The organism is Albidovulum sediminis (assembly GCF_025380365.1).
GTDB classification, from domain to species: domain Bacteria; phylum Pseudomonadota; class Alphaproteobacteria; order Rhodobacterales; family Rhodobacteraceae; genus Albidovulum; species Albidovulum sediminis.
On sequence record NZ_JAOCQF010000001.1, the window covers coordinates 2,057,442 to 2,169,948 of the forward strand.

109 protein-coding genes (2 of these 109 only partly in view) are annotated in these 112,507 nt (G+C 67.3%); 45 read left to right on the forward strand and 64 right to left on the reverse strand.

The annotated features are described in order from the left end of the window. From N5I32_RS10140 to N5I32_RS10195, 12 genes are all read left to right on the forward strand, one after another. A protein-coding gene (locus N5I32_RS10140) for a Flp family type IVb pilin (protein WP_261495426.1) crosses the window boundary here: on the forward strand, window positions 1-65 show its 3' portion. The gene continues 121 nt to the left of window position 1, outside the view; only the last 65 of its 186 coding nucleotides appear in the window; its start codon lies off the left edge, out of view; the stop codon is at window positions 63-65. Window positions 66-327: 262 nt separating this feature from the next. Then, window positions 328-513, forward strand: coding sequence for a hypothetical protein (locus N5I32_RS10145; protein ID WP_261495427.1), 186 nt, complete (start codon window positions 328-330; stop codon window positions 511-513). A gap of 212 nt (window positions 514-725) precedes the next feature. Next, on the forward strand, window positions 726-1,604 hold the full coding sequence (cpaB, locus tag N5I32_RS10150) for a Flp pilus assembly protein CpaB (protein ID WP_261495428.1): 879 nt from the start codon (window positions 726-728) through the stop codon (window positions 1,602-1,604). Window positions 1,605-1,813: 209 nt separating this feature from the next. Then, the gene (locus tag N5I32_RS10155) at window positions 1,814-3,214 is read left to right on the forward strand and encodes a type II and III secretion system protein family protein (RefSeq protein ID WP_261495433.1); all 1,401 of its coding nucleotides are present in this window, start codon (window positions 1,814-1,816) and stop codon (window positions 3,212-3,214) included. Between the two features lie 4 nt (window positions 3,215-3,218). Continuing rightward, the gene (locus N5I32_RS10160; RefSeq protein WP_261495435.1) at window positions 3,219-3,899 is read left to right on the forward strand and encodes an OmpA family protein; all 681 of its coding nucleotides are present in this window, start codon (window positions 3,219-3,221) and stop codon (window positions 3,897-3,899) included. Window positions 3,900-4,146: 247 nt separating this feature from the next. Next, complete coding sequence (locus tag N5I32_RS10165) at window positions 4,147-5,391, forward strand: CpaE/TadZ family protein (RefSeq protein ID WP_261495436.1); 1,245 nt, start codon at window positions 4,147-4,149, stop codon at window positions 5,389-5,391. Window positions 5,392-5,406: 15 nt separating this feature from the next. Beyond that, complete coding sequence (locus N5I32_RS10170) at window positions 5,407-6,855, forward strand: TadA family conjugal transfer-associated ATPase (protein WP_261495437.1); 1,449 nt, start codon at window positions 5,407-5,409, stop codon at window positions 6,853-6,855. 5 nt (window positions 6,856-6,860) lie between these two features. Next, a complete protein-coding gene (locus tag N5I32_RS10175; protein WP_261495438.1) occupies window positions 6,861-7,829 on the forward strand; it encodes a type II secretion system F family protein in 969 nt (322 codons plus the stop codon). Between the two features lie 9 nt (window positions 7,830-7,838). Then, entirely contained in the window at window positions 7,839-8,825 is a 987-nt protein-coding gene (locus N5I32_RS10180) for a type II secretion system F family protein (protein WP_261495439.1), read from the forward strand. A gap of 4 nt (window positions 8,826-8,829) precedes the next feature. After that, window positions 8,830-9,399, forward strand: a complete 570-nt coding sequence (locus tag N5I32_RS10185) for a tetratricopeptide repeat protein (RefSeq protein ID WP_261495440.1) — start codon at window positions 8,830-8,832, stop codon at window positions 9,397-9,399. Window positions 9,400-9,425: 26 nt separating this feature from the next. Next, entirely contained in the window at window positions 9,426-10,277 is an 852-nt protein-coding gene (locus N5I32_RS10190) for a tetratricopeptide repeat protein (protein WP_261495441.1), read from the forward strand. A 23-nt stretch (window positions 10,278-10,300) separates the two neighbouring features. Further along, the gene (locus N5I32_RS10195; RefSeq protein ID WP_261495443.1) at window positions 10,301-10,828 is read left to right on the forward strand and encodes a prepilin peptidase; all 528 of its coding nucleotides are present in this window, start codon (window positions 10,301-10,303) and stop codon (window positions 10,826-10,828) included. Here N5I32_RS10195 and N5I32_RS10200 read toward each other — a convergent pair. Continuing rightward, window positions 10,768-12,504, reverse strand: a complete 1,737-nt coding sequence (locus tag N5I32_RS10200; protein WP_261495444.1) for a hypothetical protein — start codon at window positions 12,502-12,504, stop codon at window positions 10,768-10,770. The genes N5I32_RS10195 and N5I32_RS10200 overlap by 61 nt on opposite strands. 120 nt (window positions 12,505-12,624) lie before the next feature. Between N5I32_RS10200 and N5I32_RS10205 the strand changes: the two genes are divergently transcribed. The 12 genes from N5I32_RS10205 (at window position 12,625) to N5I32_RS10260 (ending at window position 26,137) form a co-directional block, all read left to right on the forward strand. Continuing rightward, window positions 12,625-13,935 (forward strand): DUF8689 domain-containing protein, encoded by a 1,311-nt coding sequence (locus tag N5I32_RS10205; RefSeq protein ID WP_261495445.1) that lies wholly within the window; start codon window positions 12,625-12,627, stop codon window positions 13,933-13,935. Beyond that, on the forward strand, window positions 13,932-14,741 hold the full coding sequence (locus N5I32_RS10210) for an NAD(P)-binding domain-containing protein (protein WP_261495446.1): 810 nt from the start codon (window positions 13,932-13,934) through the stop codon (window positions 14,739-14,741). The genes N5I32_RS10205 and N5I32_RS10210 overlap by 4 nt, the downstream gene beginning before the upstream one ends. A 230-nt stretch (window positions 14,742-14,971) precedes the next feature. Then, window positions 14,972-17,374, forward strand: a complete 2,403-nt coding sequence (locus N5I32_RS10215) for a ligase-associated DNA damage response DEXH box helicase (RefSeq protein ID WP_261495448.1) — start codon at window positions 14,972-14,974, stop codon at window positions 17,372-17,374. A 141-nt stretch (window positions 17,375-17,515) separates the two neighbouring features. Then, a complete protein-coding gene (gene pdeM, locus N5I32_RS10220) occupies window positions 17,516-18,166 on the forward strand; it encodes a ligase-associated DNA damage response endonuclease PdeM (protein WP_261495449.1) in 651 nt (216 codons plus the stop codon). After that, complete coding sequence (locus N5I32_RS10225; protein ID WP_261495451.1) at window positions 18,163-18,606, forward strand: PaaI family thioesterase; 444 nt, start codon at window positions 18,163-18,165, stop codon at window positions 18,604-18,606. The genes pdeM and N5I32_RS10225 overlap by 4 nt, the downstream gene beginning before the upstream one ends. 63 nt (window positions 18,607-18,669) lie before the next feature. Next, window positions 18,670-19,518, forward strand: coding sequence for an FAD binding domain-containing protein (locus N5I32_RS10230; protein ID WP_261495453.1), 849 nt, complete (start codon window positions 18,670-18,672; stop codon window positions 19,516-19,518). Continuing rightward, window positions 19,511-22,240 (forward strand): molybdopterin-dependent oxidoreductase, encoded by a 2,730-nt coding sequence (locus tag N5I32_RS10235; RefSeq protein WP_261495455.1) that lies wholly within the window; start codon window positions 19,511-19,513, stop codon window positions 22,238-22,240. Before N5I32_RS10230 ends, N5I32_RS10235 begins: the two co-directional genes overlap by 8 nt. Beyond that, window positions 22,237-23,709: a 6-hydroxynicotinate reductase gene (locus tag N5I32_RS10240; RefSeq protein ID WP_261495458.1), complete on the forward strand. Its 1,473-nt coding sequence runs from the start codon at window positions 22,237-22,239 to the stop codon at window positions 23,707-23,709. The genes N5I32_RS10235 and N5I32_RS10240 overlap by 4 nt, the downstream gene beginning before the upstream one ends. 2 nt (window positions 23,710-23,711) lie before the next feature. Next, the gene (locus N5I32_RS10245) at window positions 23,712-24,557 is read left to right on the forward strand and encodes a UPF0280 family protein (protein WP_261495460.1); all 846 of its coding nucleotides are present in this window, start codon (window positions 23,712-23,714) and stop codon (window positions 24,555-24,557) included. Next, entirely contained in the window at window positions 24,550-25,134 is a 585-nt protein-coding gene (locus N5I32_RS10250) for an amino acid synthesis family protein (protein WP_261495461.1), read from the forward strand. The genes N5I32_RS10245 and N5I32_RS10250 overlap by 8 nt, the downstream gene beginning before the upstream one ends. Beyond that, window positions 25,131-25,715, forward strand: a complete 585-nt coding sequence (locus N5I32_RS10255) for an amino acid synthesis family protein (RefSeq protein ID WP_261495463.1) — start codon at window positions 25,131-25,133, stop codon at window positions 25,713-25,715. Before N5I32_RS10250 ends, N5I32_RS10255 begins: the two co-directional genes overlap by 4 nt. Further along, window positions 25,712-26,137 (forward strand): MarR family winged helix-turn-helix transcriptional regulator, encoded by a 426-nt coding sequence (locus N5I32_RS10260; RefSeq protein ID WP_261495465.1) that lies wholly within the window; start codon window positions 25,712-25,714, stop codon window positions 26,135-26,137. The genes N5I32_RS10255 and N5I32_RS10260 overlap by 4 nt, the downstream gene beginning before the upstream one ends. An 18-nt stretch (window positions 26,138-26,155) precedes the next feature. Here the strand turns inward: N5I32_RS10260 and N5I32_RS10265 are convergent, their stop codons facing one another. The 5 genes from N5I32_RS10265 to N5I32_RS10285 form a co-directional block, all read right to left on the reverse strand. After that, window positions 26,156-27,334, reverse strand: a complete 1,179-nt coding sequence (locus N5I32_RS10265; protein ID WP_261495467.1) for an amidohydrolase family protein — start codon at window positions 27,332-27,334, stop codon at window positions 26,156-26,158. 79 nt (window positions 27,335-27,413) lie between these two features. Further along, a complete protein-coding gene (locus N5I32_RS10270) occupies window positions 27,414-28,232 on the reverse strand; it encodes an ABC transporter permease (RefSeq protein ID WP_261495469.1) in 819 nt (272 codons plus the stop codon). After that, window positions 28,229-29,119: an ABC transporter permease subunit gene (locus N5I32_RS10275; protein WP_261495979.1), complete on the reverse strand. Its 891-nt coding sequence runs from the start codon at window positions 29,117-29,119 to the stop codon at window positions 28,229-28,231. The genes N5I32_RS10270 and N5I32_RS10275 overlap by 4 nt, the downstream gene beginning before the upstream one ends. A 16-nt stretch (window positions 29,120-29,135) precedes the next feature. Further along, window positions 29,136-30,275, reverse strand: a complete 1,140-nt coding sequence (locus tag N5I32_RS10280) for an ABC transporter ATP-binding protein (RefSeq protein ID WP_261495471.1) — start codon at window positions 30,273-30,275, stop codon at window positions 29,136-29,138. Between the two features lie 72 nt (window positions 30,276-30,347). After that, complete coding sequence (locus tag N5I32_RS10285; protein WP_261495472.1) at window positions 30,348-31,433, reverse strand: polyamine ABC transporter substrate-binding protein; 1,086 nt, start codon at window positions 31,431-31,433, stop codon at window positions 30,348-30,350. 161 nt (window positions 31,434-31,594) lie between these two features. Between N5I32_RS10285 and N5I32_RS10290 the strand changes: the two genes are divergently transcribed. Next, complete coding sequence (locus N5I32_RS10290; protein WP_261495981.1) at window positions 31,595-32,254, forward strand: GntR family transcriptional regulator; 660 nt, start codon at window positions 31,595-31,597, stop codon at window positions 32,252-32,254. A gap of 142 nt (window positions 32,255-32,396) precedes the next feature. Next, window positions 32,397-33,797, forward strand: a complete 1,401-nt coding sequence (locus N5I32_RS10295) for an aspartate aminotransferase family protein (protein ID WP_261495473.1) — start codon at window positions 32,397-32,399, stop codon at window positions 33,795-33,797. A 60-nt stretch (window positions 33,798-33,857) separates the two neighbouring features. Here N5I32_RS10295 and N5I32_RS10300 read toward each other — a convergent pair whose 3' ends face one another. The 17 genes from N5I32_RS10300 to N5I32_RS10380 form a co-directional block, all read right to left on the reverse strand. Beyond that, the gene (locus N5I32_RS10300) at window positions 33,858-34,349 is read right to left on the reverse strand and encodes an A24 family peptidase (RefSeq protein WP_261495477.1); all 492 of its coding nucleotides are present in this window, start codon (window positions 34,347-34,349) and stop codon (window positions 33,858-33,860) included. Window positions 34,350-34,352: 3 nt separating this feature from the next. Then, window positions 34,353-35,213 (reverse strand): helix-turn-helix transcriptional regulator, encoded by an 861-nt coding sequence (locus tag N5I32_RS10305; protein ID WP_261495987.1) that lies wholly within the window; start codon window positions 35,211-35,213, stop codon window positions 34,353-34,355. A 274-nt stretch (window positions 35,214-35,487) separates the two neighbouring features. Beyond that, window positions 35,488-36,495, reverse strand: a complete 1,008-nt coding sequence (locus N5I32_RS10310) for a type II secretion system F family protein (protein WP_261495479.1) — start codon at window positions 36,493-36,495, stop codon at window positions 35,488-35,490. A gap of 12 nt (window positions 36,496-36,507) precedes the next feature. Next, window positions 36,508-37,476, reverse strand: a complete 969-nt coding sequence (locus tag N5I32_RS10315; RefSeq protein WP_261495480.1) for a type II secretion system F family protein — start codon at window positions 37,474-37,476, stop codon at window positions 36,508-36,510. Next, a complete protein-coding gene (locus N5I32_RS10320; protein WP_261495481.1) occupies window positions 37,463-38,866 on the reverse strand; it encodes a TadA family conjugal transfer-associated ATPase in 1,404 nt (467 codons plus the stop codon). The genes N5I32_RS10315 and N5I32_RS10320 overlap by 14 nt, the downstream gene beginning before the upstream one ends. An 11-nt stretch (window positions 38,867-38,877) precedes the next feature. Then, window positions 38,878-40,086, reverse strand: coding sequence for a CpaE/TadZ family protein (locus N5I32_RS10325; protein ID WP_261495483.1), 1,209 nt, complete (start codon window positions 40,084-40,086; stop codon window positions 38,878-38,880). Window positions 40,087-40,126: 40 nt separating this feature from the next. Next, a complete protein-coding gene (locus N5I32_RS10330) occupies window positions 40,127-40,810 on the reverse strand; it encodes a TadE/TadG family type IV pilus assembly protein (RefSeq protein WP_261495485.1) in 684 nt (227 codons plus the stop codon). Then, complete coding sequence (locus N5I32_RS10335; RefSeq protein WP_261495486.1) at window positions 40,807-41,307, reverse strand: TadE/TadG family type IV pilus assembly protein; 501 nt, start codon at window positions 41,305-41,307, stop codon at window positions 40,807-40,809. Before N5I32_RS10335 ends, N5I32_RS10330 begins: the two co-directional genes overlap by 4 nt. A gap of 13 nt (window positions 41,308-41,320) precedes the next feature. Beyond that, window positions 41,321-42,865 carry a pilus assembly protein TadG-related protein gene (locus tag N5I32_RS10340; RefSeq protein WP_261495488.1) on the reverse strand — a complete coding sequence of 515 codons (1,545 nt, stop codon included), beginning with the start codon at window positions 42,863-42,865 and terminating at the stop codon, window positions 41,321-41,323. An 80-nt stretch (window positions 42,866-42,945) separates the two neighbouring features. Further along, window positions 42,946-43,752, reverse strand: a complete 807-nt coding sequence (gene cpaB / locus N5I32_RS10345) for a Flp pilus assembly protein CpaB (protein WP_261495490.1) — start codon at window positions 43,750-43,752, stop codon at window positions 42,946-42,948. 114 nt (window positions 43,753-43,866) lie between these two features. Beyond that, a complete protein-coding gene (locus tag N5I32_RS10350; RefSeq protein WP_261495491.1) occupies window positions 43,867-44,085 on the reverse strand; it encodes a Flp family type IVb pilin in 219 nt (72 codons plus the stop codon). Between the two features lie 407 nt (window positions 44,086-44,492). Continuing rightward, window positions 44,493-45,497 (reverse strand): inositol 2-dehydrogenase, encoded by a 1,005-nt coding sequence (gene iolG, locus N5I32_RS10355; protein WP_261495493.1) that lies wholly within the window; start codon window positions 45,495-45,497, stop codon window positions 44,493-44,495. Window positions 45,498-45,506: 9 nt separating this feature from the next. Next, window positions 45,507-46,289 carry an SDR family oxidoreductase gene (locus N5I32_RS10360; RefSeq protein WP_261495494.1) on the reverse strand — a complete coding sequence of 261 codons (783 nt, stop codon included), beginning with the start codon at window positions 46,287-46,289 and terminating at the stop codon, window positions 45,507-45,509. Next, on the reverse strand, window positions 46,282-47,046 hold the full coding sequence (locus N5I32_RS10365; protein ID WP_261495495.1) for an ATP-binding cassette domain-containing protein: 765 nt from the start codon (window positions 47,044-47,046) through the stop codon (window positions 46,282-46,284). The genes N5I32_RS10360 and N5I32_RS10365 overlap by 8 nt, the downstream gene beginning before the upstream one ends. 5 nt (window positions 47,047-47,051) lie before the next feature. Further along, a complete protein-coding gene (locus N5I32_RS10370) occupies window positions 47,052-48,164 on the reverse strand; it encodes an ABC transporter permease (protein ID WP_261495496.1) in 1,113 nt (370 codons plus the stop codon). Between the two features lie 114 nt (window positions 48,165-48,278). After that, window positions 48,279-49,220 carry a sugar ABC transporter substrate-binding protein gene (locus N5I32_RS10375; RefSeq protein WP_261495497.1) on the reverse strand — a complete coding sequence of 314 codons (942 nt, stop codon included), beginning with the start codon at window positions 49,218-49,220 and terminating at the stop codon, window positions 48,279-48,281. A 91-nt stretch (window positions 49,221-49,311) separates the two neighbouring features. After that, window positions 49,312-50,130: a TIM barrel protein gene (locus N5I32_RS10380; RefSeq protein WP_261495499.1), complete on the reverse strand. Its 819-nt coding sequence runs from the start codon at window positions 50,128-50,130 to the stop codon at window positions 49,312-49,314. A gap of 448 nt (window positions 50,131-50,578) precedes the next feature. Here N5I32_RS10380 and N5I32_RS10385 point away from each other — a divergent pair, with 448 nt between their 5' ends. From N5I32_RS10385 to N5I32_RS10395, 3 genes are read left to right on the forward strand one after another with little or no spacing between them, the layout of a single operon-like run. Beyond that, a complete protein-coding gene (locus N5I32_RS10385; RefSeq protein WP_261495500.1) occupies window positions 50,579-51,652 on the forward strand; it encodes a fatty acid desaturase family protein in 1,074 nt (357 codons plus the stop codon). Window positions 51,653-51,679: 27 nt separating this feature from the next. Then, on the forward strand, window positions 51,680-51,997 hold the full coding sequence (locus N5I32_RS10390; RefSeq protein WP_261495501.1) for a MocE family 2Fe-2S type ferredoxin: 318 nt from the start codon (window positions 51,680-51,682) through the stop codon (window positions 51,995-51,997). Continuing rightward, window positions 51,997-52,794 (forward strand): 3-methyl-2-oxobutanoate hydroxymethyltransferase, encoded by a 798-nt coding sequence (locus tag N5I32_RS10395; RefSeq protein WP_261495505.1) that lies wholly within the window; start codon window positions 51,997-51,999, stop codon window positions 52,792-52,794. Before N5I32_RS10390 ends, N5I32_RS10395 begins: the two co-directional genes overlap by 1 nt. A gap of 3 nt (window positions 52,795-52,797) precedes the next feature. Here the strand turns inward: N5I32_RS10395 and N5I32_RS10400 are convergent, their stop codons facing one another. Beyond that, window positions 52,798-53,556, reverse strand: coding sequence for a sulfite exporter TauE/SafE family protein (locus N5I32_RS10400; protein WP_261495506.1), 759 nt, complete (start codon window positions 53,554-53,556; stop codon window positions 52,798-52,800). 163 nt (window positions 53,557-53,719) lie between these two features. Between N5I32_RS10400 and N5I32_RS10405 the strand changes: the two genes are divergently transcribed. After that, window positions 53,720-55,384: an acyl-CoA dehydrogenase family protein gene (locus tag N5I32_RS10405; protein WP_261495507.1), complete on the forward strand. Its 1,665-nt coding sequence runs from the start codon at window positions 53,720-53,722 to the stop codon at window positions 55,382-55,384. Between the two features lie 13 nt (window positions 55,385-55,397). On the opposite strand, the gene N5I32_RS10410 is transcribed toward N5I32_RS10405, so the two are convergent. After that, the gene (locus N5I32_RS10410) at window positions 55,398-56,600 is read right to left on the reverse strand and encodes an MFS transporter (protein WP_261495515.1); all 1,203 of its coding nucleotides are present in this window, start codon (window positions 56,598-56,600) and stop codon (window positions 55,398-55,400) included. Window positions 56,601-56,730: 130 nt separating this feature from the next. On the opposite strand from N5I32_RS10410, the gene N5I32_RS10415 reads away from it, so the two are divergent. Further along, a complete protein-coding gene (locus N5I32_RS10415) occupies window positions 56,731-57,132 on the forward strand; it encodes an META domain-containing protein (RefSeq protein ID WP_261495517.1) in 402 nt (133 codons plus the stop codon). Here N5I32_RS10415 and recO read toward each other — a convergent pair. The 3 genes from recO to N5I32_RS10430 form a co-directional block, all read right to left on the reverse strand. Next, window positions 57,123-57,845 carry a DNA repair protein RecO gene (gene recO / locus N5I32_RS10420; protein WP_261495519.1) on the reverse strand — a complete coding sequence of 241 codons (723 nt, stop codon included), beginning with the start codon at window positions 57,843-57,845 and terminating at the stop codon, window positions 57,123-57,125. The two genes, N5I32_RS10415 and recO, sit on opposite strands and share 10 nt — an antisense overlap. Window positions 57,846-57,929: 84 nt before the next feature. Further along, window positions 57,930-58,814 carry a cation diffusion facilitator family transporter gene (locus N5I32_RS10425; protein WP_261495525.1) on the reverse strand — a complete coding sequence of 295 codons (885 nt, stop codon included), beginning with the start codon at window positions 58,812-58,814 and terminating at the stop codon, window positions 57,930-57,932. 66 nt (window positions 58,815-58,880) lie between these two features. Then, complete coding sequence (locus N5I32_RS10430; RefSeq protein ID WP_439648184.1) at window positions 58,881-59,396, reverse strand: SH3 domain-containing protein; 516 nt, start codon at window positions 59,394-59,396, stop codon at window positions 58,881-58,883. A 115-nt stretch (window positions 59,397-59,511) separates the two neighbouring features. On the opposite strand from N5I32_RS10430, the gene N5I32_RS10435 reads away from it, so the two are divergent. The 5 genes from N5I32_RS10435 to rfbB all read left to right on the forward strand — a co-directional run bounded on the left by N5I32_RS10435 (window position 59,512) and on the right by rfbB (window position 63,583). Further along, window positions 59,512-60,498 carry a 2-hydroxyacid dehydrogenase gene (locus N5I32_RS10435; RefSeq protein ID WP_261495527.1) on the forward strand — a complete coding sequence of 329 codons (987 nt, stop codon included), beginning with the start codon at window positions 59,512-59,514 and terminating at the stop codon, window positions 60,496-60,498. A 4-nt stretch (window positions 60,499-60,502) separates the two neighbouring features. Next, window positions 60,503-60,946, forward strand: coding sequence for a DMT family transporter (locus N5I32_RS10440; RefSeq protein WP_261495535.1), 444 nt, complete (start codon window positions 60,503-60,505; stop codon window positions 60,944-60,946). 88 nt (window positions 60,947-61,034) lie between these two features. After that, the gene (locus N5I32_RS10445; protein WP_261495536.1) at window positions 61,035-61,907 is read left to right on the forward strand and encodes a class I SAM-dependent methyltransferase; all 873 of its coding nucleotides are present in this window, start codon (window positions 61,035-61,037) and stop codon (window positions 61,905-61,907) included. Between the two features lie 69 nt (window positions 61,908-61,976). After that, entirely contained in the window at window positions 61,977-62,546 is a 570-nt protein-coding gene (gene rfbC, locus N5I32_RS10450; RefSeq protein ID WP_261495537.1) for a dTDP-4-dehydrorhamnose 3,5-epimerase, read from the forward strand. Continuing rightward, the gene (gene rfbB, locus N5I32_RS10455; RefSeq protein ID WP_261495539.1) at window positions 62,543-63,583 is read left to right on the forward strand and encodes a dTDP-glucose 4,6-dehydratase; all 1,041 of its coding nucleotides are present in this window, start codon (window positions 62,543-62,545) and stop codon (window positions 63,581-63,583) included. Before rfbC ends, rfbB begins: the two co-directional genes overlap by 4 nt. Window positions 63,584-63,636: 53 nt before the next feature. Here rfbB and N5I32_RS10460 read toward each other — a convergent pair whose 3' ends face one another. Beyond that, window positions 63,637-65,160, reverse strand: a complete 1,524-nt coding sequence (locus N5I32_RS10460) for a DegQ family serine endoprotease (protein WP_261495540.1) — start codon at window positions 65,158-65,160, stop codon at window positions 63,637-63,639. A 263-nt stretch (window positions 65,161-65,423) separates the two neighbouring features. On the opposite strand from N5I32_RS10460, the gene rfbD reads away from it, so the two are divergent. Both rfbD and rfbA read left to right on the forward strand, forming a co-directional pair. Beyond that, entirely contained in the window at window positions 65,424-66,293 is an 870-nt protein-coding gene (gene rfbD, locus N5I32_RS10465) for a dTDP-4-dehydrorhamnose reductase (protein ID WP_261495541.1), read from the forward strand. Next, window positions 66,290-67,180: a glucose-1-phosphate thymidylyltransferase RfbA gene (gene rfbA, locus N5I32_RS10470; protein WP_261495545.1), complete on the forward strand. Its 891-nt coding sequence runs from the start codon at window positions 66,290-66,292 to the stop codon at window positions 67,178-67,180. The genes rfbD and rfbA overlap by 4 nt, the downstream gene beginning before the upstream one ends. Window positions 67,181-67,197: 17 nt before the next feature. On the opposite strand, the gene folD is transcribed toward rfbA, so the two are convergent. From folD to ruvC, 18 genes are all read right to left on the reverse strand, one after another. Further along, on the reverse strand, window positions 67,198-68,088 hold the full coding sequence (gene folD, locus N5I32_RS10475) for a bifunctional methylenetetrahydrofolate dehydrogenase/methenyltetrahydrofolate cyclohydrolase FolD (RefSeq protein WP_261495546.1): 891 nt from the start codon (window positions 68,086-68,088) through the stop codon (window positions 67,198-67,200). Beyond that, window positions 68,085-68,405, reverse strand: coding sequence for a chorismate mutase (locus tag N5I32_RS10480; protein WP_261495547.1), 321 nt, complete (start codon window positions 68,403-68,405; stop codon window positions 68,085-68,087). Before N5I32_RS10480 ends, folD begins: the two co-directional genes overlap by 4 nt. A 127-nt stretch (window positions 68,406-68,532) precedes the next feature. Further along, the gene (locus tag N5I32_RS10485) at window positions 68,533-70,209 is read right to left on the reverse strand and encodes a formate--tetrahydrofolate ligase (protein WP_261495550.1); all 1,677 of its coding nucleotides are present in this window, start codon (window positions 70,207-70,209) and stop codon (window positions 68,533-68,535) included. Window positions 70,210-70,394: 185 nt separating this feature from the next. Then, window positions 70,395-71,174, reverse strand: coding sequence for a methyltransferase domain-containing protein (locus N5I32_RS10490; RefSeq protein ID WP_261495551.1), 780 nt, complete (start codon window positions 71,172-71,174; stop codon window positions 70,395-70,397). Between the two features lie 176 nt (window positions 71,175-71,350). Continuing rightward, entirely contained in the window at window positions 71,351-73,261 is a 1,911-nt protein-coding gene (gene ftsH, locus N5I32_RS10495; RefSeq protein WP_261495552.1) for an ATP-dependent zinc metalloprotease FtsH, read from the reverse strand. Window positions 73,262-73,340: 79 nt separating this feature from the next. After that, the gene (gene tilS, locus N5I32_RS10500; RefSeq protein WP_439648185.1) at window positions 73,341-74,600 is read right to left on the reverse strand and encodes a tRNA lysidine(34) synthetase TilS; all 1,260 of its coding nucleotides are present in this window, start codon (window positions 74,598-74,600) and stop codon (window positions 73,341-73,343) included. Beyond that, a complete protein-coding gene (gene ybgF, locus N5I32_RS10505; RefSeq protein WP_261495554.1) occupies window positions 74,591-75,439 on the reverse strand; it encodes a tol-pal system protein YbgF in 849 nt (282 codons plus the stop codon). The genes tilS and ybgF overlap by 10 nt, the downstream gene beginning before the upstream one ends. Before the next feature lie 16 nt (window positions 75,440-75,455). Further along, on the reverse strand, window positions 75,456-75,974 hold the full coding sequence (gene pal / locus N5I32_RS10510; protein ID WP_261495555.1) for a peptidoglycan-associated lipoprotein Pal: 519 nt from the start codon (window positions 75,972-75,974) through the stop codon (window positions 75,456-75,458). An 85-nt stretch (window positions 75,975-76,059) separates the two neighbouring features. Further along, window positions 76,060-77,382: a Tol-Pal system beta propeller repeat protein TolB gene (gene tolB, locus N5I32_RS10515; RefSeq protein ID WP_261495996.1), complete on the reverse strand. Its 1,323-nt coding sequence runs from the start codon at window positions 77,380-77,382 to the stop codon at window positions 76,060-76,062. A 137-nt stretch (window positions 77,383-77,519) separates the two neighbouring features. After that, on the reverse strand, window positions 77,520-78,719 hold the full coding sequence (gene tolA / locus N5I32_RS10520) for a cell envelope integrity protein TolA (RefSeq protein WP_261495556.1): 1,200 nt from the start codon (window positions 78,717-78,719) through the stop codon (window positions 77,520-77,522). 5 nt (window positions 78,720-78,724) lie between these two features. Beyond that, window positions 78,725-79,204 (reverse strand): ExbD/TolR family protein, encoded by a 480-nt coding sequence (locus N5I32_RS10525; protein WP_261495557.1) that lies wholly within the window; start codon window positions 79,202-79,204, stop codon window positions 78,725-78,727. 3 nt (window positions 79,205-79,207) lie between these two features. Then, window positions 79,208-79,903, reverse strand: coding sequence for a protein TolQ (tolQ, locus tag N5I32_RS10530; protein ID WP_261495559.1), 696 nt, complete (start codon window positions 79,901-79,903; stop codon window positions 79,208-79,210). A 128-nt stretch (window positions 79,904-80,031) separates the two neighbouring features. Then, window positions 80,032-80,433 (reverse strand): tol-pal system-associated acyl-CoA thioesterase, encoded by a 402-nt coding sequence (ybgC, locus tag N5I32_RS10535; RefSeq protein ID WP_261495560.1) that lies wholly within the window; start codon window positions 80,431-80,433, stop codon window positions 80,032-80,034. 13 nt (window positions 80,434-80,446) lie between these two features. After that, window positions 80,447-81,361, reverse strand: a complete 915-nt coding sequence (gene argC, locus N5I32_RS10540) for an N-acetyl-gamma-glutamyl-phosphate reductase (RefSeq protein WP_261495561.1) — start codon at window positions 81,359-81,361, stop codon at window positions 80,447-80,449. A 3-nt stretch (window positions 81,362-81,364) separates the two neighbouring features. Next, window positions 81,365-81,982, reverse strand: a complete 618-nt coding sequence (locus tag N5I32_RS10545; RefSeq protein ID WP_261495562.1) for a DUF2927 domain-containing protein — start codon at window positions 81,980-81,982, stop codon at window positions 81,365-81,367. Between the two features lie 147 nt (window positions 81,983-82,129). Beyond that, window positions 82,130-83,155, reverse strand: coding sequence for a Holliday junction branch migration DNA helicase RuvB (ruvB, locus tag N5I32_RS10550; protein ID WP_261495563.1), 1,026 nt, complete (start codon window positions 83,153-83,155; stop codon window positions 82,130-82,132). Window positions 83,156-83,158: 3 nt separating this feature from the next. After that, the gene (ruvA, locus tag N5I32_RS10555) at window positions 83,159-83,821 is read right to left on the reverse strand and encodes a Holliday junction branch migration protein RuvA (RefSeq protein ID WP_261495564.1); all 663 of its coding nucleotides are present in this window, start codon (window positions 83,819-83,821) and stop codon (window positions 83,159-83,161) included. Continuing rightward, a complete protein-coding gene (ruvC, locus tag N5I32_RS10560; protein WP_261495566.1) occupies window positions 83,818-84,321 on the reverse strand; it encodes a crossover junction endodeoxyribonuclease RuvC in 504 nt (167 codons plus the stop codon). The genes ruvA and ruvC overlap by 4 nt, the downstream gene beginning before the upstream one ends. A 314-nt stretch (window positions 84,322-84,635) precedes the next feature. Between ruvC and N5I32_RS10565 the strand changes: the two genes are divergently transcribed. After that, window positions 84,636-84,824, forward strand: coding sequence for a DUF1127 domain-containing protein (locus tag N5I32_RS10565; protein ID WP_261495568.1), 189 nt, complete (start codon window positions 84,636-84,638; stop codon window positions 84,822-84,824). Between the two features lie 78 nt (window positions 84,825-84,902). On the opposite strand, the gene N5I32_RS10570 is transcribed toward N5I32_RS10565, so the two are convergent. The 5 genes from N5I32_RS10570 to N5I32_RS10590 all read right to left on the reverse strand — a co-directional run bounded on the left by N5I32_RS10570 (window position 84,903) and on the right by N5I32_RS10590 (window position 90,590). Further along, window positions 84,903-85,250, reverse strand: coding sequence for a hypothetical protein (locus N5I32_RS10570; protein WP_261495569.1), 348 nt, complete (start codon window positions 85,248-85,250; stop codon window positions 84,903-84,905). 95 nt (window positions 85,251-85,345) lie between these two features. Further along, window positions 85,346-86,218, reverse strand: coding sequence for a 50S ribosomal protein L11 methyltransferase (locus N5I32_RS10575; protein WP_261495571.1), 873 nt, complete (start codon window positions 86,216-86,218; stop codon window positions 85,346-85,348). A gap of 114 nt (window positions 86,219-86,332) precedes the next feature. Continuing rightward, on the reverse strand, window positions 86,333-86,962 hold the full coding sequence (msrA, locus tag N5I32_RS10580) for a peptide-methionine (S)-S-oxide reductase MsrA (RefSeq protein WP_261495997.1): 630 nt from the start codon (window positions 86,960-86,962) through the stop codon (window positions 86,333-86,335). A gap of 126 nt (window positions 86,963-87,088) precedes the next feature. Continuing rightward, window positions 87,089-88,336 carry an MFS transporter gene (locus N5I32_RS10585; RefSeq protein ID WP_261495572.1) on the reverse strand — a complete coding sequence of 416 codons (1,248 nt, stop codon included), beginning with the start codon at window positions 88,334-88,336 and terminating at the stop codon, window positions 87,089-87,091. Between the two features lie 58 nt (window positions 88,337-88,394). Continuing rightward, the gene (locus N5I32_RS10590) at window positions 88,395-90,590 is read right to left on the reverse strand and encodes a primosomal protein N' (RefSeq protein WP_261495574.1); all 2,196 of its coding nucleotides are present in this window, start codon (window positions 90,588-90,590) and stop codon (window positions 88,395-88,397) included. A gap of 86 nt (window positions 90,591-90,676) precedes the next feature. On the opposite strand from N5I32_RS10590, the gene fsa reads away from it, so the two are divergent. From fsa to N5I32_RS10610, 4 genes are read left to right on the forward strand one after another with little or no spacing between them, the layout of a single operon-like run. After that, window positions 90,677-91,330 carry a fructose-6-phosphate aldolase gene (gene fsa, locus N5I32_RS10595; protein WP_261495575.1) on the forward strand — a complete coding sequence of 218 codons (654 nt, stop codon included), beginning with the start codon at window positions 90,677-90,679 and terminating at the stop codon, window positions 91,328-91,330. 54 nt (window positions 91,331-91,384) lie between these two features. Further along, a complete protein-coding gene (locus tag N5I32_RS10600) occupies window positions 91,385-92,092 on the forward strand; it encodes a DUF484 family protein (RefSeq protein ID WP_261495577.1) in 708 nt (235 codons plus the stop codon). Between the two features lie 19 nt (window positions 92,093-92,111). After that, window positions 92,112-93,032: a tyrosine recombinase XerC gene (locus N5I32_RS10605; protein WP_439648193.1), complete on the forward strand. Its 921-nt coding sequence runs from the start codon at window positions 92,112-92,114 to the stop codon at window positions 93,030-93,032. A 39-nt stretch (window positions 93,033-93,071) separates the two neighbouring features. Then, window positions 93,072-93,764 carry a CDP-alcohol phosphatidyltransferase family protein gene (locus tag N5I32_RS10610; RefSeq protein ID WP_261495579.1) on the forward strand — a complete coding sequence of 231 codons (693 nt, stop codon included), beginning with the start codon at window positions 93,072-93,074 and terminating at the stop codon, window positions 93,762-93,764. A gap of 13 nt (window positions 93,765-93,777) precedes the next feature. On the opposite strand, the gene N5I32_RS10615 is transcribed toward N5I32_RS10610, so the two are convergent. From N5I32_RS10615 to ileS, 3 genes are all read right to left on the reverse strand, one after another. Continuing rightward, on the reverse strand, window positions 93,778-94,614 hold the full coding sequence (locus N5I32_RS10615; RefSeq protein ID WP_261495581.1) for an EamA family transporter: 837 nt from the start codon (window positions 94,612-94,614) through the stop codon (window positions 93,778-93,780). Between the two features lie 64 nt (window positions 94,615-94,678). Then, complete coding sequence (locus N5I32_RS10620) at window positions 94,679-95,128, reverse strand: methylated-DNA--[protein]-cysteine S-methyltransferase (RefSeq protein ID WP_261495998.1); 450 nt, start codon at window positions 95,126-95,128, stop codon at window positions 94,679-94,681. Between the two features lie 120 nt (window positions 95,129-95,248). After that, window positions 95,249-98,263, reverse strand: coding sequence for an isoleucine--tRNA ligase (gene ileS / locus N5I32_RS10625; protein ID WP_261496000.1), 3,015 nt, complete (start codon window positions 98,261-98,263; stop codon window positions 95,249-95,251). Window positions 98,264-98,496: 233 nt separating this feature from the next. Between ileS and N5I32_RS10630 the strand changes: the two genes are divergently transcribed. Beyond that, entirely contained in the window at window positions 98,497-98,901 is a 405-nt protein-coding gene (locus tag N5I32_RS10630) for a group III truncated hemoglobin (protein ID WP_261495582.1), read from the forward strand. A 477-nt stretch (window positions 98,902-99,378) separates the two neighbouring features. Here N5I32_RS10630 and N5I32_RS10635 read toward each other — a convergent pair whose 3' ends face one another. The 3 genes from N5I32_RS10635 to N5I32_RS10645 form a co-directional block, all read right to left on the reverse strand. Continuing rightward, window positions 99,379-102,174: a DUF2339 domain-containing protein gene (locus N5I32_RS10635; protein ID WP_261495583.1), complete on the reverse strand. Its 2,796-nt coding sequence runs from the start codon at window positions 102,172-102,174 to the stop codon at window positions 99,379-99,381. A 71-nt stretch (window positions 102,175-102,245) separates the two neighbouring features. Next, window positions 102,246-103,241, reverse strand: a complete 996-nt coding sequence (locus N5I32_RS10640; RefSeq protein WP_261495584.1) for a YcjF family protein — start codon at window positions 103,239-103,241, stop codon at window positions 102,246-102,248. 58 nt (window positions 103,242-103,299) lie between these two features. After that, a complete protein-coding gene (locus N5I32_RS10645) occupies window positions 103,300-104,715 on the reverse strand; it encodes a YcjX family GTP-binding protein (protein ID WP_439648186.1) in 1,416 nt (471 codons plus the stop codon). Window positions 104,716-104,809: 94 nt separating this feature from the next. On the opposite strand from N5I32_RS10645, the gene truA reads away from it, so the two are divergent. After that, the gene (truA, locus tag N5I32_RS10650) at window positions 104,810-105,577 is read left to right on the forward strand and encodes a tRNA pseudouridine(38-40) synthase TruA (RefSeq protein ID WP_261495585.1); all 768 of its coding nucleotides are present in this window, start codon (window positions 104,810-104,812) and stop codon (window positions 105,575-105,577) included. Window positions 105,578-105,604: 27 nt separating this feature from the next. On the opposite strand, the gene N5I32_RS10655 is transcribed toward truA, so the two are convergent. The 6 genes in view from N5I32_RS10655 to N5I32_RS10680 are tightly spaced (at most 60 nt apart) and all read right to left on the reverse strand, a layout consistent with a single transcriptional unit that may run on beyond the window. Beyond that, window positions 105,605-107,659: an exonuclease domain-containing protein gene (locus N5I32_RS10655; protein WP_261495586.1), complete on the reverse strand. Its 2,055-nt coding sequence runs from the start codon at window positions 107,657-107,659 to the stop codon at window positions 105,605-105,607. Then, window positions 107,652-108,056: a response regulator transcription factor gene (locus N5I32_RS10660; RefSeq protein ID WP_261495587.1), complete on the reverse strand. Its 405-nt coding sequence runs from the start codon at window positions 108,054-108,056 to the stop codon at window positions 107,652-107,654. The genes N5I32_RS10655 and N5I32_RS10660 overlap by 8 nt, the downstream gene beginning before the upstream one ends. A 1-nt stretch (window position 108,057) precedes the next feature. Further along, the gene (locus tag N5I32_RS10665) at window positions 108,058-108,579 is read right to left on the reverse strand and encodes a hypothetical protein (protein WP_261495588.1); all 522 of its coding nucleotides are present in this window, start codon (window positions 108,577-108,579) and stop codon (window positions 108,058-108,060) included. A gap of 8 nt (window positions 108,580-108,587) precedes the next feature. Next, entirely contained in the window at window positions 108,588-110,414 is a 1,827-nt protein-coding gene (locus tag N5I32_RS10670; protein WP_261495589.1) for a DUF294 nucleotidyltransferase-like domain-containing protein, read from the reverse strand. Window positions 110,415-110,474: 60 nt separating this feature from the next. Then, window positions 110,475-112,430, reverse strand: coding sequence for a sodium:solute symporter family protein (locus tag N5I32_RS10675; RefSeq protein ID WP_261495593.1), 1,956 nt, complete (start codon window positions 112,428-112,430; stop codon window positions 110,475-110,477). 15 nt (window positions 112,431-112,445) lie between these two features. Then, on the reverse strand, window positions 112,446-112,507 hold the 3' portion of the coding sequence (locus tag N5I32_RS10680; protein ID WP_261495594.1) for a DUF4212 domain-containing protein. 196 nt of this gene lie beyond the right edge of the window; 62 of the gene's 258 nt are visible here — the last part of the coding sequence; its start codon lies beyond the right edge, outside the window; it ends in the stop codon at window positions 112,446-112,448.

Below are 112,507 nucleotides of genomic sequence, written 5' to 3' on the forward strand. Positions count from 1 at the left end.
GTTCGGGCGTCGGCGCGGCGTCGCAGGAAATCGACACCTACCTGTCGGCGATCACGATCCAGTAACCCGGATCGTCGCAAGACGGATTTTGGAACCGCGCCCGAAAAGGCGCGGTTTCTTCTTTGCCGCGATACTGATTTTCTAGCTGCATTCCGGACGGCCTGGCCTGCGCAATCATATGGCGAATTTTGGCAGAATTTTCACGCAAGGGTCGCAGTTCTTCCAAAGACCCGCCTCAGAATTGCCATCCTTGTAAAGGCTAATCGGGAAAGCTGCGCTGGCGCGGTATGATCGGCCGGTACTTTTAGGTGCGTGGGAGTCATAGGGATGATGATGCTCAAGAAGTTCAGGAAGTTCGCGGCAGCCGACGCTGGCGCGGTGACGGTTGACTGGGTCGTGCTGACCGCGCTGGTCGTGGTGCTGGGCATATGGGCGCTCTCGCTCTATACGCGCGGCACATTGAAGGCGGCGGACGAGGTCGATCTCTACCTTTCGGCCATCACCATCCAGTAATCGTGCCCCTCGCAACGCAGGCCCGGACGGAACCGACCCGTCCGGGCCTTGCCATTTAAGGCGTCCCGGCGTTTCCAAACTGGAAAAATTCCACGGCTCCGACAGCGCCGCACCACGATTTTGCCCGAATTCCTTTCAATATTCCCCCGGAAGCTGCCGACGGCGTCCGGCCCCGGATCTGCGGCGCAGCACATACGAGGAAAGGAATAGTCATGCGGTTGGTATTCGGCCTGGTTTTGATCGTCGGGCTCGGCCTGGCGGGGTTCGCCGTCTACATGGCGCAGGGTCTGATCGAGAAGAACCAGCGCGAAAGGGATCTGCTTCTGGCTGCGCAGGCCAAGGCGACGAAGCTTGTGGACGTCGTCGTTGTGACGCGCAACCTGGCCTATGGCGAGCGCTTCACATCCGCCGATCTGGGCACCGTCAAATGGGAAGAGGGCAAGGTACCCGCGGGCGCCTTCTCCGTCATCACCGCGCCGGTTGCCGAGGTCGCCGAGAAGAAGCCGGTCTTCGCCGACAACGAAACCCGTCCGCGCGCCGTGCTGCGCAGCTATGAACCCTTCGAGCCGCTGCTGGCCTCGAAGATCACCGAGCCGGGCATCGACGCGGGCATCATGTCCAGCCTGACGGCGGGGATGAGCGCCTTTTCGATCAACGTCGATGTCTCGACCGCCGTCGCGGGCTTCCTGCGCCCGGGCAACGTCGTGGACATCTACTGGACCGGCCGCGTGGGCGACAGCGAGACGACCAAGCTGATCGACAGCGGGGTGCGGCTGATCGCGATCAACCAGAGCTCCGACGCCGACCGCACCGAGGAAACGATCATCGCCCGCACGGTGACGATCGAGGGCAGCCGCCAGCGCGTCGCCTCGCTCGCCCTGGCCCAGCAGACGGGCAAGCTTTCGCTGTCGCTCGTCGGCGGGGACGGCACGGCAGCCGCGGTCGCCGAGGCGCCGGTCGAGATCAACCGCGATACGCTCCTCGGGATCGAGAGACAGGAAGTGGTGCAGGTCGAGGAAGAGAAAGTCTGCAAGATCCGCACCAACAAGGGCGGCGAGATCGTCGAGACGGTCATCCCCTGCACCAATTGACGACGGCAGGGGGCGCCGGACCGTTGGCCACAAGATCGGGTGGCCAACGGTCCGCAAAGCGCTAGGGTTATAGCACTGTTGCGGTATCCCCACATAAGGAAAGCAACCCAAATCTTTGATTATTGCAAAAAATTGAGACTTCCCGCATTGTTGCGGCAATGGGCAGAAGACCCGAACCAATATGGACGCCAAAAAAGAGGCACGAGAACATGAGCGTCAAGACAGTGATCCACGCGGGGGTGGTGGGCTTCGCGCTCGCCGTGACGGTTTCCCCTGCAGCCTATTCGGAAACCCTGAAGGTTCTGGAAGGTTCCACCGCAGCTCCCCTGACGGTCCCGATGAACCGGGCCGTCGTCGTCGAGGCTGACCAGCCCTTTGCCGAGCTTTCCATCGCAAACCCCGGAATCGCCGACATCTCGACGCTTTCGGACCGCACGATCTACGTTCTCGGCAAGGCGCCGGGGCGCACGACGATGACGCTTCTGGGGCCCGAGGGGCAACTGATCGCCAACGTCGACGTGCAGGTCTCGCTCGACGTGGCAGAGTTCAAGGAACGCCTTCAGCAGATCCTTCCGGGCGAAAAGATCGAGGTGCGCACCGCGAACGACGGCATCGTCCTGTCGGGCGTCGTGTCGTCGATCGCAAGGCTTGACCGCGCCCTTGACCTGGCCGACCGCTACGCGCCGGGCCGGGTGTCGAACCTGATGAGCGTGGGCGGAACCCAGCAGGTCATGCTGCACGTCCGCTTCGCCGAAATGCAGCGGTCGGTCTCCAAGAGCCTGAACGGGTCGTTCGGCTTCATCGGGACCGATGTGCTCGGTGGCGCCGGCAACCTCGACTCGATCAACAGCGTGATCGGCGGAGGCGCCCCGATTACCGACCAGTTCGGCACCGTCGGCGTGCGCTTCTCGGCCGGCAGCGTCGAGATGGCGGCAACGCTCGAGGCGCTTGAGGGCAAGGGCCTGATCCGCACGCTCGCCGAACCGAACCTGACCGCCCTGTCTGGGCAAGAGGCGAAGTTCCTTGCCGGCGGCGAATACCCGATCCCGATCCGCGAGGGCGACGGCCAGGACAGCAGCGTCACCGTCGAATTCAAGCCCTTCGGCATCGAACTGGCGTTCACCCCGCGCGTGGTCGACGGCGACGTGATCAACCTGGCGCTCAACACCGCGGTTTCGGGCCTCGACTCCGACGTCAGCGTCACCGCCGGCGGCATCAGCGTGAACGCCTTCCGCCGCCGTGAGGCGGAAACCACCGTCGAGATGCATGACGGCGACAGCTTCGCGATCGCCGGCCTCCTGCAGGACGACTTCCGCGACAGCAACAACCAGGTGCCGTGGCTGGGCGACATTCCGATCCTTGGCGCGCTCTTCCGCAGCGCCGAATACCAGCGCAACCAGACCGAGCTTGTGGTGATCGTCACTGCCCACCTCGTGTCGCCGATCCGGGGCGAAGCCCTGGCGCTTCCCACCGACCGCGTGAAACCGCCTTCAGAAGCGCAGTTGTTCCTGCTGGGGCAAACTGCCGCGAACGGATCGTCCGCGACCGGTGGTGCGGCCGAGGTCGCGCGCCAGGACTTTTCCGGCGCCTACGGCTATGTGATGGAGTAAGACGATGCGCAGCCATGTGAAACTCTTGCTTCTCTCCGCCGGCATCCTCGCCCTTGGCGCCTGTTCGAAGGAAACCAACGCGATGCGCGCCTTCTACGGAGAGGCGGGCAGCGAGGTCGAGACCAGCGATTTCGGCAATGCGACGCGGAACAACACCGCGCTGCAGACCGGCTCGATCAACCAGCTGGTGAACATGACGCGCAAGTTCGCGGCCGATGTTCCGAACACGGTGAACTTCGCCTTCGACAGCGCGGTTCTGGACGAGGGCGCCCGCGCGGCACTTGTCCAGCAGGCCAACTGGATCAAGCAGTTCCCCGAAATCCGCTTCCGTGTCTACGGTCACACCGACCTTGTCGGATCGGACGCCTACAACAAGTCGCTGGGCTTGCGTCGTGCGCAGGCGGCGGTCAACTTCCTGATCGGCCAGGGCATTTCCCGCTCGCGGCTCGAGGCGGTGGCATCCTTCGGCGAGACACAGCCACTGGTCTTCGTGCAGACCGAGGAACGCCGCAACCGCCGCACCGTGACCGAGGTTTCGGGCTTTGTCGCGACCAACCCGCTGCTTCTGAACGGCAAGTATGCCCAGGTCATCTTCCGCGAATACGTGGAAAGCGCGACCCCTCCGCATGCACAGGCCGATGCCGCACCCGGTGCGGGCGGCGACGGCGGCGGCAGCGGCGGCTGAACGAGTCAAATCCTCTCAATCGAGCTGGCGGTCTTTGGCAACAAAGGCCGCCAGTTTTTTTTATCGTCTCCAAACACCCCATTAATTCGACATTTCGGCCCCATTCTTGCCAACATTCTCAACGATTTTCGGAACTCGGGAACACGCGCGAGGAGTCGCGCCGGGCTGGTCACCAGACCTGAGATTGAAACGAAACAGTTTCGGACGGGTCCGTTCGGGCTCTCCGGGTAAAGAGGAATGTAGGACCATGAGAAGTGCCGCGGCTGTGCAGTCGGAACCTGCGCCGATCATCGCCTGCACGGTGTCGCGCGATGTGAGCGATTTCGATCTGCTGATCGAGGACATGGAAGCCGAACTTGGCGAAAGCTGGGGCGACCTGACATTCGAGGATGCGCAGGTCTTTCTCGGCCAGCCGGAAGCGGACGCGCTGCAGTTCATCGCCATCGCCGTGGACGGCCAGGACGATGAAAGCATGTCCCGGATCGCCGGCATCATCGCGGCGGCGAAGGCCAAGCATCTCAAGGTCATCCTGATCGCCGAAGACGTTAGCCCGATGGCGCTGCACCAGCTGCTGAAGCTCGGCGCCGACGATTTCGTGCCCTATCCGCTGCCCGAAAACGCGCTGCACGAGGCGATCGACCGCATTCGCCGCACCCCGGTCGCCACCGAGCTTCAGGAATACACCCCCGCGGCCCGTTCGAAAGGGGACCGCGACGGCATGATCCTTCCGGTTCATGGGCTGGCCGGCGGCACGGGGTCGACGACCTTTGCCGTCAACCTTGCCTGGGAACTCGCGATCTCGAACAAGAAGAACCCGCCGAAGGTCTGCCTGATCGACCTCGACTTCCAGTACGGCTCGGTCTCGACCTATCTCGACCTGCCCCGCCGCGAAGCCGTGTACGAGATGCTGTCGGAGACCTCGAAGCTCGACCGCGACACCTTCATGCAAAGCACGCTGACCTTCAACGACCGCATGCATGTCCTGACCGCGCCGGCCGACATGCTGCCGCTCGACATCGTGCAGTCCGAGGACATCAACCGCATCCTGGACCTCGCGCGGTCGCACTTCGACTTCGTCGTTGTCGACATGCCGAAGACCGTGGTTCAGTGGACCGAGGCGGTGCTGCACAAGGCGAAGGTCTATTTCGGCATCATCGAGCTTGACATGCGCTCTGCGCAGAACACGCTGCGCGTCATCCGCGCGCTCAAGGCCGAGGATCTGCCGTTCGAGAAGCTGCGCTACGTCCTGAACCGCGCGCCAAGCTTTACCGACCTGACCGGCAAGGGCCGCGTAAAGCGGCTGGCCGAAAGCCTCGACATCTCGATCGAGATCCAGTTGCCGGACGGCGGAAAACCGGTCACGCAATCCAACGACCATGGCCTTCCGCTGGCCGAGACCGCGAGCAAGAACCCGCTTCGCAAGGAGATCGGGAAGCTTGCCACCTCACTTGTCCAACTGCAGCAGCAGAAAGCCGAAGCGGCCGCTTCCTGAACCCCGGGGGTTTGAATGTTCTCTCGATACAAGAAATCCGCACCCGCTGCCAAACCCCAGCAGGAGGCGCCGAAGGCCGCGCCGGACAAGTCCGCGCAGACCGCCGGATCGGGCATGCAGAGCGTCCGCCGCCAGACCGGCAACCACCTGGTTCCGGCGCATCCCGGCGTGTCCGACAAGGACCGCAAGCGCAAGGAACGGATGCAGGAGCTGAAGGTCGAACTGCACAAGCGGCTGCTGGACAACCTGAACCTGTCGGCGCTGGAACATGCCAGCGAAAGCGACCTGAAGCAGGAAATCGCCTCAATCTCTGCCGAAGCACTGGAAGAGCTGAGCGTCGTGCTGAACAAGGACGAGCGCGCGGCGCTGCACCAGGAGCTTTACGACGAGGTGATGGGCCTCGGCCCGCTGGAGCCGCTCCTCAAGGACGATGGCGTCAACGACATCCTCGTGAACGGCCCGCAGCAGATCTTCATCGAACGCGCGGGCAAGCTCGAACTGACCGACATCACCTTCAAGGACGAACGCCACCTGCTGCGCATCATCGACAAGATCGTGTCGGCGGTCGGCCGGCGGGTCGATGAATCGAACCCCTATTGCGACGCCCGCCTTGCCGACGGGTCGCGCTTCAACTGCATGGTGCCGCCGATCGCGGTCGACGGCTCGCTTGTCTCGATCCGGAAATTCAAGAAGGACAAGCTCGGCATCGACGACCTTGTCCGCTTCGGCGCCTTCACCGAGGAGATGGCCGCCTACCTGCAGGCCGCTGTCGCCACCCGCCTGAACGTGATCGTCTCGGGCGGTACGGGTTCGGGCAAGACGACGACGCTCAACGCGCTGTCGTCCTTCATCGACAACTCCGAACGCATCCTGACGATCGAGGATACGGCGGAACTCCAGCTTCAGCAGACCCATGTCGGCCGGATGGAAAGCCGCCCGCCGAACGTGGAAGGCAAGGGCGCGGTCACCCAGCGCGACTGTCTCAGGAACGCGCTCCGGATGCGCCCCGACCGCATCATCGTCGGCGAAACCCGCGGCGAGGAAGTGATCGACATGCTTCAGGCCATGAACACCGGCCACGACGGGTCGATGACGACGATCCACGCCAACTCCGCCCGAGACAGCATCTCGCGTCTGGAAAACATGGTGGCGATGGCCGGGATCGAGATGCCGATCAAGGCGATCCGCAGCCAGATCGCCAGCGCCGTCAACCTGATCGTGCAGGCGAGCCGCCTTCAGGACGGCTCGCGCCGGATGACCTCGATCACCGAGATCACCGGGATGGAAGGCGATGTCATCTCGATGCAGGAGATCTTCCGCTACGAACGGCTCGGCCTGACCCCCGAGGGCAAGATCATCGGCCGCTTCACGGCAACAGGCGTGCGGTCGCACTTCTCCGACCGGTTCCGCCAGTGGGGCTATGATCTTCCCGCCTCCATCTACGATCCCATCGCGGCGGAGTAACGACCATGATCCTCAGCCCGACGCCGATCATCTATGCCCTGATCTTCATTGCCGTCCTGCTGCTGGTCGAGGGGATCTATCTTCTCTTCTTCGGCAAGTCGATTTCGCAGAACAACAAGGTGAACCGCCGGCTTGCGCTTCTGGAAAAGGGCGGGCAGCGCGAGCAGGTCCTGGAACAGCTTCGCAAGGAAGCCAGCCAGCACCTGAAATCGAAGGGCATCCCGCTTTATTCGATCCTCGCCTCGAAGGCCCAGAAGGCCAACATCGCCTTTTCGCCGAAGGCGCTGGTGCTGGTCATGGTCCTGCTGTCGGCCGTCGCCTTCCTGGGGCTCAAGATCGGCACGCAGGCCGCGACCCCGGTACAGATCGTGCTCGGCATCGCGATGGGCGTGGGCGCGGTCTACATCTGGGTGAACGGCAAGGCCAAGAAACGGCTGTCGATGATCGAGGAGCAACTGCCCGAGGCCATCGAACTGATGGTCCGGAGCCTGCGCGTCGGTCACCCGTTCTCCTCCGCGATCCAGATCGTGGCGAAAGAGGTGGCGGACCCGCTGGGAAGCGAATTCGGCATGATCGCCGACGAAAGCGCCTATGGGCGCGAAGTTTCCGAGTCGCTCAAGGACCTGGCAGAGCGGATGGACATGCAGGACCTGCGCTTCCTTGCCGTGGCAGTGACGATCCAGCAGCAGTCGGGCGGCAACCTTGCCGAAATTCTCGACGGTCTGGCCAAGGTGGTTCGCGCGCGCTTCCGGCTGTTCCGCAGGGTCAAGGCGATCACGGCCGAAGCCAAATGGTCGGGCAACTTCCTGTCGGCCTTCCCGCTGGTCGCGCTGGTCGCGATCCAGGTGGTCAAGCCGGACTATTTCGACAAGGTCAAGGAAAGCCCGTACTTCATCTACGCCGCCATCGGCGTGGCCATCATGCTGGCGCTGAACCTCGTGTTCATGCGCATCATGACGAACATCAAGGTCTGAGGCCCCGACATGGAACTGATCGACACGCTCAACGCGCTTCTGACCGAGAAACTCGGTCCCCTCGGCCCCCTGATCGCGGTCGGGTTCCTGGGCTTCCTGATGATCCTCGTCACCCTGCCGACCTTCATCCGCCGGCGCATCGACCCGCTGAGCAAGCTGCGCGATGCGCGGCGCGCCGCGGGGGGTGATCTTGCCAAGTCGCAGGCGAAACTGCGCACGAGCGGACGCGGCGAAAAGCTGGACAAATTCGCGGCCTTCCTCGAACCGAAGACCGAAGAGGAAATGACCTCGGCCCGGCTGAAGCTGATGCGGGCGGGCTACCGCGGCAAGCATGCCGTGCGATCGTTCCACGCCATCCAGTTCGTCCTGGGCGTGTCGTTCCTGCTGATCGGCGCGGGTTATGTGCTATACAAGTCCACGACCGGAGAGATCGGCAGCACCGAACTGGCGCTGTTCGGCGTCGGCCCGGGTATCGCGGGCTACTTCCTGCCGCGCTACTGGGTGGAGCGGCGCGTGCAGATGCGCCAGCAGGAGATCCAGAACGGCTTTCCCGATGCGCTCGACATGCTTCTGGTCTGCGTCGAGGCCGGCCAGTCGCTTGACCAGGGGATCGTGCGCGTCTCGCGCGAGATCGCGGTGGGCTACCCTGCCCTGTCGGAGGAACTGACCACGGTTTCCGCCGAGGTGAAGGCCGGCAAGGAAAAGACCTCCGTGCTGCGCGCCTTCGCCGAACGTGCCGGGGTGGCGGACGTGTCGTCCTTCGTCACCGTGATGATCCAGTCGCAGACCTTCGGCACCTCGATCGCCGAGGCGCTGCGCGTCTACGCCTCCGAGATGCGGGACAAGCGCGTCATGCGGGCGGAAGAAGCCGCGAACAAGCTGCCGACCAAGATCACGCTCGGAACCATGATGTTTACGGTGCCGCCCCTGCTGATCGTCATTGTCGGCCCGTCGGTCTACGCTATGGTGGAGACGTTCGCGAACTTCAAAGTGTAGGTTCATGCTGCGTCAGATACCGGCCCTTGCCGCCGTGCTGCTTGCTCTGGCCGCCTGTCAATCGACGGGCGGCCTTTTCGGCACGCCGGATTCCCCCTTCGCCCCGGACATCGACACGTCATCGGACGACGCCGTGGATGGCCTGATCGTGGGTCACCGGCTGATGGCGGCGGGGGAGTACGAGCTGGCGCTCAAGGCCTATCATCGCGCCGCCTCGCAACAGGGCGCGACGGTCGACGTCTATTCTGCCATCGGTTCGGCCAACCTGCAGCTCGGCCGCCTTGGTCAGGCAGAGACCAACCTGCGCGACGCGATCGAGATCGACGAAACTTTCGTGCCCGCCTGGAACAACCTCGGCGTCGTGCTGATGGAGAAGGGCGAGGTCGCCGAGGCGAGCCAGGTGTTCCAGACGGCATTCGCGCTGGACAGTGGCCGAACGGACTCCATCCGCGAAAATCTGCGCCGCGCCCTCGCCATGCGCGATGATCCAGACTATGGTATCACCCACCAAGAAGAACAATTCTCACTCGTGCGGCGCGGTGGCGGTGTCTACCTTCTGCTCACGGTGAAATGAGGCCTGAGCAGCAAGGGACGCAGAAAATGCGCCACACCGTCGGAGTCACCGTTCTCGTTGCCGTTTCTCTTACCCTTTCGGCCTGTTCAAAGCCCGAGGACGAGAATGTCGAGGACGCGCTGGCCAGCATCAACGTGATCGACGAGAGCAACCTGAACGAGGTCATGCTGACTTCGGCCGACCCGGAGGAGGCGGTGGCCTACTTCCGGCGCGCGGTGGGCGAGAAGCCGGGCCGCGTCGATCTGCAGCGGGGGCTGGCGAAGTCGCTGATCCGCGCGAAGAAGCCGGTCGAGGCGGCGCAGGTGCTGACCGGGATCACCCAGGGCCCCGGCGGCACCAGCGAGGATCGCGTGCTTCTGGCCGATGCGCTGATCCGCTCGAACGAATGGAAGCGGGCCGAAGCGGAGCTTTCCGCCGTGCCGCCCACCTACGAGACCTTCGACCGCTACCGGCTCGAGGCGATGATCGCCGATGCCAACAAGCGCTGGGACAAGGCCGACAGCTTCTATGACACCGCCGCGGGCATGACGACACGGCCGGCCGGTGTCCTCAACAACTGGGGATATTCGAAGCTGACCCGCGGCGACTTCCCCGGCGCCGAAAAGCTCTTCAACCAAGCGCTGACCTACGACCGCAACATGTTCGCGGCCAAGAACAACCTTGTCCTGTCGCGCGCGGCGCAGCGCAAGTACGACCTGCCCATCGTGCCGATGACGCAGGTCGAACGGGCGCAGCTGCTCTACACGATTGCGCTGTCCGCGATCAAGCAGGGCGACGTCATCATCGGCCGCGGCCTGCTCGAGGATGCGATCGAAACCCATCCGCAGCATTTCGAGGAAGCCGTTCGCGCGCTCGAAGCGCTGAGCAAGCAGCAGTAGCACTCAAGGGGAGATACCGGCAGATGTTGGATCTGAGCGCGGATCAGGTGCACCTGGTCTTCTTCCTGGCGATGCTGCCCATCGCGCTCTGGGTCATGCTGTCGGACCTGCGGTCGATGCGCATTCCCAACCGCGCGGTGGCGGCCACCGTCCTTGTCTTCGCCGTCGCGGGCTTTGTCGTGCTTCCCGCCGAGGTGTGGCTCTGGCGCTGGGTCAACCTGATCGTCGTGCTTGCCGTAGGGATCGTGCTGAACATCGTCGCCCGCGTGGGCGAGGGCGATGTGAAGTTCGCGGCCGCCGCGGCCCCCTTCTTCGCGCAGGGCCATGCCTCGGTCGTGATGTTCCTCTTGACCGCCTGCCTTCTGGGCGCCTTCGTCGCGCACCGCGTGCTGCGCCGGATCGCCGCGGTGCGGGCCCTGGCGCCCGACTGGGCATCCTGGAGCCGCAAGGAATTTCCGATGGGCGTCGCGCTGGCGGCGACGCTCATGGCCTACCTCGCGTCCCTCGCCTTTCCGTCGCTGACGCTCGCGCTGATCTCCATGAGCAAGTAGAGCGGGGTGCGGCGCACCTCGGTCAGCGCCCAGTCCGACTTGGCGATCTCCTGCAGGAACACCCGCCGGGCCCTGTCCGAAACCGGGCAGGTGGGGATCAGCACATAGTCCGCATCGGCGATGCCGGGCAGCTTGCCATAGTACCAGGGCGCGCCGCGGTGGACCGGGCGCAGGTCGCCGAACAGCCAGAAGGCGCCGAAGATGTCGGCCGATATGACGGCCTTGCCGGCGTAGCCGTTTTCCTCAAGGTCGCGGGCGGCCGACATCAGCCAGGCCGATATGCCACGGTTAAGCTCACAATAGGGCAGCGCCTCGCCGTTGACGGTCGCCAGCGTGCCGGACTCGTTTTCCTTGTCCTCTGGGCCCGCGCTATCCTGGGCCGGGCCTACGCTTTCCTCCGCCGGAAGACGCCAGCCGGGTCCGTCGAGATTGGTGACAGCGCGCGCGCGGAACATCCGCGTCTCGCTGGCCAAGAAGTCGGTGTGGGGGCTGCGGTCCCCGAGGACCGGGACCTTTGACGCGTTGGCCTTGCCGAACTGGTAGAGCGGGCTGGCCAGCATATTGTGCATTGACCCGTATCCGGCCCCGGCCAGGATGCCGACCAGCAGGATCGCAAGATGCGGCGGCCTCAGCCCGAAGATCCGTTCGTCGGCGACCGCGGGCCAGAGCGCGAAAAGCGTGACCGCAACCAGCACGACCCATTGTGGGTCGTTGCCGAAGTTCTGGTAGGTCACATAGGCGAAGGGGAAGTAGAGCAGCAGCAGAAGGATGCCCTCGGTCATCCGGCCGACATGACGCAATAGGACGATCGCGCCCAGAAGGGCAACGTTCACGGCCAGGAACGGCGGTCCGCTCAGGATCTCGGACAGCGCCGCCCCCGGCTGGTCGCGCACAGACGAGGCGGCGACGATCGCCAGATCGGACAGGTAGGCCAGCCAGAAGCCAACACCCGCAAGGGCCGTCAGGGCCGCCGCCACCGCCAGACCGGAAACCACCGCGAAAGCCGCCGTCACCCACCAGCGCCGCATCACCAGCGCCACCAGAACCACCGGCGCGAAGGCGGCGAAATAGGTCATCTTGATGAGCGCGAGCGCGGCACAACCCAGCCCGATCAGAACGCCGTCCAGCCGCGGCGTGTCGCGGCCCGCGGGTTTCACCAGGACGAGAAGAAGCACGATGTAGCTGACCGCCCAGGCCCAGCGGTTGTAGTGCATGGACACCGCGACCGACGCGATTTCCTCGCCATGGACAAGCGCCAGGCAAAGCAGCAGCACATAGCCCACGAACAGGAATCGCACCGGCCCGCCCAGCCGCGTGAGCGCGGCATGGATCGCCGCGGGCGCGAGGGTCGCCGCGACCAGGATCTGCGCCAGAAACACGGCGTGACCGATCCCCCAGCCCTCTGCAACGAACAGCGCGATCGGCGCCCCCGACAGGACGCCAAGCGGCGACATGAAGTCGAGGTGCGGCCACTGTCCGTCCGCCATCCGCAGAACGATGTCGGCAAGGTGCACCGCGTCCCCTTCGTAGAGGCCGAGATACAGCCCCCCGCCCGCGAGCGCCGCCCCGCCGAGGGCCGCGATCGTGAAGACCGCGAACAGGATCAGCCATCCCGGCCGCGACCAATGCCTCAAATGCTCCGTATCCATGCCCTCGAAACCCGCATTGTTTTCCATTTTTTGGCCACATTACCTGCGCAGGATCACCATGGGAATCCTCTGCGGGATTCTGGCGTAAGAACCGGGCAGCAAAACGGACAAATCCGAACCGATTGCGGGCATGAGGGGGTCAGGTCGATGAACATGCAGATTTCCAACGTGATAGCGCCGGTGCCGCCGCGCTCGTTGGCCGACGTCGGAATCAACGCGGTGATGATGCGCGACATCTTCCTCAAGACGATGTTCCGGATGAACGTCGACCGCGCGACGGAGATTTCACGCGCCCTCTGCCTGCCCGTGCCGATCGTGCAGGAGCTGATCGACCTTGCCCGGTCCCAGCGCCTGCTTGAGGCGACGGGCACGCTGCATGCGAACTCCGGCAATGAGATGGGGTTCCAGCTGACCGACGCGGGCAAGGCCCGTGCACTCGATGCGCTGGCGCAGTCGGAATACTACGGCGCCATGCCCGTTCCGCTCGAAAGCTACCGCGAACAGGTCAAGAAGCAGTCGATCCGCAACATCCAGATGACCCGCAGCCAGCTGACCGGCGCCATGGGCCACCTGATCCTTCCCGATGCGCTTCTCGACCATCTCGGTCCCGCTGTCAGCGCCGGCCGCTCAATCTTGATGTATGGCCCGCCGGGCAACGGCAAATCCTCGATCGCGAACGGCATCCGCGATGCGCTCGGCGACAAGATCTACGTGCCGCGCGCGATCGAATACGCGGGTCAGGTCATCACCGTCTACGACCCGATCGTCCATTCCGCCGCCGAGGACTCGCAGGAAGATGCGACCGCGCTCAGACGGTCGTCGAACCGTTTCGACAACCGCTATGTCCTGTGCGACCGCCCGACCGTGATCACCGGCGGCGAACTGGCGCTCGACATGCTCGACCTCACCTTCAACCCCACCGCGCGGACCTACACGGCCTCGCTGCAGATGAAGGCCACCGGCGGCGTCTTCATCATCGACGACCTCGGGCGCCAGCAGGAACCCCCGCAGAAGATCGTCAACCGCTGGATCGTGCCGCTCGAGGAACACCGCGACATCCTCGCCCTGCAATCGGGCGAAAAGTTCGAGGTCCCCTTCGACACGCTCGTCGTCTTCTCGACCAACTTCCACCCGAATGAGATTTTCGACAAGGCGGCGCTGCGCCGGATCTTCTTCAAGATCAAGATCGACGGGCCGGACCAGGAGATGTACCTCAAGATCTTCGCGATGGTGGCCAAGAAGAAGAAGGTGCCCCTCGACGAGGCATCGCTCGTCCACCTGCTCAAGGACAAGTATCCGACGATCGACAACATCTACGCCAACTACCAGCCGGTGTTCCTGATCGACCAGATCATCGCCATCTGCAACTTCGAAGGCATCCCCTACCAGATGACCCCGGCGTTGATCGACCGCGCCTGGGCCAACATGTTCGTTCGTGACGAAAGGATCGTGCATTGACCAGTATCGTGGGAATCGCGGGCACCAGCCGGCTTTCGGTGCCGGTGCTGCGCCGCCTTCGTGACACCGGCCACGACGCGCGGGGCTTCCTGCCGCGCGCTGCCACCAGCGAGGCGGAGAATGCGACCGGGGACGCCGACGATTTCACCTCCGGCCTGAAGACGCTCGTGGTGCTTGCCACCGACATCGCCGAGACCGAGGATCTGCTGTTCGAAACCCACGCGCTCGTGTCGCGCGCGGAAACCCTGGAACGCATCGTCATCTGCGGCACCCTCACCCCGCGCTATGTGCGCGCTCTCCGCCACCGCATCCCCGAGCGGATCGCGGTGATCGACGCGCCCGTCGCCGGCAGCCCGCGCCAGGCCGGCGAAGGGCGGCTGACCTTCCTTGTCGGCGGAACGGCGCAGGCCGTCGCGGGCGCCGAACCGATCCTATCGGCCCTGGCGCGCCGGGTCGAACGCATGGGCGCGCTTGGCGCGGGAACCTCCGCCAAGGTCCTGCGCGACTTCCTTTCGGCCTCCTCCGCAGCGATGACGCGCCTCGCGCTCGACTGGGCCGAGGCGCAGGGTCTCGACGAGCCGAAGCTCTTGACCATGCTCGAGGCGACGCCCGCGCGCAGCCTGATCTCGGCGGAATTCGACGGCGCCGAATATGCGCTCGACAACCCCGCCGCCGACGACACCGTGACAGCGCTTGTGCGCGACGTCGAAGGCGCGCTCGATTGCGCGCTTCAGGACGCGCACCTGACCCCGCCGGGCGCCCTGCGCGACGCCTTCCGCAACCTGCGCGCCCGCGCCCTGCACTAGCCCGCCGGGGCACCGGTACGCGGCTCGGCCCCGGTCTACCCTCTTCGCTATGCAGATGATCCGGGGGTGAATGACCCGGACCAATCCGGGTCAGAGGTGGCAGCGCCCCCTAACCCCGAGCAGCCACGCGACGGCGTGGCGGCGAGAGTAGAGGAACGGCCGCGGAACGGGGCCGCCGCCTGGCCGCCTTGTACCTTTCCCTCCGCGCACCGCGGCCCTAAAGTCGCGCCATGCGCGCCCTGCCCGCCCCCTTTTCCGACTGGTTTTCCCGGCGCGGCTGGCAGGTCCATCCGCACCAGCAGGCCATGCTCGACCGGGCGCAGGCGCCTGCCCTCCTCCTCGTCGCGCCGACGGGTGGCGGCAAGACGCTCGCCGGGTTCCTGCCGACGCTGACGGAACTTGCCGACGGCTCCCACAAGGGGCTTCACACGCTTTACATCTCCCCCCTGAAGGCGCTCGCGGCCGACATCCGCCGCAACCTCTCCACCCCGGTTTGCGAGATGAAACTGCCGATCCGGATCGAGGACCGGACCGGAGATACCAGCCACGCACGGCGCCAGCGCCAGCGTGCCGACCCGCCGCACATCCTGCTGACTACGCCCGAAAGCCTGGCACTCCTGCTCAGCTACGAGGACGCGCCGCGCATCTTCGCCGGTCTCTCGCGCGTGATCGTGGACGAGATTCATGCGCTGGCGGAGTCGAAACGCGGCGACCAGCTCATGCTTTGCCTCGCGCGCCTCGCCCGCCTCGCGCCCGGCCTGCGCCGCGTCGGCCTCTCCGCCACTGTCGAGGATCCGGCGGCCATCGCCCGCTTCCTGGCGCGCAACCCCGAGCCTTGCGAAATCCTACACGCCGATCCCGGCCCCGATCCCGACATCGCCATGCTGACCACCGAGGAACCCCCGCCCTGGGCGGGCGGCGGCGGACGCTACGCCATTCCGGCGATCCTCGACGAGATCCGCCGCCATCGCACCACGCTCGTCTTCCACAACACCCGCGCCCAGGCGGAGATCTTCTTTCACCACCTCTGGCTTGCGAACGAGGACGCGCTGCCCATCGGCATCCATCACGGATCGCTCTCGCGCGAGACGCGGGAACGGGTCGAGGCGGCGATGGCGCGGGGCGAGTTGCGCGCCATCGTCTGCACCGGATCGCTCGACCTCGGCATCGACTGGGGCGATGTCGATCTGGTGATCCAGGTCGGCGCGCCGAAGAACGTCAAGCGCCTGGTCCAGCGCATCGGCCGCGCCAACCACCGCTACAACGCCCCCTCGAAGGCACTTCTCGTCCCCGCTAACCGCTTCGAGGTCATCGAATGCCAGGCCGCGCTCCAAGCCGTGCGCGAGCATGACCTCGACGGCGAGCCGCGCGGCCCAGGCCCGCTCGACGTCCTCTGCCAGCACATCCTGGTTGCCGCCTGCTCCGCCCCCTTCGACGCTGACGACCTGTTTGCCGAGGTGACGACGGCGGGGCCCTACGCCGCCCTTGCGCGCGCGGATTTCGATGCCTGCCTCGACTTCTGCGCCACCGGCGGCTATGCGCTGCGCGCCTACGACCGCTGGCAGCGCCTGATGCAGCGCGACGGCCTCTGGTCGCTGCGCGACCCGCGCTCCGCGCGCGCGATCCGCATGAACATCGGCACCATCACCGACGCCGGCCTCCTCAAGGTGCGGCTCGCGAACCGCATGGGTGGCCAGCCGCTCGGCGAGGTCGAGGAAAGCTTCGCGGCCACGCTCACCCCCGGCGACACATTCCTGATCGGCGGCCAGGTCGTCCGCTACGAGGGGCTGCGCGAACTGACGGTGGAGGTCAGCCGCGCCGCGGGGCGCGAGCCGAAGGTCGCGGTCTTCTCCGGCACGAAGTTCTCGACCTCCACCCGGCTTACCGAACGCATCCTTGCGATCCTGCGCGAACCCTCCTGGCCGGATCTGCCCGACCATACCGCCGACTGGCTTGCGCTTCAGCGCAAGATGTCCCGCCTGCCGCGCCACGACCGTATTCTGGTCGAAAGCTTCCCAGCGGAAGGGCGCGAACACCTTTGCGTCTACGGCTTCGCCGGGCGCAACGCCCAGCAGACGCTCGGCCTGCTCCTCACCCAGAGAATGGAGGCGACGGGCCTTCACCCGCTGGGCTTCGTTGCGACCGACTATGCCACGCTGATCTGGGGCCTCAATCCCGTTACCGACCCCGCAGCCCTTTTCGACCGCACTGCCCTGTCGCAGGGGATTGAGACCTGGCTTCAGGGCAACGCGGTGATGAAGCGCACCTTCCGCGGCGTCGCCCTGATCGCCGGGCTGATCGAACGCAACCACCCCGGCCAGCGCAAGTCCGGCCGCCAGGCCAGCTTTTCCAGCGACATCCTTTACGACACGCTGCGCCGCCACGACCCCGGCCACCTGATGCTCCGCGTCACCCGGCAGGAGGCGATGCGCGGCCTTGTCGACTTCGGCCGGATCGAGGCGATGCTGGACCGGGCCGGGGGGCGCATCGACCACCTGCGCCTTGCGCGCGTCTCCCCCCTCGCCGCGCCGCTCCTGCTGGAACACGGGCGGATTCCGGTCGAGGGCGCGGGACGCGAGCGCCTGATCGCGGAAACCGCCGCCCGCCTGATGGCAGAGGCGGGTCTTGGCTGATCCTCTCCCCGTCCCTGTCGTGGGAATCCTCTGGGGGATGCGCCCAGGCCGATGCGCGCAGGCGCTGAGGCGAAGGCAACGTCCTGGCCCCGGCGCGGGGCCGCACTTTTCCTTTTGCGCGCTCCCGCCTAGGATCGCGCCATGACCGGCCACCGCTTTCTGCTTGCGGGCACGACGCTCGCCGCCATGCCCTCCGGCGCGCTATGGTGGGCGGATCACGCCCTTCTGGCCGTGTCCGACCTGCACCTCGGACGCTCGGACCGCATCGCGCGGCGGGGCGGCACGCTGCTTCCGCCCTACGAGGTGGCCGAAACCCTGACGCGGCTTGATGCCGATATTTCCCGGACGTCGGCGCGCGTCGTACTTTGCCTTGGCGACAGTTTCGACGATCTCGCCGCGGCGGAACTTTCGGAGGACCACCGGCTCTGGCTCACCCGCCTGATGGCCGGGCGGCGCTGGATCTGGATCGAGGGCAACCACGACCCCGGGCCGGTCGACCTGCCGGGCGAACACCTCCGGGACCTGACGCTTGGCCCGCTCGTCTTCCGCCACGTCGCCGAACCTGCCGCCCGGGGCGAGATTTCCGGCCATTACCACCCCAAGGCGCGCATCGCCGGTGCTTTCCGTCCGGCCTTCCTGATCGACGCGGCGCGGGTGATCCTGCCGGCCTACGGCGCCTTCACCGGCGGGATGGAGGCAACACGCCCGCCGCTTTGCCACCTGATGATGCCCGGCGCCATTGCCTGGCTGACCGGCCCCACCCCCTGCGCCCTGCCCCTGAAAGGACGATGATGACGACCCTCTCCCCGGCGATCGACCGCAAGACCCGCGAAAGCTTCGCCCGGCAGGCGCTGATGACGACCTTCGGCGCGACGATCCTCGACCTTGCCCCGGGTGCCTGCACGCTGGCCGCGCCGATCCTGCCACTTGCGCGGCAGCAGCACGGCGTCGGGCACGCGGGTCTGACCTTCGCGCTTGGCGACACGGCGGCGGGCTATGCCGCGCTGACCCTGATGCCCGAGGAGGCGGAGGTGATGACGGTCGAGATGAAGATCAACCTGCTGGCCCCCGCCGCCGGCGACCGGCTGGTGGCCGCGGGCAGGGTGATCCGCGCCGGCCGCCGCATCAGCGCCGTCACCGCCGAGGTCTTCGCCGAAACCGGGGGCAGCCGCGACCTGATCGCGATCCTCCAGGGCACGATGGTGCCGGTCACGGCGCGCGCCCGAACATAGGATTTGACAGGGTCGGGCCGCCGCCGCATTATTCGTATACAAACGAAAAACGGGAGGCTGCCGGTGACCCTTTCCCGGCCCGGAACGCTTGCGGACGCGCTTCGGCTTCTGGCCGAGCAGCCGTTGCCGGTGATCGCCGGCGGCACCGATTTCTACCCCGCGCGCCAGGGCCGCCCGCTGCCCGAGGCGGCACTTGACCTGAGCGGCATCGAGGGGTTGCGCGGCATCGCCCGCGACGCGGCGGGCTGGCGTATCGGCGCCGCCACGACCTGGACCGAGATCGCAGAGGCCGACCTGCCACCGGCCTTCGACGCCCTGCGCGCCGCCGCGCGCGAGGTCGGATCGATCCAGATCCAGAACGCCGGAACAATCGCGGGGAACCTCTGCAACGCCTCGCCCGCGGCCGATGGCGTGCCGCCGCTTCTGACGCTCGACGCGGTCGTGGAATGCGCCTCGCTGGCGGGGGTGCGAAGGCTGGCGCTGTCCGATTTCCTGCTTGGCCCGCGCAAAACCGCACTTCTGCCCGGTGAACTTGTCAGCGCCATCCTCGTTCCCGACCTGCCCGCGGACGCGCGCGCGGCCTTTCGCAAGCTGGGCAGCCGGCGCTACCTTGTGATTTCCATCGCCATGGTGGCGGTCCTGATCGTGCCGGATGCGCGGGGCCGGGTCGCGGCGGCGCGTGTCGCGGTCGGGGCGACGGCTCCGGTCGCGCGCCGCCTGCCCGCGGTCGAGGCGGCGCTGGTCGGGCGCCCCCTTGCCCCCGCGCTGGCCGCAACCCCCTTCGGGGATGCCGCCCTTGCCCCCCTCGCGCCCATCGACGATGTCCGCGCCTCTGCCGCCTATCGACAGGTGGCGGTCCTAGAACTGGTCCGCCGTGCGATCGCGGATCTTGCGGGAGCTTTCGATGGATAGGCTGACCTTCACGCTCAACGGCAACCCGGTGGCTGTCAGCGCGCGGCCGGTCGAACGGCTGTCGCGCGTGCTGCGCGAAGACTGCGGCGCGCGGGACGTCAAGGTCGGCTGCGACGCCGGCGACTGCGGCGCCTGCACCGTGCTGGTGGACGGCGCACCGGCCTGCGCCTGCCTGACACCGGCCGGGCGCGTCGAGGGGCGTCGGGTGGAGACACAGGCGGGACTTGCGGCTTCCGATCCGGTGGCCCGCCGGCTGGCGGAGGCATTCCTCGCGCATGGGGCCGCGCAATGCGGCATCTGCACGCCGGGCATGATGGTGGCGGCGACCGCGCTTTTGCGCGCAATCCCTGCCCCGGACGAGGCGCAGGTGAGCGATGCGCTTGGCGGCGTGCTCTGCCGCTGCACCGGTTATCGCAAGATCATCGACGCCGTGGTGGCGGCGGGCGGCCCGGCCCGGCCCGCGCCCTTTGTCAGCGGCGCGGTAGGCACCCCCCTGCCACGGCTCGACGGCGCGGCAAAGGTCGAGGGGCGCGAGGCGTTCGGCGACGACGTCGCCCCCGCCGGAACGCTGGAACTGCGGGTCATCCGGTCCCCCTTCGCGCGCGCCGGTTTCACCTTCGGGGATCTTGACGGCTTCGTGGCCGCGCATCCCGGCATCGTGGCGGTGCTGACCGCCCGCGACGTGCCCGGCAAGAACGCCTTCGGCGTCATCCCCGGCTTCGAGGACCAGCCCGTCTTTGCCGAGGCGGAGGCGCTTTTCCGCGGCGACGCGGTGGCCGCTGTGGTTGGCACGCCCGAGGCGATGGCGACGTTTCACCCCGAACGCTTTCCTGTCAGGTGGGAGGAGCGCGCCCCCGCCCTGACCCCCGGCGAGGCGAAGGCGGAAGGCTCCGCGCTCCTCCACACGAACCGGGCGGGCAATGTCATGACCGGCGGGCGCGTCTGCCGCGGCGATGCCGATGCCGCCCTGTCCCGCGCCGATGTCGTGGTCGAGGGCCGCTTCCGCTCCGGCTTTGTCGAGCATGCCTATATCGAGCCCGAGGCGGGCTATGCCGTCGCCCGCGACGGGCGGGTGGAGGTCCATGCCTGCACCCAGGCGCCGGTGATGGATCAGGAAGCGCTGGCGAAGATCCTCGGCCTGCCGATGGACCGGGTGAGGATCGTGCCGACGGCGGTGGGCGGCGGCTTCGGATCGAAGCTCGACCTGTCGATGCAGCCCTTCCTCGCCATTGCCGCGCTGAAGACCGGCCAGCCGGTCCGCATCACCTACAGCCGGGGCGAATCCATGGCCTCGACCACCAAGCGGCACCCGTCCGATATTCGCCTGCGGATCGGCGCGTCGAAGGACGGGCGGATTTCGGGCTTCGACTTTTTCGGCACCTTCAACACCGGCGCCTACGCGTCCTGGGGGCCGACGGTGGCGAACCGGGTGCCGGTCCACGCCTCCGGCCCCTATCGGGTCGCCGACTATCGCGCGATTTCCGAGGGGATCTATACCAACAACCCGCCCGCCGGCGCCTTCCGAGGCTTCGGCGTGCCGCAGTCGGCCATCGCACAAGAGGTCCTGTTCGACGAACTGGCCGAGAGGCTCGGCCTCGACCCGCTGGAGTTCCGGTTGCGGAACGTGCTGGAAAACGGAACCCCCACGGTCTGCGGCCAGGTGTTCGCGCAAGGGGTGGGGATCGGCGCCTGCCTGCGCGCGCTTCGTCCGGCCTGGGACCGCGAGCGGGCGGAGACCGCGCGCTTCAACGCCGCGAATGAGGTCTTGAAGCGCGGGGTAGGCCTTGCGGCGGGCTGGTATGGGTGCGGCAACACCTCGCTCCCGAACCCCTCCACCATCAAGGCGGGCATCCGCGCCGATGGGCGCATCCTGCTGCACCAGGGCGCGATGGACATCGGCCAGGGCGCCAACACCGTCATCGCCCAGATCTTCGCCGAGGCGCTGGGCGTGCCGGTCGGCGCGCTGCACCTTGTCGGCCCCGATACCGACGTGACCCCCGACGCCGGCAAGACCTCTGCCTCGCGCCAGACCTTCGTTTCGGGCAATGCGGCGCGGCTGTCGGGCCTTGCCCTGCGCGCCGAGATCCTGCGCCATGCCAACGCGGGCGAGGATGCGGAACTGACCTTCGGGCCGGGCGTGATCGAAGTGCGGGGCCCCGCTGGCACCCACCGGATCGACCTCGCCACGCTGGCACCCGACGCCGAGGGCTACGTCCTGACGGCGCGCGAGACCTACGACCCGCCGACGAAGCCGCTGGACGCGAACGGCCAGGGCGAACCCTATGCCCAGTTCGGCTATGCCGCCCATCTTGTCGTGGTCGAGGTCGACACCGCGCTTGGCCTCGTCCGGCCGCTTGGCTTCACCGCCGCCCATGACGTCGGCCGCGCGATCAACCCGCTTCTGGTCGCGGGCCAGGTCGAGGGTGGCATCGCGCAGGGCCTCGGCATGGCGCTGATGGAGGAATACATCCCCGGCCGGACCGAGAACCTGCACGACTACCTGATCCCGACCATCGGCGACGTGCCGCCGGTCGAGACCATCATCGTCGAGGAGGCGGACGCGCACGGACCCTTCGGTGCCAAGGGGCTGGGCGAACATGTCCTGATCCCCACCGCGCCCGCGATCCTGAACGCCATCCGCCACGCGACCGGGGCGCGCATCCGGCAGGTGCCCGCCACGCCCGACCGCGTCCTTGCCGCCATCAGGGAGGCCCGAGAATGAACGAACGCGCCGAACGCATGGCGGACAAGATCCGCTGCGATGCCTGCCCGGTCCTGTGCTACATCGCCGAGGGCCGTGCCGGGGCTTGCGACCGCTACGCCAACCACGGCGGCGAACTCGTCCGCCTCGACCCGCTCACCGTGATCGAGGCCGGGGCGGAAACCGTGCCCTTCCTCGCCACCGAGGAGGAATGGGACGGCGACATCCTGCGCGCGAACCGCCCCTTCATCACCGCCGTCGGCGCCGGCACGACCTATCCCGACTACAAGCCCGCCCCCTTCATCGTCAGCCAGGAGGTGGAGGGCGTGGACATGGTCACGGTCGTGACCGAAGGCATCTTCAGCTACTGCGGCGTCAAGGTGAAGATCGACACCGACCGCCATATCGGCGACGAACGCGCCGTGGTCCGCGCCGAGGGCGAGGCGATCGGCCATGTGATGACCTCCGAATACGGGTCCAAGATGCTGTCGCTTGGCGGGGTCGAGCACCTGACCGGCGGCAGCAAGGCCGAAGGCCGCGTGACCTGCGACGCGCTCCTGCGGCTTTGCAACCGCGAGGCGGTGGAACTGACCGTGGACGGGGGCGCCACGGTGGTGGTGCAGGCGGGCCATGCGCCCGTCATCAACGGGGTGCAGGAAAAGCTGATGCGCGTGGGCTGCGGATCGGCCGCCATCGGCATGTTCGCGACCCAGTGGGCCCCCCATGTCGATGAGGTGATCGTGGTCGACGACCACATCACCGGCGTCCTGTCCGAACACCAGGCGGGGCGGATGCTCGACATTCCGCCGACCGGCATTCGGGTGACCGGGCGCAAGTCCACCCCCGGCCGCTATTTCCAGGTCGCCCATCCCGGCACCGGTTGGGGCGGCACCGATGTGGAAGACCCGCTGACGATCCTGAAACCCGCCGATCCCAAGGTCGCCTGGCCGGGCCTGCGGCTTCTGATGGTCTCCACCACCGGGGAACAATGGGCCTACTACGTGCTCGACGACGCCCTCGTGCCGCGCCCGGCGGAGATCACCGCGCCGCTTCTGGCCTCGGTCCACCGGGTCGCGGAGAACTGCGAGCCCTCGGTCTGTTCAGTCCTGTTCATGGGCGGCGCGGGCGGCAGCCTGAGGGCGGGCGTGACCGAGAACCCGGTCAAACTGACCCGGTCGGTCAAGCAGGCGCTGACCCATGTCTCCTGCGGCGGGGCGGAGGCCTATGTCTGGCCCGGCGGCGGGATCACCGTCATGGCCGACGTGATGGACATGCCGACGAATTCCTTCGGCTATGTGCCCACGCCCGCCCTTGTCGCGCCGATCGAATTCACCATGCGCCGGTCCGACTACGCGGCCCTTGGCGGGCATGTGGACCGGATCGTGCCCGCGAAGGACGTGGTGAAGCCCGGCATCCGCAAGGTGGGCCCGGCACCCCGCCACCCCGACCCGAGGGACCGCAAGAACTTCGACTGGCCGAAGGGGGGATAGCGATGCCTGCCACCGCCGCCCGCCTGCCCGGCGACCGCCTGCACCTTCAGCACGGGCCGATCGACCTTGTCATCGGCGCAGAGGGACCGGGGCGTGAGGCGGCCTTTGCCGCGGCCGCCCGGCGCTTTGCGCCCCTGCTGGACGAACTGGTGGGGGAACTGCCGCTTCTGCGCCGCCCGCTGGGCAGGCAGCGCCCCCTCGGGCCGGTTGCCCGGCGCATGGCACGCGCGGTCGAGCCGCATGGCCGGCGCCACTTCGTCACCCCGATGGCCGCCGTCGCGGGGGCGGTCGCGGACGAGGTTCTTGCCGCCATGCTGGCCTCGGGCGGGCTTTCGCGCGCCTATGTGAACGACGGCGGCGACATCGCGATCTACCTTGCGCCGGACCAGACCTACCGCGCCGGGATGGCGGGCCTTGACGCCTCGACACTCGGCCGGGTCGAGATCCGCGCCGGCGACGGCATCGGCGGGATCGCCACGTCGGGCCGCGGCGGGCGCAGCCTGTCGTTCGGCATCGCCGACAGCGTCACCGTGCTGGCCGCCACCGCGGCGGCGGCGGACGCGGCCGCGACCCTTGTCGCGAACGAGGTGGACCTGCCCGGCCACCCGGCGATAGCCCGCTGCCCGGCCTCGGACATCCAGGCCGACAGCGATCTGGGCGAGCGTCTCGTGACCCGCGCCGTCGGCGCGCTGACGGCCGGGGAAACCGCTGCCGCGCTCGACCGGGGGCTGAAGGAGGCCCGTGCGATGCGAAGCCTTGGCCTAATAGCTGGGGCTGCGCTATTCCTGAACGGGTGCGCGCGCGTGCTCACCCCCCTGCCCATGACGGAGGCCCTTGCCCATGCCTGAACCCGAACTGCGCAAGTTCCTGACCGTGGTCGAGGAGATCCACCACGAAGGCGGCCCGCGCGCGGAAAAGCCCCTGCTGCGGGCGGCCGCCGTCGCCGTCATCCGCAATCCTTTCGCCGGCCGGTATGAGCCCGAGATCCAGGGTTTCATGGACGATCTGAAACCGCTCGGCCTGATGATGGCCCGGCGGCTGGTCGCAGCCCTCGGGGGCGATCCGTCGGTGGTCGAGGGCTACGGCAAGGGCGCCATCGTCGGCGCCGCCGGGGAACTGGAACACGGCGCGCTCTGGCATGCGCCGGGCGGCTATGCCATGCGCGAGGTACTGGGCGGGGCGAAGGCCATTGTGCCCTCGGCCAAGAAGGTGGGGGGCGTGGGCGCGCGCCTTGACGTGCCGGTGACCCACGTCAACGCAAGCTACGTCCGCAGCCACTTCGACTCGATGGAAGTGGGGCTGAACGACGCGCCGCGCGCCGACGAGATGCTGCTGGCGCTGGTCATGACCACGGGTCCGCGGATCCATTCCCGCGCCGGCGGGCTGGAAGCCGGGGACATCAAGGGGGAGGACGGGTTGAGATGAAGGCCGACATTCGCAAGCTGGCCGTCTGGGTCGAGGAAACCCACAAGGAAATGGGCCGGGATATCACGCCCGCGACCCGCAAGGCCGTGGCCGTCGCGGTCATCGCCAACCCCTTCGCCGGCCGCTATGTCGAGGATCTGACCGACCTGATGGACATAGGCGCGGAGCTTGGCGGGCTGCTGGGCGAACGCTGCGTCAAGGCGCTGGGGATCGAGCCGCGTCAGGCGGAAAGCTACGGCAAGGCGGCGATGGTGGGCGAGAACGGCGAGCTTGAGCACGCTGCCGCAATCCTGCACCCCAAGCTTGGCGCGCCCCTGCGCGCGGCGGTCGAGAAGGGCGCGGCCCTTGTGCCCTCATCGAAGAAGATGGGCGGCCCCGGACAGGACCTCGACGTGCCGCTGGGCCACAAGGACGCGGCCTATGTCCGGTCGCATTTCGACGGGGTCGAGGTGCGGATGAACGACGCCCCGCGCGCGAATGAGATCATGGTGGCCGTCGCGGTGACCGACAGCGGCCGGCCGCTGCCCCGTGTCGGCGGTTTGAAGGCGAGTGAGGCCGAGGGCAAGGACGGTCTTCGGTGAGGGGGGCCGAACGCCCCTACAGGCTTGACGACCAGGTGGGCTACATCCTGCGGCTGGCGAGCCAGCGGCATGCGACGCTGTTCCTGGCGCGACTGGGGTCCGACCTGACGCCCACGCAGTTCGCGGCGATGGTGCGGCTGGCGGAGATGGGACAGTGCTCGCAAAACGAGTTGGGGCGCCAGACGGCCATGGATGTGGCCACCGTCAAGGGCGTGGTGGACAGGCTGCGCGCCAAGGGCCTGGTAACGCAGAACGCCGACCCCGGTGACAAGCGCCGGAGCCTTCTGTCGCTGTCGCAGAAGGGCAAGGCGATGATCGCGGACCTGCACGCGCGCGGCCACGCGGTGACCGCCGACACGCTGGAACCGCTTGACCCGGCCGAGCAGGAGACGCTGCTGGCGCTGCTGCGCAGGCTCGTCTGAGCGCCGGACTTTCGCCGCTCAGCCCTTCACGACTTCGGGGATCTTCCACGCGGGCGGGGTGTTGCGGCTGCGGTTCGACCGCACCTCTCCGTCGATGATGGTCATGCCGACACCGGGCAGGTTACCCAGTTGCACCGATTCCAGAATCGTCTTGCCGCCAGAATGCTGGGCCTGGTCCATCAGCACGAAGTCGGCGGCATAGCCGCGCTCGATCAGGCCCACGTCAAGCTCGCGCTGGCGCGCGGTGTTGCCGGTGGCAAAGCAGAACGCCAGTTCCGCCGGAACGTTGCCCAGCGCGGACAGCATCGCAACCATGCGCAGGATGCCCAGGGGCTGCACCCCCGACCCCGCCGGCCCGTCGGTGCCCAGGATGATCTGGTCCATCTTGCCCAGTTCCCGCGCGGTGTTGAGGGTGAGGAGCGCGGCGCGTTCGTTGCCGTTGTGGACGATCTCCAGCCCCTTGAGGCAGTTTTCGCACAGGCACACGATCTGGTCGTCGGGCAGCGCGGAGTGGCCGCCGTTGATGTGGCCGACCACATCAGTGCCGGTTTCCAGCACCATGTCGGCGTCGATCAGCCCCGAGCCGGGGATCGAGGGGCCGCCGGTGTGGATCGTGGACTGGATGCCGTACTTGCGCGCCCAGTCGACCATCTGCCGTGCGGTCCTGCCGTCCTTGACCGAGCCGAGCCCGATCTCGCCCAGGAGCTTCACGCCGGCATCGGCCAGGTCCTTGAAGTCGTGCTCCTCCATCCCGTGCTCGATGACCGGCGCGCCGGCCAGGACCTTGACGCCCGAGGGGCGGAAATTCTCGTACCAGCGCTGCGACGCGATCGCCATGGCCTTCAGCCCGACGATATCCTTGGGCCGCCCGGGCATGTGCACCTCGCCGGCCGAGATCATCGTGGTGACACCGCCGTGCAGGGTGCTGTCGATCCAGTGCAATTGCTGCTGGCGGGGCGTATAGTCGCCGACCACCGGGTGCACGTGGCTGTCAATCAGGCCGGGGGCCAGCGTCGTGCCCTGCGCGTCGATCAGCGTCGTGGCGCCTTCGGTATCCAGATCCTTTTCGCGGCCCCAATCGGAAATACGGCCGTCGATGGCAACCAGGCAATCGGCATCGTAGATCGGCTGTTCGAGCTTGCCCGACAGCATCAGGCCGATGTTGCGGATGACGAGCTTTTTCGACGCATGCTCCATGATCGCCTCCCCTAGGCCGGTTGGATCATTAGCACGCTAACACATGCCGGCCCCCGATCAAGGGGCCGGCATCGGTCGCCTACAGTTGCAGCGCCTTCTGTTCGTCCGCCCGCTGCCGCGCGATATTGCGCTTGGAGATCAGCGAGGCGGAGATCACGCCTACGGTGACGATGGAAATGAGGATCGTGGACAGGGCGTTGATTTCCGGACTGACGCCCAGGCGCACGGCCGAGAAAATCTTCATCGGCAGCGTGGTGGAGGACGGCCCGGCGACGAACTGCGAGATCACGAGGTCGTCGAGCGACAGCGTGAAGGCCAGAAGCCAGCCCGAGACAACCGCCGGCGCGATGATCGGCAGCGTCACCGACTTGAACGCGTCGAAGGGCGTGCAGCCAAGGTCGAGTGCGGCCTCCTCCAGCGACTTGTCGAAGGTGACCAGGCGGGAGGAGACGACGACCGAGACGAAGCACATCGTGAAGGTGATGTGCGCCAGGATGATCGTGGTCACCCCCCGGTCAAGCCCGAGCGAGATGAACAGAAGCAGCATGGCAAGGCCGGTGATCACCTCGGGCATGACGATGGGCGCGTAGATCATCCCCGAAAACAGCGTCCGGCCCGTGAAGCGGCCCGCGCGCACCAGCACGTAGGCGGCCATCGTCCCCAGCACCGTTGCCACGGTCGAGGAGATGACCGCGACCTTGAGCGTGACCCAGGCCGCGCTCAGGAACGCCTCGTTCGTCAAGAGTTCCCCGTACCACTTCGTCGAGAACCCCGCCCAGACCGTGACCAGCTTCGAGGCGTTGAAGCTGTAGATCACGAGGATGAGCATCGGCAGGTAGAGGAACGCGAAGCCGAGCGTCAGCGAGGTCGCGTTGAACCAGGAGAAGCGGCGGTTCATTGGTTCGCCTCCCTCTGCTTCTGCTCGTTGCGCTGGAACAGCACGATGGGCACGATCAGGATCAGCAGCAGCACAACTGCCACCGCCGAGGCCACCGGCCAGTCGCGGTTGGAGAAGAACTCCTCATAAAGGACCTTGCCGATCATCAGCGTGTCGGACCCGCCCAGAAGCGAGGGGATGACGAATTCGCCGAGCGCCGGGATGAAGACCAGGAAGCAGCCGGCGATGACACCCGGAATGGACAGCGGGAAGGTCACCAGCCAGAACGCCGAAGCCTTGGAACAGCCGAGATCCTCTGCCGCCTCGATCAGCGACCCGTCCAGCTTTTCCAGCGCCGCGTAGATCGGCAGGATCATGAACGGCAGGTAGGAGTAGACGATCCCGACATAGACCGCGCGCTGCGTGTTCATGATCGCGAGGGGTTCGCTGATGATCCCCGTCCACATCAGGAACTGGTTCAGAAAGCCTTCGTTCGCGAGGATGCCGATCCAGGAATAGACGCGGATCAGGAACGAGGTCCAGAATGGCAGGATCACCAGCATCATCAGCGTCGGGCGCCACTCCTCCGGCGCCTGCGCCATGCCGTAGGCGATGGGATAGCCTACCAGCAGCGTCAACACCGTGGATATCAGCGCGATCTTCAGGCTTGAGAGATAGGCGGTGTAGTAAAGCGCGTCCGATGCAAGGAAACTGAAATTCTCGCCATCAAGCTCCGACAGGAAGGATTTCAGTCCCTCCCAGCCCGCCGACAGGTCGAGCGTCGGGGTATAGGGCGGGATCGAGATGGCGTAGTCGGACAGCGCGATCTTCAGCACGATCACGAAGGGGATCAGGAAGAACAGCAGCAGCCACGCGTAGGGCGTAAGGATGAGGAACAGGCGGCGCAGGTTCATGGCTGCCCCCTCAGTTCAGCAGGACGACGCCGGCGGTGTCCGTGAAGGACAGCCAGACCTTGTCGTCCCAGGTGATTTCGCGACGGGCGATGCGGCGGTCGTTGGCCACCTGCGCCTTCATCATGCGTCCACCCGCCAGTTCCACCTTGTAGGTCGAGATATTGCCGAGATAGGCGATGTCGTGGACCGTCCCCTCGATCACGTTGGCGCGGTCGGTCGGGGGCTGGGTGGCGATGGCGATCTTCTCGGGCCGGATCGCGTAGTGAACGTGCGTGCCCTTGGCAAGACCGCCGGCGATGGTGCCATTGATCTTCGGCTGACCTTCGGCCCAGTCGATCCGGACCTTGTCATCGGTCACATCCGAGACGGTGCCCTCGATGATGTTCACGTCCCCGATGAAGTCGGCGACGTAGACCGAACTTGGCGTCTCGTAGATGCGGTCGGGGGTGTCGACCTGGATCATCCGGCCGTGGTCCATCACCGCCACGCGGGAGGCGACCGTCATCGCCTCTTCCTGGTCGTGGGTCACGATCACGAAGGTGGTGCCGGTCTTTTCCTGGATGTCCATCAGTTCGAACTGCGTGTCCTGGCGCAGTTTCTTGTCAAGCGCGCCCAGGGGTTCGTCCAGAAGCAGGAGCTTCGGCGCCTTGGCCAGCGACCGCGCAAGCGCCACACGCTGACGCTGGCCGCCCGAAATCTGGTGCGGCTTGCGCTTGGCGAATTTCTCCAGCCGGGTCAGGCGCAGCATCTCCTCGACGCGGGTCGGGATCTGATCCTTCGGCATGTCGGACCGGCGCAGGCCGAAGGCGATGTTGTCCCAGACTGTCAGGTGCGGAAAGAGCGCGTAGGACTGGAACATCATGTTCACGGGTCGCTTGTTGGGCGGCACCGGCGCGATGTCCACTCCGTCGAGCATGATCGTGCCCGAGGTCGGCGTCTCGAACCCGGCCAGCATGCGCATCAGCGTGGTCTTGCCGCATCCCGACGGCCCGAGCAGCGCGAAGAACTCCCGTCGGTAGATGTCGAGGGTGATGTCGTCGATGGCTACGAAGTCGCCGAATTTCTTGGTGACATTCTTGAACTGAATCAGGGGTTTCTGTTCGGGATCGTTCCAAGGCGCAAAAACGGGGCGCGTGCCGGGCTGGGCCATGATGTCATGTGTCCTCATTTACGAGAAAACCCCGCGCCGGTCGGGCGCGGGGTGAGGGTTCGGACGAACGTGTCAAGTTCCGGACTTGATCTTGGTCCAGAGCCGGGTGACGCCCCGGTTCACCTTCGGGTCATAGGGCGTGGTGGTGTAGAGGTGCGCGGTCGTCTCCGCGTCGGGATAGATCGCGTTGTCGCCGATCACATCCTCGTTCAGGAACTCCTGCGACGCCTTGTTGCCGTTCGCATAGTAGACATAGTTCGACGCGGCCGCCGCGTTCTGCGCATCCATCATGAAGTTGATGAACTTGAGCGCGGCGGAGGGGTTCGGGGCATCGGCCGGGATCGCCAGCTGGTCGAACCACATCAGCGCACCTTCCTTCGGGATATGATATTCGATCTCGACCCCGTTGTTGGCCTCGGCCGCGCGGTCGCGCGCCTGAAGCACGTCGCCCGACCAGCCGAAGGCCACGCAGATGTCGCCGTTGGCCAGCGCATTGATGTATTCCGACGAATGGAACTTCTGCACATAGGGCGCGATGGCGGTCAGGACCGGCTCCACCTTCTCGATGGTCTCGAGGTCCTGCGCGTCGGGGTTCTCGCCCAGATAAGTCAGCGCTGCGGGGATGATCTCGGTCGGCGCGTCAAGCATGTGCACGCCGCAGGAGGCGAGCTTTTCCATGTTCGCAGGATCGAAGATTAGCGCCAGGGAGTTGACCGGCGCGTCCTCGCCCAGCACTTCCTTGACCTTGTTGATGTTCACGCCGATGCCGGTCGTGCCCCACATGTAGTTGACCGAGTATTCGTTGCCCGGGTCGTATTTCGACACGCGATCGGAGATCACGTCCCACATGTTGCCCAGGTTCGAAAGCTGCGACTTGTCGAGCTTCTGGAACGCGCCCGCCTGGATCTGGCGTTGAAGGAAGCCGCCCGTGGGTACGACGACATCGTAGCCCGAACCGCCGGCGAGCATCTTGGTTTCGAGGATCTCGTTCGAGTCGAACACGTCATAGACGACGTCGATCCCGGTTTCGTCCTTGAACTTGGTCAGCAGTTCCTCGTCGATGTAGTCCGACCAGTTGTAGACGTGGACTTCCTCGGCATTTGCGGCGAACGCGCCGACCGCCACCAGCGCGGCGACGGATATCAGTGTTTTTTTCATGTCATTCTCCCTGAGTGATGTCGGCAGAGCATCACCACTGCCAACATTTGATCAAAATGCCCGCCAAAATACAATATGGTAATTTTCGGGGGGAACGGATAGGCTGTTTCCCCGATCCACCACATGCCGGCGGGCGGATCCCTACGAGAGGCGACGGGTCATTGAACGCGGAATTCCACAAACCCCCAACCCATGAGCTCGTCTATCGCAAGATTCGCGAGATGATCCTGTTCGGAGAACTTGCCCCGGGTCAAGCAGTTACGATTCAAGGGCTTGTTACGGACCTCGATGCGGGCATGACCCCCGTGCGCGAGGCCATCCGGAGGTTGACTGCGGAGGGCGCGCTGCAATTTCAGGGCAACCGGCGCGTCTCGGTCCCCGAACTGACGCTTGCGCAACTGGACGAACTGGCCTTCGCGCGTCAGGCGATCGAACCGCAGCTGGCCTATCTGGCGGCGCAGAAGATCACCCCCGCGATGATCGCGCGGCTTGAAGCGATCGATGATTCCCTCAACACGGCCGTCCGCCGCGGCGATGTGAAGGCGTATCTGGAGCACAACCACCGCTTTCACACGACGCTTTACGAACAGGCAGGGGCGGTCATTCTTTTCGCGATTGCGCAGATGCTTCTTCTGCGCGGCGGGCCGTCGCTGCGGGTGGTCTGTGGCCGACTCGGCACCTACGGCCTGCCGGACAAGCACCAGCAGGCGCTGGCGGCGCTGCGATCCGGTTCGCCAGAGGCGGTGGCCGATGCGATCCGGGACGACGTGAACCAGGGAATCGAGCAGATCCGCATGACGCTGTCGACGACCCAGGTTTGATCAAATCAGATTGACAGCGCAAATTTTGATCATATTCTGAGGAGCAATCGACCAGTCCTGCGAATCCGGGCGGGGTGCGGCAGTGCGGCGCACGCTCCCTTTCCCTTTCCAGGCCAGTCAGCCCCCCGGGAAGGAGACCGCGATGACGACGATCACCAATCACATGCCGACGAAGGAACTGCAGGCGCTGGACGCCGCGCACCACATGCACCCGTTCACCGAGGATGCGGCGCTGGCGAAGAAAGGCGCGCGGATCATCACGCGGGCCAAGGGCGTGTTCCTGACCGACAGCGAAGGCAACGAGATCCTGGACGGCATGGCCGGCCTCTGGTGCGTGAACGTCGGCTATGGGCGCAAGGACCTGGCCGAGGTCGCCGCGCGGCAGATGGAGGAGCTGTGCTACTACAACACCTTCTTCCAGACCTCGCACGTTCCCGCCATCGCGCTCGCGGCGGAAATCGCGAAGCTCGCGCCCGGCGACCTGAACCATGTGTTCTACGCGGGCTCCGGCTCGGAAGCGAACGACACCAACATCCGCCTCGTGCGCCGCTACTGGGACGTGAAGGGGCAGCCGGACCGCAACATCATCATCAGCCGAAAGAACGCCTACCACGGCTCGACCATGGGCGGCGCCTCGTTGGGCGGGATGGGCGGGATGCACGCGCAGGGCGGCCTGCCGATCCCGAACATCGTCCACATCGGCCAGCCGAACTGGTACGCCGAGGGTGGCGACATGACGCCCGAGGATTTCGGCCTGATGCGCGCGCGTGAGCTTGAGGCGAAGATCGAGGAACTGGGTGCGGACCGCGTCGCCGCCTTCATCGGCGAGCCGATCCAGGGCGCGGGCGGCGTGATCGTCCCGCCGGCGACCTACTGGCCCGAAATCCAGCGCATCTGCGAAAAGTTCGGCATCCTTCTGATCGCGGACGAGGTCATCACCGGCTTCGGCCGCACCGGCAACTGGTTCGGCAGCCAGACCTTGGGCATCAAGCCCCACATCATGACCATCGCCAAGGGGCTGTCCTCGGGCTATGCGCCCATCGGCGGCTCGATCATCTGCGACGAGGTCTATGAGACGATCGCGCGGTCGGGCGACGACTTCAACCACGGCTATACCTACAGCGGCCACCCGGTTGCTGCCGCCGTGGCGCTCCGAAACCTCGAGATCCTGCAGGAGGAGAACGTCCTCGATCACGTCCGCAAGGTGGCCCATCCCTACCTGATGGAACGCTGGCAGGCCCTGACCGACCACCCGATGGTGGGCGAGGCGAAGCTTGTGGGCCTGATGGGGTCGATCGCGCTGACCCCGAACAAGGAAACGCGGGCCAAGTTCGCCTCGGACGCCGGCACCGTCGGCTACATCACCCGCGAACGCTGCTTCGCCAACAACCTTGTCATGCGCCATGTCGGCGACCGCATGATCATCTCGCCCCCGCTGGTGATCACCCCGGCCCAGATCGATACCCTGATCGCGCGCGCGACGAAATCGCTGGATGAGGCCTATGCGAAGGTCAAGGCCGAGGGTCTTCTGAAGGCCGCGTGAAAATACGCAGGCCCGTCCCCCACCGGACGGGCCTGCTGCCCCACCCTTGGGACGTGACCATCAGCCCGAATGCAGGGCGATGACGGCGATTGGATGGACAAGGCCGGCAAGGCCGATCGACACCCCCATCGGGAAATGCCGTCCGGGCCGCATCGAGGCCCAGCCGGTGCGCGCGAAGATCGGTATGCGCTTCATCGTCAGAATGACCGCGATCCCGGCGAGCATCGACAGGGAAAAGACGTTCGCGAACACACCCAGCGATCCGACCGGAACCAGAAGCATCAGGGCCGACAAGAGCTTGACGTCACCGCCGCCGAAGGCGCGGAAGTGATAGGCCACCAGTCCGAGCGCGAAGACACCCCCGGCCACCGCCAGGCGCCAGAGAAGGTCTTCGGGCGGGAATGCCAGGCTGAAGACCACGAAGGCCGAGACGACGATCAGGCTCAGCACATTCGGGATGCGCAGGAAACGCAGGTCGAACCAGCCCGCGGCCAGCATCACCGGCGCCACCGCGACGAGCGGCACGTAGGGAAGGATCTCGGCCTGGGTCATGGTTCACGCCCAGCGTTGAGCTGGTTCTTCGAAGCCCGCCGGCCGCTCCAAGAGCAGGAAGACGAGCTGGGCAAGACCGCGCGTGCCGGTCTTGGAATAGATGCTGCGCAGATGCGACCTGACGGTTGCTTCGGACAGGCCAAGCTCGGTCGAGACGCCCTTGACCGACAGGCCGCGGCTCAGCAGCACCGACACCCGGAATTCCGCCCGGCTGAGGTCCGCGGGATTGCCGGCGCCAAGGATCGGGCCGCGTCCCGTCAAAGGCGCCCGGCCTTCGCTGCTTCGGGACCGCTCGGCCACCTTCGCGGTCACAAGACCAACCTTGCGACGCGCCCAGATGCGCGCAACCGAAGGCAGGATCACGTTGAGCATCGCCACCGTGGATTCGGGCAGCCGCTCCCGGAAATGAAGCTCGATATGGTCGTGGAACGACGGATCCGACGTCAGCGTCAGCACCGCCATCTCGCGAAACCGGCGCGCAGACTGCCAGACGAGAAGACCCGCATCCGCGACGGTGTCGGATTCGTCGGCGTGCTGCGAGGCAAGCCAGACCGTCGCAGGCATCGCGCTTTCGAGGTAGGCGCCGAACAGGGCCGCGGCGAAGCTTCCGCGCAGCGGTCTGGAAACACCATCGCCCGCTTTCTCATCGTGCAGTGCCACGATCTGGGGAAAGGGCCGGCCCGGATGGGTCCGGACGATGGCGCCCGCCTCGGCCCCCATGCCACGGACGAGGCACGCGAACGCATCGTCCAGGGCGGCATTTCCGTGAAGCGCTTCGCTCCAGCCAGCGACCGATTCGATCAGACCCGCGGTATCCGCGAGGGTGAATACGGAAACGTCTGTTGCTTGAGCCTTCCTGAACACAACCAAGATACCCTCCAAGCCCCGAGGGGCAGCCACTTGAAAGGGCCTGCGTTGCACCCGCAGACTCATCTCGTGACATCATCCACTACCCGATCAAAAGGTAGGACGCAGGCATGGGAGGGTCAATGTTCGGACACAATCGCCGGGGGAATGGCCCCCAAATACAACCCTGAGCAGAAATTTTGAAGCGTTTCCCGGACCAGTTTCGCCCCTTTCCGGAAATTGTTCGCAAGCATCGCTGCAAATCGCCGCTGTGACGGCCCGGCAGCCCGACTCAGCCCGCGCCCGCCACGTTGCGAAGGTAGCGGATGATGACCGGGCCAAGAACCAGCAGAACAAGCGCGGGCAGCATGAGCGATGCCAGGACCGCCGACATCTTGACCGGCAGCTTGTTGGCCTTTTCCTGCGCCCGCATCTCGCGCGTGTGGCGCATCTCGGCGGCGTAGGTGGTCAGCGCGTCGGATATGCTTGTGCCGAACTGGATGGACTGCATCACCACGCTGGCGAACGAAAAGACCTCCGGGACACCACTGCGATCTGCCAGGTCCATCAGCGCCCTGTCGCGTGTCCGCCCTGCCTGGATCTCGCGCTGGGTGATCAGGAACTCCTCCGCCAGGATCGGCGCCGTGGCCACGATCTCGTTGGCCACGCGCGTCATCGCCGCGTCGAAGCTCAACCCGCTTTCGACCGAAATCTGGATCAGGTCGAGCGCGTTGGGGAACGCCTCCTCGATCTGCCTGCGGCGCTTCTCGACCCGGCCCCGCAGCCAGTAGTTGGGTCCGTAGAAGCCACTCCAGACCAGCGCCGCGATGCCTGCTGTGATCTTCGTCTGCGACAACTGGGAAAAGTTGTCGATCACCGCGTCGGGCATCGGCACCAGCAACGAGCGGGAATTGTAGATCATGAAGATGTAGAGCCCGGGCAGGAGTACACCCATCACGATCCGGAACAGGTAATAGTTGCGCAGCGCGTGCGGGCTGTTGAAGCCGGCCTGCGCCAGCTGCCGCTGCATCTGCGTGCGCTCCTTTTCATCGACCGGGACGATGGCGCGCATCAGCCCGGTCGGGTCGTTCTGGACGAACCGCAGGATATCGGCATCCCGGCGGCTGGCGCGTGCCTTGCCCCCGGCGCCGGCCATGCGGCGGGCGACCGGGTCTTTCTGTCCGACGCTGCCGAACAGGCCGTAGACGAACAGCATCACGCCAAGGCCAACCCCCAGCACCACCAGCGTCTGGAACAGCGCGGGGTCCTCCGCAAGCCGGGTCATGAATGCCTCGAACATCACACTCTCCAATCAGATCCGGAAGTCGACCAGGCGCCTCAGGATGAGGTAGTTGGCCACCACGAGCGTCGCGATGGTGATCGCGAAGGGTTTGAACAGCGGGTCATCGGCGACCCCCATGTAGTAGTTCGGCGAAGTCAGCTGGGTCGAGATCAGGATGAAGACCGGAAGCGCCGAAAGAAAGATCGACGTCAGCCGCCCCTCGGCCGAGATCGCCTGGATGCGCCGCCGCATCGCCATGCGCGCCCGGATCACCGTCGAGAGCGTGCTGAGCACGCGCGCCAGGTCGCTGCCCGTTCCGTGCTGGATGGCGATGCTGATTGCCAGGTAGCGAACGTCTTCCTGGTCGATCCGGTCGGCGAATTCGCCGAAGGCGTCGGGAAGGTCGTCGCCGTAGCTGACCTGGTCCAGAACGATGCCGAACTCGGTCGCGATCGGGTCGGACATCTCGTTGGCGACCGAGGCGATGGTGGTGTTGATCGGGTGACCGACCCTGAGGCCCCGCGCCATGAGGTCGAGCGCATCCGGCAACTGCCGCACCATCGCGTCCATCCGCTTGTTCCTGAGGGTGCGGACGACGACCACCGGGGCGACGAAGCAGAACGCGAGCGCGAGCCCCGCCGCGGGCAATGCGCCGATGAAGGACGACGCGGCGACCGCAAGCACGATGGTCCCGGCAAGACACCCGGTCAGCACCACGGCCGGGTTGATCGTCAAGCCCGCCTGCCGGAGCGCGACCGGCAGGTCGCCGATGAAGGGTATCCGTGCCAGCGCCCAACGGTCGACCGAGGGCTTGAGAAGCCTCAGCACATCCTCGGTCGTGGCGCCGGACGCGATCAGGCGCATCCGCCGGCTGCGGGCTGCCCCGGTCGTCTCTGACCGGGACAGAAGCTGGCGAATGCCCTCGTAGGCGATCAGCACGCCGACGAAGATGCCGACGTAGATCAGGGCCTCGATCTCGAAGCTGTCAAGTCCGGGCATCCTGCACCCCTTCCCGCCGGAACAGGTCCTGGCGCAGGTCCACGCCCGCCTGCTGCAGGAGGTCGGAGCAACGCGGGCGAATGCCGGTCGCAACGAAATCCCCCAGAATGTCGCCGTTTTCCGACTTGCCCGACCGCTTGAAGACGAAGATGTCCTGCATGGTGATGGTCGGGCCTTCCATGCCGGTGATCTCGCTCACGCTCACCACCCGGCGCTTGCCGTCGCTCATCCGGCTGAGCTGCACGACCATGTGCAGGCCCGACGCGATCTGCGCGCGGATGGCCGACAGCGGGAAGTCGATGCCGATCATCGTCACCATCTGCTCGATCCGGCCCAGCGCGTCGCGGGCGGAGTTCGCGTGCACGGTGGTCATCGACCCGTCGTGCCCGGTGTTCATCGCCTGAAGCATGTCGAAGGTTTCCGCGCCCCGCACCTCGCCCACGATGATGCGGTCGGGTCGCATCCGGAGCGCGTTGCGCACGAGATCGCGCTGGGTCACGGCGCCGGTGCCGCCCGGCGTCGGCGGCCGGGTTTCCAGCCGGACGACATGTTCCTGCTGAAGCTGAAGTTCCGCGGCATCCTCGATCGTCACCACCCGCTCGCTGTGGCCGATGTAGGACGACATGGCGTTGAGCATCGTCGTCTTGCCGGACCCGGTGCCGCCCGAGATCAGAACGTTGAGCCGCGCCTCGACAAGCCCCTTCAACAGCGCCGCCGCCGGCGCGGTCACGGACCCGATGTCGATCATCCGCTGCATCGTCAGGGGATGGCGGGAAAACTTGCGGATCGACAGCGCTGGCCCGTCGATGGCACAGGGCCGGATGATCGCGTTCACGCGGCTACCATCCTCAAGGCGCGCGTCCACCCAGGGCTGGCTTTCGTCGACCCGGCGACCGATGCGCGACACGATCTTGTCGATGATGCGCAGCAGGTGGCGTTCGTCGCGGAACCGGACCTTGGTGCGTTCCAGCTTGCCGAAGCGTTCGACATAGACGCTGCGGTGGGAGTTCACGAGGATGTCGTTGATCGTCGGATCGGCAAGCAGCGGCTCAAGCGGGCCAAACCCCAGAACTTCGTCCAGAAGCTCGTCGATCAGCTGGTTGAACTCCTCCGACCGCATCGGGCGCTTCTGCGCCGACAGGACGTTCGACACCAGCGCCGCCACCTCGCGGCGCAGTTCCTCGGGCTGGACCTTGTCGATCACGGCCAGATTGAGCCGCTCCAGAAGCACCTCGTGCAGCTGACTCTTCAACTCCAGGCGTTCGATCAGCTCGTTGTCGGCTTCGGACGGTTGCCAGAGAGGGACGGTCGAATCCGCCGCCTTCGCGCCACCGATGTCGATGACATTGGCGGCCGGGGAAGCGTTGCTGCGGGTGAAACTCTTGAACACGGTCGAACCTCCTATCTGGTCGCCCCGACCCGCGCGGTGGCGGGCAGGGCTTTTGTTATGGCTTTGGCAAGCTGGCCGATCGCCTTGGTCAGCGGGGAACGGGAAGCGACCGCGGTCAGGGGTTTGCCCTGGTCGACAGCCGCACGGGCGGCCTTGTCGTCCTGCGGCAACCAGAACTCCAACTTGCTGTTGAGGGCGGTGGCGGCCTCCTTGTGCACGCTCGTGCGCATCAGGGGGCGGCTTTCCCGGTTCAGGACGACGGTCGTCTGAAGGCCGACGTTCACCGTCTTGAAGAAGTCCATCAGGCGCCGCGCATGGCGGACCGAGGGAACCGCAAGGTCGGTGACGATCAGAAGCTCGTCCGCCTGCTCGATCACCGGCTCGACCCAGCCGACCAGGGCGCGCGGCAGGTCCACCACCACATAGTCGTTGGTCTGCCGGAGCAGGTCGAGGATCGCCGCCACCTGTTCGGCGCGCAGGGCATCGACGGGGGCGAACTTGGACGGGGCCGGCAGCACCGAGAGGCCACCGGGGATCTTCGACATCGACTGCTCGAGGAAGCGCAGGTCGGGCACGTTTCCATCCTGCGCAAGCTTGAGCAGCGCATCCTGTTCGTCCAGGTCCAGCGCCGATCCGATGGTGCCGAACTGCAGGTCGAAATCCACCAGCGCGACGCTGTGCTTGTCGGCGCGGTGCAGGAACCCACCCTTGCCCGTCAGCGCGTCGGCGAGATTCAGCGCCACTGTCGTCGAACCCGATCCCCCGCGCGCCTGCGCCATCGCGATCAGCCGGCCGAGACGGGCACCCCCGCCCCTCGCGGGCTCGGGTGTGGATCGCGCTTGCAGCCGCTCCAGCTGCTCGGACAGTTCCGCGCCGGTGATCGGATAGGGCAGAACCTCATCGACACCGGCGCGCGTCAGCTTGCGCGCTGCTGCCAGCGATATGTCGCTCGATGTCAGGGCAAGCAGAATCGTGCCCTCACGACGGTTGCGCGCCAGATCCTCGATCGCGCGCAGGTCTGCTTCGCTGCCGGGATCGGTATCGAAGATGATGAAGTCATGTTCCTGCGCGAACTTGACCGCCTGGCCGTTCAGCTGTGTCAGGGTGGAGGCCTTGGTGTCGACCTTGAGGCCGGGATCGCCGCCCAGGGCCGCGCCGATCGCCTTGGAAACGGCGGCATCCGGCGTGATCACGAGGATGGACTTCACTTGGGCTTTCATATGCTTGCCTTTCTTTCCCGGCCGTTCGATGAGTCAGGGGTCATCCGTTCTCTCCCGGCGCCAGGTCTTCGGCGGGCAGCGAAACGCTGAGCGCAGGAAACTGGACGGATCGCGCGAAGGTCGAGGTGCCGCCCATCATCCGGACGAACCCCGCAATCGGCGTGACGAAGTTGAAGGTGAGGCCCTGCACCTGCGCCGTGACGATGGGAATGTACGGCCCGCCGAGGAAGCCCAGGCGAAGGTTGGTGCTGCCGAGTACGGCGCTGTCGGTATAGGTGATGCGCACGTTCGCGGCGGTGGCGTTCGCCGGCACGATATCGTCGATGCGGCTCCAGATCTCGATCGCGGTCGCGTTGCCCGCGGCAATCCCCTGCGCGAGGGTGCAGCTTGCCTCCGCCACCGGCGCGCAGATGGTGCCGCCCGCGTTGCAGGCCGTGCCGAAGCGCGGCGGGATCGGGTCGCTGTTGGCGGGGTCGCGCCCCGTCGTGTTCGGAACCACGGGAACACCGGTGACGCCGGCGCAGGCGGGTGTGCGGACGATGGCGATGCGCGCCGCCTGCTGCATGGCCTTTTCCGCCGTTACGACATCGTAGCCCAGCCGGCCGAAGTCGATGATGCCCAGGAACACCAGCAGGAACAGCGGCACCACGACCGCCAGTTCGACCAGCGCCGCCCCGCGGTCGCCGCGGGCGATCCCGCGCAGGATATCGCGAACCCGTTTCATGTTCCGAACACCTTGGCTGAATCGCTGATCGTGGTGGTGAGGTTCGAGAAGCTTTCACCGCCCAGAAGCTCGAAGACCGAGGAGAAGGGGAAGTTGATCGTCAGCGTCGCGGTCACACGCACCACCGCAGGCTCGACGTGATAGGTTCCCGCGGGGCAGGAATAGGTCGCCTGGACCGTGCTCAGCGAGATGCCGGACGGGAACAGCGTCACGCCGCTGACGCTTTGGCCGACGATGTTGCGAAGCGTCGTGTTGTAGCCGTCCAGATTGGCCGGGGCGACGGCGCAGAGGTCGATGGGCAGATGCCGCGACATGAAGCGCGTGGCGTCCCGCACCCCGGAGATCGCGCTGTGGTAGTTCTTCATCATCCGCGTCCCTTCGACGATCACGGCGAAGAAGATCAGGAGAAGCGGCAGCACGAAGGCGAACTCCACCAGAACCGCGCCCTCGTCCCGACCGAGGAAACGGCGCAGGCGTCTTGGGAGGGAGGAAAGCACGCCCATCTCTGCCTCACCGATACAGCTGGACGATTTCGTGGAACACGCCGCTGCCCGATTTGCCGTTGCCGCCGGCGCTTTCGATCACTTCGGCCCAGATATCTACCGTGGGCGGGCTCGCGCTGTCATCGCCGATCGTCTCGGTGATGAACATCTTCACGTATTCCTGGACCGGCACGTTGGTTTCGCGGCCGTTGACTTCCACGCCGCCGTTGAGGGGATCGCAGTTGATACCAGCCGCGATGATGACCCGGCGTTCGGGGTCGGGGCTGGCCACCGGGGCACATTGGTTCAGGCCGGTTTCCGCGCGGCCGGTCAGGATGTTGCCGCGGGTCCGCTGCGCATAGGCGATCTCGGCGTTGTAGACTTGGTAGCGGGTCGGGGTCGATCCCAGGCCGATCAGTTCCGACGGCGGCGTCGCTCCATAATTCATCGCCAGATAGGCGTCGTAGCCGGTCACGGTTTCTGCGGTGCCGTCGCCGTCCAGGTCCAGGCTGACATCGCCCCACCAGTCGCCGTCACCGTAGCGGTTGGGCGATCCCAGGTTGCAACTGTCGGTATAGAAGCACGTGTCCCGCGGCAGCTTCATCGTGTTGGGTGAGGGGTCGGAATTGGCGCCGATGCACTGGTTACCGCCGCCGCCACCGCCTCGCCGGACAATACCCTTGATGACGTTCGGCGCCGGGGCATAGAGCGGATCGTTACGGTCCATCGACCCCTGGTAGATGTCGAAACGCGCGTTCATCGCGTTGGTGATGCCGACCTTCTGGCCCGGCTCGGTGTTGACCCCGCGCTGGACGAAGCACTGGGTGACGCTGCCCACCGCGCCCAGCACGCAGCGCAAGAGCGGCCCGGCTCCAGTCAAGCCCGCGCAGGCGCCGGTGGAGTCGATGGCCAGCGTCGAGGGTTCGAGGAAGCCGAAATCGCCCGGCCCCCAGGCCGCGCCGTTGCCGCCCGACCGCATGAGGATCTGCTGCCCGCGCCAGGTATCGCCGTCAAAGCCGGGCGGGACGCAGAACATCATCGGCGTGATGTCGCAGGCGTAGGAGGTGAAGCCCGCCACCGCCTCGGCCCCGACGATGGGCGTGCGCTGGGCAAAGCCCGACAGGGCAAAGAAGGCGCGGCCGAAGGTGAAGGGAACCGTCTTGGGCGTGACGATCACCCGCGCGTAGATCGCATTCTGGTCCGTGGTCGCGGCATGGGTCGAGGTGATGGCATCCGTATCGACGGCGGGAAGCGACCGCAGGAAGGTCAGCGCATAGTCCGCCGAATTGAGCGTCTGGCCGGTCGCATCGTCGCCGAAGGTCTGGCGGTCGGTGAAGAAATTGGCGGCCGCGGCCTGGGCACGCGCGCGTGCGCCCGCCTCGCCGTCCAGTTCGCCCGCCGCGGCGAGCGCCACGTGATCGGCGTAGGACTGAAGTTCGGACTGTGTCGCGGCGATGCGGCCAAGGTCATAGGACAGCGCGATCATCCCAAGGATCACGCCCAGCGAAACGGCGACCATGACAAGGATCGCCCCGTCTTCGTCCTTCGCAAATCTGGCGGCAGTCCTGCGCATCGCTTCGCTCCGTTCCACAACGCCCCCGCCAGCCCGACGACACGGCGGACGGGCACCTCTGGCGGCGCCCGTCCGCGCCGTCAGTTGCTGATTTCGACTTCCTCGACCTCGTTCGCGCGGCGGATCTTGATCCGCGACTTCTGCTCCACTTCCTCGACAGGGGACTTTTCCTGAAGGATGTCGGACAGGCGGATGGAGTCGAGCGGCTTGTCCACGACGCTGTCGAGCGTGCGCAGCGTCAGGCTCAGCGTTCCGGCACTTTGAGCGAGCGCGAGTTTCTGGCTGTCTTCCGGCGACACTTCGACGGTGACGGTGCGGGCAACGACGGGGGCGTTCTCCTCCTCGTTCGCAAGCTGGTCGACACCGATGACGCGGACGTTCTGAAGAATGGTGATGGCGCGCAGGTTTTCGCCGCCGCCCTGGGTCAGCACGATATCGACCGTGTCGCCCGGCGTGACGAAGCCGCCGACGCCGGTCACCGCATCCACGCGGATCGACATGGCACGGCTGTTTTCACCCAGCGTCTGCACGATGGTGACCTTCTCGCCGAAGTTCGACACCTTGGAGGCCAGGATCAACTCACCCGCCGACATGGCATTCTTGGCGCGGCGCGGCTGGCCGCCCGCCTGGGGCAGCAGCATGTCGAGATCGGTGAAGGCGCCGACCGGCAGCGCCTCGCGCGGCCAGGATACGACCTGCAGCATCTGGGGTTCGATGGCCTGCCCGAACTTGATGTCGCGGCCCGCGACGATCGCGGTCACCAGGCCATTGGTCGGGTCGACCGAGGCCGTGGCCGCCGTCTGACGCAGATATTCGCGCGCGCCATAGGCCGACCCACCGGCGACGGCGATACCCAGAAGGGCGACGAGAATGGATTTGATGGCCATGGCTGCGACCTTTCTGCTCTTCGGTGCGGCGCACCGAACCGGATGACGTTTCTTCTGTAATGCGGGTACGGGCGTTGGCGCCCGTACCCCGATCGGTCGTGGAGGCGGGCCAGCTTAGCTGGTCGGGCAGCCGCCGGTGCCGGCGCCGGTCGCGGTGCCGTTCATCTGGTTGCAGGCGGCGTCCATCTGGGCGTCCACATCGCGGGCCAGGCCGCCGAGCACGGTCACGCCGACCGTCACCGCCAGGATCAGCGCGATGCCGTATTCGACAAGGGTCACGCCCTCTTCATCCTTGCGGAAGCGGGCAAAAAGTTTGGTCAGAGCGTCACGCATTTGTTTCTCCCTCAATTGCGTTCCGAAAATGGCCGGGTCACCGGCGGGGTCCGAACCGGAAGGCTTCCTTGCGGCTCCCCATCATCATCGCGGTTTACCTTCGGGAATGCATCGTCTGGATTGATGAATATTTATCGTCATGGTTGTATTTCTGCATGCGCGATAAACCCTGATGCATGGTTTTTCCCCCGAAAGGCGACGCTGCCCCCCACCGATGCGCCGGACTCACCCGGTTTTCACGCGAGAATCACGATTCGGTGCGCAACAGCGCCAACACGTCGATGCCACAAACGAAACAATCCGGGCAAGGCGCCCGGATCGATCCAATTTTCTGGCGAATGCCCGTCCCACCCCACAACTTTTCAGCGAGACAGCGCCACTTTTCGGCCCTTGGACGTCGTGCCGCGTCAGCCCAGCACCTCCGAAACCCGGACGGCGCGTCCTTCTGTCGCGGACAGGACCGCCGCATCGGCCAGCGCCAGCGCGCGCAGCCCGTCCTCGCCCGTCGTCGGCGGCGCGCGCCGGTCACGGACCGCGGCGATGAAGGCCGCGATCTCGGCCGCATAGGCCGCGGTGTAGCGGCTCATGAAGAAATCCAGAAGCGGCGGGCGCGCGAAACCGGTCGCGGTCGCGACCTCGATCCGCGCCTCATGCGTGTTCTGCGCGCTGACGGCGCCCAGCGACCCGTGCACCTCGATCCGCTGGTCGTAGCCATAGCTTGCGCGGCGCGAGTTGGTGATGATCGCCTGCCGGCCGCTGGCCGTGCGCAGAATGACGTTCACGCTGTCATAGTCGCCCAGTTCCCCGATCTTCGGATCGACAAGGACCGAGGCCGCCGCCAGGACCGTCTCCGGCTCCTCCCCCAGCAGCCAGCGCGCCATGTCGAAGTCGTGGATCGTCATGTCGCGGAAGATCCCGCCGGATCGGGTGATGTAGTCGTAGGGCGGCGCGGCGGGATCGCGCGAGGTGATGGTGACCATCTCGACCGCGCCGATGGTGCCCGCGTCGATGGCCGCCTTTACCGCGGCGAAGTCGGGATCGAAGCGGCGGTTGAACCCGACCATCAGCGTGGCCCCCGCACCGTCCGCGACCGCAAGGCAGTCCCGCACCCGGCGCAGGCTCAGGTCCACCGGCTTTTCGCAGAAGATGGCCTTGCCCGCCCGCGCGAAGCGTTCGATCAGGTCGGCGTGGGTGTCGGTGGGCGTGCAGATCACCACCGCGTCGATGTCGCCCGCGGCCTCGATCGCCTCGATCGTGCGGACCTCGCAGCCGTACTGCGCCGCGACCGCCTCGGCGGCCGCAGGCATGGCGTCTGCCACCGCGACCAGCCGCGCGTCGGCGTCGCCGGTGATGGCGCGCGCGTGAACCTTGCCGATGCGCCCCGCGCCCAGAAGCCCGAACCTCAGTGTCATGCTGTCTCCTTACTCCGGGTAGGCCCCGGCCACGTTCTGATCGAAATCCACGACCGACCCCGTCATCACGCCGGAAACGTCCGACAGCATGTAGGACACAAGCCCGGCCACATGGGCCGGCTTGACCAGCATGCCGAAAGGCTGCCGCGCCTCGGCCGCCTCAAGCCAGCCGTCCGTCGCGCCGTGGAATCGGCGCTGCACCGCGTCCTCTCCGGGCGTGTCCATCCAGCCGCAGTTGACCCCGTTCACCCGGATGCGATGGTGCCGCAGCGTGTGGGCCGCGTTGCGGGTGATGTTCGCCAGCGCCGCCTTGGACGCGGAATAGGGCGCGAGGCAGGTCTGGCCGCAATGGGTGACCATGGACAGGATGTTCACCGCGCTGGCCGGATGCCCCGCCGCCACCGCCCGCTGCGCGAAGCGCTGGAGCGCGAAGAAAGGTCCGCGCGCATTGACCCCCATGTGGCGGTCGAAGTCCTCTGCCGTGCAGTCGAGGATGGAGCCGCGTTCGGTTGTCGCGGCCGCATTCACCAGCGCCGTGACACGGCCGAAGCGATCCGCCGCGGCGTCGATGATCGCCACCGCGTCCGCCGTCCGGCCCATGTCGGCCGGGACGAACAGAGCCTCTGCCCCCAGCGCCGCGAGGGTGCCGGCCGCAGCCGCGCCCTCGGCCTGACGGCGCCCGGCCACGACGATGCGGTTGCATCCCTCGCGCACCAGACGCTCCGCAATTGCAAGGCCAAGGCCCTGGGTTCCGCCGGCGACGACCGCCACCGTTTCGCGATGGTCATGCATAGGTGTCCGCGCCGCCCTTCACGCCGGTGATGTAGCTGACGATGTCATTGCCGTCGGTCTCCTCCTTGCGCAGGCTGGCAACGATGCGGCCGCGGCGGAACACCACGATCCGGTCCACCAGGTCGAAGACCTGCCGCAGGTTGTGGCTGATCAGGATCATCGGGATGCCCCGTGCCTTCAGCCCGCGGATGATGTTTTCCACCTGTGCGGTTTCCTGCACGCCAAGGGCCGCGGTGGGTTCGTCCATGATCACGAGCTTCGAGGCGAAGGCCGCCGTACGCGCGATCGACACGCATTGCCGCTGTCCACCGCTCATGTTGCGGATCGGGTTGTCGACGTTGGGGATCTTCACCGCCGTGGTCTTCAGCGCCTCGAGCGTGCGGTCGCGCATCGTCTTCTTGTCGAGCCAGGAAAACGGCCCGAAGCGGAACCTGAACAGTTCGCGCCCGAGGAACAGGTTCGACGGCACGTCGAGGTCGTCGGCCAAAGCGAGCGTCTGGAACACCGTCTCAATCCCGGCCTGCCGCGCCTCGAGCGGGCCTGCGAAGTGCACGGGCTGGCCGTCGAAGATGACCTCGCCCGCGGTCCGCTGCTCCACCGCCGTCACCTGGCGCACGAAGGTGGACTTGCCCGCGCCGTTGTCGCCGACCACGGCCACGTGTTCGCCCTCGTGCAGGACGAAGTTCGCATCCTCCAGCGCGTGGACGCCGCCGTAGTGCTTGGTCAGGCCGCGGGTTTCCAGAATGATCCTCGACATGGTCCCTACCCCCTTGCCCGCGTGCGCTGCCGCCACTGGTCCAGCACCACCGCGCCGACGATGATCGCGCCCTTCACCATCTCCTGATAGTAGGCGTCGAGCCGGATCGAGGTGAAGCCCGAGATGATCACCGAAAAGATCGCAGCTCCCAGCACGGTCCCGATGATGGAGCCGCGCCCCCCCGCCAGCGACACGCCCCCGATCACCGCCATGGCGATGGCGTCCAGTTCGTACATCACCCCCATGCCCGCCTGCGCCGTCAGGTTCTTGGAGGTGAGAAGGATCGCCGCGACCGCCGTCAGCATGCCCGCGATGGTGTAGACCAGCGCCTTGTGCCGGTCGACGTTGATCCCCGACATCCGCGCCGCCGCCTCGTTCGAGCCGATGGCATAGCAGCGCTTGCCGTAAAGCGTCTTCAGCATGATCAGCTGGAACAGAACGGCCAGGATCACGAAGATCACCGCCGGGTTCTGCCCCGGCCAGGAAATCAGCCCGAAGGTCAGCCCGCCCAGGATGTCGCCGTTCGCAAGGCTGCCATAGGACTCGGTCGGGAAACTGACCGGCTGGCCGTTCGACCACCACCGCGCCACGCCACGCGCCGACACCATCATGCCCAGCGTCGCGATGAAGGGCGGGATCCGGGTGTAGGCCACCAGGGCGCCGTTCACGAAACCCGCCGCCATGCCGCAGGCCAAGCCGATCAGGATGGGCACGATCACCGGCAGGTCCATCGCCCAGTCGCCGAAGATCGCCTTCGGGTTCGGGTTGCCGTTCACGAGTGCTGTCTGCGCGAAGCTCATCACGATCATGGCGGTGGCGCCGACGACGCTGCCCGACGAAAGGTCGATGCCGCCGAGGATGATGACCTGCGTCACGCCGATGGCGATGATGCCGGTGATCGCCACCTGCAGGATCATGATGTCCAGACGTTGCTGGTTGAAGATCGCGTCGACATTGTCACGCATGTTGAAAAGGAATGACCCGCCGTTCACCCGGTTCAGCACCTCGAAGATCACGACGATGAGGACCAGCGCGCCGAACACGTTCCATTCGGGCGCGCGCGTCCGTTTCGCGGGATCGTATTTCAGGCCGCCAAGGCCATGGGTTGGCTGTGCCACGGTGCGCTTCTCCCCCCAGGATATCCGCGGAATGGGACTTCGGCCGGCCTCTACTCATCCCGGCCGAAAAGTCTCGGGGCGGCAGGAATGCCGCCGCCCCGGCCCCGAGGGGCGTCAGTTCTTCGCCAGGTAGTCGGCAACGTTGGCCGGCGTGACAAGCTCGAAGGGCACCCAGACCTTCTGCTCGACGGCCTCGCCCTTGGCCAGTTTCACCGCCGCGTCGAGCGAGCCGGAGCCCTGCGCAGCCGCGTTCTGGAACACGGTCACGTCCAGATCGCCCGCCTGCATCGCCGCCAGAGCGTCCTGCGTCGCATCGACGCCGCCGACCTGCACGGTCGCCATGTCGATGCCCGCGGCCTTCATCGCCTGGATCGCGCCGATCGCCATCTCGTCGTTGTTGGAGATGACGCCGTCGAAGGCGGCGCCGGTCGACAGCCAGTTTGTCATCAGGTTCTGGGCCTGGTCCCGGCTCCAGTTGGCGGTCTGCTGGTCGATCACGTTGACCTTCACCTTGCACTTGCCGGCCTCGATCACGTCGTAGATGTCCTGGGTGCGCTGCACGGCCGCCTGGTTCGACAGTTCACCCTGCATGACATAGACGTTGACCTCGGTCTTGCCCTCGGCCGCCCAGTTGTCGCAGAGCGCGATGGTCTCGAGCGTGCCCGAGTCCACCTCGTTCGAGGCGACGAAGGCCTGGTTGTCGGGCAGCGTGTCGAGGTTGATCGGCTGGCGGTTCACGTAGACAAGCGGCACGCCCGCGGCGGCGGCGGCATCCGTCATCGCCTGCGTGGCCGAGGTGTCGACCGGGTTGACGATGATCGCGTCCACGCCCGAGGCGATGAAGTTGTTGATCTGGTCAAGTTGCTTGGCCACGTCGTTCTGGGCGTCCTCGATCTGCACGCTGTGCCCCTGTTCGTCGGCATATTTCTGGATGCCGTTCCTGAGCACGGTCAGGAAGTTGTCATCGAACAGCGCCATCGACACGCCGACCGTTTCGGCCATGGCGGTCGTTCCCATCAGCGTGGCAAAGCCCGCCACGATCAGTGTCTTCCTCATGTCTTCCTCCACATCGGGTGTCCGGCCCACCCGTTCTCCCTGAAATGATGCCGGATGGCCTCTCTGGGCCGCTCCTTCGCTTCTGTCCCGCCTAGGCAGCCATTTCCCCCAGTTCCTGCCGGATGAAATCGAAGGACCGGGCGAGTGCGGCCTTCGGGTCTGCAAGAGCATGCACCTCGGGGGCAAAGCTTTCCATCGAGACGGGCCCCGCGAACCCCGCCGCGCGCAGGGCGCGGATTTGGGCGATGTTGCCAAGCCGGTCGCGCCCGTCCACGAAGACGCGGTGTTCGTCGCCCATCTCGTCGACGGCAAGCTCTGGGTCGACGACGCCGGAGATGTGGATGATGCCGGTGTGGCCCGCGAAGAACGGGCCGCCGCCGGCCAGCGTGTGGTGGAACGTGTCGTGCACCAGGCGGAAGCTGTCCCCCGCCTCCAGCGCCTCGATCGTCTCGACCGCTTCGGACTTGTAGCGCAGGGCGCAGATCTCGAAGCCCAGCGGCTCGACCAGTCCGATCAGCCCGTGATCCTCGAGCATGGGGCGGAGGTCGCGCAAAGCCACGCGCAGGTTGGCCTGACGCTCGCCGTTCCCCATGCCGAGCCCGTCGTTGCGCGGGATCAGGCTGACCGTCTCGGCCCCGCAGGCACGCGCGATCCGCATCAGTTCAAGCGCCTCGGCGGCCTTGTCGCCGGACCAGTCGTTGAAGCGCTTGACCTCGGCCACCGCCAGAAGGCGCAGCCCGCGGTCGCTCGCCATCGCACCCGCGGCTTCCGGGGCAAGCCCGTCGAACAGGGGCTGCGGCAGGTCGTTGCGCACCTCGACGCCCACGCAGCCCAGCGCTGCGGCCGTGTCGAGCAGTTCGGCGAAACTCATCCTCGCCACACTCATGTGGTTCAGCGCAAACGGCACCATGTCGGCTTCCTCCCCGGTCGGCTTTCCCTGCAGCTCGACCGCGCATGACGTTCGCCCCCCGGATGGCGAGTCGTCAACGAGAGACGCCGATTTCCTTTCATTTCTGACGAACACCGGCACCCCATCAATGATGTTTTTACATCATTCATTTCCCGCCATCGCGCTGCCAACTCCCTTGCGGGATCCCAGAGCAGCATGACAGAGTCAGCTTTGTATCTGATTTCACAAGAAACTCCCACATCTTCTCACCCCTTGGCTGGACCAGGCCCGAGCTCTGGCGACAGACCCGCCGGAAGCGCCGTCCCTGCCATTGCGCCACGGATGACGAAATTCGCTCATTCATTTACCCCATTCCTGATGGCTTTTGACGTGACATTCGCCCGCCTCCATAGGCCGACATAGGCCGGCAGGGTATCTTCACCGGCGCAATGACGACCGGGAGGGTCCGATGAAACGCGACTACAGCCTGCTCGGAGAGGATGCGCGGCGCGCGGTGCAATCAGGCCTTGCCGCGGCCGAGTGGTATCACTCCGACGTGCCGCGCAAGGAAATGAAGGCCTTCATGGCGCGCGAGGATCAGCCCGCGATCCGCGACACGATCATCCTCTTCGGGGCGATGGCGACCCTGGCGGCGCTTGGCGTCGCGCTCTGGCCAAGCCTTTGGTCGGCGCCGTTCTGGCTGGCCTATGGCGTCCTTTACGGGTCGGCGATGGATTCACGCTGGCACGAATGCGGCCATGGCACCGCTTTCCGGACCGCCTGGATGAACAACGCGGTCTACCAGATCGCGTCCTTCTGCATGGTCCGCAATCCCGTGACCTGGCGCTGGAGCCACGCGCGCCACCACACCGACACGATCATCGTCGGGCGCGACCCGGAGATTGTCGCGATGCGGCCGCCCGCGCTTTTCCGCATCGTGCTGAACCTCTTCGGCATCCTCGACGCCTGGAACGGCTGGGCGCGGATGCTTCTGAACGCCAGCGGCAGGCTCGACCCGGAGGAGGCGAGCTTCATCCCCGAAAGCGAGCATCCCAAGGTCATCCGCGTGGCCCGCATCTGGGTGGCGATCTATGCCGCGACCCTTGCCGTCGCGGTCTGGACGGGGTCCATCCTGCCGCTGATGCTGATCGGCCTGCCCCGGCTTTACGGCGCCTGGCACCACGTTCTGACCGGCGTGCTTCAGCACGCGGGGCTGGCCGACAACGTGGTGGATCACCGGCTGAACAGCCGCACCGTCCACATGAACCCGATCAGCCGCTTCATCTACTGGAACATGAACTACCACGTCGAACACCACATGTTCCCGATGGTGCCCTATCACCGCCTGCCGGCGCTCCACGACCGCATCAAGGACGACCTTCCCGCGCCCAACCCCTCGATGTGGCACGCCTACCGGGAGGTGCTGCCGGTCCTCAGGCGCCAACTCGCCCACGAAGACTATTTCCTCAGGCGCGAGCTGCCCGCCACCGCGCGGCCCTACCGCGAGGATTTCCATGCCGCCGCGGCCGGAAACGCCGCCTGAGACACCAGAAAACCAAGGGAGAGAGAGATGACCGACTGGATTGATGCTTGCGGCGCGGAGGATGTCGACGCCGAAGACGTGATCCGCTTCGACCACGGCGGGCGGACCTATGCGATCTATCGCAGCCCGGAGGATGACTATTTCTGCACCGACGGGCTTTGCACGCACGAACAGGTCCATCTGGCCGATGGCCTTGTCATGGATCACCTGATCGAATGCCCCAAGCATAACGGCCAGTTCGACTACCGCACCGGCGAGGCGATGCGCGCGCCCGTCTGTGTGAACCTGCGCACCTATCCGGCGAAGGTCGAGGGCGGGCGCGTGCTGATCGGGGTGGCGTCGTGATGCGGCACAACCGGATGACCGTGGCCGGTCTGCGCGCCCTGAAGGGCCGCCGCCAGATGACCATGCTCTATGTCGAAACGCTTGACGAGGCGCGCGCGGCGGCGGCGGCGGGGATCGACATCCTGTCGATCATCGACCCGCTCTGGACCCCGGCGATGCGGGAAGCGGCGGGCGACTGCTTCGTCCAGGTGGGGCTCCTCTACGGCGAGCTTGTGACGACCGAGGATTACCTGCGCGCGGCGCACCGCGCGATGCGGATCGGCGGCGACTGCGTCTATTGCGCGGCCGGGCTCGGCACCATCCGGGCGCTGGCGGAGGAGGGGATCCCGGTCATCAGCCATGTCGGGCTGATCCCGTCCAAGGCCACCTGGACCGGCGGGTTCAAGGCGGTGGGCAAGACCGCCGACAGCGCGCTGGCCGTCTGGCGGCATGTGCAGGCGCTGGAGGAGGCGGGCGCCCTCGGCGCGGAACTTGAGGTCGTGCCGGAACGGGTCGCCACCGAGATTTCGCGGCGCACCTCGCTTCTCCTCTTCTCGATGGGGGCGGGGGCCGGGGCGGATGCGCAGTATCTGTTCGCCGAGGATGTGCTGGGCTGCACGCGCGGCCACCGCCCGCGTCACGCCAAGACCTACCGCAACTTCGCCGCGGAGTACGAGCGGCTTCAGCAGGAACGGATCGCCGCCTTCCGCGAATTCGCCGGCGAGGTGCGGAGCGGCGCCTACCCCGCGCCACAGCACCTTGTCCCGATCGAGCCGGAGGAATTCGACGCCTTCCTGAGCGCGCTTGGCGCGGGCTGACCGTCAGACGGCGAAGGCCCGCCGGATCAGGTTCAGCCCGGTGATGGTCAGCACCACCAGCGTCCAGCGCCGGAAGCGCGCGGGGTCCAGCCGGTCCTGAATCGCGAAGCCCAGCCAGAGACCGGCCAGCGCGGGCAGCACCAGCCCCGCCGACAGCCAGAGCCTGTCGGGCGTGATGACGCCCGACCCCGCGTGTCCGGCCAGCAACGCGGCTGAACCGATCATGTAGACCACCCCCTGCACCCGCACGCTTTCGCGCTTGCCGGCGTCGAGCGACACCAGAAGCGCGATGGTGGGCGGGCCCCAGACACCCGAAAGCCCGCCATAGACGCCCCCGACAAGTCCGCTCAGCACCTCGGCCCGGCCGCGGTGGCGTGCGTCGAACCGGATCTGGCGCCCGGCAAGCTGGCTGAGCGCGAACAGGACGATGGGCAGACCCAGGGCCCCCAGCAGCAGCGCCTGAGGCATCCGTGGCACCGCCTGCGCGGTCAGAAGGACAAAGACCACCAGCGTCGCGATCATCCGCCAGTAGCCCCGGACCGCCGCAAGCGCCGCCGCCGGCCCCTGCCGCAACGCCTGCACGCAATTGGTCAGCAGCGTCGGCAGAATCAGCGCCACCAGCGCCTCTTCCGCGGGAAGAAAGGAGGCGAGGCCCGAGATCATGATCATCGGCATGGCAAATCCGACCGCCCCCTTGACGAGGCCGGCCAGAAGGGTGACGCCCGCCGCCATAAGAAATATCGTCAGATCGAGTCCGAACATCGACAATCGCCCCTTCGCGCCCGCTATAGCCTTGGGGCAAAGGGTCTGCACGGAGAAATTGAACGCGACACTTTCGTGCGATCCGTGCAAACTTCACGAATTAATATTGCGCTGCGATTGCGAAATGGCTAGGAGAGTGCAACCGCAGCAAGGGAGCCGACAGATGGCGCATGACGGGGCGGAAATGCCGACAACCGCAATCCTTTCCGACCTTGCGGAACTGACCGCAGCGGCCTTGCCGCAAGTCGAGGGCATTCTGGCCGACGCCACCGCCGCCGTGCGCGCGCTTGTCGAGCGGGACGGCAAGGTTTCGGGCGCGGCGCTGGAAACCCATCAGTTTGCGGCCCACGCGCTTTCCTGGCTTGCCACCTATGCCGAGGCCCTGCGCCAGCTGAACGCCTGGGCGGTGCGCCTCGCGGAAGCTGACAGCCTCGGAGAGATGGAACGTCTCATTCTCCAGATCGGCTTCGGCGAATACCTTGCCCAGATCGCGGGCGGCATCCCGATGAGCCAGGGCGAGATCGCGCGCCTGTCCGACCTAGGCCTGTCGTGGGCGCCGGACGGGGCCGCCGCCACGCTGATCGCGCGCGGCAACACCCCCGCCGCCCGTGACCGGCTTGTTCAACTCATGCGCGAGAACCATGGCCGCGCCACCTTCGGGGCGACCGGGCTGGACGACGAGCTGGAGATGATCCGCGACCAGTTCCGCCGCTACGCGGAAGAACGCGTGGTGCCAAACGCCCACGACTGGCACCTGAAGGACGAGCTGATCCCGATGGAGATCATCTCCGAACTCGCCGAACTTGGCGTCTTCGGCCTGACCATCCCGGAAGATTTCGGCGGGCTGGGCCTGTCGAAGGCGTCCATGGTCGTGGTCAGCGAAGAACTGAGCCGCGGTTATATCGGCGTGGGCAGCCTTGGCACCCGATCGGAGATCGCGGCGGAGTTGATCCTGTGCGGCGGCACGACCGAACAGAAGGCGCAGTGGCTGCCGAAGCTGGCCAGCGGCGAGATCCTGCCGACCGCGGTCTTCACCGAACCGAACACCGGGTCGGACCTCGGAAGCCTGCGCACCCGCGCGGTGAAGGTGGGCGATGACTGGGAAGTGACCGGCAACAAGACCTGGATCACCCATGCCGCGCGCACCCATGTGATGACGCTTCTGGCGCGCACCGATCCGGCGACGACCGATTATCGCGGCCTGTCGATGTTTCTCGCCGAAAAGACCCCCGGCACCGACGCGGAGCCCTTTCCCACGCCCGGCATGACCGGCGGCGAGATCGAGGTTCTGGGCTACCGCGGGATGAAGGAATACGAGCTTGGCTTTGACGGCTTCAGGGTGAAGGGCGAGAACCTTCTGGGCGGCGTGCCCGGGCAGGGCTTCAAGCAGCTGATGCAGACCTTCGAATCCGCCCGCATCCAGACCGCCGCGCGGGCCATCGGCGTCGCGCAGTCGGCGCTGGAGGTCGGGATGCAATATGCCGAAGACCGCAAGCAGTTCGGCAAGTCGCTGATCGCGTTTCCGCGCGTCTCGGGCAAGCTCGCCATGATGGCGGTCGAGATCATGATCGCACGGCAACTGACCTATCATTCGGCCTGGCAGAAGGACCACGACAAGCGGTGCGACCTTGAGGCGGGGATGGCGAAGCTTCTGGGCGCCCGCGTCGCCTGGGCGGCGGCGGACAATGCGCTGCAGATACACGGCGGCAACGGCTTTGCGCTCGAATACCGGATCAGCCGCATCCTCTGCGACGCGCGTATCCTGAACATCTTCGAGGGGGCGGCGGAGATCCAGGCGCAGGTCATCGCGCGGCGGCTTCTGGACTGAGGCGCGGCCGCGCTCAGGCCCGCCGCGCGCCCAGACGCGGATGAAGCTGCGTCGCGACCCCCGCGGCGATGGCCAGCCCGGCCCCGCAGGCGACGAAGACGCCCGGAACCGGCGCGACCAGCAACACCAGCCAGGCAAAGCCCGGTGTCAGGATGCCAGACACGTCGCGAAAGCTCGCGTAGACCGCCGACATCTCGGCCCGTTCAGCCGGGCGGACGGCCATCAGGAACGGCAGGCCGCCGAACGTGTCCAGCATCACCAGGAAGAACGACCCGGCAAAGAGGGTGACCAGCGACAGCGGCGGCCATACCGGCGCGAGGCCGGCTGCGGCGAAGCACGCCGCCGCCGCCGCGAAGGAGATGACCACGGCCCGCCTGAGGCCGCGGCGCTGCATCCACCGCAGCATCAGCGGCGACAGGAAAAGAAGTGCGTTCGACACCGAATAGACGAAGCTCGCGATCTGGTCGCCGAGGCCCGCCTCGATGCAGTAGATCGGCAGATACACGATGTAGACCCACCAGCCCACCGACCGAAGCACGGCGAAAAGCCAGCCCGCCACCAGCCGCGGCTGGGCGAAGAAGCGGCCGAGAAACGCCAGCGGGTTCGGCGCCGGTGCGCGGGCGCGCGTGATCGTCTTGCCGTTGCCCATCCGCATCGCCCAGAAGGCCGCCGCCAGAACCAGGGCAAAGCTCATCGCGATGAGAAACGGCAAGGGCGCCCAGAGCTTCCAGAGCCACACGCCCAGCATCGGCCCGATGGTCCAGGACGCAGCACTGTAGGACAGCTTCAGCGTCTCCACCCGGCCCAGTTCCTGGCGCGCGATGAAGTCCATCAAATAGGCGTTGATGCAGGTGAACGAGGTCATCGTCGCCCAGCTCATCAACAGAAGGCCGATCGGCGTCAGCACCGGCCCGCCAAGGATCGCCGCGCCCGGACCGGCGATGTAGAAGGCCATGCCGATCGTGTAAAGCCAGCGCCGGGCGACGTAGCGGCCGATCCAGGGCAGCAGCATGCCGTAGCTGAACGACAGGATCCCGGCATAGAAATAAAGCTGGCTGACGCGTTCGGCATCGCCCAGCGCCTTGTAGATGACAAGCGGCCAGACCGACACAAGGATGCCCCGAACCGTCGCCTCGATACCCGCCAGAAGGGCGAAGCCCTGCACGCCGGGGACGGGTGCATGGCGCAGGAAGGTCGGGATGTATCGGCCGATCATCAGGGTCTCCTGCACCCGTCAGACCCGATGCGGCGGGCAAAGTCGCCGCTGTTTTCGACATGCCTGCGTCGCATTGGACGCATGTGCCGCGGCACTGGCAGAACGCCCCTGCGGGCGCTATGGTCGCAGGATGCGCATCCTTCTGTTTCCCGCCCTCACGCTTGTGCTCGCGGCCGGCGCCTGCAACGCGGAGGACGACATGACCGGGCTTCCCGAAGCCGGCTCCGCCTGGACACTGGCGCGCCTCGACGGCGCGGCCATCGGCGCCCGCGCGACCCTGACCTTTCCGGAGCCGGGCCAGGTGGCCGGAGAGGCCCCCTGCAACAGCTATGGTGGCGCGCAGCTTGACGCCCTGCCCGCGTTCCGCCTGGGCCCCCTGCGCGCCACCCGCCGCGCCTGTCCGGCTTTGGCGGAGGAAGCCGCCTACTTCGCCGCGCTGGCCGCGATGACGCGGGCCGAGGTGCAGGGCGAAACCCTCATCCTGTCGTCCCCCGACGGGCGCGAGATGGCCTTCGACCGTCTTCAGCCCTGACGGGCGAGAAGCGCGACGAACCGCCGCCGCGCCTCGGGCAGAGGCCGCGTGCCGAGGTCGGGCGCCAGCCGGTGTTCGAGAAACCAGCCGGTCGTGGTCAGACCCGCGCGCACGTCGGCCAGCGTCGCCGGGCCCTGCCCCATCAGGCAGGCCGGCAAGGGCAGTAGCCGGTCGGCCCATTGGCCAGCCGCCCCCCGCGCCACGGCCCGGCCCGACTTCGGGCTGACATAGGCCAGATCCTCCCGGCTGCCGGTGACGGCGCAGGCGCTCAGGTCCAGGCCGTAACCCAGATCCTCAAGCAGCAGCGCCTCCCAGCGCAGGTAGGCGGGCATCCAGTCGCCGCCCTCGCCCAGCGCGTCCAGCAGCGTCATGCTCGACCGGTAAAGCCCCGGATGCGGTTCCCGTTCCGGCAAGGCGAAGTGCAGCAGGGCACAGGCCGAATTCAGCGCAGACAGGGCCAGCCGGTCAGCCATCACGCCGCTGCGCATCCGCAGGGGTTCGACCGAGAAGGCGCCGATGTGTTCGTCCAGGCGTGCACGCCAGGTCAGATCCAGATGCGCGCCCGGTTGCAGAAATGGCGCGATCCGCCGCGAGGCGCCACCCCGCACAACACCCGCGTGCCGTCCGTGCGCGGCCGTGAAGACCTCGATGATGGCGCTGGTCTCGCCATGCGGCCGCACGGCCAGCACCGTGCCTTCGTCCCGCCATTCCATCCGCGCCCCTCCCGCGGGCGACTATCCCCGCGTTGGGCCGCGAAGTCCACGGGCTGCGACAAGGGGGATGGCCGCCCCGATGCTTCAGGTCTCGCGCACAACGTCCTTGTGCACGATCACGTCGCATTGGGGATGCTGCTCGATGATCCGCCGGCGCAGGCCCGCGCCGATGGCGTGCGCCTCGCGAAGGCTCTGGTCGCCGTCGAGTTCGATGTGGATGTTGACGAAGACCCGGCTTCCCGCGGTTCGGGTCTTGAGGTCGTGAAAGCCGTGCACGCCTGGCCAGTCGCGGGCGATCGCGGCGATCGCCTCGACCAGCGCTGGATCGGCGGTCCGGTCCATCAGCGCATCCCAGGCGCCCTTGCCGATCCGGAGCGCGCCGACCAGCAGGATCAGCGCCGAGGCCAGCGCCACGACGCTGTCGACATGCGCGATGCCGAAACGCCGTGAGGCCCAGAGCGCGCCGATCGCGCCGAGGGTGGGCAACAGGTCCGACAGGTAGTGCAGCGAATCCGCGGCGACGACCCGGCTGCCGGTCCGCCGTGCCACCCGCCGCTGCCAGAGGACAAGCCCGAGCGTGAGCAGGATCGAGACAGCCATCACGGCGATCCCCTGCCCTTCAGCCCCGATCCGCGCGTCGGACGCCCCCAGCAGACGCGAGGCCGCGGCCCAGCCGATCACCACGCCCGAAACCCCGACGAAAAGCGCCTGCGCAAGCGCGGCCAGATCCTCGACCGAGGTATGGCCGAAGGCATGGTCCTCATCCGCCGGGCGCGCGGCGTAGAGGATCGCGACAAGTCCGCCCACCGAGATCATTAGATCAAGCGCGTTGTCGGCCAGCGAGGCCGCGACCGAAAGCGAGGAGGTCAGCCCCAGCGCCCAGAGCTTGAGCGCGACAAGCATCGCCGCCACGGTGACCGAGGCGAGCCCCGCCGAGATGTTCAGCCTGGTGTGATCCTTTCCGGACATCCTACCGCTCCGTTGCCCTTGCGCACCCCTAGCGCATCGCGCCATGCCGGGCCAGAGGCCGCGGGATCAGTCGCGCACCTCGTCGGGATCGACACCCCAGAGAGCTGACTTTGCCACCCAGCCGTCGCCGCCGTCGGCGGATATCTCGCACCAGTCCGCATCGCAGGCCCCCAGCCGCGCGATCACCCCGGCCTGTGCCTGGGCCAGCACCGGGGCGTCCGGCTCGGGCCGGGTGCGCAGCGCGGCCATGTCTTCCTCGACCAGCACGGTGCGCACGCCCGAGAGAAGCGAATAGTGGATCCAGCCGCCCTGGCCCTCGTTATCCTCGACCCGCCGCCAGTGGCCGAATTCGGCGGTGATCCTGAGCGGCATCGACCGATGGGTGAAGACCCAGTCGATCCGGTGCGACAGGCTGGGCCCGCGGCGCACGTTCCCCTCGCTCGTCTTCAGCGACACGAAGCGTGGCAGGGGCAGGTTGGTGACCGGCCCCCGTGCCTCGTCCCCCTGCGCAGCCCCGAGGGGGCCGCACGTCATCAAGACCGCTGCCATCGCGATAGCGCCGATACCCGACCGTTTCATCATCCTGCTCTCATGCCCTCGCGCCTGCCCGTGGCGCCCTTTTCGGGGCTTGTGACTTGCCCCGTTCCCCTGCACTTTGCCAACTCGGAACGCGCCGCGAAAGAGAGGAGAAGCCGCCATGCCTTCACAGCGTCTGAGTGTTGTCGTCACGCGACGCCTGCCCGAGGCGGTTGAAACCCGGATGAAGGAACTCTTCGACGTCGACCTGCGCGATCCCGATACGAAGATGAGCCGCGACGAACTGGCCGCGGCGATGCGGCGCGCCGATGTTCTGGTTCCCTGCGTCACCGACCATGTCGACGCCAACCTTCTGGCGCAGGCGGGCGAGAAGCTGAAGCTGATCGCCAACTACGGCGCCGGGATCGACCATATCGACGTGGCCTCGGCCCGCCAGCGCGGGGTTCTGGTGTCGAACACCCCCGGCGTCGTCACCGAGGATACGGCCGACATGACCATGGCGCTGGTGCTTGCGGTCACCCGGCGCATCCCCGAGGGGCTGGCGGTCATGCAAACGGGTGAATGGCAGGGCTGGGCGCCGACGGCCTTCATGGGCGGGCGTGTCGGCGGACGGCGACTTGGCATCCTGGGCATGGGGCGCATCGGCACCGCCGTCGCGCGCCGGGCCCGCGCCTTCGGCATGCAGGTGCACTACCACAACCGCCGGCGCCTACGCCCCGAGCAGGAGGCGGAGGTGGAGGCGACCTGGTGGGAAAGCCTCGACCAGATGGTCAGCCGGATGGATGTCCTGTCGATCAACTGCCCGCACACGCCGGCGACGTTCCATCTGATGAACGCGCGGCGGCTGAAGCTGATGAAGCCCTCGGCCGTCATCGTTAACACCTCGCGCGGCGAGGTGATCGACGAAAACGCGCTGACCCGGATGTTGCGCGCGGGCGAGATCGCGGGCGCGGGGCTCGATGTCTTCGAGCATGGGCACGAGGTCAATCCGCGCCTGCGCGAACTGCCCAACGTCGTCCTTCTGCCCCACATGGGGTCTGCCACCGTCGAGGGCCGGATCGAGATGGGCGAAAAGGTCATCATCAACATCAAGACCTTCGCCGACGGCCACCGCCCGCCCGACCTCGTCGTGCCGGGGATGCTGTGAGGCGATGACCGGCGGGGGCTGGATCGCGGTCCTGCTGATCGTGCTGGGCGGCGCGGCCGTCGCGGTGCAGGCGCCGGTCAACGGCGCACTCGGGCGGTCGCTGCAAAGCCCGCTTGTCGCCGCCACCGTGTCCTTCGGCGTGGGTTTCGCGGCGCTACTGGCGCTCTCGCTTATTGGCTCGGGCGGCGCAATGGCGCGGCTGGGCGGTGTGCCCTTCTGGCAGTTCGCGGGCGGCCTCCTGGGGGCGTTCTATGTCTGGGCGATGGTCGCGACCATATCCACCCTCGGCGTGGTCACGGCCCTTGCCGCGCTGATCCTGGGGCAGTTGGGCGCGGCACTGCTGATCGACCACGTCGGTGCCTTTGGCGTCGTGGTCCAGCCGGTTTCGCCCCGGCGCCTGATCGCCGTGGCGCTGGTCGCGGCGGGCCTTGTGCTGTCGCGGCTCTGAAAGCCTGCGCAAACGGCCGAATTCGTGGTACCATCCGTGCCAGCCAGGCCAGCGGATGGTGCTGCCGACCCAAACCATGGGGGTTACCGTGGACGATATCCGTGCAGAACAGCCCGATAGCGATTTCGTGACCTTCTGGAACGAGGTGCTGGTGCCGAAGTTCACCCGCTTCCGACATGTCCTCGTCGGCGGGCTGGGCCGACATTCGGACGCGATCTTCCCGCTTCTGCCGGTCAGCCCCGGCGACCGGATCGTGGATGCGGGCGCAGGCTTTGGCGACACCGCGATCATGCTGGCGCGGCGTGCAGGGCCCGAGGGTCGCGTGACCGCGATCGACTGCTGCGACGGCTTTCTCGACCATGGCAGGCGGGATGCGGCGGCGGCGGGCGTCGCGAACATCGACTGGGTAGTCGCCGACATCCAGCGCCACCCCTTCGCGCCGTTCCACGACCTGATGTTCTCGCGCTTCGGCACGATGTTCTTCGAAAACCCGGTCGTCGCCCTGCGCAACATGCGCACCGCGCTGAAGCCCGGCGGGCGGCTGGTGATGATCGTCTGGCGCACCATCGCCGACAATCCCTGGCTCGGGCTTGCCAAGGAGGTGGCGCTGGCCCACCTGCCCCCGCCGGGCGAGGATGCGGACACCTGCGGCCCCGGCCCCTTTTCCATGGCGGGGCAGGAGATGGTCACGGCACAACTGCGCGCCGCCGGCTATGACGACATCGCGTTCCGCAGGGTCGACGCGATGATCCGCATCGGCAACGACATCGAGGATGCGATCGCCTTCCAGCTGGCACTCGGCCCCGCTGGCGAAGTCTACCGGGAAGCCGGCGCGCTGGGCGAGGCGAAGCGCCCCGCGATCGAGGCGGACATGCGCGCCCGGCTTCTGCCCTTCGTGACCGAAGATGGCGTCCAGATGATGTCAAGCTCCTGGGTGATTTCCGCCAAGAATCCGGGATGAGGAAAGCTTTCCCTTTCGCGCGCGCGGGCAAGGGCCTATGACTTCTGGCAAAAGTTGTGGCCAGGGCTCATGCAGATCGAACAGACCGAACTCGAAGGTGTCCTTATCCTGACGCCCCGCCGCTTCGGCGATGCGCGCGGCTGGTTTTCCGAGGTCTGGAATGCCCGGGCCCTGGCCGACATGGGCATAGCGACGGTCTTCGTGCAGGACAACCATTCCTATTCCCGCGATGCCGGCACGGTGCGCGGCTTGCACTTCCAGTCGCCGCCCCACGCGCAGGACAAGCTGGTGCGCTGCGGTCGCGGTCGCATCTTCGACGTGGCGGTGGATGTCCGCGCGGGCTCGCCCACCTACGGCCGTTGGGTGGGGGCGGAGCTTTCCGCCGGGAACGGTCGCCAGCTTCTGATCCCGGCGGGCTTCCTGCACGGCTTCGTCACCCGCGAACCCGATTGCGAAGTGCTTTACAAGTGTTCCGATTTCTATGCGCCCGACTGTGACGGCGCGGTCCGCTTCGACGACCCGGACCTCGGCATCGACTGGGGCATCGACCCCGGCGCGGCGATCCTGTCGGACAAAGACAGGGCGGCACAGTCCTTCGCCGCCTTCCGGACTCCCTTCATCCACGAGGAGCGGGCATGAAGATCCTTGTCACCGGAGGCGCCGGCTTCATCGGATCGGCGGTGGTGCGCCATGCGGTCCGCGCGGGCCACGCGGTCGTCAACCTCGACAAGCTGACCTATGCGGGAAGCCTGTCGAACGTCGCCGAGGTGTCGGACAGCCCGCTTTACACATTCGAACAGGCCGACATCTGCAACCGCCCCCGTATCGACATGATCCTCGCCCGGCATCGCCCTGATGTCATTATGCATCTGGCTGCCGAAAGCCATGTGGACCGATCCATTGACGGGCCCGCCGCCTTCATCGAAACGAACATCACCGGCACCTACACGATGCTGGAAGCCGCCCGTGCCTACTGGTCGGACGCCGGACGGCCCGAGGGCTTCCGCTTCCACCACATCTCCACCGACGAGGTGTTCGGCTCGCTCGGGGCGACGGGGCAGTTCACCGAAGACACGCCCTACGATCCGCGCTCACCCTATTCGGCGTCCAAGGCGGCGTCGGACCATCTGGTTCGTGCATGGCACGAGACCTATGGCCTGCCGGTCGTGCTGACCAACTGCTCGAACAACTACGGCCCCTACCACTTTCCCGAAAAGCTGATCCCGGTCGCGATCCTGAAGGCGCTGGCGGGCGCGCCGATCCCGGTCTACGGCGCGGGCGACAACGTGCGCGACTGGCTTTACGTCGAAGACCATGCGGACGCGCTGCTCACGGTCGTCGGGAAGGGCCGGATCGGGCGCAGCTACAACATCGGCGGCGAGAACGAGGCGACGAACCTCCAGATCGTGACGAAGATCTGCGCTCTCCTGGACGAAAAGCGCCCCGGCAACCGGCCCTATGCGGAACAGATCAGCTTTGTCTCCGACCGGCCGGGCCACGACAAGCGCTATGCCATCGACCCCTCGCGCATCCGGGCGGAACTTGGCTGGCGCCCCTCGGTCACGCTGGACCAGGGTCTGGAACGCACGGTCCAGTGGTTCCTCGACAACGAGGACTGGTGGCGCGCGCTCCAGACCCGCGACGGCGTCGGCCGAAGGCTCGGCACCGGGGGGTGAGCCGGGAAAGGGGCGCGGCGCGTAGGCCACGCCCCCCCCCCCCCTTGGTCTTGTCAGCCGACGTGGAACGGCACCGCCACGAACGATCGGCTGTCACCCCGCGCAATCATCAGTAGCGCGGCATCGCGGTGCTTCTCCTTCGCCTTTTCGACACCGGCGACGACATCCTGCGCGCTTTCCACCGGGGCCTGGTTGACCGAGAGGATCACGTCGCCCTCGCGGATGCCCTTGTCGGCGGCCTCGCTTCCGGGGTCGACCTGCGCGATCAGCGCGCCCGCGGTGCCGTCCGGCAGCCCCAGCGCCTCGGCCTGGGTCGGCTCCAGCGTCCTCAGCGTCAGGCCCAGATCGGCGACGGCTACCTCGCCGCCCGGTGCCGTCTGGCTGGCCGATGCGGTTTCGACGCCCTCCATCTTGCCGACGGTGACGGCCAGTTGGACCTCTGCCCCCGCGCGCTGGACGACCAGCGCGGCCTTGTCGCCCGGCGCAAGGTCGGCGATGGCGCGGGACAGGTCCTTGGGCGTGGCGATGGTGGAGCCGTTGACGCTCAGCACCACATCGCCCACCGACATGCCCGCCGCCGCGGCGGGTGAGCCGTCCTGAACCGAACTCACCAATGCGCCCTCGGCCTTCGCAAGCCCGATCGCCCCGGCGATATCCCCGTCCACCGGCTGGATCGACACGCCAATGAAGCCGTGCTCGATGGTCCCCGACTCGATGATCCTGGCGACGACCTTCTGCGCATGGGCGGCCGGAATGGCAAAGCCTACGCCCACGTTGCCGCCGTTCGGCGAATAGATCGCGGTGTTGATCCCGACGACCCGCCCGGTGGCGTCGACCAGCGGACCGCCCGAGTTGCCGTGGTTGATCGCCGCGTCGACCTGGATGAAGTCGTCATAGGGGCCGGAGTGCAGGTCGCGCCCGCGCGCCGACACGATCCCGGCGGTCACGGTGGTGCCGATGCCGAACGGATCGCCGATCGCCAGCACCGCATCGCCCGTGCGCAGCGCGTCGCTGTCGCCCCAGTCCACGGTCGGCAAGGCCCCGTCCGCCGCGACCTTCAGGACGGCGATGTCACTTTTCGTGTCTGTCCCGACAAGCGTGGCAGGTAGCTCTCGCCCGTCGTCAAGGCTCACGGTGATGCGGGTCGCGCCGTCGATCACATGGTTGTTGGTCACGATGTAGCCATCGGCCGAGACGATGAAGCCGGATCCCAGCGCGCGGCCCTGCGGCGCTTCGTCGGGCGCCTGCCCCTGCCGTCCATCCGGCAGTCCGGGGAAGGGTCCGTTTTCGCCGAAGAAGCGGCGGAAGAACTCATCGGGCGGGAAGCCCTGCGGCCCGCGCTGCTCGGTCCGGTCAACGGGCCGCGCGATCTCGGTCGTGACGGTGACCACTGCCGGCTTGCTCGCCGCGACGATATCGGCGTAGGAGGCCAGCGGATCGCCGGTCGCGGCCATCGCCGCGCCACCCCCGAAGGGCAGGGGCGGCAGGGGCCCGCCAAGCGCCACGATCACGGCAAGGGTGGACAGGCCGGCAAGCACCATCTTGCGGCCCGCAGATGCAACAGGTTTTCCGATCATCTTGTCTTTCCTGCGAGACGGATGGACAGAGTCTTGTCCCACACCGGGGCTCCGGTGGATTGGTGTAGCCGGTCGCGGTCTCGCCGGCGCGGCCGGGCGCCATCCGTGCTCTAGATCGCCATTCATTTCCGAAATGGTAACGATATGTCGAAATTCTCACGCAGCCGTGATCGGCCGTGTTCACGCGCGAGCGGCCGGACGAATTTCCTTTTCCCCGAATGCCCTTGCATGCCAGAAATGCCGCGGTGGGCGATGAGGACGAGATGCACCTACTGATCTTCGGCAAGACCGGGCAGGTCGCGCGCGAACTCGCGCGCGAGGCCGGCGCGCGGGGCTTCCGGGCCGAGTTCCTGGGCCGGGACGCCGCCGACCTGACCGCGCCCGACGCCTGCGCCGCCGCCATCGCCGCCACCGGAGCGGAGGTTATCGTCAACGCGGCCGCCTACACCGCCGTCGACGCCGCGGAAGCCGACCGGGCCACGGCGCAGGCGGTCAACGCCGACGCCCCCGGCGCCATGGCGCGCGCCGCGGCAGCCCGTGGCCTGCCGTTCCTTCACGTCTCGACCGACTACGTGTTCGACGGCACCGCCGACCGCCCCTGGCGCGAGGATGACCCCGTGGCCCCCCTAGGCGTCTACGGCGCCACCAAGCTTGACGGCGAACGGCAGGTCGCCGCGGCGGGCGGGCCGCACGCCATCCTGCGCACGTCCTGGGTCTTTTCCGCGCACGGCAAGAACTTCGTCAAGACCATGCTGCGGCTGGGCCGGGAGCGCCCGGAACTCTCGGTGGTCGATGACCAGAAGGGCGGCCCCACGCCCGCCGCCGACATCGCGCGCGCGCTCCTGACCCTTGCCGAGGGGATCCTCGCGGGCCGCCCCGGCGGGCTTTACCATTTCGCCGGCGCGCCCACCGTCAGCTGGGCCGACTTCGCCGATGCGATCTTCGACGCCGCCGCCCTTCCACACAGGCCGCTGGTCCACCGCATCGCCACCAGCGCCTATCCCACCCCCGCCAGGCGCCCCCTGCACTCCGCGCTCGACTGCGCGCGCATCCGCGACCTGCACGGGATCGAACAGCCCGACTGGCAGAGGGGTCTGGCAGAAGTCGTGAAGGAACTGGAGACAGCACAATGACGGCAACAGGCCGCAAGGGCATCATTCTGGCGGGCGGTTCGGGCACCCGGCTTTACCCGATCACCCATTCGGTCTCCAAGCAGATGCTGCCGCTCTACGACAAGCCGATGATCTATTATCCGCTGTCGGCGCTGATGCTGTGCCATATCCGCGAGGTCGCGATCATCTCGACCCCGCGCGACCTGCCGCAGTTCAGGGCCCTTCTCGGCGACGGGTCGGCCTGGGGCATGCGGTTCGAATTCATCGAACAACCCTCGCCCGACGGCCTTGCGCAGGCCTACCTGCTGGCCGAGCATTTCCTGGCCGGCGCGCCCTCGGCCATGGTGCTGGGCGACAACGTCTTCTTCGGCCCGGGGCTTTCGGACAAGCTGAAGACGGCAGATCGCCTGGACCGGGGCGGCACCGTGTTCGGCTACCGCGTCGCCGACCCCGAACGCTACGGCGTGGTGGAATTCGACCGCGAGGGGCGCGTGCTGTCGATCACCGAAAAGCCGGAGCATCCGAAAAGCGACTATGCCGTCACAGGCATCTACTTCCTCGACGCGACCGCACCCGAACGCGCCCGCGCCATCCGCCCCTCCGCGCGCGGAGAGCTGGAGATCACCGACCTCCTGAACCTCTATCGTGCCGAGGGTCTTCTCAATGTCGAGCGCATGGGCCGCGGCTATGCCTGGCTTGACACCGGCACCCACGAAAGCCTGCTTGAAGCGGCCGAGTTCATCCGCACGATCGAGGCGCGGCAGAACCTCAAGGTCGGCTGCCCCGAAGAGATCGCCTTCCTGAACGGCTGGATCGGCACAGACGCGCTGCACGACCTGGCCAAGCCCTATCTCAAGACCCAGTACGGTCGCTACCTCGCCCGCGTGGCGGACGAGGCGGAGGGGTAAGGCGCGCGCGGGGGGCCTCAGGCCGTCAGCCCCTCGGGCTCCGGCAGGCCGTTGGCCCGGCAGCAGGCCGTCAGGGTATTGGCCAGCAGGCAGGCGATCGTCATCGGCCCGACCCCGCCCGGCACCGGCGTGATGGCGCCGGCCACTTTCGCGGCGCCCGCGAAGTCGACGTCGCCCACCAGCACGGTCTTGCCGCCCCGCTCGATCCGGTTGATGCCGACGTCGATCACGGTGGCGCCCGGTTTGACCCAGTCGCCGGGGATCATCTCGGGCCGGCCCACGGCGGCCACGAGGATGTCGGCGCGGCGGCAGACCTCGCCCAGGTCCTTCGTCCGGCTGTGCGCAATCGTGACCGTGCAGCTGTCGCCCAACAGCAACTGCGCCATCGGCTTGCCGACGATGTTCGACCGGCCCACGACGACCGCGTCCATGCCCGCAAGCGAGCCGTGATGGTCGCGCAGCATCATCAGGCAGCCAAGCGGCGTGCAGGGCACCATGCTCTTCTGCCCCGTCCCCAGCAGGCCGACGTTCGAGATGTGGAACCCGTCCACGTCCTTCGCCGGGTCGATGGCATTGATCACGAGGTCGGAATCGAGGTGCTTCGGCAGCGGCAGCTGCACCAGGATGCCATGCACCGCAGGATCGGCGTTGAGCTTGCCGATCAGCGCCAGAAGATCGGCCTCCGACGTTGCGGCATCCAGCTTGTGCTCGTAGGAATTCATCCCCGCCTCGACGGTCGACTTGCCCTTGGAGCGGACGTAGACCTCGCTTGCCGGGTCTTCGCCGACCAGCACCACGGCCAGGCCGGGGGTGATCCCGTGGTCGGCCTTCAGCCGCGCCACATGCCCGGCCACCTCCGCGCGCACCCGCGCCGCAAAGGCCTTGCCGTCGATGATCTTCGCCGTCATCTTCCCAATTCCTCTCTCCGCTCATCCGGCCCCAGCCGGGTTTCCTCGCGCGCAATCGACCAGTCGATCAGCTGGCGCCACAATGTCTCGACCAGGTCTTCCGGCAGGCCGCGCCGCGCCGCCCCGGCACGGACATTGGCCACGACCTCCTCGACACGTGCCTCGATCCGGGCGGGCAGGCCCGCCCCCGCCTTGATCTCCGCCGCGCGGTCGATATAGCGCGCGCGTTCGGCCAGAAGCCCGACCAGCGCCGCGTCCAGCCTGTCGATCTCGGCCCGGACATCGGCCATCGTGGTGCAATCGCAAGGCGCGTGCATCTTCCTCTCCCCTGCGGTCCGGGCCCGTATCTAAGCCGGCATCGCAGGAATGAAAACCCATGCCCCCTTCATTCTGGCGCAAATACTCCACGGGGGGTCCGGGGGGCGTGAAGCCCCCCGGCGCCGCTCAGAAAAGCCCCTCGACATGGCCTTCGGCATTCAGGCGGATCACCTCCGCGCTCGGCACCTTGGGCAGGCCCGGCATGGTCATGATCTCGCCGCAGATGGCGACGATGAACCCCGCCCCTGCCGAAAGCCGCACCTCGCGCACCGGCACCGAGTGACCGGTCGGCGCGCCGCGCAGGTTCGGATCGGTCGAGAAGCTGTATTGCGTCTTCGCCATGCAGATCGGCAGGTTGCCGTAGCCGGCCGCTTCCCAGGCCTTCAGCTGATCGCGGATCGACTTGTCGGCGATGACCTCGTCGGCATGGTAGATGCGCTTGGCGATCGTCTCGATCTTCTGGAACAGCGGCATCTCGTCGGGGTAGAGCGGGGCGAAGTTCGCGGCCCCGCTTTCGGCCAGATCGACCACCTTCCGCGCCAGATCCTCGATCCCGGCCGAACCGTTCGCCCAGTGCTTGCACAGGATCGCCTCGGCCCCCTGTTCGGCGACATAGGCCTTGACCGCTGCAACCTCGGCATCGGTGTCGGAGTAGAAGTGGTTGATCGCCACCACCACCGGCACGCCGAAGCTCTTCACGTTGGCGATGTGGCGGCCAAGGTTCGGGCAGCCCTTCTTGACGGCCTCCACGTTCTCGGCGCCAAGGTCGGCCTTCGCCACCCCGCCGTTCATCTTCATCGCGCGCACGGTGGCGACGATCACGGCGGCGGCGGGCTTCAACCCGGCCTTGCGGCACTTGATGTCGAAGAACTTCTCGGCGCCCAGGTCCGCGCCGAAGCCCGCTTCGGTCACGACATACTCACCCAGTTTCAGCGCCGTCTTGGTCGCGATGACCGAGTTGCAGCCATGGGCGATGTTGGCGAACGGGCCGCCGTGGACGAAGGCGGGGTTGTTTTCCAGCGTCTGCACCAGGTTCGGCTGCATCGCGTCCTTCAGAAGGACGGTCATCGCGCCGTCGGCCTTGACGTCACGGGCATAGATCGGCGACTTGTCGCGGCGATAGGCGACGACGATGTCGCCAAGCCGCTTCTGCAGATCCGCCAGGTCCTTCGACAGGCACAGGATCGCCATCACTTCCGAGGCGACCGTGATATCGAAGCCGGTCTGCCGCGGGAAGCCGTTCGAGACGCCGCCCAGCGACACCACGATGTCACGCAGCGCACGGTCGTTCATGTCCATGACGCGGCGCCAGGTCACGCGGCGTTCGTCGATCTGAAGCTCGTTGCCCCAGTAGATGTGGTTGTCGATCATCGCCGACAGAAGGTTGTGGGCGGAGGTGATCGCGTGGAAGTCACCGGTGAAGTGAAGGTTCATCTCCTCCATCGGCACGACCTGCGCATAGCCGCCGCCGGCGGCGCCGCCCTTCATCCCGAAGTTCGGCCCGAGCGAGGCTTCGCGGATGCAGACGACCGCCTTCTTGCCGATCCGGTTCAGCCCGTCGCCAAGGCCCACGGTCGTCGTCGTCTTGCCCTCGCCCGCCGGCGTCGGGTTGATCGCGGTGACGAGGATGAGCTTGCCGTCCGGCCGACCCTCGAGCGAGCGGATGAAGTCCTGGCTCACCTTCGCCTTGTCGTGGCCATAGGGCAGCAGGTGTTCGGTCGGGATGCCAAGCTTGTCGCCGATCTCCTGGATCGGCTTCTTCTTCGCCTCGCGCGCGATTTCGATGTCGGTCTTGAACGCCATGTTGCCTCTGTCTCCCTGCAGTCAGCCTCGGGTCCCGCCCGTCTTAGCCGAGCGGATGCCGATGTATACGGAGATTTCCGACACATAATTTGCCGGAATCGCCAGCCCGGGGACGGTTTGACCGAACGTGAACGAACGCCGCGTGACGGATCGGAAACTGCCGCCTCGATCCGGTGCAGTCCCCTTCAGCGTGACAGGACGAAGAACAGCCGGCGGAACGGCAGCAACACCGAACCATCCGCCTCGACCGGATAGGCGGCGGCAAGGGCGGCCTCGTACCGGGTCAGGAACGTCTGCATCTCGTCCGGCGAAAGCTTCTCCGCGAAGGGGCGCATGACGGTGGATTCGGTGAAGCGGCGCACCGGGTGGCCTTCGGCCGATGGGGCCAGCCGTTGCACATAGTCGGTTTCCCAGACGTCGATCCGGCCAAGGGGGGCCAGCATCCGATGATACTCCACCGGTGTAGCGACCGGCGCCGTCCAGCCTGTGAAGTCGAAGCGGTCGGGAAACATCTCCGCCGCGAAGTCGCGCAGGAACCGGTGCGAGGGGGCGCCATACTGGCGCGGCATCTGCACCGCAAGAACACCCCCCGGGGACAGCCTCCCGGCCAGCCGCGCCAGCAGCGCGCCGTGGTCCCCCAGCCATTGCAGGGAGGCATTGGAAAAGATGAGCGCAGGCGCCGTCTCTGGCGACCAGGCACCGATATCCGCCTCGTGCAGCACGTCATAGGCGCCGGTCCGCTCCGCCTCGGCCAGCATCGCCGGAGAGGTATCGACGCCCAGGATCCGGCGCCCGGCAAAGCGGGCGCGCAGCGCCGCCCCGACCGAACCAGGCCCGCAGCCCAGGTCGACGACATCGCCCGGCGGCAGCTTGCCCACGCGCGCCAGCAGGTCAAGCGCGGGCCGGAGCCGAAGATCGGCAAAGCGGGCATAGGCTGCGGGGTTCCAGTCGGCGCTTGCGGGCATGCGGCGGGTTTCCTTGGGCAGGCTCACCGACAAGGCGGCACGGTGCGGATGCTACGGCCTTGCGCCCCCGCCGCGCAAGCCGCGCATTGTGCCGATGCCCCGCAGTGGCACGGTCTTGCCGGGATGAACGAAAAAGGCCCCTGAAGGGGCCTTTCCGCGGTTCTTCCTTGCGCCGATCAGGCCGAGGGCTCCGGCTCCATCCCGCCCTTGGGCGAGCGCGGCTTGGTCTTCGGGATCGCGGTGACGCTGGCGGCAGCGGTTTCCTCGGTCTTGTCGCCTTCGCCCTCGCCCGGCTGCGGGGGGTCGCCCCGCATCACCCGCTTGATCTCGTCGCCGGTCAGCGTCTCATACTCCAGAAGCCCCTGCGCGAGACGCTCGAATTCCTCGGCATTCTCCTCGATGAGGCGGTAGGCGTTCGCATACCCCTCATCGATGAAGCGCTTGACCTCTTCCTCGATCAGTTCCTTGGTGTGGGCCGAGACCGAGAAGCCGCCGGTAGTGCCGCGGTAGCCCTCGTGCGCCTCGGAGTAGTCGATATTGCCGACCTTGTCCGACATGCCCCAGCGCATCACCATCGCCCGCGCCAGACTTGATGCCTGCTGAATGTCGCCCACCGGGCCGGAGGACACGCTTTCCGGCCCGTACTTGAAGATCTCCGCGGCCTTGCCGGCCATCGTCATGGCGATCTTCTCGCGCGCCTCGTCCTTCAGCATCTGGAGCTTGTCCATCTCCGGCAGGCTCACGACCATGCCAAGCGCGCCGCCGCGCGGGATGATCGTCGCCTTGTAGACCGGGTCGGTCTTGGTCAGCTTCAGCCCGACGATGGCATGGCCCGCCTCGTGATATGCGGTCTTTTCCTTCTGCTCCTGCGTCATGACCATGGACCGGCGTTCGGCCCCCATCATGACCTTGTCCTTGGCGCTTTCGAAATCGTCCATGGTGACGAAGCGGCGCCCGACGCGCGCCGCCATCAGCGCGGCCTCGTTGACAAGGTTCGCAAGGTCGGCGCCGGAAAAACCGGGCGTCCCGCGCGCGATGATGCGCAGGTCCACGTTGGGGCCAAGCGGCACCTTGCGGGCATGGACGGTCAGGATCTTCTCGCGCCCCTTGATGTCGGGGTTCGGCACCGTGATCTGGCGGTCGAAGCGGCCGGGGCGCAGCAGCGCGGGGTCAAGGACATCGCGCCGGTTGGTGGCGGCGATGATGATGACCCCTTCGTTGGCGTCGAAGCCGTCCATCTCCACCAGAAGCTGGTTCAGCGTCTGTTCGCGTTCGTCGTTGCCGCCGCCGATGCCGACGCCGCGCGCCCGGCCCACCGCGTCGATCTCGTCGATGAAGACGATGCAAGGGGCGTTCTTCTTGGCCTGTTCGAACATGTCACGCACGCGCGACGCGCCGACGCCCACGAACATCTCGACGAAGTCCGAACCCGAAATGGTGAAGAAGGGCACCCCGGCCTCGCCGGCGATCGCGCGGGCGAGAAGCGTCTTGCCGGTGCCCGGTGGGCCGACCAGAAGCGCGCCCTTCGGGATCTTGCCGCCGAGGCGGCTGAACTTCTGCGGGTTCCTCAGGAACTCGACGATCTCCTCAAGCTCTTCCTTGGCCTCGTCGATACCCGCGACGTCGTCGAAGGTCACGCGGCCCTGACGTTCGGTCAGCAGTTTCGCCCGGCTCTTGCCGAAGCCCATGGCCCCGCCCTTGCCGCCGCCCTGCATGCGGTTCATGAAGAAGATCCAGACCCCGATCAGCACCAGGAACGGCAGCCAGAAGCCGAACAGCGAGAGGAAGCCCGACTGTTCCTGCCGCTTGGCGGTCACGTCCACGTTCCGTGCGATCAGCTGCTCGGTGATCGCCTCGCCGACCGGGCGCACGGTGACAAGCTGCTTGCCGTCCGTGGTCCGGATCTGGACCGTCTCTCCGTCGAGGACGACGCTTTCCACCTCGCCCTTGTCCACGCGCTCCATGAACTGCGAGTAGGAGATCGTGTTCGCGCCGACGCTGGTCGGGTCACCCTTGAAGAGCGTGAACAACGCCAGCACGAGCAGGAAGAGCACGACCCAGAAGGCCAGGTTTCTCGCGTTACCCAAAGGGCACCTCCAACAAATTCCTGTCCCGCGCGCGCAAGCGGCGGGGCTGCCTCTTAAAATAGAGATAAGCCGGGCAGGTTCAATGCGCGAAAAGCGCCTGAACGAAGCTCTCGGCATCAAAGATCGGCTCTGCGCGCCATTCGCTGCCGCCGGCGGCGACGGGGGCGGCCAGAAGCCGCGCACCCGACCACACCGCGGGCGAGGCGATGAGCGTCGCGTGGGGCAGGCCCGAGGCGCGCGGGTCGGCCAGCATCCTGAGCCCGTCGGGGCCGAGAGCGCGCACTTCCGCATTCTCCACCGCCGGGCCGAGGACGCGCCAGCGCCGGTCCCAGACTTCCCCCGGCCCGACCGCAAGCGAAGCGACCGCGCGGTATTCCCGCGTCACCCGAATGACGCGTCGGGTGGCAGACAGCAGCGCCCCCGCCAGGGCCCGACGCCTATCCGCGGCCAGCGCGGCCCGGGCCTCGGACAGGGGCGCGAAGCGCGGCCGATACTCCGCCGAGGTGACCCAGCGGATGGCATGGGCGAGCAGCCTGAGCTGAATTTCTTCAGGCGCCCGCTCGAACGCGGCACGCGCGATCAGAACGTCGCCCGCCTCGATCCGGCAGGCGTCCCGGGCAAGCCCGGCCGTCACCGTATCAAGCGCGGCCCGCGCCCGCGCCATGTGCCCGGCCGTTTCGGCCAGACGCACTGCCGTCAGGCCAAGCGGCGCCAGCCCGGCCAGCGCCTTGCGCATCCTGACGCGATCGTGGCGCTCGTCCTCGTTCGTCGGATCCTCGGCCCAACCGATACCGTGCCGCGTCAGATAGTCGCGCAGGTCCTGACGGGGCGTGCCAAGCAGCGGCCGCACCCAGTCGATCCCGTGGGCGTTCCGCCAGGGTGCCATGGCCGAAAGCCCGTCCACCCCCGACCCCCGCGCAAGCCGGAGCAGCACGGTTTCGGCCTGATCGTCGCGGGTGTGCGCCAGCGCGACCGCACCGATGCCCCGCGCCAGGGCCCAGTCCGCGATCAGGCGCTGGCGCGCGCGCCGTGCCTGATCGGGCAGGTTGCCGCGGCCGTCCCAGCCGGCCCAGCGGCAGATCGCGTGACCGACACCGAGCCGAGCGCAAAGGTCGGCAACCGCCCGCGCTTCGTCAGCGGCTTCGGGCCGCAGACCATGATCGACGGTCACGGCCGCGATCTCGGGCCCCCCATCGGAGCGCCAGCTTGCCAGAAGGCATAGAAGCGCTGTCGAATCTCCCCCGCCGGAAACGGCAACGCCCAGGCGGTCGGGCCGCCCGGGCGTAAAGAAGTCCCGCAGGGTTGCCAGCAGGCGCTCGTCGCTCCCGCTCACTGGCACCCGAGCGTCTGCATCGTTGTCACGGCCTCTGCCGCCTCGGGCGCGCTCGGGAAACGCCGGGGCACCTCGCCCAGGGTGACGCAGGCTTCCTGGACCTGCCCAAGCAGCCCGAGTGCCGCCCCCAGACGGAACAGCGCCGCGGGGGCGCGCGGGCCGTCGGGGGCGCCGGAGAAGGCATCGAGATAGGCCCGCGCGGCACCGGACGTGTCGTCCAGCCCTGCCAGCGCCTCACCCCGCAGGAAATGGGCGTCCCCCGTCAGGGGGCTGCCCGGATAGGTATTGGCGAAGTCGGCGAACCCATCGGCGGCCGCCTGGTAGTTGCCGCCATCCAGCGCGGCCTTTGCCCGGTCGAAATCGGCCTGCTCGCTGACGGCAAGTTCCGGTGCGCCACCATTGACCGGCGCCGGCGCCTCGGGCGCGGGGGCCGGGGCCGGCACCGCCGCGCCACCGCCGCCCGACCCGCCGAGAATGCCCGTGATCGGCATGTTCGAGACGTCGCAGCCCTCTTCGAGTTCGCAGATGCGGAATTCCAGATCGCCAATGCGGTTGGTTCCGTCGGCCACGACGCGGTCGATGCGGTTCTGCAACTCCTCGGTCCGGGCCGTCAGCCGCACAATCTCGGCCTCCATCGCGTTCATGCGATCAAGCGCGCCGGTGCCGCCCGCGGCCTGCATCGCGGACTGCCCCCCGGCCACCAACTCGCCCCGAAGCGACTGAAGGTCCTGGGCAAGGCGCGTCAACTCCGACCGGAGATCGGCCAGGGTCTCGGCGTTCTGGGCCCCGGCGGGGGCCGCGGTTGCGGCCGCCAGCAGGGCCGATAGGACCAGCGCCCGGATCATGCCTTCGCCCCGGGGATCAGACGCCGCCGCCGACGGTGATCACGGTCACCGCGCGCCGGTTCTGCGCATAGCAGGTTTCATCCGAGCAGATCGCCAGAGGGCGTTCCTTGCCGTAGGACACCGTGCGGAGCCGTGCGGGCGACACGCCCTGCGCGATCAGGAATTCCTGCACGGCGCTGGCACGGCGGGCGCCCAGTGCGATGTTGTATTCGCGCGTGCCCTGTTCGTCGGCATGGCCTTCGATCACGGCGCTGTATTGCGCGTGCTGGTTCATCCACTGCGCCTGCCCGGCCAGCACGTTCTGCGACTCCGGTGTCAGGATCGACTGGTCGACCGCGAAGCGCACGGTGTCGCCGATGGTCTGGTTGAAATAGGCCGGCGAGTTCGGATCGTTCGGATCGCCCAGCGATGCCGCGGTGATGCCGCCGGGCGCGCCCGCGCCACCGTCGCCACCCGCCCCGAACCGGTCCGGGTTGTTGCAGGCCGACACGCCGAGCGCGCCCGTCAGGAGAAGGATCATCGAGAGTTTGTTCATTGCCTTGCCGCCTCTGTTTATGGCTCGATGGCCGTTACCATATCATCCCGCCCGGCGCTTGGGAACGCCGGGCCGGGCCGTTCGTTCAGGGCAGGAGCGGCGACCACGCCGGGTCCGATGCCGCCCCCTCGGTCGGGACGGCCCGCAGGTTCCGGCCCGAGATGTCGACAGAATAAAGCTGCGCCGATCCGCCCGCGCCAGCACTTTCGCGGGTGAACATGATCACCCGTCCGTTCGGCGCCCAGGTCGGCCCCTCGTCCAGGAAGGACGCGGTCAGAAGCCGTTCCTCGCTGCCATCCGCGCGCATCACGCCGATGTGGAACCGGCCCGCGTTCTGCTTGGTGAAGGCGATAAGATCGCCGCGCGGGCTCCAGACCGGCGTGCCATAGCGCCCCTCGCCGAAGCTGATGCGCGTCGGCTCCCCCCCGCCGACCGGCATGACGTAAAGTTGCTGCGTCCCCGAACGGTCGCTTTCGAAGACGACGCGGCTGCCGTCGGGCGAAAACGACGGAGCGGTTTCGATCGACGGCGCGGTCGTCAGCCGGACCGGCTGGTTGGAGCCGAGCGCCAGCGCGTAGAGGTCGGTGTTGCCGCCCTGTTCGACCGAATAGATGACGGTGCCGCCATCGGGCGAGAAGCGCGGCGCGAAGGTCATGTTGCCCGAGAGGTCCGCCAGGCCTTGGGACGTGACCGAGGCGATGTCGAGCATCTTGATGCGCGGAAAGCCGGTTTCATAGGAGGTGTAGAGCACCCGGCTGCCATCCGGCGAGAAGCGCGGCGCCAGCACGATGGCGGAACTGTCGGTCAGGTACTGCACGTTGGCGCCGTCGTAGTCCATGATCGCCAGCCGCTTCAGCCGCTGGTCCTTGGGCCCGCTTTCCGACACGAAGACCACGCGGCTGTCGAAATATCCGCCCTCGCCGGTGATCCGGGCATAGACCTGGTCGGCCACCTTGTGCGCGATCCGCCGCCAGTTCGCGGATCCGCCGCCGAACTGGAGGCCGTCGCCCATCGGCTGGCCCGAAAAGACGTCGAACAACCGGAACTTGACGTTCAGCCGCCCGTCCGAGCCCAGCGCCACCGATCCCGTCACCAGCGCCTGCGCGTTGATCGCCTTCCAGTCGGCGTAGGATACCGGTGCGTCGAAGTTCGAAACGCGGGCGATATGGGCCGATTGCGGGATCTCGCGGAAAAGGCCGGTTCCGGCCAGGTCGGCAGCCACCACGCGGGTGACCTGATCGGCGAATTCGGCCGCCGAGGGGTTTTCAGCGATGAAGGTGGGCGCGGCGAAGGGCAAGGGCTCGATCACGCCCTCCTCGATCACGATCCGCAGGGGGCCATCCTGCGCCAGCGCGGGAATGGCGGTGAATCCGATGGCGGCAAGCGCCAGGCAAAGGGTGCGCAGCATCACGGGCATTCTTCCTCCGGCAGAGGGGTGGATGGGGATCTGCGATGTCTTTCCGGTCATCGCAATCGGGGCCGCGTCGCGCAACCCCGGTGTTCCTGTCTGAGCGGTGGACCGCCCGTCTGATAACGATGTCGTGATCATCTGAGCCGCATCCTTTCGGGGTTGAAGACGATCTCGATCACCTTCCACTGTTCGTACTTGTCACGCGGCAGCGGATAGCCTTCGCCGGCGCACCGCAGGATCGCGCGGCGCCCGGCCTCGAACGCCTGCTTGGCGGAGGCTTCGGTTCCGCCCTCGTAGCTGATCATGCGGATCGAGCCGGAGTCGGGCCGCCCGTCCGGGGACATCGCCACCGAGACCGTCACGATGGTCCTGAGCGCGTCCGTCGACAGCGCGCCGACGTTCCAGCACTGCTTGACCGCCACCACGAGCGCGTCCTTCTCCCCGCCGGTCATCGGCGGGCCCGAAGCCGCGGTGCCGGTGCCCGGCGCAGGGTCTTCCGATGCCGCGCCGGCCAGCGCCTCGGCCAGCGCGTCGGCGACAGCGTCCGATTGCGTCTGCGATGGCGGCGCCTCGGCAGCGGCCGGTTCGGGCGGGGTCGCGGGGGTGGTTTCGGGGGTGGCCGCGGGCTTCACCGGCTTTTCCGGCCGCGGCTTGGGGCGGGCCGATGTCAGCGGCGCGGCCGAGGCCACCTCCTCCGGGTCCTTGTTCTCTTCCGTCTCCAGGACCTCGCCCGCCTCTTCCGGCGCGGCGGCCTCCTGGGTTTCCTGCGGCTGCGCCTCTTCGGCGGGCGCCTCGACGGTCTGCTCCACCACCTCGGGCGCCGGGGCGGCGTCGGGCTCGGGCGCGTCGGTCGGCACCGGGGCCACACGCGGGGCGGGCCGCGGCGTCGGCTTGCGCGCGATCTCGGTCACGATGGTCGCCGACGGCTCCTCGGTTGGCGGCAGGATCGCCGTCGGCGGGGTGTCCGTCACTTCGGCGGCTGGCGGGGTCAGTTCCGTCACGTCGGGCGATACGTCGGGCTCCGGCTCCGCCACCGGCGGCTCTGGCGTCACCGTTTCAGGTTCCGCCTCCTCGACCGGGGCGGGGGCCGCCTCCTCCGCCGCGGGCGGTTCGGGCAGGGAAGGCTGCAGCGGCGTTTCCTCCGGCGCCCGCGGCGCGGCCGCCACCAGCGCATCGAACTCCGCCGCCGACATCAGCGACACCTCGGTTGCCACCGACGTCGGCGGAATGTCGTGCGAAAAGAAGATCCCGCCCACAAGCAGCCACAGGATCGCGCCGAGGTGAACCCCGCCCGATACGATGAAACCGATGCGTTCGGATCTTTGCCGGGGCATCTGCCCTAGTTCCCGCCCTGGCCGTCGAAGCGCGGTCCGCCCGCGTCTGTCACCAGCACGATGTTGGCGAAGCCCGCCGAGTTCAGCGCCCCCATCACCTGCACCACCCGCTCATAGGCGATGGTCCCGTCGGCGCGCAGGAACAGCTTGTCGCTGGTCCGCTCGGCCGAGATTGCCATCAGCTTGGCGATGAGGTCGCCCTCGGCGATCGGCTCGTTCTGGATCGAGATGGCGCCGTCGGCCTGGATCGAGATGGTCAGCGGCTCTTCCTGTTCAGTCGTCACCGCCTGCGCGGCAGTCTTGGGCAGGTCGAGCGGCACGCCCACGACCTGAAGCGGCGAGGCGACCATGAAGATCACCAGAAGCACCAGCATCACGTCCACGAAGGGGGTGACGTTGATCTCGCTCATCATATGCGACCGGCCGCGACGGCCCCGGCGGCGATGCCGCCCGCCCCCGCCACCCTTGATGACACCTGCACCCATGGCTCAGGCGTCCAGCTGGCGCGAAAGGATGGTGGAGAACTCGTCGGCGAACGCCTCGTATCCGGCCACGATGCGGTCGCCGTCCGTCGACAGCTTGTTGTAGAAGATCACCGCCGGGATCGCCGCCAGAAGGCCGAGCGCGGTCGCCAGAAGCGCCTCGGCGATGCTGGGCGCCACCACCGAGAACGAGGTGCTTTGCGACATCGCGATCTGCTCGAACGCGACCTTGATCCCCCAGACCGTGCCGAAGAGACCGATGAACGGTGCGGTGGAGCCGACGGTCGCCAGAACCGGCAATCCGCGCATGATATCTTCGGTCGCCTTCTGGATCGCCACGTCCATCGAGCGGTCGATGCGCGCCTGCGCGCCCGCGATCAGCTCTCCGTCCTGACGATGCGACCGGCGCCATTCGACCATGCCGCTGGCAAAGATCTTTTCCGACGGGCCCTCGGGCTGGCCGCCGATGCGGTCGAACAGCTCGTCGAGCGGCTCGCCCGACCAGAAGGCGCGGTCGAAGATCGCCGCCTCGTGCCGGGCGGCGCGATAGGCGATGAATTTCTGCACGATGATCGCCCACGACCACACCGAGGCCACGGTGAGAAGGATCATCACAAGCTTGACGGTCAGGGAGGCGGCCATGAAGAGCGCAAGCAAGGAGAAGTCATGCGCCTGCGCCATCGCAAGGGTTTCGGTTTCCATCGGTATCTGCTCGCCGGTTGGGCCGCGCTTTGGCGGCTCTGATTTGACGCAAGTCTATCGTTGTTTCTTGGAAGATGCCAACAGATTGCCGCAAACCTGCCCCGGCGCCCCGGCGCCGGGGGGCGGCCTCAATGGACCGCAGGCTCCATCCTTCGGCGAAGTTCCGCCGGGATTCGCGCGGGTTGGCCGGTTTCGGTCAGGCAGACCAGCGTGACCACGGCGGCGAACAGTCGCTCCCCCGCGCGCATCACGTCCTGCTCCAGCACCATCCGCGCACCGGTGGCCGCTTGCGGGCGGGTGATGACGGTCAGTTCGTCGTCGAAGCGCGCGGGCCGCAGATAGTCGGCCTCGACCCGGCGCACGGCAAAGACGATCCCCTGCTCGGCCTTCAGCCGCCCCTGGTCGATGCCCAGCGTGCGCACCCATTCCGTCCGCGCCCGCTCGATGAACCTCAGGTAGTTCGCGTAATAGACGATCCCGGCAAGGTCGGTATCCTCGTAATAGACGCGCAGGCCGAACTCATGCGTCATCGCCGTTCGCGGGTCACAGGCCCCGCCCCTCCTCGATCCCGAGCATGATGTTGAGGTTCTGGACGGCAGCACCCGAAGCGCCCTTGCCGAGGTTGTCCAACACCGCGACCAGCGTGGCGGCCCCCGTTTCGGGATTGCCGTGCACCGAAAGCTCCAGCCGGTTGGTGCCGTTCAGACGCTGCGGCATCACCCGCGGCTGATCGACCGAGGCCGGGACTACAGCGACGAAAGCCTCGCCCGCGTAGGCGGACCGCAGCGCGTCCTCGGCCGCGGCGATGCCGTCGCGGTTTAGATCCATCGCGACGGCCACGGCCATGCCCTGCGCATATTGCCCGACCGAGGGGACGAAGACCGGCGCACGCTTCAGGAGCCCGTGCAGGCGGATCTCAGGCAGGTGCTTGTGGGATTGCGCGGCGCCGTAAAGGAAGGAGCCTTCCACCTTGCCGCTGTCGAATTCCTCGATCATCGACTTGCCGCCGCCCGTATAGCCCGAGACGCCGGAAATCGCCGGCGGATGCGCCGGGTCAATCAGGCCAGCCGCGACCAGAGGCCGGATCAGCGCGATCGCACAGGTCGACCAGCAGCCCGGGTTGGACACCCTTTTCGCCGTCCGGATCGCGTCCCGCTGGCCCGCCGCCATCTCCGGGAAGCCGAAAACCCAGTCCGGGTCGACCCGGTGCGCGGTCGAGGCGTCGATCACCCGCGCGCCCATGGCTTTCAGGTCCGGCGCGACCTCGTGCACCGCCGCGTCGGGCAGGCAGAGGATCGAGACGTCGGCCTGCGCAAAGGCCTCAAGCCGCGCGGCGCGATCCTTGCGCTGCGCCTCGGGCAGGGAGATCAGGCGGATGTCATCACGACGCAGAAGACGCTCGCGGATCTGAAGACCCGTCGTGCCGACCTCGCCATCGATGAAGACCTTGTTCGCCATCCTTCACGCTCCCATTCGCGCCGCAAGTCTCAGGGCATGGGCCGGATCGCGGGCCGCCGCCGGCAAGACCGGATCGTAGGCCGCACGGATCAGCCCCGCCACGTCGGGGCGCAATATCACATGACCCCCCGCCTGCGCGAGGGGGGAACGGTCGCGAAATGCGCGATCCGACCAGAGCAGGACAACCTGCGCCGCCAGACCCAGCGCAAGTTCGGCCGCGGGCACGTCCGCAAGTTCCGCACCCATGCGGACAAAGGCGATGCAGGCCCGAATCGCGCCATCATCCTCAAATCGGAAATGGCGGTACTGGCTTGCCCCTTCCCCCTCGAGCCGCGGGATCAGCGCCGCCAGCCCCGGAACCAGCCGGTCGAGGTCGGGCAGTTCCACAAGCTCCGCCCAGTCGCGCAGGAAGAAGATCATCAGGTTCGCCCCCTGTTCGGGGTCGGTCTCGGCCATCCGGTGCCCTGCCAGCGTGACCACCGCCTCGATCGCGCCCTTGACGACGGTGAGCGTTGCGTCATCGACGCCGAAGACCACCGGCACGATCGGGCGCGCCCAGCGGGCAAAGACGTATGCGCCCGCGCTTCGGGTGAACAGGGCCTCGATCTGGTCGGCGGTCATGGCGATGTCCTCTAGTCGGCGTGCTTTGCGACAGGCCGGTAGCGAATGCAAGCCGACCCGGCAGGGCGGGTGCGAACGCGCCTGGGCAAACGCATCAGTTTCACCACATTCCGGGGCGGTTTCCGTTCGTAAAAGGAAGCGAACCCTTCACTTCCCGAACAGATCGGACTGTCCGGGGACTTTCGGCTGCGGCAGGCCAAGATGCGTCCAGGCCTTCTGCGCCAGCATCCGTCCGCGCGGCGTCCGCTGAATCAGCCCCTGCTGGAGCAGGAACGGCTCGATCACTTCTTCGATCGCGTCGCGGCTTTCCGAAAGTGCAGCCGAAAGCGTCTCGACGCCCACCGGCCCGCCCGCGTAGTTCTCGGCGATCAGCGTCAGATAGCGCCGGTCCGCGCCGTCAAGCCCCAGATGATCGACGCCGAGCCGTGTCAGCGCGCTGTCGGCGATCTCGCGCGTCAGGTGGCCGTCGCCTTCGACCAGCGCGAAATCGACCACCCGGCGCAGGAGCCGCCCGGCGATCCGCGGCGTGCCGCGCGCGCGCCGCGCAATCTCGCGCGTGCCATCGGATGCGGCTGGTATCCCCATCAGCCGCGCGCCACGGCTGACGATCAGGTCAAGCTCGTCGACGGTATAGAACTGGAGCCGGGTCGGGATGCCGAACCGGTCACGCAACGGGGTTGTCAGCAGGCCAAGCCGCGTTGTCGCGCCGACCAGCGTGAAGGGCTGCAACTCGATCCTGACCGTCCGCGCGGCCGGCCCCTCGCCGATGACGAGGTCCAGCTCGAAATCTTCCATCGCGGGGTAAAGCACCTCTTCCACCGCCGGGTTCAGGCGGTGGATTTCGTCGATGAACAGCACATCCCGCGCCTCGAGGTTGGTCAGGATCGCCGCCAGATCCCCCGCGCGCGCCAGAACCGGGCCGGAGGTCATGCGAAAGTTGACGCCCAGTTCCTTCGCCATGATCTGCGCCAGCGTCGTCTTGCCAAGGCCGGGCGGCCCGTGGAAGAGCGTGTGGTCCATCGCCTCGCCCCGCCGCCGCGCGCTTTCGATGAAGACGCGCAGGTTGGCCCGTGCTTCCTCCTGCCCGACGAATTCCGACAGCGCCTGCGGGCGCATCGGCCGGTCGACATCCTCGGGCTGACGGGTCGCGCGCAGGGTGGGATCGGGTTCCATCGCCTAGCCCTTCGGTGCCAGAAGCTTCAGCGCCGCGCGGATCAGGGCCGGCGTCTCTGCGCCCGCATTCTCCCCCGCCGCCTGCGCGACGGCCGCCGCCGCCTCGCCCTGGCCATAACCGAGGTTGATGAGCGCCGACAGCGCCTCGGCCGTCGCCGCCGCCTCGGGACGCGGCGCGGGCTGGGCCTTGCGCGGGGCGGCCACCTCGACCACGTCATCCGAAGGGGCCAGATCGACCGTCAGCGTTCCGCCCAGCGCCATGACAGTCGGGGCCTTGTCGCGCAGTTCCATCACCACCCGCTGCGCCAACTTCGGCCCGACACCGGGCGCGGCCTTGATCGAGGCGGAATCGCCCAGCGCGATCGCGCGGGCCAGCCCCTCTGCCCCGAGCGTGCCGAGAATGGCCATCGACGCCTTGGCCCCCACGCCCTGCACCGTCATCAGAAGCCGGTGCCATTCCTTTTCGAGAAGCGTCGGAAAGCCGAAAAGCTGGAGCAGATCCTCCCTCACCAGAAGGTCGGTATAAAGCGCCGCAGCCTCCCCCACAGGGGGCAGCGCCGCCGCGGTGCGCTGCGAGACGTGGACGACATAGCCCACCCCGCGCACGTCGATCAGCACATGATCCATCGCCCGGTGCAGGATGACGCCCGCGATCCGCCCGATCATGCCGCCCCCTTCAGCGCGGCGGCCAGCCGGCCGGCGCTTTGCAGGTGGTGCGCATGACAGATCGCCACGGCCAGCGCGTCGGCCGCGTCAGGCCCGGCGAGTTCCACCCCCGGAAGCTGGAATCGCACCATGTGTTCGACCTGACCCTTGGCGGCATGGCCGACGCCGACCACTGCCTTCTTGACGGCGTTCGGCGCATATTCCCCGACTGCAAGCCCCGCCTGCGCCGGGACCAGAAGCGCGATGCCGCGGGCCTGGCCCAGTTTCAGCGTCGCCACCGCGTCCTTGTTGACGAAGGTCTGCTCCACGGCCGCCGCATCGGGCACATGACGCAGGATCACCTCGGTCAACGCCTCGTGCAGCGATTTCAGCCGTTCGGCCAGATCCCGGCCCTCGGAGTGGATGATGCCGTTTGCGACATGGCTGAGTCGCGATCCCTTGGCCTCGATCACCCCCCAGCCGAGGTTCCTGAGCCCCGGGTCGATCCCGAGAACGCGCATGTTTCACCCTGCTCGTGTTGCTTTTCGGACACGACTAGCACGAAAGGCGAACATCGCAAAGAGAGAATGGTCGGGCGATCAGCTGACGCGCCTGTGATCGACGAGGTCGGAAATCGTCTTTGCATGCGCAGAAAACGACACTTTTTGCACTTGCAGAAACCGTTTTATTGCAGGAAGTTAACGGAACCCCGACCCATGCAATCGCTGCATGGCGGCACTGCAAGCGCATCCCTTGCCGGTGCACACGGGCCTGTCTAAATCCTCCTCAGCCGCAGGGGAAAGCCTCTGCACCAGGATTTCTGAGGATCAGGACAATGACGACTTACACCAACACCCGCGCCGCTTCCGGCCTTCACACCGGCTTCTTCTCCAGCCTCGTTTCGATCGTTGCCGCATGGAACGATGCCCGCGTCACCCGCAACGCGCTGTCGCGCCTGTCGGACCGCGAACTTGACGATATCGGGCTGTGCCGCGGTGACATCGAAGACATCGCGCGCCGCTGAGATCTTTCACGACGCAGCCGCAAAAAAAGGCCGTGCCCGGATCGCCGGACACGGCCTTTTCTGCTCGTAGGCGGTCGATCAGCGGATCACGCCGCGGATGACCTCGGAAAGCCAGATGGTTGCCTGGCCGGCCTCCAGCACATAGGCGCCGGCCTGGTCGATGACGGTGCCCTGCTGCAGCATGGCGACGCGGTCGTCGTAGAAATCTTGCCCGATCACGGCCAGGACACCGGCCTTGATCAGCAGGACAGTGAGCGCGACGAGCAGGATCGGCATGATCCAGGTGGAGCGGTAACGCCGCCTGCGCTGCGCGTTGTAATGGAACATACCCAGCGTTCCCTCCGCCTCGAACCCGCCACCCGCGGCATGGATCCGCTGGATGCGGTCGACACGGCCGTAGAAGTCTTTCATATTGGGATCGACCACTTGCCAATCTCCTGAACTTTTTCGGCGCGCCCCCGCCAACGTTGAAGCTGCGTTGAAAATAAGGCGAAAATTGGGCGCTCGTCCCGTCTTTCGGCTTATTCGTTCCGCTCCAGCACCAATGTCGTCCAATCGGAGAGTTCGTCGCGCCCGATGACACCGAAACCTGTCATTTTGTAGGCCGCTGCGACCTCGTCGGCCTGCGTGTTCAGGATGCCGGACAGAATCGCCTTCCCGCCCGGCGCAATCGCCTGCCCCATCCGGGGGGCGAGTGCCACAAGTGGCCCCTTCAGGATGTTGGCGAACACCAGATCGTAGGGCATGCGCGCCGTCAGGTCCGGGTGGTCAAACCCGGCCGCCTCGACACAGTGCACTCGGTCGGCCATGCCGTTCGCGGCCACGTTGGCGGCCGCAACCTCGACGGCGACGGGGTCGATGTCCGACGCGATGACCGGCTCGGGCCAGATCGCGGCGGCGGCCATGGCCAGAACCGCGGTGCCGCAGCCGATGTCCGCGACGTTGCGGGCGCGAAATCCCGCGCGCTCCAGCCGGTCGAGCGCCAGGAGACAGCCCTTGGTGGTCGAGTGATGCCCGGTTCCGAAGGCCATGGCGGCCTCGATCAGAAGCGGCACGCAGTCTGCGGGCACCCGGTCCGCGTCATGGCTTCCATAGACGAAGAACCGTCCCGCCTCGACCGGCTGCAATTCCCGCCTCACATGGGCCACCCAGTCGGTGTCCGGAACTTCCGAGATGACGAAGGGGCGCGCGCCGTGGGCCATGGCCATGAGCGCCAAGCCGATGCCGTCAGGGGCCTCCTCGAAATAGGCGCCGACCTCGTACTGCCCTGACCCGTCCTCGATCTCGAAGACGCCAACGCCGGAGGGTTCGGGCTCAAGGTTTTCCAGCGCCCCGGCGAGGGCTTCGGCCGCTTCGCGGGTGTCAAGCGTGGTCAGGGCGGAAAAGACGGGCATGGCGGCTCCGGGACGCGGGAAAGGGTGCGTCCGGCCTTAGGCCCCGGCCCGGTCCGGGTCAAGCGCGGCAGCGGTTCGGGCGGGGCGTCTTGCCGCCCCCTTTGCCCGCGCGGTTCAGCCGCGTGCAGCGGGAAGCCCGATGGGGCAGGTCACCCCGGTCCCGCCGATGCCGCAGTAGCCGTCCGGGTTCTTGGCCAGATACTGCTGGTGGTAGTCCTCGGCAAAGTAGAACTCCTCGGCGGGGCGGATTTCGGTGGTGATGGCCCCGTAACCCGCAGCCCTCAGGCGATCGGCATAGGCGGCGCGGCTCGCCTCGGCGGCCTCGGCCTGCGCCTTCGTATAGGTGTAGATGCCCGAGCGGTACTGCGTGCCCACGTCATTGCCCTGCCGGTTGCCCTGCGTCGGGTCGTGGTTTTCCCAGAAGACCTTCAGAAGCTCCTCGTAGCTTACGATCTGCGGATCGTAGATGAGCCGGACCACCTCCGTATGGCCGGTCAGGCCGGTGCAGGTTTCCCTGTAGGTCGGGTTCGGCGTGATGCCGGCGGAATAGCCGACCATGGTCAGCCAGACCCCCTCGACCTGCCAGAACTTGCGCTCCACCCCCCAGAAGCAGCCCATGGCGAACATCGCCTCTTCCATGCCGGCCGGAACCGGGGATTTCAGCGGCAGGCCCGACAGGAAATGGAACTCGGCCGTGGGAATGGGGTCGGGACGGCCCGGTAGGGCCTCCTCCTGCGCGGGCATGCGGGCGGGCCGTCCGAAGAGCGCGTTGAGCACCGTGAAACCTCCTTGATCCTCACGAGCGGAATATAGGTCGCCCCCTGCGGCCGCGCCAGATGATGCGACGCGATCGTGAAGCGGTCTGGCCGGCTACTCGGCCGGCGCGGCCACGGGCCGGGTCAGGATCGTCTCCCGCCCCGGCTCCGGGTCGAGAGGGATGAGGAACGACAGCATGAGCGACCCAGCGGAGATGCCGGCGGCAATCAGGAAGACGGCGGCCGGCGCGGCGATCCAGACCAGGCCAAGCGTCACCGGCAGGAAGACGGCGGCGATGTGGTTGATGGTGAAGGCGACCGCAGCCGTCGGGGCGATATCCTCGGGCGCGGCAATCTTCTGGAAGTAGGTCTTGAGCGCGATGGCCAGCGCGAAGAACATGTGGTCAAGGACGTAGAGCACCGCCGCCAGCATCACGCCCCAGCCGAACAGGTAGATGCCGCCGTAAGCCAGGAATACGCAGACCAGGCCGGAGTATTCGAAGATCAGCGCCCGGCGTTCGCCCCATTTTGCGACAACCCGTCCCATGATCGGCGCGAAGAAGATGTTGGCGACGAGGTTGATGAGGAACAGCCCTGTCACCTCGTCCACGGAAAACCCGAAGCGTTCGACCATCATGAAGCCGGCGAAGACGACGAAGATCTGCCGCCGGGCGCCGGCGAAGAACTGGAGCAGGTAGTAAAGCCAATAGCGGCGGCGCAGGATCAGCCGCTTTTCCTGCGGATGGGGTGCCTCGAAGAGAGGGTAGACCAGAAGGCAGCCGAGCCCGACCAGCGCTGTGAACCCGCCCGAAACCAGGTAAACGAAGTTGTAGGACAGGTCGAACCGCCGCCAGGTCAGCACGATCAGGACATAGGCCACCAGCGTCGCGCCTGACCCCGCCGCGGCGATCCAGCCAAGCGTTTGCGGCGCGCGCTTGCGGTCGATCCACTGCAGTTGCAGCGACTGGTTGACGGTCTCGTAGTAGTGAAAGCCGATCGAGGAGAGGAGCGTGATGGCGAGTATCCCGCCCAGCGAGGGGAACCAGGCCGTGACCGCCGTCGCCACACCCAGCAGCGTCAGGGACAGCAGCGCCAGCACCTGTTCACGCAGGAACAGGAGGACGAAGATCACCCCGATGGCCAGAAAGCCCGGAATCTCCCGCACCGTGTGCAGAAGGCCAATGTCGGCGCCGTCGAAGGCGGCGGCGGTGATGACGAAGTTGTTCAGAAGCGCGGACCAGGTGGAAAAGGCCACCGGCATCGCCGCGGCCATCACGAACAGAAGCACCGACGGCCGCCGCCAGCGGGGGAGGTGGTCGGTCTCGCGCAGGGGAAGGACGTGCAGCCGCATGGGCAACGGCATATCGCGTCGATCCGACCTTGGCGAGAGCAAAGCAGAAGCGCCGGAGCGGCCGGCCGCGTCACCAGAAGCTTTGCGGGTCGATGTCGATCGACAGCCGAAGGTTCGCGGGTGGCCTGATCTGGCCCACCCATTCGGCCAGCGCGGCTTGAAGCGCCACGCCCTTGGCCGCCTTGACCAGAAGCCGCACGCGGTGGCGGCCGCGGACGCGCGCGATCGGGGCCGGTGCGGGGCCGAACACCTGCGCGCCGATCCGGCGCAGCGGCGCGTCGCGACGGGCCAGTTCGTTGCCGAAGTCGAAAACCGCCTGCACGTCGGGCGACGACAGGACGACCCCGGCAAGCCGGCCGAAGGGCGGCATCCCCGCGGCCTGCCGCTCAGCGGCCTCGGCGCGCCAGAACGCCTCTTCCTCGCCCGAAAGGATGGCGCGGATGACGGGGTGCTCAGGCTGGTAGGTCTGCAGAAGCGCCAGCCCCGGCCGTTCGCCCCGCCCCGCCCGCCCCGACACCTGCCGCATCAACTGGAACGTGCGCTCGGCGGCGCGAAGGTCCGATCCCTGCAACCCCAGGTCGGCGTCGATCACGCCCACGAGCGTCAGGAGTGGGAAATTGTGCCCCTTGGCCACAAGCTGCGTGCCGATGATGATGTCGGCGCCCCCGCCGGCGATCTCCACGATCTTTTCCTTCAGCGCCCGGGCAGAGCCGAAAAGGTCCGACGACAGGACCGCGACCCGTGCCTCGGGGAAGCGTTCGGCCACCTCCTCGGCCAGACGTTCGACCCCCGGCCCGACCGGCGCGAGGCGCCCCGCCACGCCGCAGTTCGGGCAGGTCTCCGGCATCGGCCGGGTCTCGCCGCACTGGTGGCAGACCAGGCGCTTGAGGAAACGATGCTCCACCATCCGCGCGTCGCAGTGGTCGCACCCGATCTGGTGGCCGCAGGCCCGGCAGATGGTGACGGGGGCATAGCCGCGGCGGTTCAGGAACAGGAGCGCCTGTTCCCCCGCCTCGATCCGGGCGCGGACGGCCCCGGCCAGCGTCGGGCCGATCCAGCGGTTCGGTTCCAGCCGTTCGGCCCGCATGTCGATCGCCCGCATCTCGGGCAGTTCCGCCACCCCGAAGCGCGATGTCAGGTCGATGCGCGCGTATTTCCCGGCCTCGGCATTGACCCAGGTTTCCAGGCAAGGCGTGGCAGAGGCCAGCACCACCTGCGCATCGCACAGGGACGCCCGCAGCACCGCCATGTCGCGCGCGTTGTAGAGTGCGCCGTCCTCCTGCTTGTAGGAGGTGTCGTGTTCCTCGTCGACGACGATGAGGCCGAGGTCGCGGAACGGCAGGAACAGCGCCGACCGCGCGCCGACGACCAGCCCGACGCCCCCCTCGCCCGCCATCCGCCACAACCGGCGGCGTTCGGTCTGGGTGACGCCGGAATGCCATTCGCCGGGTCTTGCGCCAAATCGGTCCTCGACCCGCGCGAGGAACTCGGCGGTCAGCGCGATTTCCGGCAGGAGAACCAGCGCCTGACGGCCCTGCCGAAGGCACTCTGCCACCGCCTCCAGGTAGACCTCGGTCTTGCCCGACCCGGTGACGCCCTTCAACAGCGTGGTTCCATAGCGGCCGGACGCGACGGCCGCGCGCAGGCGGTCGGCAGCCGCCGCCTGGTCCTCGGCCAGCGCCTTGCCCGCAAGATCGGGGTCGAGACGGGGATAGGGAAGGTCGCGCGGCGCCTCCTCCTCGGCCACGACGCCCTGCTTCACCAACCCCTTGACGACGCCGCTGCCGACGCCAGCAAGCCCTGCGAGTTCGCCGAGCGTGAAGGCCGCGCCGCCGTAATCGTCCAGCACCGCCATCACGCGGGCGCGGGCGTCGGTCAGCCGGTCCGGCGCGGCCCAGCCCTTGCGGTAGACCTTGCGCGGTCCCGGCGGATCGGCCAGCCCCGGCGCGCGGGTCGCCAGCCGCAGCATCGCCGGCATCGGCGTCAGCGTGTAGTCGGCCGCGCGCTCAAGGAAGACGCGCATCGCCCCACCCATCGGCGCTGCGTCCAGCACGCGGGTCACGGGCCGGATCTTCGTGGGATCGAAGCCGCCCTCCCCCGGCCCCCAGACGACGCCGAGAACAAGGCGCGGGCCCAGCGGCACCTCGACGAAGGCGCCCGCGAAGCAGCCGCCGGCCGGGGCGCGGTAGTCAAGCGCGCGGCCCAGCGGTTCGGTCGTCAGCACCGCGACGAGCGCGCCCTCGTCAAAAAAATCCGCCTCAGCCATGCCGCGCGCCCGTCATGGGTTCCGAAGGGTGACGGCATGCGCTAGAAGGGCGCCCGACACCAGCCGCCAGTCCGGGGACCGCAGCCATGAAATTCTTCGTCGATACCGCCGATACCGCCGCCATCAGGGAACTGAACGACCTTGGCATGGTCGATGGCGTGACCACCAACCCCTCGCTGATCCTGAAATCGGGCCGCGACATCCTGGAGGTCACGAAAGAGATCTGCGACATGGTCTCGGGCCCCGTTTCCGCCGAAGTCGTGGCCACCGAGGCCAAGGCGATGATCGCCGAAGGGCTGAAGCTTTCCAAGATCGCGCCGAACATCGCGATCAAGGTGCCGCTGACCTGGGACGGACTCACCGCCTGCAAGGCTTTCGCATCCGAGGGGCTGAAGGTCAACGTCACGCTCTGCTTCTCGGCCGCGCAGGCGATCCTTGCGGCAAAGGCCGGCGCCTCGTTCATCTCGCCCTTCATCGGCCGGATCGACGACATCCACTATGACGGGACCGACCTGATCGAGGATATCCGCATCATCTACGACAACTACACCTACTCCACCGAGATCCTCGCGGCCTCGATCCGGTCGGTCAATCACGTGATCGACTGCGCCAAGATCGGCGCCGACGTGGTGACCGCGCCGCCGTCGGTGATCAAGTCGATGGCCAATCACGTGCTGACCGACAAGGGTCTGGACCAGTTTCTGAAGGACTGGGCAAAAACGGGGCAGAAAATCCTGTAGGACGGTGTATAGTCCCTGAAAAACCAGTCTGATCGGGCAGATAAAGGGACGGACATGTCGGAAAGCGCCGCCATCGCAGCGGAGTTGCGCGCCAGGATCATGGCGGCGCCGGAAGTGATCCTTGAGGACCGCGACCTGATGCGCGCGCTCATCTCCGCCAACGAGCGGGCGATGGGCGCCAACATCGTCGACCTGCGCGGCATCGCGATGGAGCGGCTGGAGGCGCGGCTCGACCGGCTGGAGGATACCCACCGCAGCGTCATTGCGGCCGCCTATGAAAACCTCGCAGGCACCAACCAGATCCACCGCGCGATCCTCAAGCTCTTGGAACCGCTCGGGTTCGAGGAGTTTCTGACCTGCATCGCGACCGATGTCGCCCAGATCCTGCGGGTGGATTCCATTCGCCTCGTGCTGGAAAGCGCACAGTCGGGGGAGGTAGCGGCACTTGGCCGCTTCGGCGCGATCCTGGCGGTGACCGAACCGGGCTTCATCGAGGCGTACATGCGCGGTGGACGCCCCGCACCCATGCGCCCCGTCGTCCTGCGCCCGGTCCAGCGGGAGCTTGCGGCCCTTCATGGCGAGCGTGCGGACTGGATCGCCTCCGAAGCGCTCCTCCGGCTCGACCTCGGGGCGGGGCGGATGGCGGGGATGCTGGTGATGGGCTCCGAGGACCCCGAACAGTTCCGTCCGAGCCATGGCACCGACCTTCTGACCTTCTTCGCCGGCGTTTTCGAACGCGCGATGCGCCGGTGGCTGGGCTGAGGGAAGGCGGATGGGCCTGATGCTGTCCGCCGCGCTGCGCGATGCGATGGCCGGGTGGCTGTCGCACCTGAAGGCGCTGGACGGGGCGTCCGCGAACACGCTGAGGGCCTATGAGGCCGACGTTTCGGGATTTCTCGCCTTCCTTGCGGCCCACCATGGCGAAAGCCTGGGTGTCGCCCGCCTCGCAGCGGCTTCCCAGACCGACATGCGGGCCTTCCTTGCCCACACGCGCGGTCGCGGCGTCTCGGCCCGGTCCGCGGCGCGTATCCTGTCCTCGGTCAAGGGGTTCATCCGCTGGCTGGCGGAACGCGAGGGGTTCGATCCGACCGCGGTGCTGTCGGCCAGAAGCCCGCGCTATCAGCGCAAGCTGCCGCGCCCGCTGTCCGAGGATGCCGCGCGCGCCGTCATCGGCACCGTCGCCGACATGGCGCGCGAGGACTGGATCGCGGCCCGCGATGCGGCGGTGGTGACGCTGCTTTACGGCTGCGGCCTGCGCATCTCCGAGGCGCTGTCGCTGACCGGGGCCGAGGCGAGCCTGCCCACGGTCCTGCGCATCCGCGGCAAGGGTGGCAAGGAGCGGATCGTGCCTGTCCTGCCCGCGGCACAGGCGGCGGTCGCGGACTATGTCCGGCTTTGCCCCTTTCCGCTGGCCGGGGAACCTGCGTCCCCCCTTTTTCGCGGCGCGCGGGGCGGGGCGCTGAACCAGCGCCTGATCGCGCGGTCGATGGAACGGGCCCGTGGCGCGCTGGGGCTTCCCGCCAGCGCGACCCCCCATGCGCTGCGCCACAGTTTCGCGACACATCTGCTGGCGGCGGGCGGCGACCTGCGCGCGATCCAGGAACTGCTGGGGCATGCCTCGCTGTCGACCACGCAGGCCTATACCGCGGTTGACACGGCACGGCTGATGGAGGTCTACGAAAAGGCCCACCGGCGTGCCTGAGCGGTTGCTTCAAGTCCCGATTTGCGCCAAGAGGGACCGATGAGTTCCAGCATCAAGGCCCTTTTCGTTCATCTGTTCACCGCAACCGGTGCGGTCCTTTCGATGCTGGCGATGCTGGCCGCCGCGCAAGGCAAGTGGAGCCTGATGTTCCTCTGGCTCGTTGTCGCGCTGATCGTGGACGGCGTCGACGGCCCGCTGGCGCGACGCTACCATGTCAAGACCGAGTGGCCGACCTATGACGGGGTGCTTCTCGACCTCATCATCGACTATCTGACCTATGTCTTCATCCCGGCCTTCGCGCTTTTCCAGTCGGGGCTTCTGCCGGGCTGGACGGGCTGGCTTGCGATCATCGTCATCACCTATGCCAGCGCGATCTATTTCGTCGACACGCGGATGAAGACCAAGGACAATTCCTTTGCCGGTTTTCCCGCCTGCTGGAACATGGTGGTCCTCGTCCTTTTCGCGCTGGAGCCGAACTTCTACCTGATGACCGGGATCATCGTCATTCTGGCCGCAACGATGTTCACCAATCTGAAGTTCATCCACCCGGTCCGGACCCAGCGCTGGCGCGGCCTGTCGCTGCCGATGGCGCTGGCCTGGACGGGGTTTGCCGGATGGACCGCCTGGTTCGACTTCGTGTCGGGCGCCCTCGCCCACTGGGGCCTTGCGATCACCTCGATCTATCTTCTCGTCGCAGGCGTGGCGCAGCAGGCAATCCCCGAACGCAACTGACGACGCCTCCGCGTCAGAGGCGCGTGACGATCACGCCCGCGGCGATCATCGCGACCGAAAGCGCCTTGGCGGGCGTCATCCGTTCTGCGAACAGGAGCCAGCCGATCAGCACCGCGAACAGGATCGAGGTTTCGCGCAGCGCGGCGACAAGCGCGATGGGCGCAAGCGTCATCGCCCAGACCGCCACCGCATAGGACCCGTAGGAGGCAACGGCGGCGGTGCCGCCCGCGGCCCAGACGCGCCAGTTCGGCGGCAGGGCGGAACGCCCCCGCAGCCAAAGCATCGCCACGGCGAACAGCGCGCCGTCCACCGCGAAAAGCCAGCCGACATAGACGGTGGAGCCGTCGGCCAGGCGCGCGCCGATCCCGTCGACCAGGGTGTATCCCGCCGTCGCGCAGGCGGACCCGAAGGCGAAGGGCAGCATGCGAAGCGATTCCCCGCTGGTCCAGACGCCGCGCGCCAGCAGCAGGATGCCCGCACCCAGAAGAAAGATCCCCGCCGTCTCGGCCGCGCTGACGCTTTCGCCCAGCCAGATCGCGCCCACCGCAAGGGTGATCATCGGCGCGGTCCCTCGCGCGAGCGGATAGACCCGGCTCAGGTCGCCGTGCTCATAGGCGAAGGTCAGGAAGAGCTTGTAGGCGGTGTGGATCGCGCCGGAGGCGAGGATCCAGGGCCAGACCCTCGGCTCCGGCACTGGCCAGGACAGCGCGATGGCAAGGCCGATGATACCCTGCACGCCGGACAGCGCCATCATCGTCGCGATGCGGGACGCGCCGATCTTGAGCAGGGCGTTCCAACCGGCATGCAGAACCGCCGCGCCAAGAACGCTGAAGAAGATGAAAAGGCTCATGCCGTCCCTCGTTGCGCAAGCGGTAGCGCCCCCGAGGCGCGGGCGCAAGGAACGCGTCGGGATGTCAGAGCAGGAGCGAGCCCGCCCCTTCGTGCCGGAGCAGCGCCACCTTGGTCTCGATCCCGCCGGGGGCGGAAAATCCGCCCAGCCCGCTGGCGCCAAGGATGCGGTGGCAGGGCACGATGATCGGCACGGGGTTGGCGCCGCAGGCCTGGCCGATCGCCTGCGCGGGGGCGCCAAGGGTTTTCGCCAGGTCGCCGTAGGTGCGGGTTTCGCCGAACGGAATGGCCAGCATCGCGCGCATGACATCGCCGCCGAGGCCGGGGACGAATGCGACCGGCAGGTCGAAGGCACGCCGGGTGCCAGCGAAGTACGCGTCCAGCTGGCGGGCGGCCTCGGCCAGCAGGGGCGTCGCATCCTCCCCCTCTCCGCCCCAGCGCAGGCGGGTGATGCGGCCGTCCTCCTCGGTCAGGGTCAGGCGGCCATAGGGGCTCTCAACGCTCAGGTCCGGCATGGCGGCAGGGTGCGCCACCTTCCGGTCGCGGTCAAGAAGCCGGGGCCGCCTTCGAGGCCGACCCGGCCCGCGGCCCTGCGCCCGGCCCCGGTTCGCCCCGGGGCCACGGCGCGCGTGGTGTCAACCGTTCCCGGCCAACACCTCGTCACAGCGATGGCAGGTGCCCGCGTGCTTGTGGCTGCCGACATCGGGCAGGATCTTCCAGCAGCGCTGGCATTTCTCCCCCTCGGCGGCCTCGAAGACCACGCCGACGCCCGGCACCTCGGGCAGGCGGAACGCCTCACCGGGGGCGGGGTCGCCGGTCAGCACGATGGCGGAGGTGATGCAGAGATCGGCGAAATCGACCGACCTCAGCGCTGCCAGAACCTCGGCATCCTCGACATGCACGACCGGAGCCGCCTCGAGCGAGGCGCCGATGACCTTGGCCGTGCGCTGGATCTCCAGCGCCGCCGTCACCACGCGGCGGACGCGACGGACGTTGTCCCACTTGCGCGCCAGCGGCTCGTCCAGCCAGTCGGCCGGGGTTTCGGGCATGTCGACAAGGTGCACCGACGAACCCTCGCCGGGGAAGCGGCACAGCCAGACTTCCTCCATCGTGAAGACGAGGATGGGCGCCAGCCAGGTCGTCAGCCGGTGGAAAAGGATGTCGAGAACCGTGCGCGCCGACCGGCGGCGCAGCGAAGTCGGCGCATCGCAGTAAAGCGCGTCCTTGCGGATGTCGAAGTAGAGGGCCGACAGGTCCACCGTGCAGAAGGTGAAAAGCGTCTGGAACACGCCCTGGAAGTCGTAGGCCGCATAGCCCTTGCGCACCATGTGGTCCAGTTCCGCCAGCCGGTGCAGCACCCAGCGTTCAAGTTCCGGCATCTCCTGCGGCGCGACCCGTTCGCCCTCGGAGAACCCGGAAAGATTGCCCAGCAGGAAGCGCATGGTGTTGCGCAGTCGCCGGTAGCTGTCTGCCGTCCCTTTCAGGATCTCCTTCCCGATCCGAAGGTCCACGGTATAGTCCGACTGCGCCACCCACAGGCGCAGGATGTCGGCGCCGTATTCGCCGATGACCTCTTGCGGGGCCACGGTGTTGCCCAGCGACTTCGACATCTTCATGCCCTTTTCGTCGAGCGTGAAGCCATGGGTCAGGACGCCCCGATAGGGCGCGCGGCCCTTGGTGCCACAGGCTTGCAGCATCGACGAATGGAACCATCCCCGGTGCTGGTCGGTCCCTTCGAGGTAAAGGTCCGCCAGCCCGTCCGCCGTCCCGTCCGGGCGGTCGCGCAGGACGAAGGCGTGGGTCGATCCGCTGTCGAACCAGACGTCGAGGATGTCGAACACCTGCTCGTAGTCACCGGGGTTGACGATGCCGGACAGGAACCGCTCCTTCGCGCCTTCCACATACCAGCAATCCGCGCCCTCGGCTTCGAAGGCGGCGGTGATGCGGGCGTTGACCTGCGGGTTGCGCAGGAGGAAATCGGCGTCCGTGGGTTGCGCGCCCTTCTTCACGAAGCAGGTCAGCGGCACGCCCCAGGCACGCTGGCGTGACAGCACCCAGTCCGGCCGCGCCTCGATCATCGAATGCAGGCGGTTGCGGCCCGTCACCGGGGTCCACTCGACAAGCTGGTTGATCGAGTTGAGCGCCCGCTTCCTGATCGTGTCGCCATAGGTCGACATGCCGTCGTCGAGGCTCTTGTCGATTGCCACGAACCATTGCGGCGTGTTGCGGTAGATCAGCGGGGCCTTCGACCGCCAGGAATGCGGGTAGCTGTGCTTGATCTTGCCCTTGGCGAACAGGGCGCCGGCATAGGCGAGTTGCTTGATCACGCTGACGTTCGCCGGGCCTTCCTTGCCATCGGGCAGGATGATGTGCTGCCCGCCGAAGAGCGGCAGCGAGGAGCGGTAGGTCCCGTCCGGCTCGACGTTGTAGGTCATCTCCAGCCCGTGGCTGTCCTTGAAGCGGAGATAAAGTTGATAGTCGTCGTCACCGTGCGAGGGCGCGGTGTGGACAAAGCCCGTGCCCGCGTCATCGGTGACATGGTCGCCGGGGAGCATCGGGACGTCATAAATCCATTCCTTGGTCGGTTCGCCGTTCTCGTCAACGACGCCGCGGAAGGGGTGGGACAGTCGGACATGGCGGAGAAGCGCGGACGGCACGTCACAAAGTCGCTTGTGTTCTTCAACGCGTGCAGCGGAGAAGATTGAGTCTGCCAATTTGTCCGCAACAACGACGATCTCACCGACTTTCGCTGTTGAGTTCTCAGCGAGAGACACGACCTCGTAGGCACCGTAGGAAATCTCTGGATTGAAGGCGACTGCCCGGTTTTGCGGAATTGTCCAAGGCGTGGTCGTCCAGATCAACACAGAGGAATACTGCAATTTTGCCGCGAGCCGATCTAGGTCAGTGCGTTCAGTCTCGGAAAGTAGCCTGTCGGTGGAAAGTTCCGCGACCTCCCAAAGAAACCGCACCCAGATCGTGTGGCTCGTATGGTCGTGATACTCGACCTCCGCCTCGGCCAGCGCGGTCTTCTCGACCGGCGACCACATGACGGGCTTGGACCCCTGGTAGAGCGAGCCGTTCATCAGGAACTTCATGAATTCCTCGGCGATCACCGCCTCGGCGTGGAAATCCATCGTGAGGTAGGGGTCGGCCCAGTTGCCGGTGACGCCCAGGCGCTTGAACTCCTCGCGCTGGATGTCGATCCAGCCTTCGGCGAACTTGCGGCATTCCTGGCGGAAGGCAACGGTCTCGACCTCGTCCTTGTTCAGACCCTTGGCGCGGTACTGCTCCTCGATCTTCCATTCGATGGGAAGGCCGTGGCAGTCCCAGCCGGGGACGTAGCGCGCGTCGCGGCCCATCATCTGCTGGGACCGTACCACCATGTCCTTCAGGACCTTGTTCAGTGCGTGGCCGATGTGCAGGTGGCCGTTGGCATAGGGCGGGCCGTCATGGAGGGTGAAGGGCGTCCGCTTCTGTCCATTCGGGCCCGTCTTCTCGCGCAGGCGGTCATAGACGCCGATCCGTTCCCACCGGGCCAGCCAGTCAGGTTCGCGCTGCGGCAGGCCCGCGCGCATGGGAAACTCGGTCTCGGGCAGAAAGACGGTGTCGCGGTAGTCGGGGGCGGTCTTTTCAGGCGTGTCGGCGCACATCTCGGACGTCCTTGGCAAGGGGATCGGATCAGGGGCGGCGCGATCGGTCATACGCCTTGTCCCGGCGACTGAAGGCTCAGCGCGCCGGGCAGCTAATTCGAATGATGATCGCGGATATGCGCCTCATGGCCGGGGCTTATACGAAGGCCGGTTCCGATGGTAAAGGGGCGCGGCAAAGCGTCCCTTGCATCGCCACCGCTTTCGGGCGCAGGAAAGGGGCGAAAGGAAAGCCGATGCCCATCCCGCCCCGCTTCGAGATCACGCCGGAAGAGATCGAGACGGTCGTGACCGAATTCTACGCGGCGATCCGGGAACATCCCGGCCTTGGCCCGGTCTTCGCCGTCCACGTCAAGGACTGGCCCGCGCACGAGGCGAAGATCATGGCCTTCTGGCGCAACGCGATCCTTTTTGAGAAGGGCTATGACGGCAATCCGCTGGCCGTTCACAAGGCGGCGGGGAATGTCCGGCCCGGCATGTTCGACCCCTGGCTGGGCCTGTTCGACAGCGTGCTGAGGCGGAACCTGAAACCGGAAACCGCAGCTGCTTGGTCGGCCCTAGCCCACCGCATCGGACAGGGCCTGCGCTACGGCGTGGTCGAGGCGCAGAAATTCGGCGACGGCGTGCCGAAGCTGCGCTAATACTTTCTCGCGGAGGGCCTGTAAGGTCCAAGCCCCTACCCGCCACATTTAGCTGCACGATACCGCGCCCGCAACAGCAATCCCAGCTCGCCTCGCGCACTCAGCCAGTGTCTATTGAGAATTCTTTATTGAGAAATGCTCAATCGCCGTTGCACACGTCACAGATAGCAGCCTCTGACGTGACCACACCCGCGAAGATTGGGAATGGGTTCTTGCAGTGGAGACAGACTGCATAGCTGCCATCGGAAAGGCTATCTTCATCGGTCTCCCGCATTCGCTGCGCCGGCGCGCCTTTGCGCGTTGTCTTTTTATTCATTGTCTAACCTTTTCGATCTGCTTGGAATCACCATGCCGTGGAAATGCGGCGAAAGTCTGGCCTGCCGCGCGAAGCAAATCTTGCAGTTGTGCGCGCCAACTAGCCGTCAGCCACTTCAGCGCTTCAATTCTACCCGCGGCCGTCGGGAACTGCCTGACCGGCTATTCGCCGGCATCCCCGGCCTGCCGCTGCGCGACCCAGCGGTTCAGCAGGCCCAGCCCGATCAGCGCGAGGCCGAGCGCCAGAAGCGAGAACACGCGGGTCAGGCCGGTCAGCCCCGAGATGTCGATCAGGAACACCTTGGCGATGGTTAGTCCGATCACCACCATGGCGCCGCGGCGCAGGGTGGCCGAACGCCTGGCCAGCGACTGGTAAAGCAGCCCCGCGCCGACCGCCATCAGGGCCAGCGTATAGCTGTAAAGCTCTCCCTGCAGGACGCCCGGAACGCTCAGGTCGCGGCCCTGCCAGAGCCGGCGGATTTCGAGCCCCGCATAAAGCGCGACAAGGGCGACCCCGGCGGCGCCAAGCGGCAGACGCAGGTCCCTTGCCAGGTGCCCGAGCCGCGTGAGCGCCAGAAGCAGCAAGAGGCCCGGCACGCCATAGGCGAGGAAGAGCGTGTCGAGGATCGGCGGGCCGAGAACGTCATTGCTGGCCCCGCCCATCAATCCGGAGAGCGGGTTCGCGACGAGCGTCGCGTAGGCGAGCCCGCCCGCGGCCAGAAGCCCCGCGACCACCGCGATGGCCCAGCGCAGCCAGCGCAGGGCGCCGCCCAGCTGGACGCGGTGCAACTGCGCCAGCATGGTGATCAGCCAGGGAAGCGCGTTCAGCGTCAGCCCCCAGTGGGACAGCAGATAGGCGTCATCCGCGCCCTCGCGCGTCAGCCAGCGCAGGATCAGGACGTTGGCGAAAAGCGCGGCATAGCCCGCGAAGGCGCTTTCCAGAAAGACCTTTGCCGTCTTCCGGTCGAGATCGCGCAGAAGCTGCAGCGCCGCCCCGGCGGCGGCGACCGCGCCCGCGTAGGCGGCCAGAACCTCCCACAGCGCGCCGCGATCCACGGCCCAGTCCAGCCCCGGGTCAATGACCAGCCGCCAGGACAGGACCAACGCAGCGGCCTGGATGAACCAGCCCATCTCGGGCAGGCGGAAGCGGCGGTCAAGTGCTGCGGCGGTGACGATCAGCACGCCGAGCGCAAGCGTCAGCGCCCCCTTGGTCAGGATCAGGAACAGCGCCAGCGCAATCAGCGACAGCGTGGACAGCGTGGCATAGGCGGCGCGGCGCCTGTCCTCCCCGTCCGCGGCGGCGAAACGCAAAGCCATCGCCGCCATGAGGGCCGCCAGCGCGATCACATGCAGCGCCCAAGGGTAGGCGCCCAGAACCGCCGACGGTGCCCAGAACAGTTCCAGCACTAGCGCGGCGAGGGGGGCGACAAGCGCCGCACCGGCCGCCCAGGCTGCGCGCCATGGGCCGGTGCCGCCGCTTGCCCGCGCCGCCGCCAGGGTGATAGCCGTCGCCATGGCCAGGATGAAGGCTGCGGTCATGGGCGCGGAGGTTTCCGGCTCGCGCAGGACGATGGCGCGCGAGGTGTAGTCGGCGGCGAGCGGCCAGCGGTCCAGCCCCTCGAACCCGAGTCGGATCAGGAAGCCAGCCGCCGGCACCGCGGCCAGGTCCGAAAGCGCCGGCGCACCCTCGGCCCAGAAGATGAGCGCCAGCGCGAGGGCCGCAAGGCACAGGAGCGCCAGGCTGCTTTCCGCGTCGTTCTGCGTGTCGAGCAGCACCAGCCACAGGGTCGAGACGATGACGGCGCCCGCGGCAAGAAGGGTGGGAAAGATCGGCCAGCCCGGCGACTTCGACACCAGTTGCGAGATCATCATGCCCTGATGGTCGGGCAGGAACGCACGGGCGGGAATGCAGATGGCCAGCCCTGCAAGGGCAACGAAGGTCAGGGCCGCCCAACCCGCCCCTCCGGTGCCTGCAAGGACCAGCCAGCTTCCGCCGTAGCCGAGCACCACCGCCAGCACCGAAACCCAGGCCCAGCGGCGGATCGTGTCCACCGTCAGCCCGATCGCGGAGAGGATCGCGTAGTAGCCGTAAAGCCAGTAGGGCGTTTCGCTTTCCCCGCCGACAAGGAAGGGCGCGGCGGCCGCGCCGACCAGACCCACGGCTGCCAGGAAGGGGCCGTGAAACCAGCCGAGGACGACGGCGAGGGCGGCCGTCAGCAGCAGCCCCGCGAAGGCTGTCTCGGCACCGATCAGGTCATAGAGCTGTCGCGCCGCCAGGATGCCCGCGAAGATCGAGACCAGCCCTGCACCCGCCAGGGTCGAAGGCACGTAGGCCGTGACGTCGCCCACGCTGTCGCCCCAGCGGCGGCGCACCCATTCGCCCCCCGCAATCAGCGCAAGGCCGAAGAGGATCGCACCAGTGACACGGGCGGCCGGCGGCAGCAGCCCCTTCTCGATGCCGTACTGCACGAAGAAGACGCCGGCGAGGGACAACGACAGCGCCGAGACGACGTAGACCCAGTTCGCCACGATCCAGTTGCCCAGAGGCGAGACGCGCTGTGGGCCGACCTCTCCCGGCCGGAGGCGGACAAGCCCCGCCAGGGCATCGGCATCCCTTGGCTCCGACCACGGCCCGGCGAGGGTTTCGGGTCCGGCGTCTGTTGGTGTCGCAACCGTGGCGTCCGCTGCGGCGGGGGCGGGTTCGGGTTCGGGCTCGGCGGTCACGAAGCCCGGCTTCGGCTCGGCCGTCGCGGGGGGCGGTGCGGCCTCTGCCGCGCGCGGCGGCACTTCGGCCCGGCGTGGCGCCGCCCTGTCGCGCTGCATCTCGAGCAGACGCGCCTCGAGCGATTCCAGGCGCCGCCTCAGGCCGGAGACGGACACGAAGAGGACGACAATCGAAACCGGAATTCCAAGCACCAGCCCGATCGCGATCAGACCCAAGGCGATCTCGATATCCATCCCGTCCCTCCCCGCGCGCCGGCTTGTTGGGCTGTCAGCCTATTGATAGCGGAAACGGAGGCTCGGGGAAGTCAGGATTTTTCGGTGCCCGAACCGCCGAAAAGACCGGCCAGCCCGCGGCTGACCAGATTGGTGATGCGCGGCTTCGGCAAGACGCGAAACGGCATCGGCCGGCACAGCTCCATCGCCGCGACCCCGACGCGGGCGGTGAGCGCGCCGTTGATGACGCCTTCGCCGAAGCGGCGCGACAGCTTGGCCAGGATGCCGCCACCCGCGACCGACTGCACAAGGTCATCGCCGACCGCGACGGCGCCAGTGGCCACCAGATGCCCCAGCACACGCCGCAAGAGCCGCCAGCCACCGAAGGCGCCGGTGCGTCCGCCGTAGATCTCGGCGATGCGCCGGATCATGCGCAGATTGGCGAACAGCGCCGCGGCGACATCCGCAAGTGCCAGCGGCACGATGGCGGTGACGGCCGCGACCTGCCGGGCCGACGCCTCGATCTCGGTCCGCGCGGCCTGATCGAGGGGACCAAGCAACTCCGTCTCGGCCAGGCCCAGAAGCGTATCGGCATCGAGGATGTCGGGCGCGCGCTCCTTCAGCCGCGCCAGCCCCCAGGCAGCGTCCTCGCGCCCGGAATAGAGCGCCTCGATCCGGGTAACGACGGACTGCGCGGCCCGCAGATCCGCCGTCGCGATGGCCGCATCGACCGCGCGCGAGAGACGGTCGATCCGCGCCAACCGAAGGTAGGCCGAAAGCTCCCTCAGCGCGGCCAGCACCAGGGCCAGGACGAACGCGCCGATCAGCAGCGTTGCGATCCAGCCCAGCACCGGGTTCGCAGCCAGAAGCCCCTCGACAAAGCGCCAGGCCGCGACCGAGGCCATGAAGAGGACCAGCGCCGAGGCGGTGGCCAGAAGGAAGCGGCCGGTTGCCGAGGCCCGGCCACCGGCGACGGCCATCGCCCGCACCATCGCCCGGCCTTCGGCGGGATCGTCGGGCACCGGCGGTGCGGACGCCGGGTCCAGCGCGGCGGGGGCTTCCTGTTCGATCAGGACGGGTCGTTTCATGTCGGTGTCCCCCCCATTGACGCAGGGAACAACCCGGACGGGTACGCGATCACCCGCATCACAGAAGATCCCCGATCAGGAATTCGGCCGCGCGGTCAAGCCGGATATGCGGCGGCCCTTCACCCGGGCGCAGGACCAATCGCGCCGGGGCGAAGGCCATGACGGCATAATCGGCGTCCAGCCAGCGTTCGGCCCCGTCATGCGCCTCTGCCAGCATGGCGGCGGGGCTGTCGGGCAGTTCGCCGGGGAAAAGTGCCGCCTCTCGCCCGCTGTCGAGAAGCCGGCCGCGCACGCAGTCCACGGCCTCGCCGCCGCGCTGATGGGTTTCCTCCACCGTGGCACGCAGCGCGGCGATCGCCATCGCGGCAGTGTCGGCGCCGGCGAAATCGGCCCGGTCGCGCGCCGACCGCAGCAGCCCCGACAGGAAACGGGTCAGGGGCGCGTGCTGCGAATGGTGCAGATGGTCGGCCTTGGTCGCGGCGAAGAGGATGCGTTCGACCCGCCGCCCCCCGATCAGCGCCGCAAGCCAGCCGGGCCTGCCGGGGCGGAAGGCCCGGAGCACGCCCTCCATCGCGCCGCGCAGATCCTCGACCGCGCGCGGGCCGGAGTGGATCGCGCCCAGCACGTCAACGAGGACGATCTGCCGGTCGATCTTCGCGAAATGGTCGCGGAAGAAGGGGCGCACGACCTTGGCCTTGTAGGCCTCGAACCGGCGCGACATCTCGTGCCACATCGACCCGCGCGGGGCGGCGTCGGGACGGGGCAGCGGGGCGAATGTCAGGACGGGCGAGCCCTCAAGCTCTCCCGGCAGGAGAAATCGGCCCGGCGCGCAGTCGGAATAGCCCGACGCCTTTGCCGCCGCGAGGTAATGCGCGTAGCTGCGGGCGAGGTCCCTTGCCGCAGGCTCCGCGAAGGGCGCGGCGGGATCGAAGTCCGCCAGCGCCTGCCGGTATCCCGCGGCCTCCGCTCGCGGCGCGATGCGTGCCAGCACCTCTTTCGACCAGTCGGCGAAATCGACCTCCATGAGCGCCAGGTCAAGAAGCCACTCGCCCGGATAGTCGACGATGTCGATGTTGACCCGCCGTTCGCCACTCAACGCAGCCAGAAGCCCCGACGGCGCCACCCGCAGCGACAGGCGCAGTTCGCTGATGGCACGGGTGCCCTCGGGCCAGTGGGGGTCCGGGCCGGTCAGCGCGGCCAGATGGCTTTCGTAGTCGAAACGCGGCACGGTATCGTCCGGCTGCGGCTGGAGGAAGGCGGCAAGGACGCGCCCCTCGGCCGCCGCGCGCAGCCCCGGCATCCGGCCGCGGTCAAGCAGGTTCGCCACCAGCGCGGTGATGAAGACGGTCTTGCCGGCCCTCGACAGGCCCGTGACGCCAAGGCGGACGGTGCGCGCGCCACGCCCCGCCGTCAGCCCCTGACCCAGGGCTTCGGCCCGGGCGGCCAGATCATCCACGAAAGCGCCGATACCCACAGCGGCTCCTTTTCCCGACAGTCCCAACATAGACGCGGGTTCGCGCCAGCGGTAGGGGCGTTGCCAACGGCGGGCCGCCGCGCTAGGTCGGGCCATGCCCCGTTTCGCGCTGAAGATCGAGTACCACGGCGGCCCGTTCGCGGGCTGGCAGCGACAGGCCGGCCAGCCGTCGGTACAAGCCGCGGTCGAGGCGGCGCTGGCGCGGCTCGAAGCCGACGTGCCCTCCATCGTCGCGGCGGGACGCACCGATGCGGGCGTCCACGCAACCGGCCAGGTCGCCCACGCCGACCTCGCACGCGACTGGGACCCGTTCCGCCTGATGGAGGCGCTGAACCACCATCTGCGGCCCGCGCCGGTCGCGATCCTGACCGCGGCGCGCGTCGATGACGATTTCCACGCGCGCTTTTCGGCGACCGAGCGGCGCTATCTGTTTCGGCTGATCGAGCGGCGGGCGCCGGTGACGCATGACGCCGGTCTTGTCTGGCAGGTGCGCGGCCCGCTCGACCTTGAGGCGATGCGCGAAGCGGCAGCGCATCTGGTCGGGCGGCACGACTTCACCACCTTCCGCGCAGCCCTTTGCCAGGCGAAGAGCCCGGTAAAGACGCTCGACGAAATCACCATTGAGGCGCGCGCGATCCCGCATGGGCGGGAGTACCGCTTTCACCTGCGCGCCCGCAGCTTCCTGCACAACCAGGTCCGCTCCATCGTCGGCACGCTTGAACGGGTGGGCGCGGGCAGCTGGCACCCGGACGAGGTGCGCGCCGCGCTTCAGGCCCGCGACCGCGCCCGTTGCGGGCCGGTGAGCCCGCCGCAGGGCCTTTATCTGACCGGCGTCGGCTATCCGCAGGACCCCTTCGGCTGAAACGCAGCGCAGCGCAATGGTGCCCGGTCAGGCGTTCAGGTCCTTCAGCAACCGCCCGTGCTTCCTGACTTCCGCCAGCAAGTCGCCGAAGGTGCGGATGCCGCGTGCCCGAAGCATCGGCAGGAGCTTGAGGAATGCATCCGCCGTTGCCAATGTGTCGCCGATGGCGGTGTGGCGGGCCTCTTCCGGAATGGTGATGCCCAACCGATGTGTCAACGCGTCCAGGCTGTGGGTTTCCCCCTGCCCGAAGACGACGGCGGACAGCAGCACCGTATCGAGGATTGGGTGATCGAAGCGCGCGCCGATTGCGGCCTCATGCCGACGCAGGAATTCCATGTCGAAGGGGGCATTGTGAGCGATCAGCACCGCACCTTCGGCGAAGTCGTGGAAACGCCGGCCGACCTCTGCAATCGCGGGGGCGTCGGCCACCATCGCCTCGGTAATGCCATGCACCTCGGTCGCGCGGGGCGGGATCGAGCGGCCGGGGTTCACCAGCAGGTCCAGCACCTCGCGCTCGACCCGGCGTCCATTGACGATGCGCACCGCGGCGAGTTGGACGATCTCATCGCCCTGGCTGGGCAGCAGGCCCGTGGTCTCGGTGTCGAAGACGACGTAAGTCAGGTCGGAAAGCTCGGCCTCCATCACGGCGGCGCTGCGTGCCTTTGTCATCAGGTCGAAGTCGTAGACCACGCTGCGCGCGATCGGTGCGGGCCGTCGCGCCGCCCGGCGGGCGTCGCGCAAGGGCAGGCGGATCGCGGCCCGGCCGCCGGGGCGCCGTTCCGGCCAGCATTCGGTCGCGTGGGTGTCAAGCACTGTGCGGCCGGTCACGCCAGGAGCCGCGGAATCGATGGGCCGGGCGAGCCACGCTTCGAGCAGGCCGACCGGAACCGGCCCGCCCTGCCAGACCAGGTCGAGAACCGCACCGGCGCCATCCTCGGCCAGGACCAGATCGAAGGATCGCGCCCCGGTTCGTTCCGCCGCCGCCTCGGCCAGCCCGGCGACAAGCGCGACGATCTCGAACCCGTCGCAGCGCAGGATCAGGTCGGCGACATCGGCCGAGACCGCCAGCCCCGCGGCCTCGGCCCGGGCGCGCAGGGAATCGGCCAGGTCGGCCGCACGGACAAGGGGCAAGGGCCACCACCCCGCGCGCTCGGCATCATACCGCGCCGCCAGATCGTTGATGGCGCGGACAAGCGCGGCCACCTCGTGCATCATCGCCGCCGACACCTCGGGCGCCTCGCCCGCTTCGGCGATCACGCCGACGGCGGTGTGGAGATTGGCCGCGGGCCGGCGGATGCGGTCGAAGACCTCGGCCAGAAGGCGTTCCCGCGCGGCATGGGCCGCGAGGTCGCCGGTGACATCGCGCAGGGTCAGCACATAGCCGCCCCCCGCGGCAAGGCGCATCCGCGCCGCCAGCACGCGCGCCCCGTTCACCGTGGCGCAAAGGAGGTCGGAGGCCGCGTCCGGATCGCCCGTCGCGGCCAGACGGTCGAAGGCCTGGCGAACCGGGCCCTCACGCAGATAGGCGAAGACCTTGCGGTCAAGGCCGGGTGCCGCGCCCGCCGCCAGCAGATCGACGGCCTGGCCGTTGTAGAAGGCAAGCTGGTGATCGGCGGAACAGAGGAGCACGCCCACCGGCACATCGGAAAGCAGGGTTTCGAGCCGCGCCTTCTCGTCGGCCAGCCGCACCGTTTCCCGCTGCACCGCCTCTGCCAGCGCGTTGCGCGTCACGGCCAGCGTTTCGGTCACGGCGGCGGCGGCCGGGGCGAGGTCGCCCAGATAGCGCGCCACCCGTTCATCCAGAAGCGCGCCGCCCGCGTGGGCCTCGGCGCGCATGCCACCGGCGATGCGCCCGATGGCGCGCGCCACGTTCTCGTCGAACAGGAACCAGACCCAGGCGGTCGCGCCAAGCACCGCGAAACCCGCGATTGCCCCGGCCACGATGAACGCGGAGGCCGGCCCGGCCGCGTCAAGCCGTGCGAAGCCGACCCAGAGGCCGAGAGCGATCGCGGCCACCGCCGTGGCCGCCAGCAGGGCGAAGAAGAGAAATATCCTGAGCCGGAGGCTCAGTTTCTCAAGCATCGCCTGCCCCCGCCTCGCCCGCGACCAGGCGTTTGAGTTCCTCGCGCAGTTCCTTCAGTTCGAAGGGCTTGGCGATGAAGCCGTCGGCGCCAAGCGCAAGTCCCTTGCGCCGTTCCATCGCCGAACCGCGCGCCGTCATCATCAGGATCTTCACGCCGCGCAGGTCCGGATCCATGCGGATGTCCTGACAGATCTCGTAGCCCGACACCTCTGGCAGCATCACGTCGAGAAGCACGACGTCGGGCCGGTCGGCGCGGATGCGGGGCATCGCGTCGGCGCCGTTGGCCACGCGGTCGTGGGCATAGCCTTCCCGCGTCAGCAGATAGTCGAGCGCAATGGCGATGTTGTCTTCGTCCTCGACGACCAGAACCCGGGGTTTCACCGCGCTGTCCGCCATCTCACCCTCCGTTGCAGGCCGCTGCCAGAAGTTCGTCGCCGGGTCCCGGCGTCACCCATTCGGCGCCCTCGATCGGGCCTTCACTGCCCGGCGCGGCGTTGAGGAACACATCGGCCCGCCGTCCGCCCGCGCAGTCGAAAGCGACCGGCAACCGCTCCGTCCGGCCCCAGCGGGCGACGACGAGGACCGGCGCGACGAATTGGTCCGGCGCGGTCTCCGAGTGGACGGCGGACCCCAGATCGACCGCCACGAAGCGCTTCGTCAGCGGGAAGATGTAGGTCCAGGGCTGGTAGGGGACGGTGTCAACGGGCGCGGCCACGATGCGGACACTTTCTGGCAGCGCCGCGCGGATGCGTGGATACCACGTGTATTCGTTCCAGACCGAAAACGCGATCATCGCCGCGCCCGCGCTGGCGGGCACCAGCCACTTGGGCAGACGGCCGCGCGATACCCAGCGGAGGAAGAGCAGCACGCCCGCCACCCCGAACCCCGCCGCCAGCATTGCCAGTAGATCGTAGGCCATCGTCCATCCTATCCCAGCATGCCCTTGCCCTGACCGATCGCCGACTGCATCGTGCGCACGACGACGAAGGCGTCGCGCAGGTGGCTGCGTTCGAAGTCCGAAAGGTCTGAGGGGGCAAGAAAATTGTCGGGCTTGCGGCCGGCCCGGATGTTGCGCGCCTGGTTGGACAGGCGCGTTTCCGCGATCAGGTCGTAGGCTTCGGTCAGGTCGCGCGCGCCCGACGCGGAAATCACCCCCGCCTCTGCCGCTGCCAGAAGGCGGGCACGCGTGTTCACCGCGGCAAGGCGCCCCTGCAGCGCGTAGACGCGGGCGAGGTCCGCGACCGGCACAACGCCGTTGTGCTTCAGGTCGATCTGGTTGCGATGCTCGCCCGAACGAATGGTCGCAAACCCCCTGAGCAGCCCCAGTGGCGGCGTGTGCTTGAGCGAGTTCGAGACCATGTGCGCAACGAAGATCGAGTTGCGGGAAGCCGCCTCCAGCGTCTCGGCCTGAAGCTCTCCGAACAGGCTGGCGGCGCCGCCGATGGGGCGCAGATCGAACATGACCGAGGCCAGCATCTGCGCCTCGGGGTTGGGCGTGGCGATCCAGCCGCGGAAGTAGTCGCGCCAGACGCGCACCGGCTGGCACCAGCGCGGATTGGTCGCCATCATGTCGCCAGGGCAGAAGACATAGCCGCAGGCGTTGAGCCCGTTCGAGACGCTCTCGGCAAGTGCCCGGAAATAGGCCATGTCGTCCGCCGTCACGGCATCGTCGATCATCAGGCAGTTGTCCTGGTCGCTGACGCCGGTCTGTTCCTGCCGGCCCTGGCTGCCGCAGGCAAGCCAGAGATAGGGCACCGGCGGTGCGCCAAGTTCGGCCTCGGCCATCGCCAGAAGGCGGCGCGTGACCGCGTCGGCGATGTCGGTCACAAGCCGGGTGACGACCTCGTGGGCGTTGTTGCCGCCGACAAGCTGGACCAGAAGCGAGGGGATGCGCGCCGTCACCGCGGCCATGTCCGCGACGCTGGCCGCGTCGGCCAGGTCGCGGATGAGAACGGCCGAGGACAGCGCCTGGAACCGCGTCAGGTCGGTCTGGGTGATCATGCCCGCGAAGCGGCCGCCCTGCACGATGGGCAGGTGCCCGATGCGACGTTCGAGCATCAGGTGCAGGATGTCGGTCCCGAGCGCATCGGGCGTCAGTGTCACCGGATCGGCGGTCATCACTTCTGCCACCGGAACCGCACCGTCGCGCCCCTCGGCAAGAACCCGGTGCGAGAGGTCGCGCGTGGTGACGATGCCCAGAAGCCGCCCCTCCGCATCGGTCACCCCAAGGCTCGATACATGGGCCTCGCGCATCTGCCGCGCCGCTTCGGCCACCGGGGTGTCGGGCCGGCAAGCGACGGGCTTGCGCGCCATCAGGTCCGAGACCTTGCGCGCGCTCAGGTCATTGGCGCGCGCCTCGCTGCCGCGCGATCGGTTGAAGAAGCGTTCAAAGGCCGGGAAGCCGGCGGTCAGGCGCCGCAACTCTGCCGCCGGAAGGAGCAGAAGGCTGCTGTCCTCGGTCGTTCGCGCGGTGGTCACGGCCAGTCCGTCGCGCATCAGGCCGCGTTCACCGAAGGAGTTGCGCGGGCCGAGAAGAGAAACCAGGCCGCCGTTGCGGTCCAGGATCTCGACCCCGCCATCCTCGATCAGGAACAGGCCCGGCAGCGGCTCGCCGAAGACATAGACGTCGGTTCGCGCGGGCATTTCCCTGCGGCTGAAGGAACCGGCGACGCGCGCCAGTTCGTCCCGCGGCAGGCTGTCGTAGGGATGAACGGTTGCGAGGAACGCGGCGATCTTGTCAATGCTGTCGCTCAACCGAACCTCCTCGAAACGGGGTGGCGCGCCCCCTTTCGGGGACGCGCCGAAGGATGTCGCTCAGTGGTGGGCGGCCGCGCCCGCACCCTTCGGGATGCGGATCGATTCCACCAGGTCCTGAACCTCTGCCGGCGGTTCGGCGGTCATCGAGGAGACCACGTAGGCCACCACGAAGTTGACCAGCGCGCCGACCGTGCCGATCGAGAGCGGCGAGATGCCGAAGAAGTGGTTCGCGGCCGTGTTGGCATACACGTTCGTGCCGGGGATGAAGAACCAGCCCAGGTAGAGGAAGATGTAGACCGCGGTGAACACCAGGCCGGCGAGCATGCCGAGGATCGCGCCCTGCTTGTTGATGCGCTTCGAGAAGATGCCCATCATCAGAGCCGGGAAGATCGTCGCCGCGGCAAGACCGAAGGCCAGGGCCACCACCTGCGCCGCAAAGCCCGGCGGGTTGAGGCCAAGGTAGGTGGCGACCACGATGGCGAAGCCCATCGAGATACGGGCCGCCAGCAGTTCGCCCTTTTCGCTGATGTTCGGGTTGATCGAACCCTTGATCAGGTCATGCGACACCGCCGAGGAGATGGCGAGCAGAAGGCCCGCAGCGGTCGAGAGCGCCGCCGCCAGACCGCCCGCGGCGACAAGCGCCACGACCCAGCCCGGAAGAGCCGCGATTTCAGGGTTCGCGAGAACCATGATATCGTTGTCCACCTTGGTCAGCTCGTTGCCGACCAGGCCAAGCTCTGCCAGCGACTTGTCGCCCAGCTTCGCTTCGGCCAGCGCGGCGTCGCGCGCGGTGGTCGCCTCGGTCACGGCCGCCTCGAGTGCTGCCTTGTCGGCATCGGCCGCGGCGTCAGCCAGGGCCTTCGACGCGTCGGCCAGCGCCTTGTTCGCCGCCGTCACGGCTGCGGGTTCGTTGAAGTACTGGATCATGCCGTCGCCGTTCTTGTCGGCGAAGTCCAGAAGCCCCGTCGCCTTCCAGGTGTTGATCCAGGAAAGTTCCGGTTTGCCGTCGATGTCGGCCAGCGACAGCGCGGGCGCCGAAAGCGCCGAGCCGGTCGCAGCGCCGGGCCAGAAGGTCGTCGTCAGGTTGAGACGCGCCATCGAGCCCACGGCCGGAGCAACGGTGTAGAGCAGCGCGATGAACACCAGCGCCCAGCCGGCCGAGGAGCGCGCGTCGGCGACCTTCGGAACGGTGAAGAAGCGGATGATCACGTGCGGCAGGCCGGCGGTGCCGATCATGAGCGACATGGTAAAGAGCACCATGTTGAACATGTTCGTCGAGTCGGCGGTGTAGGCGGTGAAGCCCAGTTCGGTCACGACCTGGTCAAGCTTGGCCAGCATCGAGACATCGCCACCCTGCGGCGCATAACCCCCGATCAGGCCGAGCTGGGGCAGGAAGCTGCCGGTCAGCTGGAGCGAGATGAAGATCGCCGGGATGGTGTAGGCGATGATCAGCACGACATACTGCGCCACCTGGGTGTAGGTGATGCCCTTCATGCCGCCGAGAACCGCGTAGGCGAACACGATCGCCGCGCCGATGTAGAGGCCCATGTCGGTCGACACTTCGAGGAAGCGCGAGAAGGTCACGCCGACACCGCGCATCTGGCCGATAACGTAGGTGACCGAGATGACGATGAGGCAGATGACCGCGACAAGCCGCGCGGTGCCCGAATAGAAGCGGTCACCGATGAACTCCGGCACCGTGAACTTGCCGAACTTGCGCAGGTAGGGCGCAAGCAGAAGCGCAAGAAGCACGTAGCCGCCGGTCCATCCCATCAGGAAGGCCGACTGCTGGTAGCCGCCCGCGCCCGACAGCGCGATGATCCCCGCCATGGAGATGAACGAGGCCGCCGACATCCAGTCCGCGCCCGTCGCCATGCCGTTCATGATCGGGTTGACGCCGCGGCCTGCGGCGTAGAATTCCGCGGTCGAACCCGCGCGGGCCCAGATCGCGATCCCGATGTAGAGGGCGAAGGTCGCGCCCACCACGATCAGGTTGAGGGTAAACTGATCCATTGTCCCTGCTCTCCCTTACTCTTCCACCCCGTATTCCTTGTCGAGCTTGTTCATCTTCGCCGCGTAGGCGAAGATCA

Bases quoted from the DNA above. Each gene is read 5' to 3' on its own strand.
- N5I32_RS10205 (WP_261495445.1), top strand. From the start codon at position 12,625: ATGAACATGCAGATTTCCAACGTGATAGCGCCGGTGCCGCCGCGCTCG.
- N5I32_RS10395 (WP_261495505.1), top strand. From the start codon at position 51,997: ATGCGGCACAACCGGATGACCGTGGCCGGTCTGCGCGCCCTGAAGGGC.
- rfbC (WP_261495537.1), top strand. From the start codon at position 61,977: ATGCAGATCGAACAGACCGAACTCGAAGGTGTCCTTATCCTGACGCCC.
- N5I32_RS10615 (WP_261495581.1), bottom strand. From the start codon at position 94,614: ATGAGCCTTTTCATCTTCTTCAGCGTTCTTGGCGCGGCGGTTCTGCAT.
- N5I32_RS10295 (WP_261495473.1), top strand. From the start codon at position 32,397: ATGACGACGATCACCAATCACATGCCGACGAAGGAACTGCAGGCGCTG.
- ruvB (WP_261495563.1), bottom strand. From the start codon at position 83,155: ATGGAACCCGATCCCACCCTGCGCGCGACCCGTCAGCCCGAGGATGTC.
- N5I32_RS10485 (WP_261495550.1), bottom strand. From the start codon at position 70,209: ATGGCGTTCAAGACCGACATCGAAATCGCGCGCGAGGCGAAGAAGAAG.
- N5I32_RS10250 (WP_261495461.1), top strand. From the start codon at position 24,550: ATGCCTGAACCCGAACTGCGCAAGTTCCTGACCGTGGTCGAGGAGATC.
- folD (WP_261495546.1), bottom strand. From the start codon at position 68,088: ATGACGGCGAAGATCATCGACGGCAAGGCCTTTGCGGCGCGGGTGCGC.
- N5I32_RS10430 (WP_439648184.1), bottom strand. From the start codon at position 59,396: ATGATGAAACGGTCGGGTATCGGCGCTATCGCGATGGCAGCGGTCTTG.
- N5I32_RS10360 (WP_261495494.1), bottom strand. From the start codon at position 46,289: ATGCATGACCATCGCGAAACGGTGGCGGTCGTCGCCGGCGGAACCCAG.
- N5I32_RS10340 (WP_261495488.1), bottom strand. From the start codon at position 42,865: ATGCGCAGGACTGCCGCCAGATTTGCGAAGGACGAAGACGGGGCGATC.
- N5I32_RS10545 (WP_261495562.1), bottom strand. From the start codon at position 81,982: ATGACCGCCGACCAGATCGAGGCCCTGTTCACCCGAAGCGCGGGCGCA.
- N5I32_RS10215 (WP_261495448.1), top strand. From the start codon at position 14,972: ATGCGCGCCCTGCCCGCCCCCTTTTCCGACTGGTTTTCCCGGCGCGGC.
- N5I32_RS10390 (WP_261495501.1), top strand. From the start codon at position 51,680: ATGACCGACTGGATTGATGCTTGCGGCGCGGAGGATGTCGACGCCGAA.
- N5I32_RS10565 (WP_261495568.1), top strand. From the start codon at position 84,636: ATGACGACTTACACCAACACCCGCGCCGCTTCCGGCCTTCACACCGGC.
- ruvC (WP_261495566.1), bottom strand. From the start codon at position 84,321: ATGCGCGTTCTCGGGATCGACCCGGGGCTCAGGAACCTCGGCTGGGGG.
- N5I32_RS10145 (WP_261495427.1), top strand. From the start codon at position 328: ATGATGATGCTCAAGAAGTTCAGGAAGTTCGCGGCAGCCGACGCTGGC.
- truA (WP_261495585.1), top strand. From the start codon at position 104,810: ATGCCCCGTTTCGCGCTGAAGATCGAGTACCACGGCGGCCCGTTCGCG.
- pdeM (WP_261495449.1), top strand. From the start codon at position 17,516: ATGACCGGCCACCGCTTTCTGCTTGCGGGCACGACGCTCGCCGCCATG.
- N5I32_RS10155 (WP_261495433.1), top strand. From the start codon at position 1,814: ATGAGCGTCAAGACAGTGATCCACGCGGGGGTGGTGGGCTTCGCGCTC.
- N5I32_RS10490 (WP_261495551.1), bottom strand. From the start codon at position 71,174: ATGCCCGCAAGCGCCGACTGGAACCCCGCAGCCTATGCCCGCTTTGCC.
- N5I32_RS10525 (WP_261495557.1), bottom strand. From the start codon at position 79,204: ATGGGTGCAGGTGTCATCAAGGGTGGCGGGGGCGGGCGGCATCGCCGC.
- N5I32_RS10635 (WP_261495583.1), bottom strand. From the start codon at position 102,174: ATGGATATCGAGATCGCCTTGGGTCTGATCGCGATCGGGCTGGTGCTT.
- N5I32_RS10310 (WP_261495479.1), bottom strand. From the start codon at position 36,495: ATGTTCGAGGCATTCATGACCCGGCTTGCGGAGGACCCCGCGCTGTTC.
- tolB (WP_261495996.1), bottom strand. From the start codon at position 77,382: ATGCTGCGCACCCTTTGCCTGGCGCTTGCCGCCATCGGATTCACCGCC.
- N5I32_RS10600 (WP_261495577.1), top strand. From the start codon at position 91,385: ATGTCGGAAAGCGCCGCCATCGCAGCGGAGTTGCGCGCCAGGATCATG.
- N5I32_RS10640 (WP_261495584.1), bottom strand. From the start codon at position 103,241: ATGAAACGACCCGTCCTGATCGAACAGGAAGCCCCCGCCGCGCTGGAC.
- N5I32_RS10365 (WP_261495495.1), bottom strand. From the start codon at position 47,046: ATGTCGAGGATCATTCTGGAAACCCGCGGCCTGACCAAGCACTACGGC.
- N5I32_RS10160 (WP_261495435.1), top strand. From the start codon at position 3,219: ATGCGCAGCCATGTGAAACTCTTGCTTCTCTCCGCCGGCATCCTCGCC.
- N5I32_RS10575 (WP_261495571.1), bottom strand. From the start codon at position 86,218: ATGCCCGTCTTTTCCGCCCTGACCACGCTTGACACCCGCGAAGCGGCC.
- cpaB (WP_261495490.1), bottom strand. From the start codon at position 43,752: ATGGCCATCAAATCCATTCTCGTCGCCCTTCTGGGTATCGCCGTCGCC.
- N5I32_RS10200 (WP_261495444.1), bottom strand. From the start codon at position 12,504: ATGGAAAACAATGCGGGTTTCGAGGGCATGGATACGGAGCATTTGAGG.
- N5I32_RS10405 (WP_261495507.1), top strand. From the start codon at position 53,720: ATGGCGCATGACGGGGCGGAAATGCCGACAACCGCAATCCTTTCCGAC.
- N5I32_RS10435 (WP_261495527.1), top strand. From the start codon at position 59,512: ATGCCTTCACAGCGTCTGAGTGTTGTCGTCACGCGACGCCTGCCCGAG.
- rfbA (WP_261495545.1), top strand. From the start codon at position 66,290: ATGACGGCAACAGGCCGCAAGGGCATCATTCTGGCGGGCGGTTCGGGC.
- N5I32_RS10655 (WP_261495586.1), bottom strand. From the start codon at position 107,659: ATGCTTGAGAAACTGAGCCTCCGGCTCAGGATATTTCTCTTCTTCGCC.
- N5I32_RS10170 (WP_261495437.1), top strand. From the start codon at position 5,407: ATGTTCTCTCGATACAAGAAATCCGCACCCGCTGCCAAACCCCAGCAG.
- ybgC (WP_261495560.1), bottom strand. From the start codon at position 80,433: ATGACGCATGAGTTCGGCCTGCGCGTCTATTACGAGGATACCGACCTT.
- N5I32_RS10630 (WP_261495582.1), top strand. From the start codon at position 98,497: ATGCCCATCCCGCCCCGCTTCGAGATCACGCCGGAAGAGATCGAGACG.
- N5I32_RS10620 (WP_261495998.1), bottom strand. From the start codon at position 95,128: ATGCCGGACCTGAGCGTTGAGAGCCCCTATGGCCGCCTGACCCTGACC.
- ruvA (WP_261495564.1), bottom strand. From the start codon at position 83,821: ATGATCGGGCGGATCGCGGGCGTCATCCTGCACCGGGCGATGGATCAT.
- N5I32_RS10610 (WP_261495579.1), top strand. From the start codon at position 93,072: ATGAGTTCCAGCATCAAGGCCCTTTTCGTTCATCTGTTCACCGCAACC.
- N5I32_RS10235 (WP_261495455.1), top strand. From the start codon at position 19,511: ATGGATAGGCTGACCTTCACGCTCAACGGCAACCCGGTGGCTGTCAGC.
- cpaB (WP_261495428.1), top strand. From the start codon at position 726: ATGCGGTTGGTATTCGGCCTGGTTTTGATCGTCGGGCTCGGCCTGGCG.
- N5I32_RS10415 (WP_261495517.1), top strand. From the start codon at position 56,731: ATGCGCATCCTTCTGTTTCCCGCCCTCACGCTTGTGCTCGCGGCCGGC.
- N5I32_RS10180 (WP_261495439.1), top strand. From the start codon at position 7,839: ATGGAACTGATCGACACGCTCAACGCGCTTCTGACCGAGAAACTCGGT.
- recO (WP_261495519.1), bottom strand. From the start codon at position 57,845: ATGGAATGGCGGGACGAAGGCACGGTGCTGGCCGTGCGGCCGCATGGC.
- N5I32_RS10325 (WP_261495483.1), bottom strand. From the start codon at position 40,086: ATGAAAGCCCAAGTGAAGTCCATCCTCGTGATCACGCCGGATGCCGCC.
- N5I32_RS10265 (WP_261495467.1), bottom strand. From the start codon at position 27,334: ATGGAGCATGCGTCGAAAAAGCTCGTCATCCGCAACATCGGCCTGATG.
- argC (WP_261495561.1), bottom strand. From the start codon at position 81,361: ATGGCGAACAAGGTCTTCATCGATGGCGAGGTCGGCACGACGGGTCTT.
- N5I32_RS10385 (WP_261495500.1), top strand. From the start codon at position 50,579: ATGAAACGCGACTACAGCCTGCTCGGAGAGGATGCGCGGCGCGCGGTG.
- iolG (WP_261495493.1), bottom strand. From the start codon at position 45,497: ATGACACTGAGGTTCGGGCTTCTGGGCGCGGGGCGCATCGGCAAGGTT.
- N5I32_RS10245 (WP_261495460.1), top strand. From the start codon at position 23,712: ATGCCTGCCACCGCCGCCCGCCTGCCCGGCGACCGCCTGCACCTTCAG.
- N5I32_RS10240 (WP_261495458.1), top strand. From the start codon at position 22,237: ATGAACGAACGCGCCGAACGCATGGCGGACAAGATCCGCTGCGATGCC.
- N5I32_RS10330 (WP_261495485.1), bottom strand. From the start codon at position 40,810: ATGAAACGGGTTCGCGATATCCTGCGCGGGATCGCCCGCGGCGACCGC.
- msrA (WP_261495997.1), bottom strand. From the start codon at position 86,962: ATGCCCGCGCAGGAGGAGGCCCTACCGGGCCGTCCCGACCCCATTCCC.
- ileS (WP_261496000.1), bottom strand. From the start codon at position 98,263: ATGTGCGCCGACACGCCTGAAAAGACCGCCCCCGACTACCGCGACACC.
- N5I32_RS10675 (WP_261495593.1), bottom strand. From the start codon at position 112,430: ATGGATCAGTTTACCCTCAACCTGATCGTGGTGGGCGCGACCTTCGCC.
- N5I32_RS10440 (WP_261495535.1), top strand. From the start codon at position 60,503: ATGACCGGCGGGGGCTGGATCGCGGTCCTGCTGATCGTGCTGGGCGGC.
- tolA (WP_261495556.1), bottom strand. From the start codon at position 78,719: ATGCCCCGGCAAAGATCCGAACGCATCGGTTTCATCGTATCGGGCGGG.
- ybgF (WP_261495554.1), bottom strand. From the start codon at position 75,439: ATGATCCGGGCGCTGGTCCTATCGGCCCTGCTGGCGGCCGCAACCGCG.
- fsa (WP_261495575.1), top strand. From the start codon at position 90,677: ATGAAATTCTTCGTCGATACCGCCGATACCGCCGCCATCAGGGAACTG.
- N5I32_RS10315 (WP_261495480.1), bottom strand. From the start codon at position 37,476: ATGCCCGGACTTGACAGCTTCGAGATCGAGGCCCTGATCTACGTCGGC.
- N5I32_RS10255 (WP_261495463.1), top strand. From the start codon at position 25,131: ATGAAGGCCGACATTCGCAAGCTGGCCGTCTGGGTCGAGGAAACCCAC.
- N5I32_RS10285 (WP_261495472.1), bottom strand. From the start codon at position 31,433: ATGAAAAAAACACTGATATCCGTCGCCGCGCTGGTGGCGGTCGGCGCG.
- N5I32_RS10175 (WP_261495438.1), top strand. From the start codon at position 6,861: ATGATCCTCAGCCCGACGCCGATCATCTATGCCCTGATCTTCATTGCC.
- N5I32_RS10660 (WP_261495587.1), bottom strand. From the start codon at position 108,056: ATGGCGGACAGCGCGGTGAAACCCCGGGTTCTGGTCGTCGAGGACGAA.
- N5I32_RS10185 (WP_261495440.1), top strand. From the start codon at position 8,830: ATGCTGCGTCAGATACCGGCCCTTGCCGCCGTGCTGCTTGCTCTGGCC.
- N5I32_RS10270 (WP_261495469.1), bottom strand. From the start codon at position 28,232: ATGAACCGCCGCTTCTCCTGGTTCAACGCGACCTCGCTGACGCTCGGC.
- N5I32_RS10225 (WP_261495451.1), top strand. From the start codon at position 18,163: ATGATGACGACCCTCTCCCCGGCGATCGACCGCAAGACCCGCGAAAGC.
- N5I32_RS10375 (WP_261495497.1), bottom strand. From the start codon at position 49,220: ATGAGGAAGACACTGATCGTGGCGGGCTTTGCCACGCTGATGGGAACG.
- N5I32_RS10665 (WP_261495588.1), bottom strand. From the start codon at position 108,579: ATGGCCTACGATCTACTGGCAATGCTGGCGGCGGGGTTCGGGGTGGCG.
- N5I32_RS10165 (WP_261495436.1), top strand. From the start codon at position 4,147: ATGAGAAGTGCCGCGGCTGTGCAGTCGGAACCTGCGCCGATCATCGCC.
- N5I32_RS10425 (WP_261495525.1), bottom strand. From the start codon at position 58,814: ATGTCCGGAAAGGATCACACCAGGCTGAACATCTCGGCGGGGCTCGCC.
- N5I32_RS10300 (WP_261495477.1), bottom strand. From the start codon at position 34,349: ATGACCCAGGCCGAGATCCTTCCCTACGTGCCGCTCGTCGCGGTGGCG.
- pal (WP_261495555.1), bottom strand. From the start codon at position 75,974: ATGAACAAACTCTCGATGATCCTTCTCCTGACGGGCGCGCTCGGCGTG.
- N5I32_RS10585 (WP_261495572.1), bottom strand. From the start codon at position 88,336: ATGCCGTTGCCCATGCGGCTGCACGTCCTTCCCCTGCGCGAGACCGAC.
- N5I32_RS10605 (WP_439648193.1), top strand. From the start codon at position 92,112: ATGCTGTCCGCCGCGCTGCGCGATGCGATGGCCGGGTGGCTGTCGCAC.
- N5I32_RS10350 (WP_261495491.1), bottom strand. From the start codon at position 44,085: ATGCGTGACGCTCTGACCAAACTTTTTGCCCGCTTCCGCAAGGATGAA.
- N5I32_RS10400 (WP_261495506.1), bottom strand. From the start codon at position 53,556: ATGTTCGGACTCGATCTGACGATATTTCTTATGGCGGCGGGCGTCACC.
- N5I32_RS10460 (WP_261495540.1), bottom strand. From the start codon at position 65,160: ATGATCGGAAAACCTGTTGCATCTGCGGGCCGCAAGATGGTGCTTGCC.
- N5I32_RS10190 (WP_261495441.1), top strand. From the start codon at position 9,426: ATGCGCCACACCGTCGGAGTCACCGTTCTCGTTGCCGTTTCTCTTACC.
- N5I32_RS10195 (WP_261495443.1), top strand. From the start codon at position 10,301: ATGTTGGATCTGAGCGCGGATCAGGTGCACCTGGTCTTCTTCCTGGCG.
- N5I32_RS10280 (WP_261495471.1), bottom strand. From the start codon at position 30,275: ATGGCCCAGCCCGGCACGCGCCCCGTTTTTGCGCCTTGGAACGATCCC.
- N5I32_RS10480 (WP_261495547.1), bottom strand. From the start codon at position 68,405: ATGCACGCGCCTTGCGATTGCACCACGATGGCCGATGTCCGGGCCGAG.
- tolQ (WP_261495559.1), bottom strand. From the start codon at position 79,903: ATGGAAACCGAAACCCTTGCGATGGCGCAGGCGCATGACTTCTCCTTG.
- rfbB (WP_261495539.1), top strand. From the start codon at position 62,543: ATGAAGATCCTTGTCACCGGAGGCGCCGGCTTCATCGGATCGGCGGTG.
- rfbD (WP_261495541.1), top strand. From the start codon at position 65,424: ATGCACCTACTGATCTTCGGCAAGACCGGGCAGGTCGCGCGCGAACTC.
- N5I32_RS10410 (WP_261495515.1), bottom strand. From the start codon at position 56,600: ATGATCGGCCGATACATCCCGACCTTCCTGCGCCATGCACCCGTCCCC.
- N5I32_RS10380 (WP_261495499.1), bottom strand. From the start codon at position 50,130: ATGGTGCCGTTTGCGCTGAACCACATGAGTGTGGCGAGGATGAGTTTC.
- N5I32_RS10590 (WP_261495574.1), bottom strand. From the start codon at position 90,590: ATGGCTGAGGCGGATTTTTTTGACGAGGGCGCGCTCGTCGCGGTGCTG.